We start from the raw sequence: 115,343 nt of genomic DNA, 5'->3' as shown, positions 1-115,343 counted from the left end.
TCGGGCGTGCACCGCCATGCTGTGTGCAGGGAACAGCAATTCCGCTGACTTCTGCGATCGGTCGGTGGCGTCGCCCACCGACTCGTCGCTGCGACGAGTGCGAAACGGACATCGATGAACGATCCCGGCTTCGATCCGCTCGTTCTCCGCGCCCTGTTCGACGAATCCCCCGACATGGTGGCCCTGTCCGCGTTCTCCGGCAGCGTGATCGACGTCAATCCGGTCGGCCTCCGCCTGGTCGGCCTGGAAGAACTACCGTCGTCAGGCCTGTCCACAACAGATTTCTTCACCGCCCGCGGGCTCGAAGTCTCCGGTGACGTCGAACATGCATTGCAGACGACCGGTCACTGGCAGGGCCGTACCGAATTACGCCACTTCGTCTCCGGCGCGGGCATTCCCGTTGCCCTGTCCACGTTCGTCGTCCGACGTTCCGGGCGAGAACCCGACCTGATCGCCACGATCGTCCGTGACCGCACCCGTGGACACCAGCGCGATCTGGACCTGCTGGCCGCGGCTGCGTCGGCGGAGAGAATCGCAGTCGAGCAACGGGCACTGGCCGAATTGAGCGCACTTGCCGTCACTGCGGACTTCGATACTGTGCTGACTGCGGCCACGAGCACGGCGGCCAAGTTGGTGGGCGTCGAGTCTGCGGCCCTGGCCCGACGTTCGGATGACTCGACCGACCCGCTTCTGTCCATCGACGCGATCACCCGCACGCTCCCACACGACTTCGTGCTTGCCACCGGCGACGGGTCGTTGACCGGCTACGCCCTGGCGCGAAGGGCGATCACCGTGTGTTCCGACGTCGAATCCGAAACACGATTCGACACCTCGGCCATGGCTGCCCTGGGCTTTCGCAGCGGTGCCGCCGTTCCGATCACCATCGGTGCCGGGCTGTGGGGCGTACTGATCCTGTTCGGCCGAGAACCACACGTTTTCGGCGACGGAGACATCGCATTCGTCTCCGCAGTCGCCGGAGTGCTCTCCGCGGCACTCGAACGAGTGGAACTCGACCGCGAGCTGCGCTGGCGCAGCGCGCACGATCCCTTGACCGAACTGCCGAATCGGGCGGTGGCGTACGACGCGATCGACACTGCGCTCGCACAGGTCGCGGACACCGGCGGCCGAGTGGCCCTGCTGTTGCTCGACGTCGACGATTTCAAGATCATCAACGACAGCCTCGGCCACGACGTCGGAGACCGCGCACTCGTGCACTTCTCACGCCGCCTGGCCGCGACCGCGAGACCTGGCGATACCGTGGCCAGGCTCGGCGGCGACGAATTCCTGATGATCTGCAATCACATCGACGACGTCGCACATGCCGAACGCGTCGCCGAGTGCATCCGTTCCGCTCTCGCGGCCCCTACCGCGGAAGACGAGGGCGACGACCCGATTCCGGTGAGCGCCAGCATCGGAGTTGCGGTGTCCACTGCGGGCTCGACCCGACGCGAGCTCCTTCGATCGGCCGACCTGGCGATGTACCGCGCCAAGGACACCAGGGCCGGGCACGCCGTCTTCGACTCGAGCGACCTCTACGACGCCGACCGTGTGCGCTCCATGTCGGTGGACCTGCGCCGCGCCGTGGCCTCCGGCGACCTGACACTGGATTATCAACCCGTGATCGACGTCGAGACCGGACAGATCGTTTCCGTCGAAGCTCTGGCGCGTTGGCAGCACCCGAATCTCGGTCCCATCGAACCGTCCGAATTCGTTGCCGTGGCCGAACGCACGGGTGTGGCAACGCTTCTCGACGATTGGGCCCTCACCACCGCCTGTCGACAACTCGTCGACTGGCGCGGGCTGGGCTGCGTCGGCATGCGCGTCAACATCAGCGCGCTGCAACTGCGCGACCCGGCCTTTCCCGATCGAGTGGCTGCCGCCCTGCTCACCACCGGTGCGCACGCTGACGGCGTCGTTCTCGAACTCACCGAGACGGAATGGCTCGCCGACACCGGCACGGTTGCGTCCAATTTGGCGAGACTCCACGAGATGGGAGTTGCGTTGTCACTCGACGATGTCGGGAAGGGCTACAGCAGCCTGGCCTACCTCGAACGATTCCCGGTGATCGGCAGCTTCAAGATCGACCGAACGTACATCGACGCTCTCGACACCGAGCGAGGACGAGAAGTGTTGACCGCCATCGTGTCACTGGCGAAAGCCTACGGCGTGACAGTCGTGGGCGAAGGCGTCGAAACGCAGGCGCAGCTCGACGCTCTCACCGCAGCGGGATGCAATCTGGTGCAAGGGTTTCTGCTGGGTCGGCCCGCCGACGCCGAGCACACGGCGCTACTACTGTCCCGTGACAGCGCAGCGCGACAACGCTGAGCACGTCGAACACGGGCCTCGATCTCACCGCCGGGGGCGCGCCGATGCGACGAGCATCGCCAGACCCATCTCGAAGGCGCGGGTGGCAATGGGATCGTCGGCATCCTCGTGTTGGACGGTCTCGTAGGCCGCGGCCAACCGCGGGAAAGCCTCCTCCTGGCCGGCAGGATCGAATACGACACTCGGGCCGGACATGTCGAGGACACTGCCGAGGATGAACGATTCGAACGCGGTCAGCAGAGGCAACACGTCCCTGCTCGCCCAGCCCACCGCCTCTGCGGCAACAGAGAAATCCTCGTACTCCGCCAACAGCACCGGGGTCGATGCGCGTGTGGTCATGAGGAGGGGAACGGCGCGGTGATGCTCCGCGAACGCCAATCGATAGGACCTCGCCCATTCGACGAGGCCCTCCTCCCAGGGCAATTCGCGTAGCGGTGCCGAGTCGATTCGGGCCGAGACCAGAGCTCGGACGTCTTCGATCATCGCCGCGCGGTCGGCGACGTGGTTGTAGAGGGAAGTAGGGTTCACGCCCAATTTCAGCGCCACGCCCCGCATGCTCGCACCGTCGGCTCCGTGCCGATCGACCAGGGCCAATGCGGTGCGGGCGATCAGGTCACGGCTGAGAATGGCGCGAGGTGGTCGTGCCATGGTCGCCTCCTCTCGGGCGGTCGTCGAGTACGGACAGCCTTGCATGTCGGGATTTTTTTCGATTCACCCGTTCCCAAAACCGACAGTGTGTGTTTTAGTTCTGTCATGACTTCTTCTTCCTTCACCGTGGTCGAGGCCGATGTCGCCGGCGTTTCCGCCGCGCTCGCCGAGGGCACTGTGACGAGCGTCGAACTGGTAGCGCGTTACCTCAATCGAATCGGGCACTACGACCGCACCGGCATCAGTCTCAACGCCGTCCCGGTACTGAACCCCGACGCGTTCGAGGAAGCCCGCGCAGCCGACCGGCGCCGGAGCGCTGGGCAGACCCTCGGCCCGATGGACGGAATCCCCTACACCGCCAAGTCCAGCTACAAGGTGCGCGGCCTCCCGGTGACGGCCGGCTCGCCGGCATTCGAGACCCTCGTCGCGACCGACGACGCCTTCGCCGTGGCCCAGCTGCGAGCGGCAGGTGCCATTTGCCTGGGCCTGACCAACATGCCGCCGATGGCAGCGGGTGGAATGCAGCGCGGACTCTACGGACGCGCCGAAAGTCCCTACTCCGCAGAATTTCTCACCTCGGCGTTCGGCTCGGGATCATCCAACGGCTCGGGTACGGCGACAGCTGCGAGTTTCGCTGCCTTCGGACTCGCCGAGGAAACCTGGTCCTCGGGCCGCGCTCCCGCGTCGAACAATGCGCTCGTCGCCTACACGCCCTCTCGCGGGGTGATCTCGGTGCGGGGCAACTGGCCGTTGGTGCCCACGATGGATGTCGTTGTGCCGCATGCCCGTACGGTCGACGACTTACTGCACCTACTGGACGTGGTCGTGGCCGAGGACGCGGTCACCGAGGGCGACCTGTGGCGCATGCAGGAGTGGGTGTCGATCCCCCCGGCCTCGGATGTTCGGCCCGCGTCCTTCACCGAATTGCCGCCACTGCCGTTGCAGGGGCTCCGGCTCGCCGTACCTCGCCTGTACGTCAACGGCGATCCCGACAGCGCATATCCGATCCACACCCGCGATTCGGTGATGACCCTGTGGCACTCCATGCGCGACGATCTGGTGGCTGCAGGCGCAGAAGTGATCGACACCGACTTCCCCGTCGTGGAGAACTACGAAGGCCTGCACCCGAACTCGCAGACCATGGTCGACCGCGGTCTCGTTCCCGCCGAGTTCCTCGACCGCGAGCTGGAAGAGCTCTCGGTGTGGGCGTTCGACAGCTTCCTGGCCTCGAACGGGCAGCCCGGTCTGCGCGGCCTGGCCGAGACCGACGGGGCACGCATCTTCCCGCATCCCACGGGCGCGCTACCCGATCGCTACGGCATTCTGCCGTTCGACACGGCCTACGATCTGGCGGACTACGTTCCCATGGCGAAGGCAGGGGTGACGCCGTTCGATCGCATTCCGTCTGTGGAGGCCGGCATGCGCGGATTGGAAGAGGTCCGCCGCGTCGACTTCGAGAAGTGGTTGCAGGACAACCGGTTCGACGCAGTCGTCTTTCCGGCCGTCGCCGATGTCGGTCCCGCCGACGCCGATGTCGACGTCGCGTCCGCCGACATCGCCTGGCGCAACGGGGTCTGGGTGGCCAACGGCAATCTCGTGCCCCGCCACCTCGGCATACCCACCGTCACCGTTCCCATGGGGTCGATGAGCGACACGTCGATGCCGGTGGGCTTGACCCTGGCCGGTGCTGCCTACTCCGATTCGACCCTGCTGCGTCTCGCCCGTTCCGTCGATGCCCTCGGGGCACGACGAGTGGCTCCCGCACGCACCCCGGCACTGACCGACGAGCACGTGTTCGACGGCATCGTCGGTGCCGGTGACTCGGATGCCTCCATCGCAGTGACCGACGTGCAGATTCGGCCGGGCTCCGCGGGCGACGAACTCACCTTCGCCGTCCGGATCGACGGCGGTTCCATCGACGACGTACAGGCTTTCGTCGACGGAGTGCGGGTGCCGCTCCACACGACGGGCAGCGCCGTCACCGGGACGGTGTCGATTCCGCCGGGTTCGTACGACACCCTGCACAGTGAGTGGCGGGCACCGTACGGTCCCCTCGTCGTCGCCGTAGCCCGCTGCGCAGACGGTGGTGTCGCCGGTGCCATGGCGACCACCGACGGATCGCCTCTCTGATCATGACCATTCCACTGACGCCCGACGCCACCCGGCTTCCACTGAACACTCGACGAGCGACGTCGACATTCGGCATGTCCGTACTCGGCCTGCTGACCGCAAACCTGTTGCCGTTCATGGTGATCGCACTCCAGGACTCCCTCGGCGTCAGCGTCGCCGAGGCGGGGACCATCATGACGGGCTCGCTGCTCGCCACCGCGCTGGCCTGTATCGCGGTCACCCGACTGGCCGAGGGGTCGCGGCGGATCGCGGTAGCCCGAGTCGGTCTCGTGGTGACCGCACTCGGATTCGGTGTCGCTGCGTTCCCGCTCGGTGCCACCGTCACTGTCGTCGGCGTCATCGTCGGAGGTGCGGGAGCCGGCGGCGCACTGGCCGCGAGCGGTGCAGCTCTGGCGGCACTGCGCAATCCCAACCGGATGTCGGCCGCCAACGGACTCTTCAACCGAGCCGTCGTGACCCTCGTCCTCGCGGTGATCCCGCTGGTCGGGGTCGGCCTGGGCAGTGTCTACGGATTCGTCGCGGCTCTGGCGGTCGTTCTCCTGGTGACGTCGGGTTGGTTGCCCGCCGCACCCGTACTCGACTCACCCGACCCGGTGCGACGGGCTGTGGAGCCGCCGGCCTCGGTCGGCACGCGGCGCATCACAGTTGCCGGAGTGTCCCTGCTGGTGATGTACGCGGTGTGGGCGATCAGCGAGGATTCACTCTGGGCGATCGCAGGCACCATGGGCGCAGACAATGCGCAGCTGAGCGACGCAGCACTCGGTGTAGTTCTCAGCGCATCCAGCGCAGGGGGATTCTTCGCCGCCCTCGTGCTCATCCTGCTCGGCGACCGGGTGGGCCGCGCACTTCCGATGGCGGTCCTACTGATCGTCGGTGGTGCCCTGAAACTCGGTACGTCCCTCGCCACCGATCCCACGGTGTACGGCGTGCTCCTCGTCGCGTGGAACTCGGTGTACCTGGCGGCCTTCCTGTTCTTCATCGCCACCGCGGCCGCACTGGATGCCAACGGCAGATTCTCGGGTCCCTCGCTCGGCGTGTATCTCGTGGGTACCAGTTTCGCTCCAGCGTTCGGTGGTTGGCTCGTGGAGTCGTTCGGCTACAGCACATTCGGCTGGGTCGTAGGCGTGACCAGTTGGTTGTTGGTCGTACCGGTCGTTCTCGTCGCACGCTTGTCCACCCGCGTCGAACAGGCAGAAAACCAAGCACGGCAATCGGATTCGCTACCGCAGGAGACATCTCGATGACAACCCCGACCACCCGGACCGCACTGGTGAACGGCAGGATCCTCAGTTCCTCCGGCACTCTGGAGGCCGTCGCCGACGGTAGCTTGGCCGAGGCCGATCGTGTGGTGATCGACGGCGACCACATCGCCGAGGTGCACCTGCCCGGCACCACGCACGCGGCGTCCGCCGACGTCACGGTGGACCTCGAAGGCCGATTCGTCCTCCCCGGATTCGTCGACTCGCACGTACACCTGTTGTGGCTCGGTGCCGGGCTCAGCAGCGTAGCCCTCACCGACGCAGGCGATCTCGCGGAGATTCGACGCCGGCTGGTCGACGCACGAGAATCCCTCGGCTCCGAGGCGACCATGCTGCGCGGCCGCGGATGGCTCTTCGATGCCATCGACGGTGAACCCACCGCAGCCATGCTCGACGAGGTCGTCTCGGACATTCCGGTGTTCCTCGACTCCAACGACATGCACTCGATCTGGGTCAACACCGCCGCACTCGAAGCGATGGGAATCGACGCGACGACAACGGATCCGGCCGGTGGCCGGATCTCGCGTCTTCCCGACGGCTCACCCGCCGGGATGATGTACGAACGCGCCGCGCACGAATTGGGTTGGGCCGACCTGTCTTCGGTCACCTCGAACCAGGATCGAGAGCGACACATAGGGCTTGCGCTCGACGCGTTCGCGGCCGCCGGTGTCACCTCGGTCGTCGACATGGGGATGGACGAAGACGGCTGGCGCGCGCTGTGCGGTGTCGCGCAGCGCTCGGGAGGCCGGCTACCGGTCCGTGTCTCGGCGCATTGGCTCGTCGTCGATACCGGTGACGCGCAGCGCAATCTGGACCAGGTGAACCGTGTTCTCGAGCTGCGGAACGACCCGACACCGTGGCTCGAGCTCGTCGGTATCAAGCTCGTACTCGACGGTGTCATCGACGCGTGTACCGCAGCGTTGAACTACCCGTACGCCAACGGCACCAACGGAGACCTGTTGTGGAGCGCCGAGGCCCTTCTACCCGTCGTCGTCGCCGCGGATGCTGCACAACTGCGTCTGGCCATCCATGCCATCGGCGATCTGGCCAGCGACATGGCCCTCGATGTTCTCGAGGAGATGATCGACGTCAATGCGCCGTGGGATCGGCGACCGCGGCTCGAGCACCTCGAAATCGTCAGCGATCGGACACCCGACCGAATGGCTCGGCTGGGCATCACGGCATCGGTACAGCCGGTGCACTCCGACCCTGCGATCCAACCGAACTGGCGCGCACAGTTGGGCGACGACCGCGTCGAACGCGGCTACCCGTGGACGTTGTTCACCGCTGCGGGGGCCCGCCTGGCATTCGGCACCGATGCCCCGACCGCGCCCCACGAGGCGCTGGCGAATTTGTACATCGCCACGACGAGACGCTCGGCCACCGACCACTCGCTGCCACCGAACGAGCCGCAGTTCGCGGTGCCGCTCGACGCCGCCCTACGCCACGCGACATTCGACTCCGCCGCGTCCTTCGGTGCCGATTCGCGGGTCGGTCGAGTGCAACCCGGTATGTACGCCGACCTCGTCGTACTGGACGGTGACGTACTCGACGGAGGCACTCTGTTGGCTGTGTCGGTCGTGCGCACCATCGTCGGCGGCAAGACCGTGTTCGAGAAAGAGACCGAGGATACCCATGTCTGACACCGTGTTCGACTTCTTCGCCCAGCCCGAGCTACCGACGCCGACCCTCGAGTCCGACGAGGTTCGTAGGCTGATGGAACTAAACTTCGGATTGGCATGCACCCTCACCGAACTGGGCAGCCAACAGGACCAGAACTTCGTGGTTCGCGACATCGACAGTGGTGCCCCGGTCGGCGTCCTCAAGCTCAGCAACCCGGTGTTCAGCGAGTCCGAGATCGAGTTGCAGGACCTCGCCGCCAGCATCGTTGCCGAGCGAGAGCCGACGCTGCGTACCCCCAAGGTGGTCGTCGGCCCGCGCGGACCGATGTCCGCATGGTGGAACTCGTCGCAGGGGCGCATCCACGGCCGGGTCATCGAATTCATCTCGGGGACAACGCTGATGGGCTCGAACTATCTCTCCCCCGCCACGACCGCGCGGATGGGTGAACTCGCAGGAAAGGTGAGCGTCGCACTCTCCGATGTCGACCACCCGGCGTCGGGCCGGGTGCTGCAATGGGATCTGCGCCATGCCGATCGCGTCATCGCGACGCTGTTGCCCGACGAGCCGGACCAGGATGTCAGCGATTTCATCACCGACGTCACCGCATCGTCCATGCATCAGTTGCATTCGGTGTCGGCCGACCTGCCCCTTCAACTCGGTCACTTCGACATCACCGACGACAACGTTCTCGCGCCGACTGCACCCGGGTCGCTCCCCGACGCCGTCATCGACTTCGGCGATGTCAGTCGATCGTGGGCGGTCAACGAAATTGCGGTGACCTTGTCCTCGCTGCTGCACCACGACGGCTTCGCGCCGGTCGACGCACTGCCCGCCATCCGCGCCTTCCATGCCGCACGTCCGCTGAGCGAGAACGAGATCGAGGCACTGTGGCCATTGGTCACCCTGCGCGGAGTGGTACTCGTACTCAGCGGCCGTCAGCAGGTACGCCTCGACGCCGGGAACTCGTACGCCGACTCCGCGCTGGATCGCGAATTCCGCATCCTCACCCAAGCAGCATCGGTGCCCTGCGCCGTGATGACCGAAACCATCCGTCGGGCACTGGGTTTGGACGCCCGGCCGCGACCGACCTGGCAGGGCGAACCGTTGGTCGCCGGTATGTCCGACGCCGTGACCATCGACGCGGGCACCACGTCGACCGTCAACGACGAAGGGCGCTGGCTCGACCGACACACCCTGACGGCCGCCGCGCTTGCCGCACTCGATGCAGGCGCTCCCGCCGCAGTGGTACCTGCGTGGTCTGCTCGACTCACCGGTGGACCCAGCCGCACTCCCACAGAGCCGGCCACGATCTCCACTGCGCTGACCATCTGGCTCGCCCAGGACACCACGCTCGACGTGCCTGCAGACTGCTACACCACGCACACCGACGACGGCATCACCGTCACGTTCGGTGACGACGCCGTCCACTTCGTCGGAGTGCAGAACTCGCCGAATACCCCTGTGCTGCCGGCGCGTACACCGATCGACGTTCAGCTCACGCGCGCGGACTCGGGGCCGATACCTCTGCGCGTCGAGCCCTCGTATTCCCACGGTTGGTCGGTACTCGCCGGAGACCCAGCGCCGGCACTCGGGCTGCCCCCTACCGTCGTCGCCCCCGAGGACGACACCCTCGAGCGCCGCGAACGGCTGCTCGCCGAGGTCCAGGAGCACTACTACGCGGAGCCGCCCCGCATCGAGCGGGGGTGGCGTGAGTACCTGGCCGATGTCGACGGCCGGGTCTACCTCGACATGGTCAACAACGTCGCGTCCGTCGGCCATGCCCACCCGAAGGTGGTGGCGGCCGCCCATCGGCAGATGCAACTGCTGAACACCAACTCGCGCTTCAACTATCGTGCGATCACGGAATTCGCAGAACGCATCACCGCGACCCTCCCCGACGAACTCGACACCGTGTTCTTCGTCAACTCCGGTTCCGAGGCCACCGATCTCGCCATCCGCATCGCGATGGCCGCGACCGGACGTACCGACATCGTGGCCATGAAAGAGGCCTACCACGGGTGGACCTTCGCCAGCGACGCCGTCTCGACCTCGATAGCCGACAATCCCAATGCCCTTGCCACCCGGCCGGACTGGGTACACACCGTCGACGCCGCGAACTCCTACCGAGGAAAGCACCGCGGTGACGATGCGGCCCGCTACGCCCCCGAGGCCGTGCAGTTCATCGACGACCTGGCCGCTGCAGGGACTCTCCCCGCCGGGTTCATCGCCGAGTCCTATTTCGGCAACGCCGGAGGTGTCGCACTTCCCGACGGCTACCTCCAGCAGGTGTACGCCGCCGTCCGCAGGCACGGTGGCCTTGCGATCTCCGACGAGGTGCAGGTCGGTTACGGCCGACTCGGCGAATGGTTCTGGGGCTTCCAGCAACAGCAGGCGATTCCCGACGTCGTGGCGGTCGCGAAATCGATCGGCAGCGGCCAACCCGTCGGCGTTGTGGTGACCTCCCGGAGGATCGCCGACCGCTACCGCACCGGTGGTTACTTCTTCTCGTCGACGGGCGGGTCCCCGGTGTCGTCGATGATCGGCCTCGCCGTGCTCGACGTCATCCAACAAGAGGGGTTGCAGGAGAACGCGCGCGTCGTCGGTGGGCACCTGAAGTCTCGATTGCAAGCGCTCGCGGCTGAGGATCCGATCGTGGGTACCGTGCACGGATCGGGTCTGTACCTGGGACTCGAATTCATCCGTGACCACACCACCCTCGAGCCTGCGACCGAGGAAACCGAGGCCATCTGCAACCGGCTCCTCGAACTGGGAGTCGTCATGCAACCCACCGGCGACCACCAGAACGTGCTCAAGATCAAACCGCCCCTGTGCGTCTCGAAGGAATCGGTCGACTACTTCGTCGACTCGTTGAACAGAGTCCTGACCACCGGCTGGTAAGGGCGAATCGGCTCCTCGGTTTCGCGGCGAGGCTCCGAGGGCGGCAGTGATGAGAGTATTCAGGGCATGACGCAACTCGGTCTCGGACTTGCCGCACTCGGACGCCCGGAGTATCTGACCATCGGGCATTCGTGTGCGGTGGACGGGCGGTTCGACCCGGCTGCGCTCGAGCAACATTGCCACGCAGTACTGGACGCCGCCTGGGACAGTGGCATTCGGCACTTCGACGTCGCCCGCTCCTACGGTCTGGCCGAGCAGTTCCTCGGCAGCTGGTTGTCTGCCCGTCCGAACCGGCGCGAGGAACTCGTGATCGGCTCGAAGTGGGGATATGCCTATGTCGCCGACTTCCAGCGGGGCGCGGAGGTACACGAGGTCAAGGAACACTCGGTTGCACGTCTGGCCGAGCAGTGGCCGCTTACCGTGCGCGACCTCGGCGGAAAGCCCGACCACTACCTGATTCACAGCGTCACCCCGGACAGCCCTGCCCTTCGCGACGCAGCCCTGCTCGACGATCTACGCGCGCTGGCAGCCGGTGGCACGCGCATCGGCATCAGCACCAGCGGGCCGCACCAGGCCGAAGTCGTGCGTGCCGCGCTCGCTACCGGGGTGTTCGGCTCGGTGCAGTCGACGTGGAACCCCCTCGAACCGTCCGTCGCCCCCGCCCTGGCGGAGGCGCACGAGGCCGGCTGGTTCGTCGTCGTCAAAGAGGCGATGGCGAACGGCCGACTCGTCGCCGAGAACTCCGAACTCTCCGCGCTCGCCGACTCGGCCGGAGTCGGACGCGACGCGCTCGCACTGGCCGTCGCCCTCGCGCAACCGTGGGCCGATGTGGTGCTCTCCGGTGCCGCCACGGTGGCGCAACTCGAACAGAACATCGCTGCGCTCTCCATCGACCACGACGTGATCGCGGCCGGCGACCTGAACATTGCCGACCTGGACATTGCCGAGTCGCCGCAGAGCTACTGGGACAACCGCTCCCGCATGGCCTGGACCTGACCTCCGTCCACCTTTCTCGAATCGGCGCGTTCAGTGGCGTCGAGGCATTCAGTGACGGGTCGCGCTGAACACGTCGACCGGATGCGGAACTCGAAGCCCGCCAACCGCATCCGGAACCGATACCGCCGCGAGGTAGGCCCGCACCGGCTCGTGCAGCTCGGGCGTCAACCGGGCTTGCACCGCGAAGTCCAGCACGTCGTCGCTCGCGGCGGAAAGATCGACCAGCGCATCGAGAGTCACCGTGTCGTCGAGGACGATCTCGGCGTCGACGAATGCTTTCTCGACGTCGGCGCTGAACCACTGCCGATGGCCCTCGAGTGGAGGGGCGAGGACTTCGACGAGTGCGTTGAGCGCGGCCGTCGGCGCAATCGCCACCCACAGTTCGCCGCCGGGTCGCAGCAGGGCGAGCGCGGCACGCAACGTTGCTCGTAAGTCTGCGACGTAGTACATCGAGTGCACGAACATCACGACGTCGAAAGTCTCGTCGACGGGTGCGTCGTCGAACGATGCAACGTACGCGTGGGCGTCGAGTTCGGCGGCCTCGAGCGCCGCCATCGTGGCGGCGAAGAGCTCGGTACTGCCGATCCAGGGGTCGATGCCGACGTACCGGACCGTACGGCCGGGTGCCCGCAGCACCAGGCCCGCTGCAAGCCTGGCATCGAGCGAACCGTCCCCGCAGCCCACCGACAGCACCGATAGCGGTCCGTTCCCCATCCCGGCCAGCCGATCTGCGAAGTGCTGGGCGATCAGACCGCGCTGATCGGAGAGCATCTCGAAGGCGGCGTGGTGCTCGGCGTAGGACTCGGGCGGCAGGCCCGCCAGCGCCTCGGCCCCGCGCCGCATCGCCCGCAATCCGTCGATGAGCACGACGGCAGTGTCGGTCGGCGAATTCGGAGCTATGTTGGACATTGGACCGAGTCAACCATGACGCCCCGGCCGGTGCGTCGTAGTTGGCTTCCTAGGAGGAATCTCGTGAGCAGCGGAGACACAGCCGAACGCAGTCTCGAGCACTGGAGCGAGGCGGGCCGCACGGGTATGGAGGCGTTCTACGCTCTGGCCACCGAGGACTATCACCAGCTGGCGTTGGCAGCCGATTGGCCGACGCTGCTCGCCGGCCGGGCTCACGAGGGTTGGTCGCTACTCGACGTGGCCTGCGGCAGCGGTAAGTTCCCCACTGCGCTCCGTCGTTACACCGACCTGTCCGCGGTACCCGAGGTCGCCTACGACCTGCTCGACCCATCCGAATTCTCGGTGGCCGAGGCACGTGGAGCTCTGGCCGCGCCTTTCGTCGCGCGGCACGATCTGGTGATGACGCTGCAGGATCTGCCCGCCGATCACGCAGGCTACGACGTCGTGTGGGCCACTCACGCGCTCTACGCCCTTCCGCCCGCCGAGTTGGATGCCGCAGCCGAAAGATTCGTTGCCGCACTGGCTCCCGGTGGTCTCGGTCTGGTCGCGCAGGCAACGGAAGCCTCCCACTACATCGCCTTCTACGATGCCTTCCGCGCCGGCGTGCGCGAAGCGACGCCGTACACGACGGCCGAGCAGGTGCGTGACGCGCTGATCCGCGCGGGTGCGGACGTGCGTGATCAGCGCGTCTCTTACACCACCGGAACGTCCGATCGCGCTGTCGCCGAGGGCTTTCTGCAGCGGTGTGCCTTCGACGACTCCGTGTCCCTCGACGAGATGGAGGCGGCCCCCGTGCTCGGTGACTACCTCGCTTCGTGTCGCGACGCGTCCGGTTCCTACACCTTCTCGCACGAGGCGGCCCTGCTGTGGCTCTGAACAACCCTGCCACCAACGAGCTTCTGCCCGAACGCAATCGCGAGGGCGGTATCGACCAGGACTGGGCGGGCAACGATCAGGACTGGTGGGACTGGTACGTCACGCTGGCCGCCAACGACGCCGCACCCGCAGAACTCGTCGATGGCCCTGGACTGCCGGATGTCGAGGCCGCCACGGACGAACAAGTCGAGCACGAACTCGCCGAGCCCTACGATCTCGACCCGGCGGCCGTCGACGCATTCGCGCGACACGCCTTCGTGCGGCTGCCCGCGGTGTTCTCGCCTGCCGTCGTACGACGCCTCGCCGAGCGGCTCGAGGAGTTACTGCGAGCCGAGCACGGCGACGACGTTGCGGGCCGGTTCACCGCGCTCGAGCAGATGTGGCTCCACGACGACCTGATGCGTGCCGTAGCACTGTCACCCCGGATCGGCGGCCTGGCCGCGGCACTGCTCGACGTGCCCGGCGTTCGGCTGTACCACGACAATGCGCTGTCCAAGGAGCCCGGCTGCGGACGCACACCGTGGCACCACGACGCCGAGCACTTCCCGTTGCAGACCACCGACGCCGTCACCGCCTGGATGCCGATGTCGGCCATTCCGGGCCCGATGGGTCCACTGTCGTTCGCGCGCGGACGCGACGTTCTCGGCGAAGTCGCAGACCTCAAATTCGACAAGGTCGGCACCTCCTACGACGAGGCCGTCACCCAGCGCTTCCGCACGCGCAACGTTGCGGTGGAGTCCGAGCCGTTCGCCGTGGGAGACGTATCGTTCCACTCCGCGCTGTGCTTCCACACCGCAGGCCCGAACCGGACGACACAGCCGCGTCGCGCACTGGCCACCACCTACTTCGCCGACGGCACCCGCGTCGTCGAGTCGCCGACCCTGATCAGCGGCACCTGGCGCGAATTCCTCCCCGGCATCGAGCCCGGTGGCCTCGCGAACTCCGAGCTCAACCCGGTGGTCGGCCGCCGGGACTGAGACGCCGATTCTGCGGGGCCAGCAGTTTCAGTGGACGTGCGTACACTGAATCCGGTGGGGACGAAACCTGGACCGGGGAAGAAATCTCGGCGCACACAGGAGTGGGGTGAGCTCGGCGAGCTCACACTTCGCGAGTTGGCGTCGGCTGCGGGTGGCGTTCGCGCGGTCCACTCGGCAATTGCACGACGCACGTTTGCTGCCGTAAAGCTCGGTATCGGTCCCGCCGCCCTGCCGACACAACTGATGCACGACGCGATCGCCGCCGGCACGTACGCGAGCATCGCGGCCGCCTGCACCGGCGCAGCCAAGATCGTCGGCTCCTTGACCGACGGCTCCCTGGCTGACGGCTCCCTGACCGACGGCGACGACGTGGCCGAGGACGACTCGCGGCCGTCACCGTCGCACACCAGCCGTGGCGCGCAAACCATCGCCGTTCTGAACGGTCTCATCGGCGACGACATGGAGAGAACAGCCCGGGTACTGGCCCATCCGATGTCGATTCGAGTCGACGGACGCCCTGTACCCCCGGAGTACCGAGCCTTGGCCGCCGGGTTTCCCACTGCGGGAGCGCACCTCGTGGTGTTCGTCCATGGGCTGGTCGAAACGGAATACGCATGGCGGCTCGGTGGGCGGCCCACATACGGAGAGCGGCTGGACGCCGAAGCCGGGACGACCTCGATCTTTTTGCGCTACAACACCGGACGGCGAATTGCGTCGAATGGCGTCGACCTGTCGGACTTGTTGGAGCAGCTCGTACCGGCATGGCCCGTCCGGGTACACCGGATCACGTTGGTCGGACATTCCATGGGCGGGCTGGTCTCACGCAGCGCTGCTCACCACGCTGCCGAAGGCGGTCGACGATGGGTGGATCTGCTGACGGACGTATTCACTCTGGGGACACCACATCTGGGCGCGCCACTTGCTCACGGCGTCCACGTCGCCGCGGCCGCAATGGCACTCGTACCCGAGACCCGGCCGTTCGCGAACCTACTGGCGCGTCGAAGTGCCGGAATCCGTGATCTGATCCACGGAGCGATCACCGACGAGGACGGTCATGCTCGTTACACCGACAGCTTCGATATCGGTGCAGCCATGGACATCTCGGTTCCGGAACGGGTGCGTCATCATCACGCGTCCGCGGTCGTCACCGGAAGTCCACGCAACCCGGTCGGAGTCTTCGTGGGCGACGGTCTGGTCCGTACCGACAGCGCCGGAGGTCGAAACAAGCTCCGCAACATAGGACTTCGACCGGACGACGGTCTCGCGATCTACAGTGCTCACCATTTCACCCTCCTCAACGACGAGAGGGTGTACAGCTGGATGCGGCGCAGCCTGGTCGATAACACTGCAGATCTCGGCCCGGGATTCTGATTCACCAGGTCTGCTCGCGTCGGTTCGCCCGGCTCTACCCGAGTACCGAGGTCAGCTCCGGCCGCTTCGCCATACGACGGTCGCCCGAGGATCGTCTGCGGATTCGACGAGTCAACCACGGCGCGAGAAACATTCCGGCCCAGGTGAGGTCGGCGCGAACTCGGGAGTGCAGGCGCGGGCTGGCGAGCGGTGCCAACGGGAGATTCCATGCGTCGGTAGCGCCCGGTAGACCGAGGGCGTAGGCGGCGGCCGCAGCGAGTCGCGCATGTCCCGTCTCGTTCAGATGCAGTCGGTCCCAACTCCATAGCCGAGGATCGGAGGCCACGTCGTGCTTCTCGAGGTCGATCACCACGACATCGGATTCGGCTGCGACTCTGCGAATCTCGGCGTTGAGCTCGGTCATACGCCTGGCGATGACGGTCCTTCCGGGGACCGGGTGAGCGAGGCGGGGAAACGTCATGGTGATCACGGTGCAGTTGGCCGCTCGGAGCGCGGCGAATATTGCGCCCACTTCACCTGCCACGGTCCGCGCATCGAACTGCGGACGCAAGATGTCGTTGACACCGGCAGCGACGGACGCGACCGTCGGCTTCAACGCCAACGCAGCCGGCAACTGCTCGGCCTTGACCTGCGCAGCCTTACGACCACGTACCGCGAGGTTGGCGTAGACGACCTCGTCTGCACTCTCGGCCATGTGCTCGGCGAGCCGATCGGCCCAACCACGAAAGCCCGTGTCGTCGTTGCCGTCGTTCAGCCCTTCCGTCTGGCTGTCGCCCAGGGCTACGTATCGCAATTGTTTCGTCCGATCCACCACGTCCACCGTTCTTTCACTTGACGTCAATATACAACAAATTGTCTAATATCTGGCCTGCCCGCCACCTCGCGACGGGTACTGTCCTTGATCATGTCGCTACGTGATGCTGTGCTCGCCGCACTGGTCGACGGGGAGATGTCGGGTTACGACCTGTCCAAGGCGTTCGACGCAACCGTCGCCAACTTCTGGACTGCCACTCCCCAACAGCTCTATCGCGAACTCGACCGAATGGACCAGGACGAGGTGATCTCGGCGCGACTGGTCGAACAGGACGGTCGACCCAACAAACGCCTGTTCAGCCTCACCGACAAGGGACGTGCAGCGCTGCGCCAGGTGAGCCATCGGCAACCGAAGCTTCCGGCCATTCGCGACGAGCACCTGGTGGCTATCCACGCTCTCGAAGCCGGGGACCTCGAGCCGATGACCGATGCGATCCGAGAACGAATGCAGCTCTCACGAGACAAGCTGGCTCGGTACGACCGGATGGCGCACCGCCTGCTCGACGGACGTACCGAGACCGAGTTCCTGGCCACCGCCGATCGCATCGGCCCGTATCTCACCCTGATGCGCGGACGGATGTTCGAGGAGGAATCGCTTCGCTGGGGTGCCCGCGTCCTCGAAGTACTCGACACCCGCGCTGAACGCGGATGATCCCGCCGAACACCCTTTCATAGTCGCAAAGTTGTGTAGTCTTCGGTCACCAGCCGAGGGCGCCTCAGGCCCTGGCCCCACCCAGGAGATGACGCGTGCAGCAGTTCCGACAGGCCGTCGAGGCCAACGACCACGACGCCATGGCCGCCACCCTGGCCAACGACGTCGTCTTCAGCTCCCCCGTCGCATTCAAGCCGTACCGCGGCAAGCAAACGACCGCGGCTATTCTGCGCGCCGTCACCCGCGTCTTCGAGGACCTTCGCTACGTGAAAACCGTCGAAGACATCGGCGGCCGTGATCACGTCCTGTTCTTCGAGACCCGCATCGACGACGTGACCGTCCACGGTTGCGACATCCTCCACCTGAACTCCGACGGCCTGATCGACAATTTCACCGTGATGGTGCGTCCGCTGTCGGCTGCGCAGGCACTCTCGAAGGCCATGGCGACAGAATTCGCCGCCGAAATGGGTTCGATGGCTTCCGCAGAGAAGCAAGACAAGCAGTGATACCGGGCTTGTGGAACGAACAGAGCCGCGCACCTCTGGGTGCGCGGCTCTGATCAGTATTGGGTGACGGTGTTCGCCAGTGCGCCTCTCGGCAGGTGGCCGCTCGTAGCGGCTGATGGTTGGTACCCGGGGCATTGGGATCGAACACCGTCGATGGAGTCAACGACGACTCGGCTCGTCGTATTCCGACCCGTGGCGATGTGGTGGGCCCGCGGTCGCGCAGCGATGACTTGAATTCACGCCCCCAATCGGAATCGACACCTCCTACGAAGGGTGTGGATTCCGACGAAGGGCGTAGATGCGGGCCGTCCGCTCGATCAGCTCCCACGTTTCGGATATCCGACTCCCATCGGCGTCGGGTATCCGAAACCGAGGAGTCGATCCGCGACGAAACGCAAAAACTCCGATCCCAGGGACGGAATCGGAGCCAAGAGAGCCTCCTAACGGGATTGAACCGTTGACCGCTCGCTTACAAGGCGAGTGCTCTACCGCTGAGCTAAGGAGGCAGTGAAGCGAGCCAAGCATACCGTTCAACGGACGCTCAGCGACAACAGGTACCTTGTCGGTGGATCACCCCAGCAACGTAAAGACGGTCATGACTTTCCTGCAAGACCTGACGGCTTCGCTGAGCCGTCTCACCGGTGAGCGTCGGGCCACCATCGATACACCGACCGCCGCGCCGTCACCTCTTCGCCCTATCGATCTGACCGACGATGCGACGGTCGCCGAGGTCCTCGAGCTGGCGGTTCGCGTCGGCGAGGTGTTGTTGGCGTCGGGCACGTCTGCGGTGGATACGGCGACGCAGGTGCAGTTCATCGCCGCGACGTACGGCCTCGCACGATGCGATGTCGACGTCACGTACAACTCGATCACGCTGAGCGCACATCGCGGTCCGACGCGTCCGCCGGCGTCGACGATGCGCATCGTCCATTACCGCTCGATGGACTTCACGCGGCTGGCGGCGGTCGACCGACTTATTCGCTCGGTGCGCGTCAAGGTGGTCCCGGCGAGCATTGCGCGTGATCGCCTCGACGAGATCACCTCGGCCCCGCACCCGTACAACCGGTGGATCGCGACCTTCGCGTGGGCGGGCATGGCGGCGGCGATCGGTGTGTTGCTCGGCGGCGGCTCGTTGGTGGCTGTGGTGAGCTTCCTGACGACGATGGTGATCGACCGAATCGGCCGCATCCTCAACCGCGCCGGACTGCCCTTCTTCTTTCAGCAGGTGGTCGGCGGATTCGTCGCTGCCACCCCGGCGATCACTCTGTACAACTTTCAGGATCAGCTCAATATCGACATCTCCCCGTCGGTGATCATCGGTGCCGGGGTGACGGTGCTGCTGTCGGGGCTTTCGCTCGTCGGCTCGGTACAGGACGCGATCACCGGAGCACCGATCACCGCGTCGGCCAGATTCTTCGAAGTGTTGATGATGACGGGCGGCATCATTGCCGGCGTTGCCACGTCGCTGCGGCTGGCGGCCCTGATCGGGAGCGATCTGCCGCAGATCAGCAACCTGCCTCCCCCGGACATCACACAGGTGCCCACCAAGGTCCTCGCCGGCGCGGCCGCGTCACTGTTCTACGCGCTCGCCTGCTACGCCGAGCGGCGCGCACTGACGGCAGCGTTCATGGGCGGCTTCGCGGGTGCGCTCGTCTACTTGATGTCGCAGACGTTGGCTGTGGGTCCGATCATCGCGTCTGCCATCGCGGCCACGGTCGTCGGATTCGCCGGTGGTCTCCTTGCACGTCGAGCGCTCATTCCGCCGCTCATCGTTGCCGTCGCCGGTATCACTCCGTTGCTGCCCGGTCTCTCGCTCTACCGAGGTCTGTACGCGATTCTCAACGACCAGTTGCTGCTCGGTATCAGCTCGCTCTTCGCGGCGTTCGGCATCGGCTGTGGTCTGGCTGCGGGCGTCACATTGGGCGAGTGGGGTGCGCGAACATTGCGTCGACCCCGGATCCTGGCACGCACCGAGGAACTACTGCGCCCGACGCTTCGCCGCAGAGAAGAACCGCGCCGACCGACGGTTCGTCGGCGGCGCGGTACGAGTCCTTCGTAGAAGGCGGAACTCAAGCCTCGGTGCTGGGGGTTCCCTCAGCACCTGCGCGGGCAGCTGCGTCGGCCTCCATGGCCTCACGCAGGCTGCGCGGACGCATGTCGGTCCAGTTCTTCTCGACGTACTCCAGGCACGCAGCGCGGGTGTCTTCACCGAAGACGACACGCCACCCCTGAGGGACCTCGGAGAACGTCGGCCACAGCGAATGCTGATCTTCGTCGTTGACCAGCACGAAGAAGCGTCCGTCTTCGTCATCGAACGGGTTGGTACTCATCTCGCCTCACTCGTCGCGAACGTTTGATTGGTAAGTCTGCACCGTGAGGTGCCACACGACCCTAGCAACGCAGGTCGTGCTCAGGTGGCGTCAGGCCTTGAAGAAGTCGAGCAAGTGCGCATTGACGGCCTCGGGACGCTCGAGATATCCGTAGTGCCCGGCGTCCGCGATCTCCACGTATCGAGCCCCCGGAATGGCGTCGGCGAGCTCCTTGCCCAGGTAGGCGGGGATCATCCGATCGTCGGCGAACCCGACCGACAGACACGGCACCGACACTGCCCGGTAGGCGTTGGTGCGGTCGAAATCGTCGTCCATGCCCAGCTGCGCGCGCACCCCGGCGGATGGTGAGGATGCCGAGAACTCGAACAGGTCGAGCCAATCGCGAGCCGTTCGCGCATCGCGCAACGTGGCGGGCGACAGGTTCATCACCGCCGTCACCGCGGCCGAGTACGTGCCCGGCAGCTCGACGCGCTTGTCGTAGAGCGCCCGCTCGCCCTGGGCGAGCGTCTTCTGGAACTCGTCGACCCGCGCGTGCCCGGCCAGGAATGCCGCCTTGCGAACCAGATCGGGACGCTTCAGAGCCAACTCCTGCGCGACGCGAGAGCCCATCGACGTTCCGACGACGAAGGCCTTCTCGGCACCGTCGCGGACCAGTTCGATCAAGCCCTCGGTGTCGGCAACCATGGCGTCGATGGTGATACCGGTCGCACTTTCCGACGACGGCGCGATACCGCGGTTGTCGAAGGTGCACACCCGGTAGCCGGCCGCCAGGAGGGCCGGTACCTGATGCAGTTCCCACACTCGGCCGGGACTGCCGGTGCCCATTATCAGAACGACCAGGTCTCCACTGCCCTTGACCTGGTAGTTCACGTCGATGCCGTTGATCTTCGCGATAGGCATACGTCTCCTCACTGCTGATGCTTTCGTCGGCGATCGTATCGTCCGAGGTCGACGTGGGGTTACTCGAACAGCCAGTGGGTACCTGCAGTTACATGACTGACGAGAACGTAGCGGGCGAAGCACGCAAAGGAATGCTCGACGGGATCAAGGGCAAAGCCAAAGAGGTCGTCGGCGCTGTCACCGGCAACGACTCGTTGACGGCCGAGGGCCAGTTGCAGGCCGCTCAGGCTCGCGAACGCAAGGAGGCGCAGGCCACCGAACGCGTCGCCGATGCGCAGGCCACCGAGGCCGCCGAGGAGCTGGCCGACGTGCGGACTGCGGCAGACAGTCGACGCGAGGCCGCGGAAGAGAACGCGGCAGTTGCCGAGGCGAACGCAGACCGCGTTCGAGAGACCCAGGTGGCCGCGGCCGAGCAGAACAAGCGTGAGACCGTGGCGCAGGAACGAGCGGCAGCCGAGGTCGACGCAACGGCCGAACAGATCGAAGCGACCGAGGAGCGCAAAGCCGAGCAGGCCGCGGCAGATGCGGACGAAATGGTGGCTGCGCAAAAGCACCAGGAAGCGTTGCTGCAGGCCGAAGCCGACCGCAAGAAAGCCGAAGAGCTTCGCAACCAGGCTTAACCCCCCACTGCTGATCTAGGAGTTCGACTACATGAGTGTTTTGGCCCTACCACTGACCATCCTGAGACTTCAGTACAAGATCGCACGAATTCCGTTGCAGCTCATCGAGACCAACGTCGTCGTGAAGATGGATGCGGAATCACCGGCGCGGCTCGCCTACGAGCACACGCTCGGATCCCTCGATCGTGCCGTCGGAAACCTGTTGGGAGACAGGAGTCTTGCCGATCGCGGTGAGACTCTGGTCGACAGCACCGAGAACCGCGCCGAAGCAGCACGCCTGGACGCCGAGGCACGTGCGAAGAAGACTGCCGCGGACGCCGACCTGAAGACGGCTCGTGAGACCGCCGAGCAGGACCGGCGGGCCGCCGACGCCGCAGCCCAGGAAGCGGCCCGCGACGCGCGACAGGAAGCCGAGCAGCGCAAGCGCGAGGCCGCTCAGGAAGCCGAACGCGAAGCGGCTGCAAAGAAGAAGAAGGCCGACGAGCAAGCTGCCGCGGCGGCCAAGGCAGCCGAGGACCGCAAGAAGACTCAGCAGGCTCAGGTCGACAAGCAGGAGAAGTTGGCTGCAGCACCGTCCGAGGCCGAATTGGCCGAGGCCGCAGAGCGATCCGAGGAAGCCGACGCCAAGAAGGACGAGGCGGAGCGCATCGAGAAGCTGTTCATCGCGGAGAAGAACAAGGACTGACAGCCCGATTCTCTCGAATCGAGCTCAGCAACAACCTCTTCCAGCCCCGCACCGTATTCTCGGTGCGGGGCTGGTGCGCGCTGCAACCGTTGGGTGCCACACTCTGAGAGCATCGACCGGGGCGCACCAGCGAAGCCCGACTGCCCGGTTTACTGTAGGTTCGCCGAACACATTGACGAGGAGGGTAGATGCGCATGCGACAAACGGGAACCGAGTCCACTCGACTTATCCGCGCCCGGCGCAGACTCTCGCCGCTGTTCGCCACTTTGGTGATCTTCGGGGTTCTCGCCATCCCAAGACTGGACTTCCCCGGGGCCGGCATCGCGGGCTGGGGTCTGGCAACCGTCGCGGCAGCGGCCTGGCTTTTCACAGCATTGCGCCCGCAGCGGTCCAGCAAAAAGAGCTAGGTCGTGCGCGTTGTGCGTACCGCTGAGGGCGCACAACACGCACGACGGGAGCGCAGCGACGATCAGCCGACGATGCGAGCGAGGAATGCGTCGATATTGTCCCTCACCGTCGCCGTGCGGGTGTCGACGTCGAAGTCCTCCTTGAACTGTCGTCCCAGGGCCGGTGTTTTCTTCTTGCGTGCGTACAGAGAACATGCGAGATCCGAGCAGATGTAGGTACCGACGGTGTTGCCGCGTCGCCCGGACTCCCCTGCCTTCGCAGCGGCCATCAGCGACACACCGCCGTTGGCGTGGGTGGTGAGACAGATGCTGCACATCTGCGCAGTCCGCGGTCCACCTGCCTTGTATCGCAACGCAATTGCACGGAGTCGATCTTCCTGCGGTACGACGATGTAGCTTCGTCCCGCCAGCTTCGGGTCGCCCCAGCCGAGGAAATCGAGATCCTCCCAAGGCGTTTCGTCGAACATATCGGGGAGGGAAAGCCGAGTGGCGTCACCCTTGGACGAGTTGACGAACGACGATCTGATGTCGCGTTCGGAGATCGGCTTCATTGTTCCTGCCTCCATTGCCGTAGGAGTGTGTCGATTCCGTCGAGGATTCGGGCCCACGACTCTTGCGAGTCGGGTGCACTGTGAGCGAACGAGCCGGCCGCTTCGAGGCTGGCGAAACCGTGAAAGACACTGCCCAACAGTCGAACAGCGTGCACCTGGTCGACCTCGCTCAGGTGATACCCACGGAGGATCGCCTTCATCATCGCCGAGTGCCGCACCCCGGCACTGTTGATCGCCGTCTCGTGGTCGAGAGGAAATTGAGTGGCCGCGTACCGGCCGGGATGTTCGCGCGAATAGACCAGGTACGCGTCGGCCACTGCCACCAACGCGTCCTTGCCTGCCCTGCCCGCCAACGCTTCTGCCACCCGGTCGGCCAGTTCTTCCAACGCCAGCAGAGCGATGCCGGCATTGAGCTGATGCGCGCTCTTCAGATGCGAATACAGACTCGCCACTTTGACGTCGAAGCGTCGCGCCAACTCACTGGCAGTCACGCGATCGAAGCCGACCTCGTCGGCCAGATCCGCTCCTGCTGCCACGATGCGCTGCGCGGTCAATCCTGCGCGTGCCATGTCGGCCTCCTCCATCTTCCGAGGACACCGTAGCCAAAACTAATAGCTATAGGCAAATTACTAAAGCGATCAGCGGCCCTGCCACGCCTCCCACAGCTCTGCGTAACGCCCACCGGCAGCGACCAACTCGTCGTGCGGACCTTGCTCGACGATTTTCCCGTGCTCGAGCACAACGACGCGGTCGGCGGCAGCGGCCTGGGTGAGGCGATGCGCCACGACCAATGTGCTGCGGCCTCTCGTCGCCGCCTCCGCAGCCAGTTCGAGCTCACGGGCACCGGAGCTGCCGGCCTCGGCGGTGGCCTCGTCCAACACCGCGACAGCCGGATCGGCGAGAACCAGCCGCGCCAGAGCCAATTGCTGCGATTGCGCCGCGGTCAACTGGTGACCACCCTCGCCGACTGCGGTGTCGAGGCCGTTCTCGAGCGCCTCGACCCATCCCCAGGCCCCGACGGTCCGCAGTGCGGCTTCCACGTCGTCGCGGCCGGCGTCCGGTGCCGCGAGCAACACGTCGTCGATCAGAGGGCCGGCGAAGACGTGCACTTCCTGGCTGACGATCGCGACATGCCGGCGTAAACCCTGGTGGCCCAACGAGTCCAGCGACGCGCCGCCGACACGAACCGTGCCCGACGTCGACGCCATGGACCCGGCCGCAATGGCCGCGATCGTCGACTTCCCGGCACCGGTGGATCCCACGAGCGCGACCGTCTCACCTGCGTCGACACGCAGGTCGACACCGTGCAGTACTTCGTGACCCCCGTCGTACGAGTGGCGCAGGTCGACGACATCGAGGGTGGCGTCGGCAGGCACGGAACCGTCGCCCACCGGCCGCTCGTCGGGGATGTCGACAACGCCGACTAATCGGGCCAGAGACGCTCCGGCAGACTGGATGTCGTCGAACGTGAAGAGCAGGGTGCCGATCGGATTGAACAGGCGATGGAACAGCAGCGCCGCAGCCGTGGTCTCACCGACGGTCACGTAATCGCCTCGTACGAGCAGGAATCCGGCCAGCAGGATCACCGACAGACCGACACATTCGGCGCGGTTACTGCGTGAGCCGAAACGGGTGAACAGGCGGAAGACGTCGACGCCGATGTCGCGGGCTTTCGCCGACGCTCGATCCACCTCACCGAGGTGCTCTGCTTCGAGTCCGTAGGCGCGCACAGTCTTTGCGCCCTGCATGCTGCTGACGAAGGACTGCGCCCGCTCGCCCATAGCGACTCGTTCGGCCGCGTACAGCGGAGCCGATCGGGGCAGATACCAGCGCAGCGCGAGCACGTACATCGGCAATGCCACCAGACCGGCAAGCCCCAGACGCCAGTCGATTCCGAGCATCGTGATCATGCTCAGGCACACCAGCAGGAATGCTCCGACGAGCTGGGGAATCACTTCGCCGATCGACTTGGCCATCACTGCGACGTCGTCGCCGACGCGGGAGAGCAAGTCGCCCTTGCCCACTCGCTCCAGCGTGGCCACCGGCAGGCGGAGAGCGCGTCGCACGACGGCCTCACGCAGCGACGCCAGGATGCCCTCGCCGAGGGTACTGATCAGGTAGCCGCTGAAACCGGTGACGACACCGCCGATGACCGCTGCCACCGCGATCACGACGACGACCCCCACGATGGTCGACGAGTCGGCCCCGTCGCGGACGCGGTCGACCAGGACGCCGAGCACATAGACCGGCACAAGTGACATCGCCGCGGCCACTGCGCCGAGGAGCAGCGTCACCGCGGTACGGAGTTTGCGCAGGCGCAGCTGTTCCAACAGCCATCGGCCCGACCGGGCACCGGTGGCGATGGGAAGAAGTTCGGGGGCGGTCATCGCAGCACCGTCTCCTTGTACTGCGCGTCCGAGGACGCGAGATCGTGGTGGGTTCCTTCGGCGACGACGCGGCCGTCGTCGACGACGAGCACGCGATGCGTCACCGACAGCAGCGCAGGGCTGGTGGTGATCAGGATCGTGGTCTGCGCGGCGCTGCCGGTGTGTCGCAGCTCGGCGATACCGCGCGCGATCGTGTGCTCGGTGACGGCGTCGACCGCGGTGGTGGGGTCGTGCAGCACCAGCACCGGGGCGTCGACCGACAGGGCCCGCGCCAACGCGACCCGTTGACGTTGGCCGCCGGAGAGGCTGGCACCGCGGTCGGTGACGGCGTGGTCGAGTCCGGCTTCGTGCAGTTCGACGACGTCGGTGGCCGCGGATGCCTCGAGCACGCGGGCGAGTTCGGCGTCGGGCTGCGCGCGACCTGCGGTGACGTTGCTGCGAACGGTGCCGGCGAACAGGTCGGTGATGTGCGGCTCGACGAGCACGGTCTCGCGGGCGCGTCGGAGATCGATGTCCCCTGTTGCGATGCCGCCGATCCGTACCGTTCCGGTGTAGTCGGACTCGGAGATCTGACCGGAGAGCACCTGGGCGAGTGCCTCACCGTCCTGCGGCCGGTAGGCGACGATCCCGAGCATCTCGCCGGGTGCAGCAGAGAAGGTGAGGCCGTCGAGCGAACGGAACCCGACCTCGTCGACGGTGAGATCGGTACCCGAGGGCACAGCGGAATCCGATTGCGGCAGAACGTGGTCGGCACCGAGTACGAGTGCGAGCCGGTCGGCAGAGCCACGCACCATCGCCACCACGCCAGGGACCTTGGACAACCCGGTCAGCGGTTCGATGACGAATTGCGAGAGCCCGATGACGGTGATCAACTCGCCGACCGAGATGCGACCCTGCAACGCGAACCAGCCTGCGGTACCGGCGATTCCGACGGCGAGCAACGCGTTGACCGCCGCCGCCAGGCCCTGATAGACGTTGTTGGCGCGGGCCAACCTCAGCGTGGCCGCCAGTGCCGTTCGGCTCGACGTCACGAACCGCTGGGTCGCGGCGTCCTCTGCTCCGATTCCGCGCAGCGGACGCACTCCACTGACCAGATCGGTGGCCATTCCCGATACCCCGGCGATCTCGGCCTGCTGTGCGGTGGCCGCGCGGGTGAGCAACGGGGCGAGACGCTGGAGCGCAATCAGAATCACCGGAGTACCGATCACGACGGCCAGGCCGAGAGGAATGTCGATGATCAGCAATGCCACCGCCGACGCCACCACCGCCACTGCCGACGCGAAGACTCGCGCGATCAGATCGAGAATCCACGATTCCTTCTCGGCATCGGACGTCGAAACCGTCAGCAATTCCCCGGCCGACAGATCGGTGCGCAGTCCGCGTGGGTCGAGAACGCGGCCGGCGACCTCCACCCGCACATCGTGGGCCTCACGCTCGATGGCGACGACGATGATGCGGGCACCGATGCGCCAGGCGTAGGACAGTGTGACGAACAGAGCCGCGAGACCGACCAACGAGACGATCATCGCCGTCACGTCGCCGGTGTCGATCGCCCGCGACACGATCAGACCGATCGCGACCGGAACCATCGTTTCGCACAGTTGATGCACCCCGAAGAGCAGGGACGAGACGATCAAGCGGGTGCGACGACGTCGTACGGTGCGGCGCAGAATCGCGCCACCGGTGGCCGGGAAAGGTGCCTCCACCACGTTTCGAGCATGGTGAAGCGAGACAGAATCGGTCATTCGCTGCAGCCTATGGCATCCGGAAGTGGCGATGGGGTGTCACATTTACATAGAGTTGGCACCAGCGAACACCGAGTAAGTCCAGCAGAGAGTACGGAGATCACTATGCCTGCCAAGACATCGACCGACAACGACATCGCCGACGAAGACATCGTCCCACTCGAGTACGAGACCGCCAGTCAGGCCCAGCGCGTCGTCGCCGCCTATGCGACCGATGCAGACGAGTGCCGCATGTTGTTGTCGATGCTGGGTATAGACCCCGTAGCGAAGACCGACTGACAGGTTTTCGCAGGGCTGATTACCCAGGGATCAACAAGCGGATTGGACAGTTGTGGCTGACGCCTCGCAGGGTTCGGATTTCGTCGTCGTAGCCAACAGGTTGCCGGTCGATCTGGAGACACTTCCCGACGGAAGCGCGCGATGGAAGCGCAGCCCCGGCGGGCTGGTCACCGCGCTCGAGCCCATCCTGCGCGCCAACAAGGGTGCCTGGGTGGGATGGGTCGGCGTGTCCGACGTCGACGTGGAGCCGTTCGTCGAGGACGACCTGCACCTGCGTCCGGTGCCGATCAGCGAGAAGGAATACACCCAGTACTACGAGGGCTTCTCCAACGCCACGCTGTGGCCGCTGTACCACGACGTCATCGTCAAGCCCGAGTACGACCGTGACTGGTGGAACGCCTACGTCGAAGTCAACCGCCGCTTCGCGGAGAAGACGTCCGAGGCAGCCGCGCAGGGTGCGACAGTGTGGATTCAGGACTATCAGCTCCAGCTCGTCCCGAAGATGCTCAGGATGCTGCGGCCCGATCTCACCATCGGGTTCTTTCTGCACATCCCGTTCCCGCCGATCGAGCTGTTCATGCAGATGCCGTGGCGCACCGAGATCGTCGAAGGACTGCTCGGAGCCGACCTGATCGGTTTCCATCTGTCCGGCGGCGCGCAGAACTTCCTCTACCTCGCCCGACGCCTCGCCGGGGGAACCACCTCACGCGGAACCGTCGGCGTGCGGTCCAAGCTCGGCGTCGTCCAGGTGGGGTTCCGGACCGTACGCGTCGGAGCGTTCCCGATCTCCATCGACTCCGGTGACCTCGACACCAAGTCACGCACGAAAGCCGTCCGGGATCGCGCCAAGCAGTTGCGCAAAGACCTGGGCAATCCGAAACGGATCATGCTCGGCGTCGACCGACTGGATTACACCAAGGGAATCGACGTTCGGCTCAACGCATTTCGAGAGTTGCTCGAAGAAGGCCGAGTCGATCCGGCCGAGAACGTCATCGTGCAATTGGCGACGCCCAGCCGTGAACGCGTCGAGAGCTATGTCGCCATGCGCGGCGAGATCGAGCAGCAGGTGGGACGCATCAACGGCGAGTACGGCCAGGTGGGCCACCCGGTGGTCCACTACCTGCACCGTCCCATTCCCCGCGAGGACCTGCTCGCCTACTTCGTCGCTGCCGACGTCATGCTGGTCACTCCCCTACGCGACGGCATGAACCTCGTCGCCAAGGAGTACGTGGCCTGCCGTAGCGACCTCGGTGGCGCGCTGGTTCTCAGCGAATTCACCGGTGCTGCTGCAGAATTGCGCCAGGCGTACCTGTGCAACCCCCATGATCTGGACAGCGTGAAGGACGCCATCACCGGAGCGCTCGAACAGGAACCCGAGGCAGGTAAGCGTCACATGCGAGCCATGCGTCGGCAGGTTCTCGCCCATGACGTCGACCGCTGGGCTCGCTCGTTCCTGTCCGCTCTGGCACAACCGGCCGAGGGCACCAACCTCGTCAGATAAATCGCTTTACCCCCACCGTCGACGGCTGCTAGTTTGCCGTCGACGGTTTTGTGCATGCGAGAAGTGAGGAGGTGGGCATCGTGGCCACCTGGACGAGAACACACCCGAGCCCTCACACCTCCTCCACGAAGGACTTCTCGCATGTCTTCTCTACTCGAATACGGACTCGACCAACACTGGCGTGACGAGTTCGAACAGCATTCTCACAGCGCAGTTCTCGCCCGCGTGGTTCGCGTCGACCGCGGTGAATTCGACGCCGTCACCGAGCACGGAATAGTACGCGGCACCGGTACCGCTACCTGCACCGGCGACTGGGTCGCACTCCGGCCACTCACCGGCCGGAACCACGGGCTCGTTGCCGTCCTCCCCCGCCGAACGGCCATAGTTCGCGCCAGTGCCGGATCGATTTCGGCCGCACAGGTTCTCGGAGCCAACGTCGATACCGTCGTGGTCACTGTCGCGTCGGACACGGCCCTCGACCTCGGCCGCGTCGAGCGCTACCTCACGCTGGCGTGGGGCAGCGGCGGCGTACCCGTCGTCGCGATCACGAAGACCGACAGCGGATGCGTCACCGAAGAGTCGGTACTGGCCGCCGCGCCGGGTGTCACCGTCTGTAGCACCAGCGCGGTGTCGGCCGATGGAATCGACTCGCTGACAGCACATCTGCACGGCACGGTCGCGCTCATCGGGCCGTCGGGATCAGGTAAATCGACTCTCGGCAACGCTCTGATCGGGAGCACCGCGTTCACCACCGGCACCACTCGCGAGGCGGACGCCAAGGGCAGACACACGACGGTGCGTCGGGAATTGATTCCGGTACCACGACTGGGACTGACCCTGCTCGATACTCCCGGATTGAGATCGGTGGGTGTACAAGGATCGGAAGACGCAGTGGCGAGCGCCTTTTCGGATATCGACGAGCTGGCCGCACTGTGCCGTTTCGGCGACTGCGCGCACGCACACGAGCCCGGTTGCGCCGTTCTTGCCGCCGTCGAGACAGGCGACTTATCCGAACGCCGGCTGGGTAACTACCGAAAGCTGTTGCGGGAGAACGCCTGGACAACGTCGCGCCACGATGCGCGGGCGCGCAGCGAGAAGTTGAGGGAATACAAGCAGATGACCAAGTCGCTACGGCAGAAGTACGCAGCCGACGGTGGGCGGCGCTAGGTCAGCTCTCGTCGAACAGCGAGGGGCTCTCGGACTCCGCCTCTTCCAGCGGAGCCGAGCCCTCGCGCGGCGACGCCTTGCGCACCACCTCGACCGTCGTCGTACGGACCGACAGCCGATGCCCGTCGTGATGCTCGAGCAACGCCAACCCTTGACGAATCTCGAGCACCTTCCACGGGCCTGCATGCCCGGACGCCTGAACCAGGTCGCCTGGTGCGATCTCGGAAGCCACTGTTGTTCTCCATTCACCGAGCAGGTATCGGGGGTCGAGCAAGTCTGTGACACACACCCTATCGGGCGCCGACCAGCCCGACGCCACTTGCTCGTCGAACAAGTTAGGAGTACTCATGTAATAGTTGTAGATATACAAGCAAATATGCGGAGGTGCACGTGGCCGAGCTGACTCGACGACACCGATATCTCGTGCTCGGGATCTGCTGCCTCAGCCTGTTTCTCGTCAGCACCGACAACACGATCGTCAACGTCGCGCTGCCGTCGATGCGCGCAGATCTGAATGCATCGGTATCGGGTCTGCAATGGATCATCGATGCATACACGCTGGTCGTGGCATCTCTGCTGATGCTCGGTGGCTCGATGGCCGACAAGTACGGCCGCAAACGCTTCTTCCTGATCGGCACCGGAACGTTCGTGCTCGGCTCGCTGCTGTGCAGCGTCGCACCGTCGCTGGGCTGGCTCATCGCCTTCCGGATGCTGCAGGCCGTCGGCGGCTCGATGATGAATCCCGTCGCGATGTCGATCATCACCAACACCTTCACCGACCCCAAAGAGCGCGCCGGCGCGATCGGCATGTGGGGTGCCGTCGTCGGAATCTCGATGTCCGCGGGACCGGCACTCGGCGGCGTGCTCGTCACCAGCGCCGGCTGGCAGTCCATCTTCTGGATCAACGTCCCCGTCGGGATCTTCGCTTTGGCGATGACACTGAAGTTCGTCCCGGAATCCAAGGCCGAGCACGCGCGGAAGTTCGATCCGGTAGGTCAGTTCCTCATCTTCGCGTTCCTCGCGTCCCTGGTCTTCACCATCATCGAAGGTCCCGCGAAGGGCTGGGGATCACCGCTGATCGTGTTCACGGGTGCCGTCGCGATCGGCTCTCTCGTCGGGCTGCTGGTGGTCGAATCGCGAATCGAGGAACCGCTGATCCAGCTGAAGTTCTTCCGCAGTGCACCGTTCAGTGGCGCTACGGTGATCGCCGTGTGCGCGTTCGCGTCCCTCGGCGGGTTCCTGTTCCTCAACACGCTGTACCTGCAGGACGTTCGCGGCTACTCACCACTGCACGCCGGTCTCTACACTCTGCCGATGGCACTGATGACGCTGATTTTCGCGCCGATATCGGGACGCATCGTCGGCAGCCTCGGGGCTCGCATCCCCCTGCTCGTGGCCGGCCTCGGCTTCGTGATCTCGGCGCTGATGCTCACCAGAACGACGCCGACGACGTCCTTCACATGGCTGGCGACGGCATACGTGATCTTCGGAATCTCCTTCGGCATGGTCAACGCCCCGATCACCAACACCGCAGTGTCCGGGATGCCGCGCAGCCAAGCCGGCGTGGCCTCGGCTATCGCGTCGACCAGCAGGCAGGTGGGTCAGTCGCTCGGTGTGGCCGTCATGGGATCGATCGTCACCGCGAGCATCGTCGGAGAAATCTCCGACGGCTTCACTGCCGCCGCCGTGCCCGCCTGGTTCGTCATCGCCGGTGCAGGCGTGGTCGTCACCGTGCTCGCGCTGGTCACCACCGGCCGGTGGGCACGATCAACCGCCGAACGTATCGACCAACCGGTGCTCGTATGACGAGCGAAGCAGCGCAGATCTGGCGCGAGATGCGAGCGCTGATGCTCGAAGTACACGACACTCGACGGGCCGTCGCCGAGGCCACCGGGATGAGCTTCCTGCGGGCGAAACTGCTGATCAAGCTGTTGGCCGGCGATCGGACGGTCACCGAACTCGCCGACCTGCTCGCCTCCGACGTGCCCTACGTATCTCTGAACGTGCGCGAACTCGAACAGCGAGACCTGGTGGTGCGCACAGAAGACCCCCACGATCGTCGACGACGCATCATCGGACTCACCGACACCGGACGCCGCCTCGCCGACAAAGCCCGCGCGATCGCCGACGCCCCTCCGCCGGAATTCACGGCACTACCGCCGGAAGACCTGGCGCATCTGCGTCGAATACTGCGACTGCCCTGATGTGGTGGGGCGGCGGTTCTGCTTCGGCTTCAGCGGCGAATGTCTGGGAGCGGAGTTCCGATCTCGACGAGGGCGCGCACGGTCGCGGCCTCCATGCCGGGTGAACCACACACCAGGATCTGACGGTCGGGGAACGGCCCCTGCACCGCGACGACGTCGGCGATAGCACCCTCCCAGCAGTGCTCCGGCTCGAAAAATGATGTGCTGGAACCAATTTCCTCGTGAATGCGATCGTTCCAGCGGTCCGAGGCCCACGGCTCGTGCAGCTGATCGACGACGGGAACGACGGTCAGCCACGGCAACTCGGCCGCCATCAACCACAGCATGTCGCTTGCATAGAGATCGCGCGGCGACTTGCCGCCGAAGAACAGCGTCACATTCGGCGGCCGCTCCCAGCGGGTGAGATCGAGCAGAATCGCGCGCAACGGAGCGAGACCGGTACCGCCCGCGATCATGACGACGTCGCGGCCCGAGTCGTCGACGTGCAGACCGCCCTGCGGATCGCTGATCTGCCAGACATGACCGGGCCGGGTCTCGTTGACGATCGACCCGCTCACCCACCCCGCGGGTACCGCGCGCACATGGAATTCGAGCTTTCCGTCCAGCGACGGCGGCAGGGCGGGCGAATATCGCCGCGTCAGAGCAGTGTTCTGAGGAACTGTCACGGACACCGATTGCCCGGCCCTGAACGGGATCGCGTCGCCCTCGAGCCTGATCACCGCGAGGTCGTTCCGAAGGCGATGGTACTGAACGACTGTCGAATTCCACGCCTGCATGCGCACCAGGATAGGGGTCGATGCCGGGTGTCTCGCAAACGCGCGCGAGGTTCGCCACTGCTGCCCGGCTCGCCAGCGCAAACGCGCGCGCGTTTGCTGAACGCGCGCGGAATAGTGACCGAATCACTGGCAAATCTGCGCGCACCTGACAAACGCGCGCGCGTTTGCTGAACGCGCGCGGAATAGTGACCGAATCACTGGCAAATCTGCGCGCACCTGACAAACGCGCGCGCGTTTGCGGGGAAGGCGGCGAACCTAGCGCTGGTGCTTCGGCTTCCAGACCACCAGGGCGTTGCGTTGGATCGGCACCAAGTCGCGGCGATAGCTCGCGTGCACGTTCGCGACCTCCTGCGCCAGTTCCGAGACCCGGGCCTGCAGGGCCTCGACCTGGTTGGTGAGTTCGATGATGCGCTTGATGCCGGCGAGGTTGACGCCCTCGTCCTGCGAGAGTCGCTGCACCTCACGGAGCAGTGCGACGTCGCGCGGTGTGTAGCGTCGACCCCCGCCGGTGGTGCGATGCGGGATGACCAGGCCCAGTCGGTCGTAGGTGCGCAGCGTCTGCGCATGCATGCCGGCCAGCTGAGCCGCGACGGAGATCACGAAGATCTGCGCGTCGGGATCACCTTGTGTTCCACCGGCTTTCGCGGAACCGCCCTCGGGAGGGACCGACATCACACACCTGCCCACCCGGCCCGCGGGTCGAATCCGCTGGCCTTCTCGGCTTCCAGATAGGTCTTCAGAGCGTCGGTAGCAGCATCGTCGAGTTTCTGCGGGACGGCAACTTTGACGGTCACCATCAGGTCGCCTGCGCCGGACTTCTTCGGGATGCCGCGTCCACGCACCCGTAGCACTCGGCCGTCGACGGTGCCCGGTGGCACCTTGACGCCGACACGTCCTTCGAGGGTGGGCACCGACAGTGTGGTGCCGAGGACCAGTTCGCCGTAGCTGACCGGCACGGTCACCGTGAGGTCGTCGCCGGTGCGGCCGAAGACCTTGTCGGGCTTGACTCGAACGGTGACGAACAGGTCGCCGGACGGTGCTCCGCGAAGCCCGGCCTCGCCTTGGCCTGCGAGTCGTACTTTCTGGCCGTCGCTGATGCCTGCGGGTACTCGCACGGTGATGGTGCGGGTGCGGTTCTGCACTCCGGTGCCGCGGCAGTCGACGCACGGGTCGTCGATGATGGATCCGGTACCGCGGCAGTCGTCGCAGGGCTCACTGAACCCGAAAGCGCCTTGGTTTCGGTTGACGACGCCCTGGCCGTTGCATTTGGGGCACACCCGCGGGCTCGTTCCGGGCTTCGCGCCGCTGCCGTGGCACGTGGTGCACGACGACGGACTGGTCAGCCGCAACGGGACCGTCACACCCTGCGCTGCTTCACGGAATTGCAGCGACGTCTCGGTTTCCACATCGCTGCCGCGTCGGGGACGGTTGCTCTGCGGGCGCTGGGCTGCGCCGCGATTGAACAGGCCACCGAAGAGGTCGCCGATTCCGCCGTCGCCGCCGCCGCCTTGACCGAAGATGTCGCCGACATCGAAGGTCTGACCGCCGCCGCCGAATCCGCCTGCACCGGGCGAGAATCCGCCTCCGCCGCGACTCCCGAAGCCACCGGAGGCGAACAGCCGCCTGGCCTCGTCGTATTCCTTGCGTTTGGCCGGGTCGGCGAGAACGGCATGCGCCTCGCTGACCGCCTTGAACTTGTTCTCGGCCGCGGCGTTACCAGGATTGGCGTCGGGATGGTTGTCCCGCGCCAACTTTCGGTACGCCTTCTTGATCTCTTCTGCAGTAGCGCTGGAGGAAACGCCCAGCTCCTTGTAGAAGTCCTTCTCGATCCACTCCCGCTGGCTCACCGGGCGTTTCCTCCTCTCGCGCTATTTCTTTTTACTGCTCGTCGGACGCGGGTGCGTCCGATTCTTCTGTTGCCGTGCCCTCGGAAGCACTGTCGACCACACCGACCATCGCGGTACGCAGCACGCGCTCGCCGAGCTTGTAGCCCGGACGCATCAGCGTGCCGACGACCGGATTGCTGCCGTCGCCCTCATGGGAGACGGCCTCGTGGATGGCCGGGTCGAAGGCGTCGCCCTCGGCCCCGAAGGTGCTCAAACCGATGTTCGAGAACACCCCCGCCAACTTGTCCGCCACGGCCTTGAGCGGTCCGGTTTCGAGATCGCCGTGCTGGCGAGCTCGCTCCAGATCGTCGAGGACGGGGAGCAGCTGCGAGACGACGGACGCCTTCGCGTTCTCCGCTCCCGTCTGCTTCTCCCGATCCGTGCGGCGACGGTAGTTGGCGTACTCGGCCGACACGCGCTGCAGATCGGCAGTGAGTTCGGCGACCTGAGTGTCGCGCGGATCTTCTGTGTCCTCCGCCTCGACCACGATCTCGCCTGTCCCTTCGTCCACCGAGCCGGGCTGGGGCGCAGTACCGGTGCCCGCGAGGGGCTCCGGAACTGCGTCACCTTCCCGTACTTCACCGGTCTCGGGATCGATCTTCCGCTTGTCCACGAAAGTGACCGGTTCTTGCTCGGAGTTACCCGACGTCACTTCTTGTCCGTGTCGTCGGCGGGCTCGTCGACAACCTCTGCGTCGACTACACCGTCGTCAGCGGCCTGCGCGCCACCCTCTGCGCCGCCCTGCTCCTTGGCCTGAGCCTCGTAGATGGCGGTGCCGAGAGCCTGCGACTCGCTCGACAGCTTCTCCACGGCGGTCTTCACTGCCGAGATGTCGCTGCCCGCGAGTGCCGTCTTGGCGTCGGCGATGGCGGTTTCGACGCGGCCCTTGAGCTCGGCGTCGACCTTGTCCTCGTTGTCCTTGACGAACTTCTCCGTCTGGTGGACGAGGGACTCGGCCTGGTTGCGGACCTCGGCCTCTTCGCGACGAGCCTTGTCCTCGTCTGCGTGAGCTTCGGCGTCGGCGACCATGCGGTCGATCTCTTCCTTGGACAGACCGGAGCCGTCCTGGATCTTGATCGTGTTCTCCTTGCCGGTGCCCTTGTCCTTGGCCGTGACGTGCACGATGCCGTTGGCGTCGATGTCGAAGGTGACCTCGATCTGGGGGACGCCGCGTGGAGCCGGGGGCAGATCCGTCAACTCGAACGAGCCGAGGAGCTTGTTGTGCGATGCGATCTCGCGCTCACCCTGGAAGACCTGGATCTGCACCGAGGGCTGATTGTCGTCAGCGGTGGTGAAGGTCTCGGATCGCTTCGTCGGGATGGTGGTGTTGCGCTCGATGAGCTTGGTCATGACGCCACCCTTGGTTTCGATACCGAGGGACAGCGGCGTGACGTCGAGGAGCAGAACGTCCTTGACCTCACCCTTGAGCACACCGGCCTGCAGTGCAGCGCCGACGGCCACGACCTCGTCCGGGTTGACGCCCTTGTTGGGCTCGCGTCCACCGGAGAGTTCCTTGACCAGCTCGGAGACTGCGGGCATACGCGTCGAGCCACCGACGAGCACGACGTGGTCGATGTCCTTGACGGCGATGCCGGAGTCCTTGACCACTGCCTGGAACGGCGCACGGGTGCGGTCGAGCAGGTCGGAGGTGATCTTCTGGAACTCCGAGCGGCTGAGCTGCTCGTCGAGGAAGAGCGGGTTCTTGTCCGCGTCGACCGTGATGTACGGAAGGTTGATCGAGGTGCTCTGCCCGGAGGACAGTTCGATCTTCGCCTTCTCGGCAGCCTCACGCAGACGCTGCAGGGCCATCTTGTCCTTGGTCAGATCGATGCCGTTCTGAGCCTTGAACTTGTCGACGAGCCAGGTCACGATGCGCTCGTCCCAGTCGTCGCCACCGAGGTGGTTGTCGCCGGACGTCGCACGGACCTCGACGACGCCGTCGCCGATTTCGAGCAGCGAGACGTCGAACGTGCCGCCACCGAGGTCGAACACGAGAATGGTCTGCTCGCTGTCGCCCTTGTCCAGGCCGTAGGCGAGAGCTGCCGCGGTGGGCTCGTTGACGATGCGCAGGACGTTGAGGCCGGCGATCTGGCCGGCTTCCTTCGTGGCCTGACGCTGTGCGTCCTCGAAGTACGCGGGAACGGTGATGACCGCGTCGGTGATTTCCTCACCCAGGTAGGCCTCGGCGTCGCGCTTGAGCTTCTGCAGCGTGCGCGCGGAGATTTCCTGAGGGGTGTACTTCTTACCGTCGATCTCCACGGTCCAGTCCGTGCCGACGTGGCGCTTCACGGAACGAATCGTGCGGTCGACGTTGGTGACCGCCTGGTTCTTCGCGGGCTGGCCGACCAGCACTTCACCGTTCTTGGCGAAAGCGACGATCGACGGGGTGGTGCGTGATCCCTCGGAGTTGGCGACGACAACCGGTTCGCCGCCCTCGAGGACGGACACGACCGAGTTGGTGGTCCCGAGGTCGATACCGACCGCACGAGCCATAATGTTTCCTCCTGTTGTTGCGTGGGTTCCAGTCCCTGGGTGAGCGAACTCCGCTCAAGTTTGCACAACGCGATCTATCGCGTCAACTTCCAACTTGAGCCTCATCCACTCAAGGCTGCTGACCTGCACAACGGAGGGTGTGGCGAATTTGTTCCCGAGGGAGCGGCTGCGCCGCATGTGAGTAGGAGTGGAGCCTGCGGAACGACCCAGGTGAGTGGAAACTCGACCCCTGCTACGAAGTTCCACGCACATGGGGCGAAGCCCCTCCACAGCAGTACGCCGCGACGATCGGCGGGGATCGTCGCGGCGCAGCGGGAGAGAAGTGCAGAACGAGAATTACTCGGCAGGCTCGGTGGCGGGTGCGGGGATGCAGCTGTAGCTGAGCAGTCCGCCGGTGATGTTGTTCATGAAGTCGGCATCGAGTGCGCTGGCGAAGGCAGCTGCGCCGGCGGGGCGAGCGACCCATTCGCGATCGGCCGACGGCACGGTGTAGGTCATTGCCTCGCCCGCCTTGATGGTCTTCTCGGTGTTCTGACCCTGCAGACCCGGCAGTGCGCCGTAGTTGACGTTGACGTTCGACGCGTCGTCGGCACCCTTGTTCTCGACCTTGACCTGCAGTGCGACGACGCCGCCCTCGGGGGCCTTCTCGACTGCGGTGTCGCAGACAGTGGCCATCGAGACCACCAGGTCGGGGCTTTCGAGAACTGCGGAGCCGAGTGGCATCGCGGGCTCGGTCTCGGGCTCGGCCGAGGCCATGGGTACGAGGACGACCGCACCGATGCCGGCGGCCAGGGCGGCCGTCGAGGCCAGGATCGATGTGCGGGCAAGACGTCGCATGGACAACTCCTGTGGCTGAGGGGATGTGACCCGTGAGTCTGATGTGACTGAAGGGACAGTTGGTACTTCCTCACTATGGCCTATCCGATTCAGACATTCCACACCAGGCGGTATCGATTCGATGACGTTCACATATCGAACAAAACCGGTCGCGCGGAATGACATTGGTGTGATTCGGCCGACGCTCACCGATCGACGGGCCGGGCCCGGCGCGCCCACACGCTAGGTTTCGCTGGTCGAAGAAGAGGGGAACCACAACCCTGCGGATCGGCCGCGCCCTACGTAGGGTTGAAGAAAAGCGAGGCTACGGAGGCACATGGATCCCGAAGTGCAGCACGAACCGAGCGAGATCACCTACGACGAAAAGTTCTACCCGGCTCGGCCGAAACCGCTTCGTCCGTCCGTGCGTCGTGCGAACCGAAGTAGTGGTCCCACACCGGACAGCGAGCCGGTCGCGTCCAATCCCGAGTACGTGGACTGGCTCACCGAACAGTCGATGCTGCGAGATGCCAAGCTCATTGCCGAACAGCTGTCGGGCAAGGGCAGCATGTGGCAGAACCCGTATGCCGATCCCGACCCGCGTGCTGCCGTCGAGCGAGCACCCGTCTGGTTCACCGCCTACCCCATCTCGGTGATCAACGCTCCGCAGACCAGCTTCCTGAGCACCCTCGGTGACGAGAAGTTGTGGCAGGCGTTCTCCGAAATCGGCGTCACCGCCGTGCACACCGGACCGGTGAAAGTGGCGGGCGGCATCCACGGGTGGCGTCCCACCCCGTCCGTCGACGGCCACTTCGACCGCATCGGTATGCAGATCGACCCCGCCTTCGGCTCGGAAGAAGAGTTCCGACGCCTGTGCGTCGTGGCTTCCGCGTACGACGGCATCGTCATCGACGACATCGTTCCCGGCCACACCGGTAAGGGTGCGGACTTCCGGCTGGCCGAGATGGCCGTCGCCGATTACCCCGGCATCTACCACATGGTCGAGATCGAGCCGCAGGACTGGCACCTGCTCCCCCGCGTGCGCGCCGGTGCGGACTCGCAGAACATCGACGCCGAGGCCGAGGCCAATCTCGCTCGCGCCGGCTACATCATCGGTCAGCTGCAGCGAGTGATCTTCTACGAGCTCGGTGTCAAGGAAACCAACTGGAGCGCAACACCTCCCGTCGTCGGCATCGACGGCGTCGAGCGGCGTTGGGTGTACCTGCACTACTTCAAGGCCGGTCAGCCATCCATCAACTGGCTCGACCCATCGTTCGCGGGAATGCGCCTCGTCATCGGCGACGCCTGCCATTCCATCGCCGATCTCGGTGCCGGCGCGTTGCGCTTGGACGCCAACGGTTTCCTCGGCGTCGAACGGCGTGCAGAGGGTCCGGGTTGGTCCGAGGGGCACCCACTCTCGGAGGCCGCGAATCACCTGATCGCCAGTGTGGTGCGCAAGATGGGTGGGTTCACCTTCCAGGAGTTGAACCTGACGATCGACGACATCAAGGCGATGGGCACCAACGGTGCCGACCTGTCGTACGACTTCATCAACCGTCCGGCCTACCAGCACGCGCTCGTCATGGGGAACACCGAATTCCTCAGACTTACCATGACTTTGGCGCGTGATCATGGCGTCGACACGGCATCGTTGGTGCACGCGCTGCAGAACCACGACGAGATGACGTTCGAGCTCATCCACTTCGCGACACTGCACGCAGAAGACGAGTTCGCCTACGGCGGCGAGTCGGTCAAGGGCTGCGATCTGGGCGATCGCATTCGCGGTGAACTCACCGATCGCCTCACCGGCCGCTGGGCACCGTACAACCGAACGTTCACCACCAACGGAATCGCTTGCACCACAGCCAGTGTGATCACCGCGTCGCTCGGCATCCGCGATCTCGATCGGATGGACGAGCAGGACATCGAGACCGTCAAACGAGCGCACCTGCTGCTCGCCATGTACAACGCACTGCAGCCCGGCGTGTTCGCACTGTCCGGCTGGGACTTGCTGGGCATTCTTCCGATCGCCGCCGACGAGGTCGAGGATCTCATCAAGGAGGGCGACACTCGCTGGCTCAACCGCGGCGCACACGACCTGATGGGGTATTTCCCCGACGCCGTGCGCTCGGAGTCGGGCATTCCCCGTGGACGCAGCCTGTACGGGTCGCTACCGGAGCAGTTGGCCGACCCGCAGTCGTTCGCTCGGCAGCTGGCTCGAATCATCGAGCTGCGCAACAAGTACGGAATTGCCACGGCGCAGCAGATCGACATTCCGACGGTCTCGCACAAGAGCCTGTTGGTGATGGTGCACGAACTCGGCCAGGGCACCATCCAGGCCACGGTGCTGAACTTCTCGTCCGACGAGATCAGCGCAACTATTCAGTCCAAGCACCTGGTGCCCGGCACCTGCGCCATCGATGTGTTCGACGACAACGAGATCGCGACGGTCGACGAACTGCACAGTTTCCCGATGAACCTCGGTCCGTACGAGGGCGTCGCGGTGGTGCTGCGGTGAGACGGCGTCGCAGCACCGCTGACGGATAGACTCCTGCACCGTGGCCGAAGAACCGAACGATCCGACAGCGCACAGGCCTCGGCCTGCCCGACCGCAACCACCGCGGCCGGAGCTGTCCGTCGAACCTCTTCGGCCACGACAGGAATCCACCGCAGACTCCCGTCTGCCGAAGATCGCGACCGGGCTGTGGGCGGCGACCGCCGCACTGATCCTGGCGCTGGCCGCCGTCATCGCGCTGAACTGGAACGTCGTTCTGTTGGGCGTCGAAACCGCCGTGGCTCAGCAGGATTCGACGGCGAGCGCCGCAGACGTCCGGAACACGGCGTCGGCCACCCTCATCTCGAGCGGTGCTGCCGCCGCCGTGCTGGTACTGCTCGGATTCGTCTCGTTGAACCTGCTCCGCGGCGCAGCCACGTCGTCCAAAATCTTGATGAGCGCGGTAGGAATTCTGACCATCGGGGCGGCCGTCACGTTCTCGACCTTCGTCTCCGACGCCTCGGCCCTGCTCGGCGGCGTGCTGCAATGGGGTCCGTTCGTCGTGGCAGGCGCTGCCGCAGCCGCCACGGTCGTCGCGCTGCTACCTCGACGCTCCTCACGTCAGTGAGGCGAGAATCCCTTCGGCACTGCGCGCGGCGAGGGCACACGAATTCGACGTGAACCGGTCCAGAAGCGGATGCTCCGAGAGGGATCGCCACTTACGCACCGCAGCCAGTGCCGTGTCGCGTTGCTGAGTGTGTCCCGCATCGGGCGGCAGATCGAGACGCTCGGTGGCGGCGATACCGAAGCCGCCGATGATGCGCTGCAGATCGAGCAGTCCGCCGTCGGGCAATGTCGGTGTGACCGAACGCAATCGGCCGAGCAATCGTAGTTCGGCAAACCCGTGCACGTCGGCAAGCATCCTGCCGGCTTCGGTACGCAGCGCATGCGACTCCGGTCGGAACTCCAGAATTCGTTGCAGCGCAACCAGAGCCGAGTGCAGCTTCAGCTGATCCGCTCGCTGGCCGAATTGCACGTCGATCACCGAGCGAAGTTCGGACAGTCCACTGCGCTCGACCAGGTCGGCCGCCAGTGTCGGCGAATCACGCACACCGAGCCGAATCAGCGTCACGGCCATCCGAATCCCGAACAGGCCGAAGCGGTCGACGATGCTGGCGCGCAGGGCGGCATCGACGGGCAGAGTGCTCTCCGCCCGCACGAACCGATCGGCCGAGAGCATCGCCAGTTGCAGATCCTCGGTCGGTACCGTCGCGAGCATCTGGAATGCGGCGAACTCGCTCTGCCGCAACGTCTCTGCTCCCAACGCCAACAGTCCCGCCACCGGGACGACGGCCTGGCACAGCCCGGTGGCTTCGAGCTCGGACGCGAACCGCGCCGCGACCTCCTTGGCCGACATCATCGCGTCCATGCGGCCCGAGCCGACCTCGTCCGCCCGGGAGACCACCCCGATGACGCCTAGTGGCCCGGAATCACCGCCGACGTGTGCCCCGATCTGCCCGAGAAACGAGACGTCCGTGGCATTGAGGGTGCGCAGCAGGTAGACCACTGCGTCGGCCCCCGACGACGAATTCTCGGGGGTCAGCATCGCCAACGTGCGCGCCGAGACATCGCGAGAGAGCGACGAGGTGCCGGGGGTGTCGATGATCGTCGTCTGCGCCAAAGTACTTGCCGGCCATTCGACGTCCAGACGATCGACCTGCGCCGCCGTCAACGCACCGAGATCGAACGTCAGCCGCCCGTCGCGTCGTTGCACCGGAACGTTCGCCGCGCGATCGCCGTCGTACCAAGCTGTCACACTGGGTGAGACACCATTGCGATACCACGTGACGACCTTGGTGCATTCGGTAGCGTCGGTCGGCGCAATGTCCTGTCCCACAAGCGAATTGAGCAGAGTGGACTTGCCGGCCTTGAGCGATCCCGCAAGCGCGACCCGGAGCGGCTCGTCCAAACGGTAGAGACATTCGTCGAGCATCCAGGACGCCTCCGCGTCGCCGGCGTACGTCGACCGCGCTGCCGAGATCAGATCGCGCGCTCGGGCCAGTGCCGTCACGCTCATACCGCGACGTCCTTCACCAGACGCGTTGCGCGAGCATTCAATTCCGAGACAAGCCGCATGTCGTTCTCCAGCCTCGCGATCCGGGCGGTGCGATCGGTGTTGTCGGCGGCAGCGGCTTCCTGCGCCGAGCGCAACGACTCGTTGAGCGAACGCAATGTCTGCTCGGCGATCGAGGTGAAGTGATCTCGCAGCACCCGCTGAATCTGACGCAGCCGATCCTTCGACTCCTTGCCCACCTGGAAGCTGACGTCGTCGGTGAAGCGGCGAATCGCCATCTTGGCCTCGGAGCGACGAGCCTTGACGCGATTCTCCTTGTCTTCCTTGTACGCCTTGGTGCCGAGCAGTACGCCTGCTCCGATCGAGATCGGATTGAGCAGACTCAGCCCGACGAACGTAGTGATCAGACCGAACATCAGTACGCCGCCGTAGGATCCACGCATTCCGACCAGAACCTTCTGCGTGATACCCACCCGTCCCGACTCCAGATCGGCCAGGGACGTCACGGGCTCGAGCACATTGTCGAGATCGCCGAGATCGAGATCGGGCAGGGCCGCCGCGCCGGACGACGCGAAGTGCTCGGCCACCAACTCCGACAACCACAGAGCCCGCTCGTGCGCCCACACGAAATTGTCGCCCACCGACGCAGCAATCTGCTCTTCGAGCCATTCGCCCAGTTGCGGCCAGTCCTTCCCCGGATCCCCCTCGTCGACGGTTTCCTCGGCCTCCCGGGTGACGCGTCGCAGTCGGTCGCGCAGGTCGTGATCGATGTCCGACGCGAGATCTGCGATTCCGTCACCGAGCGTCTGTTGCCACTGCGAGGACCTCTTGTGCAGTTCCTCGGCGGCGGACTTGGCGCGCTGGAGCCCGGCGACTGCGGCGGCCGCGCGCTCCGGATCCTTCAGCGCCGCAAGCTCACTGCCGAACGACAGTGTCAGGTGCTCGGTCACCGAGCGGACATCGAGGGATACCGATGCGCGAGCCAGCACGTCGGCTCGTGCCACCACGTCGTCGCGCAGAAACGCGTACAGCTGCTGGAAGCCGGATTCGGCATTGAGTTCCTCGTCGTTCAAACGCACTGCGTGCGAACGCAACAACGACGACACCGGCAGCATCTGCACGCTGATGCCCGCACGGTCCAGATGTCCACGGTTGGCCTCGACGATCTGCCGCCAATGGGGATACAGATCGATCTTGGTGATCAGCACCGCCACAGCCGGGCACAGACCCTGCACCTGCCGCAGGAACGCCAATTCCGGCTCGGTGAATTCACGAGAGGCATCGGACACGACGAGCACGGCATCGGCCGACGGAATCAGACCCAATGTCCCTGCCGCATGGGGGTTTCCGTGGCCACCGACTCCCGGCGTGTCGACCAGCACCAGGCCGTCGGCGAGCAGTGGGCTCGGTACCGCGATGTCCAGCCGCAGCACCTCCCGGCCCTGAGCCCGGGGACTCGCCGGAGTGACCGTGGTGATCTCTTCGAGCGGTACGTCGACCCGAATCGGTTCGTCACCGGGATTCGCGAGCACGAGCTGCGCGGAGAAGCTGTCCGCGTTGGACACCACCGTCGGAATCGCGGTGGTCTCGTCGTCGCCCACCGAGCACACCGTCAGATTCAGCAGCGAATTCACGAACTGGCTCTTGCCCTGTTTGAGGGGTCCGACCACGATGATGCGACGTCGAGGGTCGAGCACACGCGACTTCGCTGCCTCGACTCGATCGACCAGATCGGATCGTCCCGCCGATGTCGCTACCTCCGCGGTGCGATCGAGCAGCTCGGCCAGTTCCGTAGATTGCCCGTCCATACCTGTGTCTCCACAACCCATCTCGTCGACTCCCGCGAACCCAACCCGTTCCGCAGGCCGCATTCCCAAACTCTAGCGACGACTCGGGCCCCGAGTGTCGTTGAACACTCGGGGCCGACTCGTCACTTCGTCACCTGATCACAGGCAACGCGATCAGGGGTTCAGCGGGTCGAAGTCGTGGTCGACGGTCAGCGAGTGGCCCAGCGAATCTGCTGCCGAATCGACCGATCCGTGCAGGTTGCCGCCGGTCTCGCCGAACAGGTCCGTGCTGCTCTCGCTCTGTCCGAAGACGTCGGAGTCGACGCTCGACCAGCCCGTACCCGATGCGTTCGCGCTGGAATCGAAGGAGCTCCCGGACTCGAAAGATCCCTCGGCGCCCGACTGCACTGCACCGGTGACCTGGCCACCGAGCTGCGCGGCGGAGTCAAACCCGCCGGCCACGGAACCCGCAGCGTCCGCACCAGCATCCAAACCCCCGCTCACCGTGGAGGCCAGTCCGCCGCCGATCGAGCCGCCGGCATCCAGTCCGCCGCCGATGTTCGACGCGATCTCGCCGCCCACCGAGGTTCCCGCGTCGACGACGCCGCCCACGGTGCCCTCGAGTCCTCCGGTGACGTTTCCGGCCAGGTCACCCGCGGCGGAACCGGCGAGGTCACCTGCCGATTCGAGTCCTGCACCGACCTGCGTACCGGCGTCGATTCCGCCGTTCACAGCGCCGGTCAGAGTGCCTTCCAGTCCTGCACCGGCCTGCGCGGCCGCGTCGATTCCGCCGTCGACGGCACCGGTGAGGGTGCCTTCCAGTCCTGCACCGGCCTGCGCGGCTGCGTCGATGCCGGTCGAGACACCGCCTTCGACTCCACCTGCAACACCGCCTGCGATTCCGCCGCCGAGGCTGCCGAGCCCGGCCAGTCCGCCGGTCAGGCTCGTGCCCGCGTCGACGAGCCCGTTCAGTCCACCGGCCACGTCGCCGCCGACGTTGCCGACCGCCGCCAGGCCGCCGGTCACATCTGCTCCTGCGCTGCCGACGGCCGCGAGGCCACCGGTGATACCTGCGCCGACGCTGCCGACTCCGGCGAGGCCACCCGTCAGGCCGCCGCCGAGGCCACCGAGTCCGGCCAGGCCGCCGGTGAGGTCTCCGCCGACGTTGCCGAGTCCGGCGAGGCCGCCGGTCAAGCCGCCGCCGAGGCCACCGAGTCCGGAGAGGGTGCCTTCCACGGTGCCGGTGAGATCGGCACCTGCGGACACGGCCGTGTCGACCGCACCGGCCAGCTGAGCACTGAGATCTGCACTCGCGCCGAGTGCTGCTCCGAGGTCGAGTGTGGCTCCGGCGTCGACGATTGCTTCGACGGCCGTGCCGAGCTGTGCGCCTGCAGCGCCGCCCACACCGAACGCGGTTCCGAGAATTACTTCGAGGCTGCCCGTGACTCCGCCGGTCAGCGCGCCGGTGATTCCGCCGGTCAGCTCACCCGTCAGCTGACCCGCCAGTTCGCCGGTGATGCTGCCACCGATGCCCAGCCCGGCACCGAGGGTTCCCTCGATCGCGGTGTCGATGGCCGTGGCCAGGTTTCCGACGACTCCGGCGTCGAGATCGAGGACGCCGCCCAGGGCGCCGCTGACGACCGTGCCGATGTTGCCGCCGGCTGCGAGGAGTGCGTCGACGTCGATGTCAGCGAGGGCACCGGCGTCGAGTACTGCACCGAGTGCGGTTCCGATGGATCCTGCGATGGCACCGTCGACGGCGAAGAGTCCGCCGAGGCTGCCACCGATGCCACCGGCGATGTCGCCGACCAGCGCGGCTCCGGCTTCAGCGGATCCGCTGAGGGCTGCTGCGATGTCTGCGGTGAGGTCCGCACCGACCGTTCCGAGTCCGGCGAGAGCGCCGCCGATGCCTGCGGTCAGCGCGGTGCCGAGGCCGCCGACGATGTCCAGGCCGGCTCCGGCGTCGAGCACGGATTCGAAGACGCCACCGACGGCAGCGCCCAGTTCGGCTCCGACGGTTCCGCCGACTGCGAAGAGGGCACCGAGTGCGCCGGACAGTCCGCCCTGGATGTCGGCCAGCGCGGCGAGGTCGACTGCGCCGGTGGCGCCGATCGCGGCGTCGAGGGCTGCCTGCAGCTGCGCTGCCAGGTCGGCGCTGATCTCGCCGCCGATGTCTGCGCCTGCTCCGATGAGTCCGGTGAGCGCAGCGCCGAGTCCGACCGTGCCGCCGAGAAGACCGTCGAGGTCCAGATCGATTCCGCCACCGAGTCCGCCGCCGATGCCCGCACCGGCACCGATGAGTGCGTCGAGAGCGCCACCGAATGCGGTGCCGAGTTCGAGGCCGATCTGGCCACCGACGGCCAGAGCTGCAGCGAGAGCTGCCTGGAGCGACGCTTCGATCTCGCCCGCCACGTCGATTCCACCGGTCAGCGCGCCACCTGCGGCGAGCCCGCCGCCGGCTACCGCTCCTGCGGCAATGCCGAGTCCGGCCGACAGTCCGCCGCCGAGGCTCGCGCCTCCGGCGAGTGCGCCGTCGAGGCCTGCGGATCCGCCTGCACCCAGAATCGCCGAGAGCTGGCTGCCTGCACCGGCGAACAGTCCCGACTCGGCGACCAACGGGGCCACCGCGACGATGTCTGCGTGGGTGACGCCGCCGAGGCCGGCAGCGGCCAACGTCGTCTCGGGGTTGGCGCAGTAGGCAGCAGCGGCGTTGTCGTCGCGCAGCAGGCCGAGAATGAAATCGAGTACGGCGTTGGTAGCCATGTGAGTCTCCTTGACGAGTGATGCTTCGTGGTTGATCACAAAGCTATGGTCCGCAGAGCCCCCGCCCAACGGGGACGATCCCCCTACTCCCCCGAGGGGTCGCCAGGGGACTTGCATTAGGGGATCTGAGCGCTTTAGGGGATTTACCTCGTTGCACGCTCTAACCTGCTGTGAGACGTAACGAATCGGGGCACCGAGCCGACAGTGCGGGTAACGGCGGTGGGAACCAGGGCAGTGCGACAAGAAGGTGGCGGCAGATGAACGCAGGGCTCGGCATACGGATCGGAACTGTGACGGCTGTTGCCGCCCTGGATACCGACCCGGTGACCTCGGTGGTCAAGCGTTCGGCCCTCGATCTTCGTCCCGGTGCGGCCCCCAGTCTCGCCGACCTGTGGGACCGCTCGACGCGCCATCTCATCAGTGGGTTCGCCGATCGCGTCGGTGACCCTGTCGAACTGATCGACGACGACGGCCGCAGTCACCGCGCCGAGGACCTGTACGCCACCGCCACTCGTGCCCTCGTCGCCGACGTCTCCGCCGGTGTCGACTCCTCCCCCTCCGTGGTGGTCACCCACCCCACACGCTGGACCGCCTACACCGTCGAGGTGCTCGGCGAAGCGCTCGATCGCGCAGGCCTGACCGACGTCACGCTCGTTCCCGAGTCGGTCGCCACGATGCGCTGGCTCGAAGTCACCCGTGGAACCCAGTCCGACGGTCTCGCGGTCGTCTACGACCTCGGCGCGACGGCTCTCGACGTCACGCTGATGCGGACCGGGTCCGACGCAGGCGTCGTCGGAACCGGCGTTCATTCGCAGGAGTTCGGCGGCGCACAGTTCGACCACGAGATCATGCAGTACGTACTCGACACCGTCTCGGGCAGTCAGTCGTTCGAGTTCGATCCCTTCGATCCCGACACCGTCGGTGCACTGGTCGAATTGCGCGCCCGCTGCGGCGAGGCCAAAGAACAGCTGTCCTACGACACCTCCACGTCGCTGACGGTGGACCTGCCGGGGCTGCACACCGAAGTACGACTGGTCCGCTCGGAAGTCGAAGACCTCGTTCGCGCATCGCTGCTGGCCTCCATCGGCGTCGTGCGTGACGCCGTCACGGCCGCAGGCCTCGAGGTCACCGACATCGATCAGGTGGTGCTGACCGGCGGCAGCTCGGCCATCCCGCTCGTCGCCGAGCTCGTCTCGACCGAACTGCGAGTACCGGTCGTGGCCGGGCCTCGCCCCGAACTGACCGTCGCGATCGGAGCCGCGATCCTCGGCAGCGACATCGCCGACGCCACCGCCGCGGACGATGCAGCAGCATTGGCTGCGGTTCCCGCCGCGACCGCCGTTGCCGCGCCGATGCCCCGTCCCACCCCGCGGCCCGCCCCGACCCCGACGGCAGTGGCGTCGGAATCGGGGATGTCCGGACGGAAAAAGGCAGGCCTGGTCGCCGGATCCGTCGTCGTGCTGGCCCTTCTCGCGGGCGGCGGACTGTCGGTCGGAACGGCCCTCACCTCGGACAACACCACTCCGGCCGAATCCAACGCCGAGATCTCGAGCAGCGAGACTCCCGGCAGCACGGCCGCGGTGGCAGAAGTCGGGTCCACGACCGGGCCGACCGGTTCTGCAGCAGTCGGCTCCACGGGTGCACCCACCACGGTGGTCAACGCCGACGGCAGTGTCACCCAGATCGATCCGGCCACCGGGGCTCCTGTTGCCGGGGCACCCGTCGCCGGAGCGCCCGCCGCGGTCCCCGGCCAGAACGGGGCCGCCACCGTGCCGACCATCCCGTCGATCGCCGCACCGACGGTGCCCAACTACCAGCCTCCGGCCGTGCAGGTCCCGCAAGCACCGCAGTTCACGCCACAACCGCTACCGACGTACCAGGGCCCGACCCTCGGCGACGTCGGTCAGGGCGTCGGGCAGGGCCTCGGCGGTGTTGTCGGAGGTGTGGGTCAGGGCCTGGGTGACGGACTCGGCGGGGTCGTCGGCGGCCTGACCGGTCGATAGACCGACCGTGGCCAACAGCCCATCCGCTCTCGTCGGCGTCGAGCGCGCCGATCGATTCGTTCGTGACGCGTCGTCGAGCACCGGTGTGCATGTTGTCGTCGGGGTGAACGGCTCCGGTCGATCCGCGGTGCTCGGTGCGGTCGCGGCCGCCGCGACGACGGTGCATGCAGACAGTGTCACCGACGCGCCGTCGGGTGCGACGGTTCTGGTCGACGACGCCCATCTGTTGCCGGATCACCGCGTGGACGAGATCGCCGCTGCAGCAACCCGTTCGGACATCACGCTGGTTCTCGCCACGGCCCCGCGCCGATACGATTCCCGGATCGAGAAGCTCGTCGCATCCGCCGGTGCCGCTCGCCTGACGCTGGTGCCGTTGGACAAGACGTCGATCGCAACGCGGGCAGCCGCAGTCGCTCGGCCGATCTCGGCGTCGCTGGCGAGCGCGATCGCAAAGTCCACCGGAGGGCTTCTCGTCGCCGTCGACGCGGCACTGGCCGCGCTCGGGGGCGAACGGTCCGACCCCACTCCGCTGCGCGCGGTCACCGAATCGGTTGCCGAGCAGCATCGCCGGATACTTGTCGACACCACCGACGACACCCGCGCCGTGCTGCTCGCGGCTCGCTTCGGCGTCGTCCCGGACCCGGTCACGGCGGCGCAGCTCGTAACACGGGCGGCCGACGCGGAGACGGTCGTCGATATCGCCTGCAGCTCCGGTCTTCTCGACGCCACGGGCGCGTTGGTCCCGTCCGCCGAAGGTCCCCTGACCGAGATGATCGGGGAGCGTCGATGCCGGGTGCTGCTCGACCGCATCACCGAGGTTGCGGCGAAATCCGGTCTGCTCGACGCCTCGGCAGCGCGAGTGTTGGCGGCGCACGGGGTCGTACGCGCAGACCTCGCTGATTTCCTTGCTGGACAGGGTGATTCGACTTCCATAGAGTCCGCTGGCCAGCTGTACGACGCGGCAGCAGCGGCGGGATTCGACCCATCTGCGCTCGCGGCCCGGCGGGCAGAGGTGGCCGCCGCGACCGGACACCTCGACGAGGCAGGCCGTCGTGCCGACGAGATTCTCGATGCGGCCACCGATCACACGCAGGTCGATCTACGCACTGCGGTCAGGGTCTCGGCGTCGGTCGCCGCGCAGCGCGGAATGGTCTCGCGCAGTGCGCAATTGTTCGCCTGGCTCGGGACGGATCGACTCGGGACCGATGCGGTGTGGGCTGCCTTGTCGGCCGCTGCCGCAGGCGACCGCCCTGCTGCCGACCGCGCACTGAGTGTCGTGGCATCGCTGGCACCGACGTCGAGCACGGCGTCGGGCGCGTTGCTCGTCGACGGGGTCCTCGGTTCGATCGACTCACGCAGCGCTGCCGCGTCGAGTGCGGCGACGAACGCGCTGATGCGCGCGGTCACGTTGACGGCCGCGCCGTCCGATCGTTGGTGCGCTCCGGATTCGGCAGCCGCGGTGGCCGCCCTGCATGCCGTGCACTGCGGTGATCTCGCCCGCGTCGACTCCGTCATCGCTCGTGCCCTACCCGAGCTGCGGCCGGGATCCGAGGCCCACACGCGGCTCGTTCTCATCGGCGGCTGGGCGGCCATGCTGCGAGGAGACGCCGCGCAGGCCTGCCACCTGGTCGACCCGCTCGAGATCCCCGACTCGCACGTGCGCAATCACCTGTTCCTGCACGGCATTCGAGTGGGGTTGGCCCGCAGGTCCGGGGACGCCGGGTCTCTCGTCACGGCGTGGACCCAGGCGCAGAACGTCGTCGCCGCGTACTCGATCGATCTGTTCTCTCTCTTGCCCCTCGGCGAATTGGTGCTGGCCGCAACACGAGTGGGCCAGTTCGATCGCGTCGAGCACCTCGTGTCGCAGTCCACGACGCTGCTCGCCGCGTTGGGGGATCCGCCGGTGTGGGCGTCGGCGCTGCATTGGTATCAGGTGCAGGCCGCCATCGTGGCGCAGACGCCCGAAGCCCTGGTGCCGCACGCGAAGGCCCTCGCGTCCGCCGCTTCGACGCACCCGTACAGTTCCGCACTCGCCGCGGCGGGGCGGGCGTGGCTCGGCGTTCTACAGGGCAGGCCCGACGCCGCCGAGGTCGAACTCTCGGCGCGCACCCTCACCGCGTTCGGCCTGCCGTGGGACGGTGCCCGGTTGGCGAGCGAGGCCGCGCTGACCGTCGCCGACACCGCCACGGCCACCTCGTTACTGCACATCGCCCGGTCGTTGCGTCAGCCCAGCTCGCATCAGCGGGAGACCGACGGGACGACGCCGCAGCCGTCGGGATCTCTGAGCGAACGCGAGGCCGAGGTGGCCGAGCTACTGGTTCTCGGCGTCACGTACCGCGAGGTGGGCAGCCGGCTCTACATCTCCCCGAAAACCGTCGAACATCATGTGGCTCGCATTCGCCGCAGGCTCGGAGCCGGGTCGCGCTCGGAACTGATCTCGATGCTGCGGGCGATGGGCTACGGAACATCGACCACCTGACTGCGGCACGCTGATGCCCCCTCCTGCGGGTGTAACTGTGTGAGGATCCGAAGCGACATAACGACCGAACATCGACTCCGAGCCCAGGACAGGTAGATATCCCCATGACCGAGCAGCCCGCATGACCGAGCAGCCCGGCGGGGCGAGTATCGGCGCACCGGACGTCGGCCTCTATCTGGACGACGAGCAGGCCGTCGCGGCCGTGTCGCACCCCATCGCGCCCGGCCCCTCCCTGCATCTGGCGTCCCTGCACTCGACCGTGCTCAACACTCACCCCGACGGCACCGTCTCACTCGGTGACGCCACCGACAACGACTCCGAGGCGTACACGCACTTCCTCGACGCGCTCGGCGACGGCGTCACCGGGAGCCGGGGCACCGTCTTTCCCGCCGAACAGCTGACGTCGATGGCGCTGCTGTGCCTGCTCACCGAGGTGGCGTCGTCGATCGATCTGCGCCCCGGCGATCTCGCTGCGGCCGCCACCTACCCGGCCCGCTGGACCGCCGAGCAGGTGTTCGCCCTGCGTGCGGCCATGAACGGGCACGGGTTGGCGCACGTTGCGCTCGTATCGGAAGAGGAGGCGCTGGCCGCCTGGAACTCGTCGATGCGAGCAACCATGGAGAAGAAGGACACTGCCGTCGCCGCGGCTCGTGGTGCAGCGCTTCTGGCTGCCCGGTACCCGGTCGACGCCGTCACCGAACGCCTCGCCGTCGTCGGCGCACCGACCCGCGCCGACCGTCGTCCCCTGTTCACCGCCCCACTGTTCGCCGCCGCGGCGTTCGCAGCGGCGCTGACGGTCGGTGCCGGTGTGATCGCATTGCAGCTCGGCACATCCGCCGACACCCCGGTGCCCACCATCGAGAACGCTCAGGTCGCGCCCCCGACGACGACGTCGGGAATCCGGCCGGGTGGGCCGATCGACTTCCCCACTGCCGTCGTCGAACCGGCAGCCGAACTCGTCCCCGCCGTCCCGCCCGCACCGATCATCACGCCGGAGACCACGACCACGGCTACGGACCCGACCCGAGAGCGACGCTCCGAACGCGACGCGGCCGAGGTCGACACGCGACCCGCCGTCGACCTTCCGGAGGCCACCGAGACCGAGGACCCCACCACGACACCGCCGACCGACGACGAACCGGTCGGACCCGAGCTGCCCGACGACGACACCGCCGAGGACCCGCCGAAGCCCGGCCCCGACGAGAACGCCGGCGAGAACACCCAGGCCGGACGTCTCGCTCCGCCCCAGGGCCAGGCTCCGGCCGGAGCTACGACGGGCGGCACTCCATGAGCGGTGCCGGACATCTCGGAATCACGATCGGAAACACCAGGTCCGTAGCGGTGTATCGCGACTCGACCGCGTTCGAACCCACCGTCGTCGTACTGCCGACGACACTGAGATTCGACGACGACGGCCGCGCCCATCTCGGAGAGCCCGTCGACACGGCACCGTTCACTCGCTTCGTCGATCTGGTCGGCAAACAAGAAGATCTCGAACCCGATGCCGACGCGTATCGCGCCGAGGATCTGATGGCCAACGCCGCGAACTGCCTCGTGAGCATGTTCTCCGAGACGTCCGAATCAGCGTCCACGCCCGTCACGACGATGACGTATCCGACGCGATGGCCCCGCGAGAACATCGCTCTGCTGCGCGACGCCCTCGATCACACCGGTCTCAGCGACGTCGCGCTGGTTCCCGAGGCCAAGGCCGCGAGCGCTTTCGCGCAGCCGAGCCCGGGGGCAGCAGTCACCGTGATCGACATCGGGGCCACCGGCACGGACATCTCGACGTACCCGGGCGGCGGCACCGAGCGCACCACCGCCGTCAGCGGTGACGTGTTCACCGATGCCCTGTTCGATCACGTGGTGACCGATCGCGAACACCTCGACCTGTCCGACGCGGCAGTCCTGGCCTCTCTCACCGGTGTCGTCGCATCCTGCGAGCAGGCGAAACACACGTTGAGCACCGAGGACGTGGCCACGATCGCGGTGGAGCTGCCCGGCGTCTCGGATACGACGGAGGTCACCCGCACCGAGTTCGCCGACCTGATCGCGCCGACGTTGGGCCTGCTCGACGTGCCGACGACCGGCACGGTCGTGCTCACCGGTGGCAGTGCTGCCCTACCGCCGGTGGTCGCGGACATCGGCGAGCGCACCGCAGGCGCACTGCTCGTCGAGCCGCTCGCTGCGGCTCGCGGCGCACTGAACATCGCCGAGATCGAGGACGTCGACGGCAACTCGATGGTGACCGGCGCAGCGCCGGTGGTCACGCGCAACGACGGCACGGACTCTCTCGATACCGACGCGATCCCGGTGGTCGCTCCGCCGCCGCCCCTCGCGTTCTCCGAGGCGATACCGGCGGTGGCACCGGTGTTCGGCCCGTCCCAGCTGCGCTCGGAGCCCATCGTTCCGGCCGGAGATCCCGACGGTTCCGGCCCGGCAACCCAGCAGTACGCCGCAACCGCATTCTCCGGTGCGACGACCGAGAACAAGAAGGAACGCAGCGAGCGCTCGCGTACCGTCACCACGATCATCGCCGGTGCCGGTGCGGGCGTGGTCATCGTTCTCGTCATCGCAGCCCTGAGCGGCGTGTTCAGCAGCGGACCCGCGACGACACCGCCCACCGTCACCGACGCCGGATCACCGGTCACCACCTCCGCGCGGGTGCCCTCGACCGCACCGACCACGACGACCGCACCCGCGGCTGCTCCCGAGGTGGTGCGGGAGCCGACGGCCGAGGAGTACACCCCGCCCCAACCGGCTCCCCTGCCTGCGCCGCCGCCCGCGCCGGAACCGACACCGGCACCACCTCCGGTGGTCACGACACCACCCGTCGCGGTGACCACCACTCCGCAAGCAACGACGCCGACGGAAACGACGACGACCACCACCACCACCACGACTACGACGACCACCTCAGCGACAGTCCCAGCGTCCTGACCAGGGCGAACACTGGTTCAGTTGTGCATGCCCTAGGGTGGGGCGCTGATGCCAAGCACCCGATGAAGGGATTTCATGCGTAACACCGGGGCTCTGCGTACTGCAGTGCTGTGCTCGACGGCTTTCGTACTTCTTGCTTCGTTCTCCGGAACAGCGGCAGCCGAACCTGTGGTTCAGTCGCCCGCCGATCAGCTTCCGCGGGAGCTCGTCGAAGCCGTGCAGCGAGATCTGAAGATCTCACCGCAGGAATACCTCGATCGTGCGGCACGCGCACAGGAGCTGTCGGCCTACGCCTCGGATTTCCGCGCGAGCCGACCCGCCGATTTCGCCGGTGCCTGGATCGGACCCGACGGCAATGCCGTCGTCGCCGTCACGTCTCCGGCTGCGGCGCAGGCCGTTGCCAAGGACGGCTATGCCACCGCGCAGTCGCCGGTGTCCGCGGACGGTCTGGAGAAGTCGCTGGCAGATCTGAACTCGTGGATCGCCGGCCTACCCCGTGAGATCTCGGAGCAGATCAACGGCACAGCCATCGACTTCATCGACAACCAGATCGTGCTGGACGTGGCGAACAGTCCGATCGGCCGGGCGTTGAACCTGCCGACACTGCTCGCCAACATCAAGGTGACGCTCGCGCCCGGTGGCGACAAGCCGGCCGACCCGGCGCCGATGGGCGGCGACACCTACGTCACCACTGCCGGGCCGATCGCCGACGCATCGCCGACCGAGATCAGCATCTGCTCGTTCGGCTTCAACGCCGTCGACGCCGACGGTAGTCCCGTCAATCTGACTGCAGGACACTGCAATCCGAACAAGGCGACCGGGTCCGGTGGAGCGCCGGTGTACCTGCCCGATCCGGCCGACATCGCGCGCAGCTCCCAGATCGGCTCGTTCGATCGCTCGAGCCTGGGAGCACCGGACGGTCTCGACTGGTCGGTCATCGGCCTCGACGCCGCCGGGCAGAAGGCCGGGCTGGACCGCCCCACCGTTCGCGGGGCCAACGGCAGCACCGTCACCGTCACCGGAACGGCATCCCCCGTCATCGGCGCACCCGTCTGCAAATCCGGGCAGTCGTCGTCGTTCACGTGCGGTGTAGTGGCTGCCGATCGCGTCGAGACCCAACTGTTCATGGAGGACGGCACGTCGCGCACCGTACGCGGCTTCGCCAGTACCGCATGCACTTTGGCCGGTGACAGCGGCGGGGCCATCGTCACCGGCACGCTGGCACTCGGCATCACCAGCGGATCCAACAGCGGTGGAGCACCCGACTGCACCGAGGCGAACCTCGCGCTGGCGCAGTTCGGCGGCACCGCCAGCTTGGGCATTCCCATCGATCAGGTCACGCGTGCGACCGGAGCTACCGTCCGAACCGGGTAAGCAGGTACGGCGGAGGCCGCCGACCCCCTATAGTCGTATGCGGAGTGAACGGCATCACATCGTTCGATGCCCGGGGGGAAGGTCGTTATGCGTCGCCGTGCGTGTGCACTATCGGTCACTGCTGTCTCGTTGCTCGTGGCGACGGTGGTGTCTGCACCCACTGCCGTTGCGGCGCCGCCCGAACCGGCGTCACTGGCCGACGCTGTGGCACGCGATCTCGGGCTCAGCCCTCAGCAGTTTCTCGACCGCGCCGACGCAGCGCGCCGCTTGGCCGAGTTCACCGCCGCCGTCGGCCCGGCGGTCCGTGGCAATCTCGACGCGGCCGGGCTGCCGGTCGTCGCGGTCGCCGACGGACCGTCCCACGCGGATATGGTCGAGGCGGCGACGGCGGCCGGATTCGTGATCGACCCGGCTGTATTCGACATCCCGGCCCCCGTCATCGATGCAATCGGTCCGCTCCTCGACCGGGTGCCGTTCGATCCCTCGCTCACCGCTGGGCCCATTCGCGCCAGTTCGTACCTCGGCGGCGACAGCTTTCTCGCCGGTACCCCGGCCGGGGCCGGTCTGCGTTGCTCGTTGGGCTTCAATGCCGTCGATCCGACGCGTGGTGCCGTCAACATCACTGCAGGACACTGTGATCCGGGCGAGTCGAGCACCGGTTCCGCCGTCACGACGGGCGCGTACCCCATGTACGGCAGCCTCGTCGGCTCCAAGTTCGGCTCGTTCTATCGAACCAGCCGGGCGCACAACGACTATGCGCTCATCGACATCGACGACGGCAACACCGGGGAATTCGAGAGCAACGCGATGCGAGTTCCCGGGTCCGGCCCATTGCTGATCACCGGCACGGTGGATCCGGTCGTCGGCGCGCCGGTCTGCAAATCCGGAGCTACCACCGGATTCAGTTGCGGCACAATCCTGTCGACGGGCCAGCACGTCACCATGGGCGGCAATGTCCTGGACCGCAGCTTCTCCACGTCGATCTGCGCGCTGCGCGGCGACAGCGGTGGCCCCATCGTCAGTGGCACGCTCGCCGTGGGCATCGCGAACGCGTCGAACGTGGGCGATCAACCCTCGTGCGAGATCGCGACCGTCGTCAGCATGCTGCAGGGTCAGCGTCCGGAACTGTTCGCGACGCCGATCAACGACATTCTCGCCGAGAACCCGGGCCTGACGGTTCGTACGTCATAGGTCGGCTTCGGGTCAGTTCTGTTGTTCCAGCAGAACCGATCCCGACGGCGTGTCCTCCACGACGGACGGTGTCCCGTCCGATTCGTACACCGCCACCCAGTCCACGTCCACGTTCGCGACGTCGGGTGTTCCCGCCCGGCCGCATTCTCCGACACCCCAGGATTCGAGCTTGGTGCAGGCGCCCGCCTGGGCCTGGATGCCCAACCACATCGGCTTGTCCGGGATGGATGCTCCCAGTGGTGTTCGCGCCCAGACCTTTCCGTTGACCAGATACCTGATCTGCTCGGGGTCCCATTCCACTCCGACGGTCTGCCAGTCGTTGGTGTCCAACTGCAGATTCGCCTGTGAGAAGTGACGGTCTCCTTCTGCACCGCTCCAGTGCAGGAACGACGACATCGTCTGTCTGGTCCCGTCGGCGCTCTCGGCGATGTCGATCTCCGGCGGCCACACCTCGTCGGCGGGCCACAGCAGAATGTGGTAGCTGATCTCGTCGGAGCGGTCCGCACGCAGCCGTACGTCCCACTTGCCGTACCTCTGCGACACAGGCGAATTCGAGACGCCGCCGGTCACCCAGCGGCCGTCCTTCTGCTCGGCGCGCAGCCGCAGTGCGCCACCGGTGACCGAGGCCTGTTCGTACTCCCACCAACTGGCCGGGTCGCCTCCGGGTTGGCCGTAGTACGCACCCCAGTCGTCACCGAGATCGCACCGGTCGAAATCGTCGACGAAGGTCTGCCGCCACCCCGGTAGGTCCTCCCGGGGCACAGCTTCACCCGACATGACGTCGTCCGCCATGGGGTCGCACCGTTCGCTGCTGACCAACTCGGGTTGGGGTCCGGTCGACGGCGCACAGGACACCGTCGTCGCCACGACCAGCAGGGCCACCGACAGGCCGCGAAAGATTCTCACTCCCAGATCGCGATCTGTTGGAACCGCACGATCACGACGACTGCGGCCAGGAGCAACAGCACGATCAGTGTCGCGGAGAGCACCACTGCGCGGTTGATGCGTCCGCCGCCGCCGCGCCCGATCGCACCGTCGGAGGGCACCTCGCGTTCGCGTAGTACCGACGCGACGATCAGCGCCGCGAACAGGGCACCGAATGCGAGGAAGCCGAGCCACAGATCGGTCATTTGAGCACCACCGGTGGGGTGGACGCATTCTGCAGAATGGTCAGGTCGGCGGTTTCGACAACCACGCGATACTCGTCGGATCCGACCAACATGCCCAGCTGTTGGTCGACGACCGATTGCGAATATCCATACTGCAGGTAGATCTGCGCCGACGATTGTCGAGTGGTGAACACGAAGTCGGGGTTCTCCTTTCGAACGCACCCGCTGAGATCGTCGAGGCACTCGAACGATTCCATGGTCGCCACTCTGACGTCGTCGAAGTAGCGTGCGGACACCAGCCCGGCCGCCGTTCCGATGACCATGATTTCCGAGCCCTGCGGAACCGACCGCATCAATGCGTCTCCGTATCGGATCTGATCCTCGTCGGTATGCTCGAACGAGGTGTTCAACCCGCGAGTTGCCGTCAGTATCAAGGCAATTCCGAGGATTGCCGCGGTCGCGGCGACGGTGCGCGACCAGTGCCGCGGCTGGGCCGATCGACCCGTGAACCGTCGAATGATCGCGAAGGTGCGCACCAACGCGTCCGCGGCGTAGGGCGCGATGAACGGCGACGCCAGCACGAAGCACCGGATCACCACCTCACCGCCGTAGCTCTGCACCAATACCAAACCGAAGGGCACCATGCAGAGCAAGCCGCCGATGAGCCACGTCTTGCGTCGGCGGTAGGTCAGCCAACCGGCGAACGCGAACATCAACAGCGCGCCCGACGCCGCCAACCGCAGATACTGCATCTTCTGATACAGAGGATCGGCACCGATCCGGTCGCTGACGCCGCCCTGCACCGCGCCCGATACCTGGCCCACATCGCCGAGCACGTACGCGAGGTGGCCCTTCCAGTAGTCGACGGCTCCGTAACTGAACCAGGCCACGAACAGCGCAACCGCGAACAGCCACAGCAGTCGATACCGCGTGGTTCCGGTGAGCGAGAACAGGAACAGCGCCGCGATCAACACGATGGGCGTCAGCTGGTGAGTGATGACGATCGCCGCGATCAGGACGATCATCAGCGCCTCGATCGCGAGGGTGCGGCCGGCACCGACACCGGGAACCGTGCCCAGAGTTCGCCGCGGCACCGTGACGATCCACCGACGCCACGACCGCGGGGCCGACGGCAGGGGCGCACTGCGCAACTGCCACAGCAGCAAGGCGCAGATGGTCAGGTACAGCATGGTCGCCGTCGGCTGCGGCGCGAAGTAGTCCTGCTGGTACCAGTTGAACGACAGGTAGAGGATCACCGCGATCCACGCCACGCGCCTGCGCCCGGTCAGCGACAGCGCGATCGAGTACAGCGGCAACATGGTCACGCCGCCGTAGAAGAGCGGAGCCCACAGCAGCATCGGAGACAGGTCCGACAGCGCGCCGGCACCCGACATGTGAGCTCCGGCAGAGAAGAATCCGGCCCAACTGAATCGCGCGTCCGACGGCGGTGGCAGACCCTGCAATGACGCGATGATGTCGATCAGCCCGCGATGGGTGTACGCCGTCGGAATCGACGTGACGCCGTCGGCCAACGACACGTACATCGTGGTGAACATGATCAGAGCGAGACCGGCCGCGCCGAGTACCACCGGGTCGAGTCGGGCCCGCGACAGCGCCACGGCGATCACGGCCGCCACGATCGCCAGCGCGACGAGGTAGCTGAAGCCGATGTGGGTGATGACGCCCAACGCCCCGGACGCCTGCGGCCTGAGCACCTTCGTGGCGTGAGCGAACAGCACGACGGCGACGGCCACCGCGCCGAGCAGTGCGTACCGGGTCACCACCGCAGTCCGGTCCGGGCGCGGTCGAGGCACCGCAGGCACCAACGTTCGCGACGCCCACAGTATGAGCGCGGCGGACACCGCACAGATGTAGAGCTGCACCGTCACCGGACGCAGATTCCCGGTGACGACCTCGGCCTGCGCGATGATCAGCATCGTCGCGAACGAAATCGAGACAGTCACCGAACCGACCAGTGCCGGCTGTCGGAGGCGCAGCAGCACCGCGATGGGTGCCCCGGGCAACAGCGTCACGGCGGCGACGACCACGGCTACCCGGAGCCCGTTGGGTACCGCACCCGCGTGATCGGATCCGGCGAGGATGGCCAGCACCGTCGACGCGATGGCGACCGCTGCGGCAGCGAACAGCAGCGCTTGCGCCCCGCGGTAGCTCGAGTCGGGTCGCGTCGGATCGGCTCGACCTACTGCGTCCTCGGGTGCGTCGGTGGTGTCGGTGATCGTCACGAATTGATCCCGGTGCCGCGAACCGTGATGGCCTTGACGTACAGGAACGGCCCGCACAGGTAGCCGTAGAGCTCGGTGAGCTTGAGGTCGCGAGGCATCGGCGGAGCCCCGTCCGCGAAGCGGTTCTCCTCGGGTGCGAGAAGCATGCGGAATGCGGTCGGGAGCCGGCCGAGCAGTGCGCGGGCCGGAGCTCCGCCGTCGAGGAAGAGTTTGGTGACGATGGCGGCCATTCCGCTTCCGTACCCGAACATCTGCTCGCGCAACGCTTCGTGATCGGCTCGATGATGATGGCCGACGACGGCCGTCGGGTCGTAGACGATCGTTCCCCCGCGCAGCACTGCACGTCGGAACAGCTCGAGGTCCTCACCGCCTTTGGTGGGCGTGCCCGGGCCGATCCTCTCGTCGAATCCCGCGAGCGAGTCGAAGGCAGTCTTTCGGAACGACATGTTGTTGCCGCTGCCCATCTCCCCGGCCGTGTAGGGGAACAGTGCTGCGGTGCCGCGTGCACCCAGTTCTTCGTCGATCGATCCGGTCGGCGCGAGGGTCCAGACCGTGCGCGTCGATCCCTTCTCGAACAACCCGGATTCCTCGAACCACTGCTGCTGATCGGTCTCGACCTCGAGTCCGACGACCCGTCCGGTCACCCCGGCCACGACACCGGCTCGATCTGCCGAGTACACCTGCGCCACGGAAGCGAGCCACTGCGAATCCGGTTCGGCGTCGTCGTCGGTGAAAGCGATCACGCGGCCCGACGCGTGCCGGGCACCTGTGTTTCTGGCTCGCGAGACCCCGCGGCGCGGCTCACGCACGACGATGCAGCGGGGATCGTCGATCGACCTCAACGCGTCGTCCACCCGTCCCGACGTGGGTGCGTTGTCCACCACCACGATCTCCACGGCCGGGTAGGACTGCGCGAGCACGGCCTCGACCGTGCCCGACAGCGACGGCCTGCCCACGGTTCCCACGACGACGGTGATGAGGTCGCCGTCGACGAACCGCTCTGCTGCGCGCAGCGGTTCCGGCGACCGCCTGGGTGCGAGGACCCAGCCGGCCCCGGCCAGGGTCGCGGTCGCAGTCGCGGCAAGAACGGCAACTCCGACCCGCTGCGGGGTGCGGCGGCGCGGGACGCCGGGGGCCATGTGGTCGAGCATCAAGAACTCCGATTCGGTACGAGCGTGTGCGTGCGGATGCCCCGACATCCGCACGGCTGGGTTGCGTCGTCGGCTCCGCTGCAGAGCCGATGCGTCACGTCATGTGATGCGCTTCTTCCCGATTGCTGAACTGTAGATGTCGGCGAAACGCTTCGCGCGATGTCGGGAATCGAACTGTCCGACGGCTTGCCCTCGCGCGGCCTCGGTGAGGGTGGCGGCCAGGCCGCGATCGGTCAGCATCCTGCACAACTGCGTGGCCAGCGAGTCGACGTCGCCGGTTCGGGCAACGAGGCCGGTGCGCTCGTGCGAGACGAAATCGACCAGGCCCCCGGTGTCGCTCACCAAGACCGGCACCGCACAGGCCTGTGCCTCGAGGGCGATGAGCCCGAACGGCTCGTCCTGTGACGGGCAGGCCAACACGTCCACGGCACGCAGTGTCGACGCCACCGCGTCGGTGCGGCCGAGGAAACGATGCTTACCGGGCAGCAACCGTTCCGCGGCCTGCTGCAACTCGACGAGATAGCCACCGTCGTCCTCACTGGGCGCGCCGACGATCGCCAGATGCGCGTCGACTCCGGACCGACGCACCCGTGCCACGGCGTCGATCAGCACGTCGAGCTTCTTCTCGCGATCGATCCGGCCGACGGCTGCGATCAGTGGTGCATCGGGGTCGGCAGTCATGCCGGCCCGCAGAGCCGGGTCACCGGCACCCGGCGCGAAGGCCGTGGTGTCGATTCCTTGGTGCACCACGCTCACCCGTCCACGGGCACACGACGGGAGTTGCTGCGCTGCGGCCGTGCTGACGGCCACAGTGTGGGTTGCCGTCGCCGCGATCGCGGCGAGCAGTGCGCGCCCCGGTCCGGCGGGGACGATGTCGTGAAATTCGACGACGACCGGGGTGCGTGCGAGTCGGGACGCGAGCACCGCGTCGGGGTGCAGCAGCAGATGGTTGGAATGCACGACGTCGAAGTCGCGGGCAGCTCGCCGAAGTATCGACACCGTGCGTGCGCTCTTCGGCACCTGCGCCGCGAGCCCGCCGAGGGGATGCAGAGACTTCTCGCCCTGACGATGGATTCCGATGCGTTGCGGCAGGTCGAGTGGAAGGAACGACAGGCCGGCGGCACGCCACCACTGTTCGGTGTCGCTGCCACCGGGCGCACCCAGAGTGACGGTCACGCCCAGGGGCCGCAATGCCAGCGCCACGTTTCGCAGACTGTGATCGGTTCCGCCCACCGATGTCGACAGCGAGACCGCGAGTACCTGCACTTCGCTGACTCCGTCCACAACTCCGGTTTCCTGTCCAATAGTTTGTTTGACTCCACTACATCGTACTCAGAGTTGGCTGGAATACCCATTTGAGTTCATACTGCTTCTGAGGCTTTCATAAACAAGAAGTAAAGCCGTCTATCGGAAGGGACCTACGCGATGAACGTGGTCTTTCCCTCGCACGTCACGGTTCACGAGACCGATGTCGCGCTTGCGGGTAACTGGACCGTGGTGGCTTTCGGTCCTGTCGATCATGGTGGCGTCGACGGCATCCGCCGGGCGCTACGCACGACGATGAGCATCGGCCCGGCCGCGCGAGTGGGCCTACGTCCAGATTCCGGCACCCGTCGCTGGCGATACGATCCCGATGCTCCACTGCACGCCGTCCGGGAAGACTCCGCGATCACCGAGGACGACTACGACACCGCGATGTCGCAGCTACTGGCCACGCACGACCCCGCCGAGCCACTGTCCATCACGGTGCGCGGCGACCACGTGGTGTTCTACATGGATCACGGGCTCGGCGACGGTCAGATGATCATCAACCTCTCCCACACACTCGCTGATGCCGACGCTCGCAACGGCATCGTGCCCGGCTGGGCAACGGCAGCGCAGACGCGTCACCCGCTCGCCGTAGCAGCGATGCGCTGTTTCGGAACCGATCCCGGGCGAGTTGCGCAGCTACTGCGCTCGCGCGTTCTCCCGGGTATCAGCGTGTGCGGGCGCAAGCATGCAGGCGGCGGGTCGGCCGGTCACGGGTCGGCACAGACGGCATCTACACAGGCGGCACCGACCGCAGCAGGCTCACCCGTCGAGGTAGTGGCCGCGGCCGCCACGATCGAGTGCACCCGAGAACTGGCGAGGTGGCGAGACGAACACCGACCCGGCCAGTCGATCTCGATCCTGTTCTTCGCCGCCCTCGATGCCGCACTGCGCGCCGAAGGACTGGCCGTCGACGATGTCGCCAAAGTGCTGTTCGACGTCCGCCGGTACCTACCACCCGAGCTGACCACCCTTGCGAACCTGTCGGCCGGTATCGACGTCTACCTTCCCGACACGACCGACACCGTTCTCCTGTCCCGCCAATGGCGACGAATCATCGACTGCGGGCACCCGATCGCAAACCTGATGCTGGTCGCACTTCGCTCGAAACTGGCCAGGTTGCGCTCCGCCCGCGCGACCGACACCCTGCCGCCCACCGCACCCGACACCATCCGTCTGGCCTTGTCCGACATGGGCCGGCATGCCCGATTGAACGACATCGCCTTCGTCGGCGAGACACAGGGTTCGTACCGAGTCATGGTGGCACCCGCGAGCCACGGACACATCACCCTGACGACCGCACGGCTACGCGACTCCATTCGCGTCGCCGCGTCGTTCCACTCGCACGTCGTCGATGCCGACACCATCCGACGGGCACTACGCGCCGCCTGCTCGACGCCCATCGCATTCCTCGAAGACGACGCATCGACCGCAGCCGTCGCCACGAATCCTGCTGCCTGACAACACAAAAGAACCCACGACCTCGACGGGATCGTGGGTTCTTTCGAAGAATGCGCTGTGACTACTTGGCCCAGACCGAAGTTCCGGGAGCAGCGTTCAACGTGTTGAGCAGATCGATTCCGGCAACGACCAAGCCGGGCCCGCCGACAGCGATGGTGCCGATGATTCCACCTGCTCCCGCACCGGTCACCAAGCCGGGGATGCAGCCTGCGGGGAGAGTCACAATGCAACCGATCACCGCACCGATTGCGGAACCGGTCAGGGTTCCAATCGCGGTAGCAATTCCGAGCTGCGACGAGAAGTTCTGCTGCGCCTTGAGGTTTTCCTCGGGCGAGGCGACCGTCGTCGCGCCGATGCTGCGCGAGTTGGCCGAGGCCTTGGAGAGGTCGAGCTGCGGCACCAGACGCAGGGTCTTACCGTTGTCGTCGACGTTCTGCTCGTACGGGAAGTTCAGTCCGCCGAGGTTGAACGACAGCGGGAGGGTGACGAGTGTGTTGTCGGCGGCGTCGAGCACGTCGACGGTCTTGCCGTCGTCGGCAACCTTGAAGACGCCCGCATCGATGGTGGTGACGATGGTGCGGTCTTCGAGCTCGACGGAGTAGTTCGTGTCGGGGGTCGTGGCGCTGGTGTCGGGCTGCGCGTAGGCGGTTCCGCTGGCCAGACCCGTAGCAACTGCTACGAGAGCCGAGGTGACGACCAGTTTGCTGAGTTTCATGTGGTGTTGTGTTCCGTTTCTGTGCATGTGCTGCAGTGCTTTTGGCGGCAAACCGTCGAACGCGACATCACCCCGAATGACGTCCTCGCACCTCTGGTCCACAGGCAGTGTAAACCATCAATCAGACCGGTCGTTGTGCTACCGACCCTTTACCGTGTCCGAAAAGTTATGAACAATCACAACGCCCAAATCGGACAGAAAGACCGCACTTTTGTTCGGTTTCGCGGGACTTGTCTTCCACGGCGCAGCCGGCGGCAAACCTCGGACATCGGGCCGATTCGGCCGGGTTAGGTCTGCCTTCTCGCAGGAGTCACAAGCCCGTACGCCTAACGTGATGCGGGCGACAACCTACTGACGAGTTCAGCCCACCCGTCGGACGGTCTCGTGCGCACAACCACCAGCGTCGCTCCATGCGATTCTGACCTAAGTTACCCGTCGGTAGATTTCGCAATCTACTGGTAGGTAACATCGCTGTATTCCTCTCGACGGGCTGGACCCGCGGTAGCTGCTCCAGCTGCCACTGAACGAAAGGCCGCGACATGAATGCCGTAACGCTCTCATTCGGCTTCGTAGGTGCCGTCATCAGCATCTACTGCTGGTACATCTTCATCCGCGGCGCGCTGAGGATGTTCGGAATCGTTCGGTTGGGCCAGCCCGCACCTGATCGCTGGCGACCGATAGTGCCTCGCTTCAAGCAGATGGTGATCGAGTTCGCTGCTCACACCAAGATGGTCAAGTTCCGCACCGTCGGCTGGGCGCACTGGTTGGTGATGTTCGGCTTCTTGGGCGGCGCAGTTGTGGCCATGGAAGCGAACATCCAGACGTTCAACCCCGAAGGTCACTGGCCGATCTTCGGCGACTGGGCCGTCTACCACCTCATGGACGAGGTTCTTGGCATCGGAACCGTTATCGGGATCGTTGCCCTGATCGCAATTCGGCAGCTGAACCACCCACGCAACCCCGATCGACAGTCTCGCTTCGCCGGATCCAACTTCAAGGCCGCGTACTTCGTCGAAGCCATCGTCCTTGTCGAGGGCCTGGGCATGATCCTGGTCAAGGCCGGCAAGATCGCCACGTACGGCCACGCGAACCAGTACACCGACTTCTTCACCATGCAGGTCGCCAAACTGCTGCCCGCAAGCCCGGAGATGGTGTCCGCATTCGCGTTCGTCAAGCTGATGTCGGCAATGGTGTGGCTTTACGTCGTTGGCAGCAAAATCAATTGGGGTGTCGCGTGGCACCGTTTCACGGCGTTCCCCAATATCTACTTCAAGCGCATGGACGACGGCACCGTCGCCCTCGGCCCGGCCAAGCCGATGATGTCCGGCGGCAAGGTCCTCGAGATGGAAGAGGCCGACCCCGACGTCGACGCCTTCGGCGCAGGCAAGATCGAGGACTTCAGCTGGAAGGGCTGGCTCGACTTCACCACCTGCACCGAATGCGGTCGCTGCCAGTCGCAGTGCCCCGCCTGGAACACCGGCAAGCCCCTCTCCCCCAAGCTGCTGATCATGTCGCTGCGCGATCACAGCCACGCCAAGGCCCCGTACCTGCTGGCCGGCGGCAAGAAGGACATGGCGGGCGACGAGGTCGGACTCATCGATGCCGAGGGCAACGTCGACCAGAAGGCCCTCGACGCCATTCCGCAGAATGCGCGTGACGAAGCCGATCGCAAGCTCGTCGCCGACGCCATCGAAGGCGGCATCATCGATCCCGAGGTGCTGTGGAGCTGCACCACCTGCGGTGCGTGCGTCGAGCAGTGCCCGGTGGACATCGAACACGTCGACCACATCATCGACATGCGTCGCTACCAGGTGCTGATCGAGTCCGAGTTCCCGTCCGAGCTCGCCGGCTTGTTCAAGAACCTGGAGAACAAGGGCAACCCGTGGGGCCAGAACTCCAAGGACCGCCTCAACTGGATCAACGAGATGGACTTCGACATCCCGGTCTTCGGCCAGGACACCGATTCGTTCCAGGACTACGAGTACCTCTTCTGGGTCGGCTGCGCCGGTGCCTACGAGGACCGCGCCAAGAAGACCACCAAGGCCGTCGCCGAACTGCTCGCCACCGCAGGCGTGAAGTTCATGGTGCTGGGCGCGGACGAGACCTGCACCGGCGACTCCGCCCGCCGCGCAGGCAACGAGTTCCTGTTCCAGCAGCTCGCGATGCAGAACATCGAAACACTGAACAACGTGTTCGACGGCGTCGAGCAGAGCAAGCGCAAGATCGTCGTCACCTGCGCCCACTGCTTCAACGCACTCGGCAACGAGTACCCGCAGGTCGGCGGTGACTACGAGGTGGTCCACCACACGCAGCTGCTCAACCGTCTCGTGCGGCAGAAGAAGCTGATCCCGGTGGCCTCGGTCAGCCAGGACATCACCTACCACGATCCGTGCTACCTCGGCCGGCACAACAAGGTGTACGACGCCCCGCGTGAGCTCATGGCCGCGTCGGGCTCCAACCTCAAGGAGATGCCCCGTCACGGTGAGCGGTCCATGTGCTGTGGCGCCGGTGGCGCTCGTATGTGGATGGAAGAGAACATCGGCAAGCGCATCAACATCGACCGGGTCGACGAGGCACTTGCCACCAACCCCAAGAAGATCGCCACGGGTTGCCCGTTCTGCCGCGTCATGCTCACCGACGGTGTCACCGCACGGCAGGAAGGCGGCGCACACGAGGGCGTCGAGGTTGTCGACGTCGCGCAGCTGATGCTCGAGTCGATCACCCGAGTCGAGTCCTCGGTGCTGGCCGAGAACATCAAGGTCATCCCCCGCGAGCAGACTCCCGAAGAGAAGCTGGCCACCGAAAAGGTCGCAGCCGTCGAGGAGAAGGGGCGCGTCGAGGAGATCGAGGTCGCAGCCGAAGGCGGCGATCCCGAAGCCGAGACGAAGAAGGCGCAGCCGGCCAAGGCTGCTGGTGGCCTGAAGATGAAGGGACTTGCGAAAGCTCCCGGAGCCAAGGCACCCGGTTCTGCGCCCGCCAACGCCGAAGCCGACAAGACGTCGGGGCACTCGGCCGATACTGCCGCGGACGCATCGAAGCCCAAGGGCCTCGGTTTGGCCGGCGGCAAGGCACCCGGTGGCAAGGGTCTGCAGATGAAGGGCAAGGCACCCGGCGCGAAGGCGGCTGCCCCGGCACCTGCCGACGCTCCCTCGGCAACCGAAGCACCTGCTCCCGCAGAGGCCACCGAGTCGACTCCAACCGTCAAGCCCAAGGGCCTGGCCGTGAAGTCCGGATTCAAGAAGCCCGGCGCGAAGGCACCCGGCAAGCCCGCCGATGCTGCTCCTGCGGCGTCGACACCCGCCCCGGAAGCGGCCGATGATGCAGCGGAATCACCTTTTGCTGCAACTGAATCCGTAGCCACAGAATCCAAGCCGACCGTCCAGCCCAAGGGTCTGGCCGTGAAGTCCGGATTCAAGAAGCCGGGAGCCAAGGCACCGGGCAAGCCTGCTACCGAAGCCCCTGCGTCCGAGGCTCCTACTGCTGAGGCACCTACTGCTGAAGCACCGGCTGCCGAGGCAACGGCGTCCGAGGCACCCGCCACCGAAGCTGCTGCAACCGAATCCGTAGCAGCAGAGTCCAAGCCGACCGTCCAGCCCAAGGGTCTGGCCGTGAAGTCCGGATTCAAGAAGCCGGGCGCGCGGACACCGGGTGCGACCGCCGCTGCACCTGCGGCGACACCAGCCGAGCCGGCTGCAGCAGAGCCCGAAAAGGCCGAGCCGACACCGGAAGCAGAGGCACCGGTCACCGAAGCACCTGTCACCGAAGCCCCAGAGGCCGAGGTACCGGAAACAGAGGCTCCGAAGGCAGAAGCGTCGGACACTGCGGCCGAGACCACATCCAACGGTTCGGATGATCGCACTCCGCCCAAGCCGAAGGCCGGTGGACTCGGATTCGCTCCGGGTGCAAAGGTTCCGGGTCGCCGGAAGTAACCTCACACCCTTTCTACCGACTGCGCGCCCCTGCTCACTTCAGAGCAGGGGCGCGCAGTCGTCGGTAGGGGTGTGAAGTCCCTGCTGGACCCCCGCGGCGGTGGACGAATCGGACATCGTGAGTATGGTCGGAACCGAACTGCATACCCGAAGAAGTAGGAGCACGCATGACCGACGACGCGGACAAGCTCTTTCGCCGCTACGACGAGTGGTGGACGGCGCTCTCGCCCGACGATCGAGCGCATGTCGAGAAGTGCTGCGAATCCGGCCGCACCGACGAGCGCCTCTGTGCATTGGTGATCGAGCACAACGGCCCGTCGAAGGCGGCGTTCGAGGCGGGCAGCAAACTGTCCGTCGGCAACAGCAAGTACTGCGCGATCCCCAGCGCGCTGCTCGAATTTCTCGAGGCGAAGCGCGCACACCCACCACTCAGCTAGACGGTCGCCACAGCTCCAGTTCGGGGATTCCGGGTGGGGTGAATCCCATGACCTGACCGTAGAACGACAGTTCCGATTCTCGTGCGTTCACCTGTGTTTCGAGTTTGCGGAATCCGTGGGACTCACCGGCGTACGTGAGGTAGGCGTGCGGTATCCCCTTCTCCACCATCGCGTCTCGGAAACGCTCGGCCTGTGAGGGCGGCACGATGGGATCGTCGAGACCCTGCAGCAGCAGTACCGGGCACGAGAGTCCGTCGACGTTGTTCACCGGCGCGCGGGTGCGATACAGATCGAGGGCCTCGGGCAGCGGCCCGATGAGCCCGTCGATGTAGCGGGACTCGAAATCGTGCGTCTCGGCAACGAACAACTCCAGTTCGGCGACGCCGAAGTACGAAGCACCGCAGGCAAATACGTCGGACGACGTGAGCGCGGCCAACACCGTCCAGCCACCTGCCGAACCACCTTCGATGGCCAGCCGGTTCGCGTCGGCGAGGCCGGCGTCGGCCAATCCACGGACCGCGGCGATGGTGTCTTCGACGTCGACCACGCCCCACTGCCCACGCAACCGGTTACGGTATTCGCGCCCGTAACCACTGGACCCGCCGTAGTTCACATCGACGACGCCGATGCCGCGGCTGGTGAAGTACGCGAACACCGGGTTCAACGCCGGCGCCACGTGTGCCGTAGGACCGCCGTGCACGAACGCGACGTACGGCGGTAGTTCGCCGTCGAGCCCCTCGTAGGACGGGTTACGTGGTGCGTACGCGATGGCATGCACTTCGCGATCCGGTCCCTGGAAGGTGACCTGACGCCCCGCGGGCAGGTATTCGACATCCGGTATCGACTCGAAACTCGAACGCACACTGCGTAATTCGCGGGTGGCCAGGTCGACTGCGAACAGTCCCGACGGCACCTGAGCGCCGCCGCCCCGGAGCAGAACTGTTGATCCGAGCCGTCCCCCGAGCCCCACCGAAGTCACTCCGTCGAGTTCGATGTCGTCGAGGGTGCCGGTGGCGGGGTCGAGAACGGCGAGCGTATCGGTCCCGACGGTGCGAACGGTCAGCAGCCTGCCGTCGTCGAGAACGTCGTACCAGCGGGCTCCGAGTTGCCAGAGCGGGGCACCGAAGTCTGCATCGAGGGTCGACACCGGCGTCGCTGCGCCGTCCAGCGTGACCGAATACAGGTTCCACCAACCACTTCGGTCGCTGATGACGTACAGCGACTCGTCGTCGATCCATTCCGGCTGCAACACCGATTCCTCGGTCGAACCCGCCAATACAGTCCACGACGAAGGATCCGCCAGCGATGCGACCCGCAGTTCTGTTCCGTCCCAGGGCATCTGCGGGTGGTTCCAGGCGATCCACGCGATGCGGCTGCCGTCGGGTGAAAGCCTGGGGAAGGCAAGGAAATTCGATCCCGAGACCAGTGAGCGCACTCCGCCGCCGCCGAGATCGATCGCGACGATGTCTCGGGTGACGGCTCCGGCGTCGTGGGTCTCGCGGACGGCGATCACGTCGGTACCGACCACCGACAGCTCCCCGTACCGAATGCTCGACGCCACAGCCGGGGCCGGGGTGAGCGGTAGTGGTGCGTCGCCGGGGGTGAGTCGGTAGATGCGCTGATCGGAGAATTCCGCGAACACCAGATCGCCGTTCGGCGTTGCCGTCCATGCGCCGCCGCCGTATTCGTGAACGCGGGTGCGGGCATTGAACGGTGCCGGCAGGATCGCCTCGACCTGTCCGTCGACGTGGCGGCAGATCGCGGTTCGGCCCTGTTCGGTGGGCCGCACCTCGGACCACCAGATCTCGTGTCCGACGAATCGTCCACCCTCGACGGGGTGGCCGGCCGACGACAGGTCGGCTGCGGTGATGGGCGAGGGCCAGGATCCGTACGCGAGAGCGGTCACCTGCTCCACCCTAGTGAACTCCACACGCACGTAACGCGCTGTTCATCGCACCTTCAACCGCGACACAGATGATGGTGGGACGCAGCACGAGGGAGAGATCATGCGCCGGACCACCACCCACTCCGTCGACCACGAGATTCTGACGTTCGGTCGTACCTGGCATGGGTACGGCGGCGGCAGTGCCGAGGACATCTACGTGGCGTTCGGGGTCGATGCGTCCACCTACTTCCGGCGACTCGAGCGCCTCCTCGAATCCCCGGTGGCCGACGACCTGACTGCGAGCGAACGAGCCGCGATGCTCGACATCTGCCGGCACCGCACCGACGGTCAGGGCTAGACCGGAGTCAGCAGCTCGGGGCTGTTGTTCTTCACACTGTTCACCGCGGTACTCACCTCGTAGGGCTCGAGCCGTGGCTCCGGTATCGCGGCCAGCAGCTCGGACACCTCGCTCAGGTCCGTCAGCGTCGGATCCAGCCAACTCGCCCGCAGCTCCGGGGGCAGCACAACCGGTGATCGATCGTGGATGTGCCCGAGGGCGTCCGCAGCAGGCGAGGTGAGCACGGTGGCCGACCAGACCCAGCGGTCCTCGTCGTCGTCGGCCTTGGTGGGGTCTCGCCACAGTTCGTACAGACCCGCCATCGCCAGCACGCCCTGCTCGTGCAGGAAATACGGCACTTTGGCACCGTCGCGCTTCTCCCACTCGTAGTACCCGTCGGCCGGAATGATGCAGCGCCGACGGCTTGCGGCCTTCTTGAACGACGGCTTCTCGGTGATCGTCTCGGACCTGGCGTTGATGAGCCGGGACCCGATCTTCGCGTCCTTCGCCCACGACGGAATCAATCCCCATCGCACCGAACGCAATTGGCGCACGGCGTCGGACTCGGGTTCGTCCTTGGGCGCGCGTTCGAGCACCGTCCTGATGGTCTGGGTCGGGGCCACGTTGTACGACGGCGGCACCTCGTCGCCCACAGTCTCGGCGATCTCGAAGACCGCCTGCAGGTCGCTGTCACTCCGGGTACTGGCATACCGTCCGCACATGGAACGAGATTGTTCCACCTGCCACCGACACGGCCCAGTGAAACGGCGGTGCCCGAACGACAACCTCGTGGATTCCCACGGCACTCACCTGGCACGATGTGACGGGTGAGCACTCCGCAGATCCACCCACAGCCGCGTTATCGCACGTTGCAGCAGTCGACCAAGCTGCAGAACGTGCTGTACGAGATCCGCGGACCGGTACACGCGCATGCTGCCCGGCTCGAGGCCGAGGGCCATCGCATCCTGAAGCTGAACATCGGTAATCCGGCCCCGTTCGGCTTCGAGGCTCCGGACGTGATCGTGCGAGACATGATCGCGGCGCTCCCGGTGGCCCAGGGCTACTCGGAGTCGAAGGGCATCCTGTCGGCTCGACGTGCCATCGTCACGCGCTACGAACTCGAACCGGGTTTCCCCGATCTCGACGTCGACGACATCTACCTCGGTAACGGCGTCTCCGAGCTCATCACGATGACGATGCAGGCATTGTTGGACGACGGCGACGAGGTCTTGATCCCGGCTCCGGACTACCCGTTGTGGACGGCGATGACGACGCTGTCCGGCGGCAAGGCGGTGCACTACATCTGCGACGAGGAGAACGGGTGGAATCCCGATCTCGCCGACATCGAGTCGAAGATCACCCCGAAGACCGTCGCGCTGCTGGTGATCAATCCCAACAATCCGACGGGTGCGGTGTACTCCAAGGAGGTCCTGCAGGGCATCGTCGATCTGGCGCGCAAGCATCAGCTGCTGTTGCTCGCCGACGAGATCTACGACCGGATTCTCTACGACGACGCCGAGCACACCTCACTGGCGAGCCTGGCTCCGGATCTGCTGTGCCTGACGTACAACGGTCTGTCCAAGGCGTATCGCGTGGCCGGCTACCGTGCCGGATGGCTCGCGATCACCGGCCCGAAGAAGCACGCCGCGGGGTTCATCGAAGGCATCGACCTGCTCGCGTCGACGCGTCTGTGTCCCAATGTGCCTGCCCAGCACGCCATTCAGGTTGCTCTGGGTGGGTATCAGAGCATCGAGGATCTGATCCTGCCCGGCGGGCGGCTGCTCGAACAGCGCGATGTCGCGTGGGAGAAGCTCAACGCCATTCACGGGGTCTCGTGCGTCAAGCCGCGCGGTGCGCTGTACGCATTCCCGCGACTCGATCCCGAGGTGCACGAGATCTACGACGACGAGAAGCTCGTACAGGACTTGCTGTTGCAGGAGAAGATCCTGGTTGTGCAGGGCACCGGATTCAACTGGCCCGGGCACGATCACGTGCGGATCGTGACGCTGCCGTGGGCCCGCGATCTGGCCGTCGCGATCGAGAGGTTCGGCAACTTCCTGTCCTCGTACAAACAGTGAGACTCGAAGTTACCGACAAGTAGTTGAAAGTGATGGACAAAACACCGGGGTGATCCCGCCTCCGCCGCGAATCATCTGTACATTGGCGGACGGCACTTCGGTGCCCGCGAGCCCTGGTCGTACCCATCCCCCCCGGGTCGATCAGGTGGTGGCGGGGGACGCCCCCCCTGCTCCCCGCCACCGAGCTCCTCGCATCGGCCGAGTACCCGGCCGGTACCGATCCGGCCCCGTACTAGCCTTGCACCGTGGAACCACACGGCACGCAACCCTCGAACGGCATCTCGCCGGGCTCCACTTCTCATGTGGGTCACGGTCACGGCCACAGCGACTCCCCCGTGCCGTTGGGACCGGTGGCAGCCAAGGTCGTCGTCGGATTGCTGATCGCTATTGCCATAGCCGTCATCGCCGGGGCCTTCGCGCTCTGGCCCAGCAAACAGAGCATCGACATCCCGCTGCCGTTCCAGACCTCGGGTGGCGGTGCAGTGTCCACCGAGGCGGGCACCATCACCTCGCAGAGCATCGGACCCTGCGGGAGTCCCGACGCAGGTCGAGCATTCACCGGCAATCCGACCCCTGCGGTCAACGATTCGTACGAATGTCAGCGCAGCATCGTCGACATCACCACCGGTGAGGACGCAGGCGAAAGGACGGTACTCGAGATCGCGCCGGGTCCCGGCCAACCGACTCTGAGCGCCGGTGAGGACATCCGGCTGGTTCTGCAGACAGACCCCTCCGGTGGAGTCCGATACTCCTTCAACGACTATTCCCGCGGGCTTCCGCTCGGGTTGATCGTCGGCGTGTTCGCCGTGGTCATCTGCGTCGTGGCCCGCTGGCGAGGATTCCGCGCGCTGGTGGGCCTGCTCATCGCGTTCGCCGTCCTCGTGGTGTTCATGCTGCCCGCGCTGCTCGACGGCGCTCCGGCCATTCCGGTCGCGCTGGTCGCCGGCGCGATCATTCTCTACGCCGTGCTGTATCTGGCGCACGGCGTGAATCTGCGCACCAGCTCGGCACTACTGGGCACGCTGACCTCGATGGGCGTTGCCGCAGTGCTGTCCTACGTCGCGATTCGGATGACGCACCTCACCGGGTTGTCGGAGGAACAGAACACCGCGGTGCAGACGTACATCGGCAATGTCAGCGTCACCGGTCTGCTGTTGGCCGGCTTCATCATCGGCTCGCTCGGTGTGCTCAACGACGTGACGATCACCCAGGCCTCGGCGGCCTTCGAGTTGGCATCGGTGGACGAGACGGCGTCGCGGCGCGAGATCTTCACCGCCGCGATGCGGGTGGGGCGCGATCACATTGCCAGTACCGTCTACACCCTGGTACTCGCGTACGCCGGTGGTGCGCTGCCGCTGCTACTGCTCTTCAGCGTCGCCGACCGGTCGATCCAAGACGTGTTGACCGGCGACGCGGTGGCGATCGAAATCGTGCGGTCCTCCGTCGGTGGCGTCGCGCTGGCCCTGTCGGTACCGCTCACCACCGCCATCGCCGTCCTGCTGGCTCGGCCGCTGACCTCGTCGCGGATGCCCTCTTCGCCGCGGCAGGCCAAGCCCACACGATCGCGGGGCTCGGGCCGCCACAGCGCGTAGAGCGGCTTCGCCGCATGTGAGTGGAAACTCGTAGCAGGCACCGATCTTTCGTGCACGTGCGGCGAAGCCGCTCGGTCAGGCGAACGCAGCCGCAACGGTCGCGGACAGCAGCTCACCCTCATGGGTGCTCAGGCCCGCTTTCAGACCGGGGTCCGCGGCGCAGGCGGCTTCCCAACCCTTGTCGGCCAGGGCAACCACGTAGGGCAGGGTGGCGTTGGTTAGCGCGTACGTCGAGGTACGGGGCACGGCTCCGGGCATGTTGGCCACGCAGTAGAAAACGGATTCGTGCACCTTGTAGGTGGGATCGGCGTGGGTGGTGGCCAACGAGTCCTCGAAGCAGCCGCCCTGATCGATGGCGATGTCGACCAGAACCGATCCCGGCTTCATGCGCTGAACCAGGCTGTTCGACACCAGCTTCGGCGCTTTCGCTCCGGGGACGAGTACGGCTCCGATGACCAGATCGGCGGCCAGCACGGCCTGTTCGAGTTCGTAAGCGTTCGACACCACTGTCTTGACGGCACCGCGGTACTGATCGTCGATCGCGCGCAGCGCTCGGACATCGAGATCCAGTACGGTGACGTCGGCGTGCATACCGAAAGCGATTGCGGTGGCGTTCTTTCCGGAGACGCCGGCTCCGATCACGACGACGTTGGCGGGACGCACTCCCGGTACGCCACCCATCAGTACGCCGCGGCCACCTTCACTCGACATCAGGTGGTAGGCACCGGCCTGCGGTGCCAAACGGCCGGCAACTTCGCTCATCGGCGCGAGCAGGGGCAGCGATCCGTCTGCGGCCGTGACGGTTTCGTAGGCAATGGACGTGGTGCCCGACGCCAGCAACGCGTCGGTGCAGGCCTTTGACGCCGCAAGATGCAGGTAGGTGAACAGCACCTGACCCTTGCGCAGGCGTGAATACTCCTCGGCGATGGGTTCTTTGACCTTGAGCAAGAGATCGGCCGCGTCCCAGACGGCAACCGCGTCGGTGAAAATTTGCGCGCCTGCGGCTTTGTAATCGGTATCGGTGAACGACGAACCGGCGCCGGCTTCGGTTTCGATGATCACTTCGTGTCCTCGCGAGACAAGTTCGTGCACGCCTGCCGGGGTGATGGCCACCCGGTATTCGTGGTTCTTGATCTCGCGTGGAATTCCGATTTTCATGACGTCCTCCTGCAGTGGCGGTGACCGAAGCGACGCTCCGTGGGTACGCCAACTATGAATTATGTGCGGAATTGCTACAATGGATGTGAACAACATTCTGTATCGTCGGGCCATGGATGCAGATAGTTCATTTCAGCCGGTCGATGAGGGGGCTCGATCGAATGATGTTCGGTCCGTCGCCCTGGACCGAATCGACCACATTCTGCTCGACGAACTGCGTCGAGACGCACGCACACCGAACAATGCGCTGGCGGCCGCAGCAGGGATCGCGCCGTCCACTGCCCTCACCCGAGTTCGGGCGCTCGTCGAACGCGGCGTCATCCGCGGCTTCCACGCCGACATCGACCCCGAGGCCCTCGGGCAGGGCATTCAGGCCATGATCTCGGTTCGACTGCAAGCGGATGCTCGACGGCGGATCAGCGAATTCGGTTCGAAGATCGCGTCCCGCAAGGAGACGCTGAACATCTACTTCATTGCCGGGGCCGACGACTTCCTGGTGCATGTGGCGACGGTCGACACGGCCACCCTGCGCGATTTCGTCGTCGAGAATCTCAGTGCCGACCCTGCCGTCGCAGCGACCGAGACCATCTTGATCTTCGAGCACATCAGGCCGCGAAACACGAACGCGGACAAATAGAACCGATCAGGGTGCCGGCGGCACGATCGGGGGGAAGCCCGGCAACGTGAAGTCCGGGAAGCCCGGAATCAGCGGCGGCGGCTGCTGCGTCGTAACGGGCGGAACGGACTCGACCGGTGCCGGTGGCGGCTCGACCGTCGTGGTCTCGGTGGTCGTGACCGGCTGTTCCCACGTGGTTTCCGGCTGCTCGGTCGTCGGCTCCACAGTGGTGGTCGGTTCCGGCGCAGGCGGTGGCGGCAACAGAACGGGAGCAGGCGTCGTCGTCGGCACCGTCGTGACCACCGGAGTATCGGTTTGGTCGCGACTGACCGAGGTGTCCACTACCTGCGGAGAGTTCTGGTGGGTGAACATGAAGCCGGACACGGCGACCACCGCTGCCGCGCAGAACGCGAGCACTCCGCCGGTCCGCAGCCTGCGCCGTGCGCGAGTGCGATCGTCTTCACCGTCGTCGTCGTCGTAATCGGCGTCGAGCCAGTAGATGTTCTTCAGCTGGAACGGAACGGGCTTACCGTCCTCGACGGTGTCGACGGCGGCATCAGTGGCAGCATCGGTGGCGGATGCATGCAACACCGGCTGTACTGCAGGCGCTTCCACCGCGAGAGCAGAGACGTCACCCACGCCGTTCTCGGAAAACTCGTGCACCGCTATCGATTCCGACGAAGGCTGAGCCTCCACGGTCGACGGCTCAGGAATATCGGCGGGCGCGTCGGCGAACTTCGAGGATTCGAAACTGGTTGCTGCAGAAGCAGATTCGGTAATCGATGCGGCAGCGATCCACGGACGTGCGGGCACGGGACGAGTCGAGCTCGGCGTCGCCACCGGCGGTGCGGCATGCTGCGACTCCGAACGCGCGGGCATCATCGGCTCGGGCGCAGGTGGCACCACAGGCACAGGCGGTGCCACCGGAGCCGGCGGGACAACAGCGGCGCTGTCCGTGTGTCGACGTCTCGGCACGCTTGCCTGCGCGTCGCGCGCAGTACGGTCCGGAGCGGTTCTGGTGCGCGAATTCGGCCGCGCGGCCAATGCTGCTCCGCGTGCGGCCACCGTCTCGGGCTCGGTCGGGACAATCGAGGGCAGTTCGAGCAGTGGGCCCACGCGCTGCTGGACGATGGGCATGCGGGCACCACCACCGATCAACACGACCGCGTCGATCGGCACGTTGGCACCGATCATGACCTCGCGGGCGAACTCGATCGCCTCGTCGAGCAGGTCTGTGATCAGCAGTTCGAAATTCTCCCGAGACAGCAGGATCATCCCGCTCGCGTCGGGCAGGCACACGGCGTCCTGGGTGGACAGGCGTTCCTTGGCGATGCGGCAGCGCTTCTCGAACAGCGCAATGTCGGGGTCGGTCGCCGGCTTACCGAGGCGCTGGAGCTGATTGTTGCGCACGTAGGCGTCGATCAGATCACCGCTGTAGGAGCCGGAGCGCTGGGATGCCGTCACCGTGCGCGCCGTCAGGTCGACGACGCTGACCGTCAATCCGGAACTACCGAGGTCGAACAGGGCGACAGAGCCGGCACCTCGCGCCTCACCGGTGACGGCGAGGTATTCGATGACGGCCTCGACCTCGGGGACCAGGTGGTAGTTGTTCAGGTGAGCACCGGCGAAGGCGGCGCGCAGCGCATCGGCCTGACGCGGATCCCGGTAGGCGATGCCGGTGGACAGTTCGGGTTCGACCTCGGCAGCGGCACCGATCGATTCGGCGGCCAGGTGCGGGAGGTCCCCGGTGGCACTGTCGATCAGTTCGTTGCGGAAGAACAGTGGCCGCTCGACGTCGGTGACCAGGGCGGACGAAGTGTCGCCGGAGGCTCCGAACTGGTCGGCTCTGGGCTGCGCCGTGCGCACGGCTCGGGTCCCCATGGACACCCCAAGCAGCACAGTCACGATCGTCGGCCTCACTTCGTTCGGCGGTTTCGATGAACGCCCCATCGGGAGTCCACCCGCACACGGTACCGTCTCGCGGCGAGCTGCACGAAAGGGTGCCTACGGGCCTGCTTGTTCGGCTTCGGTGTCGGTGAAGCCGAAACCGATGTCGGACGCCTCACCGGGAGGCTGGTACATCTCACCGGTGTACGAATATTGCTCGACGTAGAGCTGCTCGTACGTCAGAGTGGTCGGTCCCGCCGCCGCCGGTTGGTCGGGTGGAGGTGTGTCGGTGACCGGGGGTGCGATCTCGGCGAGAGTTGCCTCGAAACCGGGGTCGGTATTGATCACGGATCTGGGCGCATTGTCGAAATCGGCGAAGACCGCGAACATCAGCGCGACAACCACGACTCCGACCGACACCGCCACGGCGCCGATCTTGAGTACCGCCTGCCGAGTCCACTGGCGGTCCGACAGAGTCGACAGGTACGACAACGGAATCGCAGCGACCCCGCGGCGACCGACACCAAGGGCTTTGTGTGGCGATGGGTCTTCCCGAGCGAGTTCCGGTTCCGCTTCGGGTTGCGTCGTCGACTCGACCTCGGACGGCGACTCCGATTCCACTACCTCCGCTACAGGCGAGGGTTCCACTACCGGATCGGGGGCCTGCTTCGAGCCGATTTCAGCCCTGATCAGCGCGCCCTCGGCAACCGGCGACACCGAGTCGTGGACGGTGAGCGGCACCGGCCAGGTGGCGCGAACTCGCCGCTGGACGAGGGGGCTGTTGGCCACTCCTCCCAGCAACACGATCGCGTCGGGGGTCTGGGGACCGACCCACTCGATCATGTCGTCGATCAGTGGGGTGGCGACCGCCTCGAACTCGTCGCGTTCGAGGATCATCGGGCCGTTGTTGGGTGCGCGCACACCGGCCGACGTGGTCAGTAGCTCCCTGAGCTCTCGGAAGAACGTGCGATAGGACGCGGCACCCTCGGGCCCTTCCGGTTCCGGCAGGATTCCCTTGGTCATCACCAGGCCCTGCACCACGTCGTCGAGGCGTTCGCCGCCGAACGACTCCGTTCGGTCGTGCCATTCCACGGTTTCCTCGGCGGTGTTCACGACCAAGGCCGACGTTCCGTGTCTGCCGAGGTCGAGCACCAGCACGTTCGTCGCGTCGGCGAGGGTGTCGAGCGAACGCACGAACGCGAGCAGCGCGTAGTGCTCGTCGACCGTCTCGACGGATGCAGCCAGGCCTGCCGACGTCGGGAAATCCGTGTAGCGCAGGGTGCGAGCCTCGCGCCCGGTGATGACGACGGAGTCGAAGGGGCCGCGCGCTCCGATGCGGTCGGACAGGTCGTGCATCGCACGGTCCGGATCGGTGAGCTCGAGATCGACGGACTCGACGACGCGGCGGTCACCATCGGTGTAGGCGATGCGCAGGGCGTCCGACTCCACGGCCACGCCGCAGACTGGTCCCATCGAGTGTTGTCCTTCGATTGCTTGCCGTATGAACAGACGATCGGAACCTATCGTACGCACGCTCGGTGTGGCCGAAACGAGCAAACGGGCCGAAAACCGACATGCGGGACGTAGGTCACGAAACTTGCACTCGGTATGCGGTATCGGCTTCAAACAATCTGAGATATTGTTTACCCGGGTCTGGGGAGACTGCGGGTCGAAATATTTTCCGTCGGCCCGTACGACTTGCGAGGCCGCCCGGTCTCGCACCCAAGCGATCGGTGGAGGTCCGTCACGATGGAAACACTCAGTACGCAGTTCGACGCACGCATTCGGGACGTGCTGGACAAGCTCGGCAAGATGCCGGTCGCCGCGTCGGACATCGACTCTGCTTCCGACCTCTACGACAGTGGCTTGACCTCGCACGCGAGTGTCAACGTCATGATCGGCCTCGAGGACGAATTCGACATCGAATTCCCGGACTCGATGCTGCAGAAGTCCACGTTCGCGAGCATCGACGCGATCGCAGCTGCTGTCGCACAACTCGCAGGCTGACGACCATGACGGTCTCGTCCGACAGTCGCCCCGCGCAACTGCCCCTCACCGACGTCCTCAAGACCCTCCGTACGTTCGCGGCCGAGGTCGACCGCGAGGGCAGGTTTCCCGCCGAGTCCGTCGACGCTCTGCGCTCGGCAAATCTGTTCGCCGCCGCGATACCGACGGCGCTCGGCGGCGGTGGCCTGTCCCTCACCGAGCTCGCGCGGGTCGCACGCGATCTCGGTGCCGAATGTGCCTCGACGGCAATGATTTTCGTCATGCACCAGTCTCAGATCCTGAGCATCGTCAGGCACGGCGGCACCCCCACATCCGACGCGTTGCTGCGCCGCATCGCAGCGGACCAACCGCTCGTCGCGTCGGCGACGACGGAGATCAACATCGGCGGCGACGTGCGGTCGAGCAGCTGCGCGGTCGAGTACGACGGAGACCGCATCCACCTGGCCAAGACCGCACCGGTGATTTCGTACGGCGAATACGCCGAGATCGTTCTCGCGACGGCGCGGCGCACGGTGGACAGCCCGCCGAGCGATCAGGTTCTGGTGGTGTGCCAGAAGCCCGACGTCACCCTCGAACGCACCAGCAACTGGGACACTCTCGGGTTTCGTGGCACCTGCAGCCCGGGCTTCCAGCTCGACGCCGTTGCCGACCGCTCGAGCATTCTGCGCGACAACTACGGCGAGATCTCCTCGCAGACAATGCTTCCGGTCGCCCATGTGCTGTGGGCCTCGGCCTGGCTCGGCATCGCCGACGCAGCCGTGTCCAAGTCACGCAGGTTCGTCCGCAAGGCGGCGAGCAAGAGCCCCGGCGTCACTCCTCCCTCCGCCCTGCGGCTGGCCGAATTGTTCGTGGCCCACGAACAACTCGTCGACACCGTGTTCGGCGCAGCGGCGAAGTTCGAGGCCATCGCAGATTCCCCCGAGGAGCTCGGTTCCATCGGTTTCGCCGTCAAGATCAACAACGTCAAGGTGACGGCGTCGACTCTCGTCATCGACATCGTCGGCAAGGCGATGCAGATCTGCGGCATCTCCGGGTATCGAGAAGACGGCGACTTCAGCATCGGACGGCACCTCCGCGACGCGCACGGCTCGGCGATCATGGTCAGCAACGAACGCATCCTCGCGCACAACTCTCAACTCGCGCTTCTCTACAAAGGCAAATGATGACCCAGACACAGGACAAGACCTCCGAACTGGATTCGGCACGAAGCGAATTCAGGCAAGAGCTCGTCGACGCCGGCCTGCTGATCCCGTCGTCGGTACTCGGTCTGTACGGCCGGTCCGGCGAGTTCGAGGACATCATCGAATCGATCGACCGTCGGGTCGTGGCCGCGAGCGCGTCGGAACACGGAACGACTGTGCCCAGGTTCCGATTCCCGCCGGTCTTCCCGCGGGAAGCATTCGAGAAGACCGACTACATCGCGTCGTTCCCCAATCTCACCGGTGCCATCAACACGTTCGACGGCGACAACAAGGCCCATGCCGCGCTGCTCGCCGATCGGTCCGAGGGCAAGGACTGGGATCACCACCTCGAGTCGGCCGGGACGATGCTGGTGTCCGCGGCATGTCACCCGTCGTACTCGATGTTGCCGTCCGTACTCCCGTCCGGTGGGACGACGTACGACATCTACGGGTACTGCTTTCGGCACGAGCCTGCCGTCGACCCTGCTCGCATGCAGGCCTTCCGCATGCACGAGATCGTGCGGGTCGGCACTCCGGACGACGCCGTCGCCCACCGGGAGAGGTGGGTGCAACGCGGCCTGGAGGTACTGGCCGAACTGGGTCTCGAGGCGGAAGCGGTGATCGCCAACGATCCGTTCTTCGGTCGGGCAGGTCGCATGCTCGCGGCCAATCAACGCAACGAGAACCTCAAGACCGAGCTGGTCGTGCGGCTGTACGGAGACCTGGACGACGGCACGGCCGTGGTCTCGTGCAACTGCCATCGCGATCACTTCGGCCACACCTTCGACATCAGCACCGCCGACGGCGAACCTGCTCACAGTGCCTGCGTCGGCTTCGGCATGGAGCGTATTGCGCTGGCGCTGTTGCGGACCCACGGGATCGACCGCGACAAGTGGCCGAGGTCGCTTCGCTCGTGACGTCGGTAGCCGACGTCGATATCCCTACCAGCGATCGGAGCGCGCTGTGAACACCACGAATACGGCGACATCCGAGTCCGCCGACAACCGTACCGACGAGCTCGAACAGCTACTGATCACCGAGGCAGGCGTACCGGGCAGACAGTCCACCTGGTTCGGGTCGGCAACATCGCCGCTGCTCGGTGCCGTGCACGTTCCCGAGGGATCGGTTGCCCGCGGTGCCGTCGTACTGGCACCGCCGCTCGGCAAGGAGCAGGTCGACTCGTACCGCGGTCTGGTCCTCCTGGCCCAGCGCCTCTGCGCTCGGGGCCTGCTCGTACTGCGCTTCGACTATCCGGGAACGGGCGACTCGTCCGGTGCACAGGACGACGACGGCATCGTCGAGCAGTGGCAACGCAGCGTCGTCACGGCGGTCGATTTCGTTCGGCAGTGCGGTGTTCGCGATGTTGCGGTCGTGGGTCTGCGAGCCGGCTCGCTGCTCGCCGCATCCGTGGCTGATCGGTGCGGCCCTCTGACGGGAATGGTGTTCTGGGATCCGGTCGTCAGTGGCCGCTCGTATCTTCGGGAACAGCGCGCTCTGTATTCGATGACCGTCGCGCGAGACGACGAGTCGGACCCGCGAGTGTCCATCGTCGGCGCAGTCCTGCATGCCGGAGTGGCGGCAGAATTCTCGACCCTGGATTCGTCGAAGCTGGAACGGCTCGACTGCCCGGTACTGGTTGCCACGCGCAGCGAACGTGCCGACGCCACGCCTGTTCGCAGACTCGTGTCCGCGCAGCAGGCGGACGAGCACACCCTCCGCAATCACGACGCATTCCTCGAGCCACCTGCCTGGGACGTGGTCATTCCGCGTCCGGACATCGACGTGATCGCGCGCTGGGTACAGGCCACGTTCGCGTCGACGACCACGCCGGTCACCGTTCCGATTCGACGTTCCGCCGTGGTCTCGACTCCCCGGGGCGACGTCGTCGAAACCATCGAGCGGCTCGGTGACGACGAGCTGTTCTCCATCCGCACCACCGCGGTGGCCACCACGGCCGGCGGTCCTGCCGTGGTCATGTACGGCACCGCGTACGAGCACCGGGTCGGACCGGTACGGCTGTGGGTCGAGTTGGCCCGCACCCTCGCGACGGCAGGCATCACCTCGGTCCGTTTCGACCGTCGCGGTACGGGAGAAAGTGGAGACGTCGGTGCCGACGACGCACCCACGCTCTACAGCGAACTCGGCGACGCCGACGCACTGTGCGCCGTTCGATCCGTGGGAACAGCGCCCGACAAGATCGTCTCGGCAGGTCTGTGCTCGGGTGCGTGGTATGCCGGTTACGCCGCCCACCGCGAGGGCCTGAACACGGCGATTCTGATCAATATGCGCGAATGGACGACGCGGCGTGTCGATTTCACCAAGAGATCCACCATCGCCCAGAAGCAGGGATTGACCGCGATCGCACTCGACCGCGCACACACGGCCGCCGTTCGCTTCAAGAACTGGTCGCAACCCCGGATGCCGTACCGACTGTGGCTCGCGCTCGGCCGTCGTGGCTGGATCCAGGTTCCCGAAATCTCGTTGGGAGAGCTGCAGCGCAAGGGAGTCGACGCGTCCGTGCTGCTCGTCCCGGACGACAAGCAGTGGTTCCTCGACAACCGCGGCCCCGAGAGCCTGCATCGGTTGCGCCGCCGGGCCGAGCCCGAGCACCCACCCGTGGTGAAGGCGTTCACGGACGGAGATCACACCCTCTTCGGACGCGATGTTCGCGACACGGTCAGGGCCGAGATGCTGCAGACGATCGATGCTGCGCTCGGAGTCCACATCGAACCGCAGGACCCACCTGTGAAGGTGAACTGGACGCCGTTGTGAAACATCGCGCTCGCCGGGTACCCCCGCCCGATCACGGCCGACTCGACAGGATCACCTACTACCCCGTCGAGCAGGTCCGATGGGACATGGGCTTCAACAGCCGTACCGTGCCTTTTCACGCGGTGCCGCCCGAGTTCGCGGTCGCGGCGTCGCAACCCCCCGGACAGCTGTCTGCGGCCGATTCGATCCCCGACGGGGACCCGATGTTCACTGCGGCCGAGGCGTCGGGCACGGCCGTTGCAGGCTCCAAGCCCGCCGGCCGCAATCTCGCACTGAACTCGTTCGCGATGATGTTCTCCACCATTGCCACCGGCGCGCTCGGTCTGGCCTTCTGGGCCGTGGCGGGCCGGCTGTTCCCCGTCGAAGAAGTCGGCAGTGCATCGGCGGTGATCGCGTCGGCGGTGATGATCGCGACGCTGTCCAACCTGAGCCTCGGCTCGATGTACGAGCGGTTCCTGCCGACCGCGGGTGTGAAGGCCAAGTCCTATGTGCTTCGCGGCTACGCCGCCGTGCTGTCGCTGGCACTGGTCCTGGGATGCGCGTTCTTGGTCGTGGCCCCGGTGGACGAGTTGTTCACCACCACGACCGAGATCGCGACGTTCCCGATTTTCGTCGGCGTACTGGCCGTGTTCGCGCTGCAGGATCAGACGTCGTCCGGGCTGGGCTTCGCGCGGTGGGCGGCGGCCAAGAATGTCTTCCACGCGGTCGTGAAGTTGGCGGTCCTGGCCGTCACGTACGAAACCGGCCGTAGTTTCACCATCATCGCGGCGTGGGCGGTACCAGCGGCCATCGCGGCGATAGTGCTGTTTCGCGCGTTCGGGAAGAAGCTCGGCACCGATCCGCGTTACCAGCTCACACCGAACCTGCCGCCCCGTAAAGAGCTGTGGTCGTACTTCGGGTCGGCGTACGGCATCACTGCCCTGGGAACCTTGGCACCCCTGATGATCCCGATCATCGTGGTGAGCACGCTCGGTGCCGAACAGAATGCCTACTTCTCGCTCACCTGGTCCATCGTGAGCGCCATCTACGTGTTGATCGGGGTACTGGTCGGCCCGTTCGTGGCGGAGGCGGCTGCACATCCCGAACAGTTCTCCAAGCTCGCCAAACGCTTCATCGGCTTGCTGTGCATCGTCGCCGTGGGCGGATCGTTCTTTCTGGCGGTCGTCGCACCGTTCGGACTCGGTATCGTCGGCCCCGACTACCGCGAGAACGGGACCATCATCGTCCATCTCGCTGCCGTCACCATCCCGCTGTCCGTCGTCGGGGCCCTGTACGACGGTCTGGCCAGGGTCCGACGTCGTATGCGGCTTGCAGTGCTCGTCCAGATCGCGGCCACCATCATCATCGTCACCGGGTCGCTGACGTTGTCACCGAGCTTGGGCATCGCGGGCATCGGCTGGTCTTATCTGGCGGCCGAAGCCTTCGGTGCCGTGGTTCTGTTGGTGCCCCTGATCAGGTGGATCGGGGACCTGTCCGGCGGCGCTGGTGCCGAGCATGCCGCGCCGGCTCTCGATCCGCGCGACGAATCCACGTCGCAGGCGACGGGTCGTGAGCACAGCGTACGAGCGTAACCGACATCACTCTCGTTAGCTGGCACCGCAAACATTCTTCGAGTACGTTTATACGCAGCTTGACAATCTCATGGCTTCTTTTAAGCTTCTAGTCAGGAAAAGACAGTGGGTTCGACGGGTAGATCAATCCCGCCGAAACCTACGTGCGAACTCGGCGGGGGTCGTGTCGCATCGGTCAGATACAGCTGCAGTAGCTCGATCAGCTAGTGCCCACCGAACTCGAACATCTGGAATGGATATGTTGAATCGTCAGAATCCCCGCGTCAGTGTCGTCATCCCGACTCTCAACGAGGCCGCGAACCTTCGCCATGTCCTCCCCTTGCTGTCCCACGACTTCGAGCTCGTACTGGTCGACGGCGGATCCACCGACGGAACCATCGAAGCCGCACGCGAGATTCGCAGCGACATCCGCGTCATTCAACAGACCCGCAAGGGTAAGGGCAACGCGCTCGCCTGCGGCTTCGAAGCTGCCACCGGCGACATCATCGTCATGTTCGACGCGGACGGCTCTGCCGACGCGGCCGAGATCCCCCGGTTCGTCGATGCCCTGATCGCCGGTGCCGACTTCGCCAAGGGCAGCCGGTTCTGCGAGGGCGGCGGCAGCCACGACATCACGCCGCTGCGCCGCGCCGGCAACGGTGGTCTGCACCTGGTGGCCAACACGCTCTTCGGCACCCGTTTCTCGGATCTGTGCTACGGCTACAACGCCTTCTGGCGAGACCTGGTGCCGGTCCTGGATCTGCCCGTGGTCGATCAGCCGGGCAGCGAGGGAATGATGCTGTGGGGTGACGGATTCGAGATCGAGACCATCATCAACTGCCGCTTCGCCGAGGCGTCCGTACGGATCGAAGAAGTGCCGAGTGTCGAGCTGGCGCGCATCTACGGCCAGAGCAACCTACGCACCTTCTCCGACGGCTTCCGGGTGCTGCGCACCTTGATGACCGAGCGCATGCGCGCCCGCAGAATCTCCCGCAAGCACATCGCTCGTCCGTCGCGTGAGTCGATCGATGCCCGCACCGACATGGACCTCGAGTTCGAGGTCATGGAGTCGTTCGGCGAGGTCATCGAGCTCCGCGAGAGAACGGCGTGAGTCTGCCGACTTCCTCGGTCGTCATCTGCGCGTACACGTTGGCTCGATGGTCCGAACTGTGCACTGCCGTGCGTGCAGTTCTCGATCAGAGCGTCGCTGCCGACGAGCTGATTCTCGTCGTCGACCACAATCAGCAGCTGGCCGAGCGCGCTCGAGCGGAATTCCTGCCGCTGAGCGAGACCGTGAACGTGGTCGAGAACAGCCACCCACGAGGACTGTCGGGGGCACGGAACACCTCCCTCGACCTCGCCACGGGTGACATCGTCGTCTTCTTGGACGACGACGCGTCCCCACGCACGACCGAATGGCTCGACGCCATTCTGTCCCATTACTCGGATGATGCCGTGTACGCCGTTGGGGGCTCTGCATACCCGGTATGGCCGGACAAGCGTCCGGCCTTCTTACCGGCCGAGGTAGTGGGTGAACCCGGCGAACTCGATTGGGTCGTCGGGTGCACCTACCGCGGGCAGCCCACGGAAACCGCTCAGGTCCGTAATCTCATGGGCGCGAACATGTCGTTCCGCCGCGCGCCGGTCGTCGAACTCGGCGGCTTCGTCTCCGGAATCGGCCGGATCGGACGCGTTCCGCTCGGGTGCGAGGAGACGGAACTGTGCATCCGCCTCCGCCAGACGCATCCCGACGCGCAGATCGTGTTCGATCCCTCGATCGTCGTCGATCACACCGTCAGTGCCGATCGGACGCGACCCCGCTACCTCATCACCCGCAGCTACGCCGAGGGCGTGTCCAAGGCAGCGATCGCCCGACTGATCGGAGCGGGTGACGCACTGTCGTCCGAGCGTGCGTACACCGCCAAGGTTCTCCCGCGTGCTGTCGGCCGTGAGACGAGCGCGGCTGCTCGCGGCAACCCGGCGCGGGCGTGGGGCGCGATGGCTGTGGTGGCCAGCGTCGGGGCCGCGGGAGTCGGTTATGTCCGAGGCAAATTCAGTGTGAGCCGCTAGCGGCACGTGCACGAAACTTCGTAGCCCACTACGAACTTCCACTCACGACCCTCGGTGCCACCGACGCCCGTTCGACGGAATTCAGGGCACGAACGTGTCCCCTGGGCTTCCCGGTGCCTCGGTTGACGAGTGTGATGGTGCGCGGTTCGTTCGGCGCGAGATGGAACCACGAATCGGACGCGTCGAAGCCGTCCACATCGACGCAGACGTACTGCGCTGCCCACTCCGAGGACACTGTGAGCTCCCACGTCCCGGCTCCGGTATCGACGACACTCGCGCTCAGGCCCACGGTGTTCTGCCGACTCTGCGCGCCGACGAGCGCGGTGTTCCGCGCTATCTCGACTCCGTCGTCGCCCGCGAACACCACTGTGATCGCCGAGTACGTCCGACTCCCGAAACGGTAGGCGTGATTGGCATCGGTGAACGACCCCACGATGGAGTCCACCGTCAGTTCGGTCGAGCCGTTCGAGTCGACCGATACCGCCCGCTCGAACTGTTGCACGCCGCGCGCGGTGTGCAGTGCCACGCGCAGTGTGCCCGATCGGGCCGGGCCGTCGTTGACGAGCTCCACCGAATAGCCGTCGAGACCGTTGTCGCACAACAGCACTGCGGTCGGTGAGCCGGACCTCGCGAGCGCGTAGAACGGTGCCTTCGGTGCACCGGTGGCGTCGGTGATGCCCCACCCGGCACCGGGCACGGTGTCTCGTAACGTCAACACGAGCGCGCCCGCACATCCGGAAGACGCCCGACGCCACCGACCGAACGCTTCCTCGAAAGCTTCGACGATCACCGCCCTGCCGTAGTCCAGGTAGAGCTCGGCGTCGTCCCGCCGAATCAGGTGCGGGTCGACACCGAAGACAGTGCGTACGTAGTGATCGCGGACGTCCTCGAAATCCCACGACGAACCGCGATCGCGGGGGACCGCGGATTTCCACTCGGGGTGGTGCCCTGCCACCGCAGCAGATCCGAAGAACCTGTCGACCTGCGCACGTTCGGGAGGAACGGAGAAGGCCAGGCATTCCGCAGCGAATCTCACACCCGCGGTACGAATATCGGACAGTGGCCGCAGGTAGCCGCCCACCCCGAAGTAATGGGCGATACCGTCGCCCACGTGGGTGTGCAATTCGCCGGTCGAGCTGGACGGAGACGACGTCACGTAGGCGACGTCCGGCAGACGATCGGCGAGGAAATCAGGAACGATGGTGTCCAGCATGTCCATTCGCTGATCCTCGGCCGCGAGCCCCAGCATCGCCGGTTGCTGCTGCGTTTCGCTTCCGCCGCTGACGACCATCAGCGCCGGATTGGCGCAGACGATGTCCGCGAACGCGTGCAGCTCTCGGGCGACCGCCGCCGTGTACACCTCGTCGGTGGGCGGGTCGACGGTTCCCAGCATGACGTCCTGCCACACCATGATGCCGAGTTCCGCGCACAGAGACCAGAATTCGGCCTGCTCGTACACCAGCGTGCCGACCACGCGCACCATGTTCACGCCCGCCGACTGCAGCTGCACCAACGCTACGTGCAGGTCCTGCTCCGACGACCACAGTCGCACCGGATCGAGTGGGGTCCACGTACCACCGCGACAGAAGATCGGGCTACCGTTGACCACCAACTGCGCGCCGCCTCCGGAGCGATCGAGTACGACGGCGCGAAAGCCGATGTCGCCCACCGGGTATTCCACCCCGTTCACGTCCAACGCCAGGCGGTAGGTCCTGGGCTGTCCGTGCGTGTGCGGCCACCACAGCTCGACGTCCGGCAGCGTCAGAGTCGTATCGATACGGTCGACCGTTCCGAGCTCGAACACGCTGTCCCCGATCAGGATTCGCGTCGACGACGGGGAATCCAGCTCGGCGCGGACCGTGACGATACCGTCGGTGCCGCGGACCGTCGTCGACAGACCGACGCCACGAGGGCTCGACATCGGCACCATCGACACCGGCCGCCACGGACCCACCGGAACAGGCACGGGCCCGTACACCGGTGCCCGGCCCAGCATCGTCGTACGCTCGTGCCGCAGACCCTGCGCAGCGATCATCGAGGATCGCCACCGACCACGTGGCCGTCGGGTCTTCAGATGTGCGGCAAGAGATTCGACGTGGACTGCAATGGTGACGGTCGGTCCGCAACCCGTCAGATCGACAGTCTCGGGCACGAACATGGACGTGACGGTTCGCCGATGAACACCGTCCACCCAGATCTGGGCCCGAGTCGCGATTCCGCCGAAGGTCAGCCGCACCTCGGGGTGATCGCCGGTCGGGACGGTGGTCGCATACCACCAATCGTGTTCGTCCGGAGCACAATCGGTGTCACCGAGCGCGCACGCCACCGTGCCGGGCACGACGGCGTCGAGCCACTCGAGGTCGGCAGGCAGATCAGCGGGGTCGAGGATGGATCCGGCGTCGGTTCGGGCCAGCCGCCACGGCACGCCGTCGAGCAGATCGATCACGCGCTCAATGCACCCACGACGATGTCCATCGCTGCCGCCCAGTTCTTGCTCATGTCGTTCAGCGGTTCGTCGAGCACCACGGCGCGGCCACGCGCTGCCCGCGCCATCCGGAACTGCACGGCCTTCGCGCCGGACGCTGCGTCGAGGAAATGCTGCGCCGCGTCGCCGGCTCCACGTATCCCGCGGCTCTCGAGGTATTGCACGTAGTTGGCGGCAAGCTCCGCGGTGGCACCGAATTGCCGGAGCAATCCGAACGACCACAGATGAAAGGCGTCGGGCCCGGACGTCTGGACGAGCGGGATGTCGGCCACGATGCGCCGAGCGAGGGCATCGACGGGATTGCCCGGTGCCCTTCTGGACAGATGTGCCCGGGCGACGTCGAGGTCGCGGTCACCGACCCCCGCGTCGAGCACTGCCGCGTCGACTCGAACCTGTTCGACGTACGGCAGCAACACCTCGGCGTGAGGCTCGGGCGCGAGATTGAACACCCCGTCGAAGTCCGCCCCGGTCAGCTCGAAGTAACCACGGTTGTGGAAGTAGCCCATCACCTTGTCGTCTCGGTTGACGAGATTCGGCACGATGGTGGTCTTGGTGTGCTGATTCCGGTAGCTGGTGCCTGCGGTGTCGGGAAGCCAGAAGCCGTCGACCTCCACCGTAACGTGGGTGCCGTCGAGCAGCCCTTCGACGACGTGCTCGAGAACGGGTCGCCATACGTTCATCTCGGCCACGCCGATGCCGTAGAGCGCGCGCAGATCCTCGGGCAGAATTTTCACGAAGTCCCACTGCCGTCCGTCACAGCCGGCGCTGAGCACGAACGCGAGCGCCGGGGCGGGATCGGCACCCAGTGAGTGCAGTACCTCGATCCACAGATCGACGTAGCAGTTGGTCTCGGTCCAGATGCGGTCGTGGTTGTGGATGGGATGAGGCCGGTAGCTGATGGGGTCGAGTTCGAGAACCCGGAGGCCGGTACCGAGCCTCTCCAGCACTGCATCGTTCGACATGACGCGCCTCTCCTACCGGAACAATGTCGGACGGTCCCCGAGCCGCATTTGTCCATATTGCCTGCATCCAGGCCACTCATCGTAGCGAATCGGTTTGTTCTACGCTTCCGATCCGGCGGTAGGATTGTTTTCGACGCAACTGCTACTTACTGATCCACCGTTTGAGCGTCTGCACGACAGGAACCCGAAAACGCGGGCAATCACACAACGAACAGTTGGTTCCGCGGCGGTAATGCTGATGCGCAGCTTGTTCGTGTCGACACTTGCATATCCGCTCTGAGCTGGGCACATGCCGAGTGTAGACAACACCTGCAACATCCATGCCCATCTCGGGCGGACACGAGGAGGCACGAGCGCAGTGCGCCGTTTCGTTCGCAGCGCAGCGCTGGTCATGGGGTGGTGCCTCGTCGCCGTAGCTCTCGGAATGTTTGCCGTCCGACAGGTCGGCGTGACCGAGATCACTTTCGTTGCTTTGGTGGTCGGAACTCCGTACCTCGGAGTCGCCACCGTCGCGGCGCTCCTGCTCTTCGCCGCCGCCCGCTCGCGTATCGGATCAGCAGTCGCAGCCGTCGTCACCGTCGCCGTCGTGGGCGTCCAGGTACCGATGTTCCTGGCCGACGGACCGGACAACTCCGGACCGGACCTGTCCGTGTTGACGGTCAACGTGGCGCACGGGGACGCCGATGCCGGCGCAATCGTCGACGCGGTCCGTGATCACGACGTCGACGTGCTCGCCGTCCAGGAACTCACGCCCGAGGAAGTGACCGACCTGAGGGGTGCCGGTCTGGACGACCTGCTGCCGTTCTCCTTCACCGCCGCACTGCCTGTGGCCGACGGCACCGGATTGTGGAGCCGAACACCCTTGACCGACGGCTCCCGGCTGAACGACTTCGGCTTCGTACCGGTGCAGGCGAACACCGTCGTCGACGGCACGACGCTGACCCTCGTTTCGTTCCATTCGATGTCTCCCGCGACGCCGCGCCACACCACCCAGTGGGACGCAGACCTGGCGAGGATGCGGGCCATCATGGATACCTACGGCAACACTGCCATCGTCGCGGGCGACTTCAATGCCACCAACGATCACCGGCAATTCCGCAGGTTGGCATCGGCTCCGTTCTCCGATGCGGCCGACGCTGCGGGGGCAGGACTGTTCCGCACCTTCCCGTCCGAACGTCCGTTGGCGCGGTTGGACCATGTCGTGACCAGTGACAGCGTCCGCGCCCGGTCGGTGCAGCCGTTACCGATCCCGGAGAGCGATCATCTGGCGGTGCTCGCAACGGTGCAGTTGCCGTGACGATCCCCGGCTAGAAGCGCGGAAGCTGAATGACCGGAGGCGGCGGCAGCTGTATCTGCGGGAGCTGGATCTGCGGCAGACCGGGAATCAGCGGTGCCGGGGCAGGCGCAGGAGCCGGTGCCGCGGGCGGCACGTACTCGGGCTCGGAATACGTCTGAGCCGGAGCCTGAACGGGCTCGGACGTGGGCGGCGGCGTTGTGGTCGGCGGTGGCGTCGTCGGCGTCGGGGTGACCCGGGTCGTCGTGGGACCTGCGGTGATCGGCACCGGTGAATCTGCCGGTGCACTGGTCGGGGCCGGCGACCCACCCCCGTATCCGAGGGACAGGCCGAGGGCGGCGACCGCAACGAGACCACCCGCGACCAGCACGGCACCGCGCACCTTGCGCTTCGAATCGGCAGGCTTGTCGGAGTGGGGTTCCGGGGTCAACCAATCGGGTGCACCGGTCAGCGACGCCGGGTCGGCCGCGGACTGCCGCCCGCCCGCCTGCGGATTCGACTGGGGGTTGGACTGCGCTTTCGGTTGGGGAACCGGCTGGTGCGGTGCCTCGACGACCGGTGTGGCGAGCAGTGCCGCTCCTCGGGCCGCAACCGATTCGGGGTCTGCCGGAGTGACGACGGGTAACCCGACCCAAGCATCGAGTATGGCTCCGACCAGCGGTATTCGGGCGCCGCCGCCGATCAGGAACAGCGCGTCGACATGTTTGGGAGAACGCCCGATGACGTCTCGAACCAGGCGAGCGGAGTACTCGATCGGGACGGTCACCAGTGACTCGAATGCCTCGCGGGAGATCAGGATGACACCGCCGTCGCCCGGAAGACATACTGCGCCGCTGGTCGACAATTGTTCCTTGGCGACCCGGCACCGCGCGGTGAACAGGCTCAGTTCTTGGTTGTCGGCAATGTCGACGCCCTGCTTGGCCAACTGGTTGTCGGCGATCAGGCGATCGAAGTCGTCGCCGCTGATGTCGATGGTGCGTTCTGCCAGCAGAACTTGGCCTGTACCGCGGTCGATCACGCTGATCGTCAGACCCGAACTGCCCAGGTCGTACAACGCGATGGTGCCGAAATGCCCCAGCTCGCCCGACGCTTCGAGGTACTGCAGCGCAGCCCGAGCCTCGGGAACGAGTCGATAGTTGTACAGCCGCTGACCGGCCATGGCCTGCTGGATCTCACCGAACTGCTGCTGGTCGCGATACGCCACGCCGGTTGCCTGCACTGGGCCACCGTTGCCCGGTTGCGAGAGCACCACACCGATGGACTCCGCGGCCAGTTCCTCGGCCCGGTCCCAGTAGGCGTCGACGGTGTCGTGGTGGAAGTCGAGGCGTCCCGAATCCTGAGGGCGCAGGTCGGGTCGAGCCATGCGCACCGCGCTGGCCCCCACCGACACACCGAGAACTTCGGTCATTACCTGCCTCTTGTCGATTTCCCCGTCAACACACGCCGAGACTTCATGTCACGAACCAGTCTCGATCCCCCCAATTGATCACTGTAGCGCGTCGGTGCGGCTGCGCCGCAGTGGTGCGTTCAGGTGCCCCCTGGGGCACCCAGCCACACCACTACAGTTGCGGCATGCGAGTTCTGTTCGTCTGCACCGGCAACATCTGCCGATCTCCGACTGCCGAGCGCCTTGCGGTCGCCTTCGCCCGTGAGGGCGGATTCGAGCTGACCGCCAGCAGTGCCGGGACACAGGGACTGACCGGGCACGCGATGGACCCGACGGCCGCGTTGGTGTTGTCGCAACTCGGCGGCGATCCCGAGGGCTTCGTGGCTCGACGCCTCACTCCGGCGATCACCGCCGACGCCGAACTCGTTCTGACGATGACCGCGTCGCATCGCGACGCCGTGCTCGCGCTGTCGCCGCGGCACATGCGTCGCACCTTCACCTTGCTCGAGGCGTCGAGCCTGGCCGCGGCGTCGGGCGCACGATCGGTTGCCGCCCTCGCCGACGCGCGGGCCGTCCACAGCGTCGAGACGCTGGATATCGGCGACCCGTACCGCCGCGACCCCTCCGTGTACGAGGAAGCCGGCGAGCTGATCGCAGCATCGTTGCCGAATGTTCTCCGACTGGCGCAGCCGTAAACTTCGACCCACCACGAATTCGCACGCTGCGGTAACGTTCTCGCATCATTGCCGACCACCCGGGTGCGGCCACGGCGTTAGGGTCTGTTCATGCGCGACAAGGTCATCGCGTTGGCAGCAGTGGCGAGTGCCGGAGTAGCCGTCACCGTGGGTCTGGTCATCGGTGCCCTCGGCGGCGCGTTCGACGATTCGAGCCAGGACGTCAGGCCGCCTGCGCTGAAGTCGGATTCCCTCAGTTCGGTCCAGGCGTCACCGACGTCCGCGATCGTCGTGGTTCCGCCGTCGCCCACCTGGCAGGTCGCGGTGCCCACCACCGCCAAGCCGCCGACGACGACGCCGGAGCGGCCTCAGACGACGACGCGGACGCCCCGAACAACCACCAAGCGGTCGGACCGAACTACCACGACCACCACCGACGAGGACTCGACCGACGAGCCGACGACCGACGAGCCCACGACCACCGAGTCGGGCCGGTAGATCTCACGGACGCCCCGCTGTCAGATCGGGCGCGCTGTCTCCGATTCTCAACGCGGCCACCAATTCTCGATACAGCTCGTCCGACGCCATGAGCTCAGCATGCGTTCCGCGTGCGCGAACCACCCCATCGTCCATCACCAGGATGGTGTCGGCGTCGAGCACGGTGGACAACCGATGCGCGATGGTGACGACGGCAGCATCCTCGGCGATGGAACGGATCACCTCGTGGATCGCCGCCTCGGTGCGTCCGTCGACCTGAGCCGTCGCCTCGTCGAGCAGCAGGATCTGCGGGCGTCGAACGATGGCGCGCGCCAACGCGATTCGTTGCCGCTGCCCACCGGACACCGTCGAGCCGATCAGGTCGGTGTCCAATCCCTCGTCCAGAGCGCGGATGGTCGAATCCAGGTGCACCGACTCGAGCGCCGCCCAGATGTCACCCTCACTGGCGTCCGGGTGACTGAACAACAGGTTCTCCCGCACAGAACCGGGGATCACCGGCGTCTCCTGCTCCACGTAGGACAGTCGAGAGCGCACCTCGTCGATCGTGAGCTCGCTGTACGGCGTTCCGCCGAGCCGTATCTCGCCGCTCTCGGGCGTCAGGAACCGCAGGATCAGAGAGAACACGCTGGTCTTGCCTGCACCGGAGGGACCGACGATCGCTGTGTGACCACGCGCGGGGACGTCCAGGTCGATTCCTCGCACGGCCGGCTCTCGTCCCGGACCGTAACATGCTGTCACACTGCGGAATTCGAGCGCCGGAGCAGCGTCGACAACGGAACGGGTCGGCGCGGGGGTACCTTCCTCTCCCACTTCGACGACGAGGTCGTCGATCTGACGTATCCGCGCCGCCGCAGCCATACCCGCCTGCAGCGCGGTGATGTTGGTGGCGAGGGTGGAGACCGGGCTCATGACCTGAAATGCGTAAAGCAGAAACGCGATCAGGCTGGATACCGCCAGATCCCCGGTGCTGACGCGGTAGCCCCCGAGGCCGAGAATGCCGATGATGGCCAATTGCACGCCGCCGCCCGCGAAGGTCCACGCCAGTGCCGAGATCTTGACGGCGTGCACGCTGTGCCGAGCGGAGGTCCGCGCCTCCGCGATGACGCGTTCGGATTCGCGAGTCTCGGCTCTGCTGGACTTGACCGTTCGGATGGCCCGCAGGGTGCCGTCGAGAATGCCGCCGAGTCGTCCGATCGCTTCCTGTGATTGCCTCTGCGCGATGGCGATCGGAGGCATCAGCCGGGCGAACAACACTGCGATCGCCACGATGGCCACCGCGATCGCGCCCAGCAACACCAGATCCAGAACCGCCATCAGAATCAACGCGCCCACCAGACCCACGACGCTGTTGACTATGGCCACCAGCGCATTCGACGTCGCCTCACGCAGCAGCACGGTGTCCGAGGTGACGCGGGTGACCAACTCACCGGTGGGCCGAGTGTTCAGGCTGCCGACCGTGGCACCGAAGTACTTCCGCACGATCGACTTGCGTGCGTCGAGCACGATCCGCTCGGCCAACACCCCGAGCACGATCCACTGCAGATACAGAACGGCCGAGCCGACGACCAACAGGGCCACCAGAACGACGACGGGAACGATCAGCGACGCGTCGGTGCCGAGTCCGTCGAGCACGCCCTTGGCGACCATCGGCGTAGCCAACGCCGTTCCGGTACCGATCAGGCCGAGCATCATGCCCAGGATCAGGGTGCGCCGATGAGGCCGCACGAACTGCCACAACACCCGTAGGTTGGGTACCGTTATTTTTTTCTTCTCGGCTGTCGCGATCTGCACATCGACCATGTAGTCAGTGTGCAGCAACGATCAGCTGGTACCGATCGCGTCCCAGATCATGTGGACCGTGGTGCCGTTCTGGTCCGACGTCACCGCCGCAGTATCGGCCAGCGCCCGCATCAGTGGGACGCCTCGACCTCGGTTGGGATCGGAATTGCGGGTCGCCCAATCGCCGCGGTCGGTCACCTTCACATCGATCCGGCCCTGCGCACCGCACAACACTCGAATATCGAGGGTTCCTCGGTCGGTGTGATCGCGATACGCATGTTCGACACTGTTCGCTATCGCCTCGTACGTCGCCAACACGACGTCGTACGCGCGATCCGGGTCGACGCCCAACTCGTTCAACCAGTCACCGAGTTCACGCCGAAGCTCCGACGCTCGATCCGCATCGGCAGGCTCGTCGGTGAACAGCAGTTCTTCCATTCGCGCACCTGCCGTCGAGATCGAACTGTCGGTACGTGAGTCGTCACCTCCGAAGAGAGTCGCCATCATGAATCCCGTCTACCCAAAACTTCAGGATCTACCCGCATGAATCGCAACGAGCGCCTCGTCGACCGTCGCATAGATGCCGAACACCTCGTCGAGCCCGACCAAAGTCAATGGACGCCCCGTCGCCGGACCGTCCGCCACCACGGCAAACCCGGCAGTACCGCCCAGTTGCTGATGCGTCGACGCCAGCAGCGACATGCCTGCCGATGCGAGGAAACCCACATCACTGAGATCGATGACCACAGCCGACGGCGACTTCTCGAGCACCAGAGCCACGGACTCGGACAGATCAGGAGCCGTCACCAAATCCAACTCACCCGACACCGACAGAACGACATCCTGATCACGCCATTCAACAATCACATCGAAATGCTGGGGTCCGAGCCCCGATTCGTCCGCAGTCACACGAAGACTTTACCTCGCTCCCCCGCCCCGCCACCGAAGTCCACTCGACGTGACATCGACCCCCGAAAAGTCCACTCAACGTGACATTGACCCCCGAAAAGTCCACTCAACGTGACATTGACCCCCGAAAAGTGTCGATGGTCGTTCCGCAGGCTCCACTCCGGACCACCGAACGTGACATTGAGTCCCCCCGGGGGGTGGCCTTCGGGTTGTTTTGCCGCCGTCGGCTCACTCAGCCGAGGGGTATCGATCGCATTAGGCTTGTCCAGGTGATCGAGGGCCTGCATTCCATGGACGGTCGCGGTCTGCGTCGTCGCTCGCTCGGGCAGTACGTCGCGGTCGTTGTGGGCGGCGCGGTCGGTGCGGCGCTTCGGTACGAGGTGTGGACGTGGCGGGCGACGCCGCGGTGGCAGTTGTTGTCCACGTTCGGTGTGAATGTGTTCGGCTGTCTGCTCGTCGGTGCTGCGTTGGGGTATCTGTCCGGTCGTCGGGCTCCGGTGACTCGGGCCGGGTTGTTCGGTCTTGCGTGCGGTCTGACGACGTTCGGTCTGTACGCGTTTCAGGCGGTCACCCATCGCGGGGCGTGGAATTCGGTGATCTATCTGGTGGCGACGCCGGTGTTCGCGTTGATCGCGATGGCCGTCGGGGCTGCGATCACGAGACCGACACGAACGAGCCCGACGCTGTGACGACGTTGATTCTGGTGGCCGCCGGCGGCGGACTCGCGGCTCTGGGCCAGTTCGTGTTCTCGTTCGCCCTCCGGTCGAGGCGACGGGCGACGGCACTGAATCTGGTGGCGTGTGCCGCGCTGGGGTTGGTGTTCGCACTCGATCCGCCGAACGCTGTTCGCTCCGTGGTGGCGGTCGGGTTTCTGGCGTCGGTGGCTCCGTTGGCGGGGACGACGCTGGCGACGATCGGGCTTGCGCGAGATCGTCGGTATCGCTCTGCAGCACTGTTCTTCGGCGCGAACGTGGTGGGTGGAATTGCCGCGGTGATGTTCGGGTTCCTGGCGTGGAAGTCCGGTGTGACGCTCTATCACAAGATTCTGTGACCGAATCCGGTCAGTCGCTTCCCGAATCCTGGCAGGAGCCCTGCACTCCGGCCTTGACGAACCCTGCGATTTGGTACAGGTACGTGAACTCCCATTCGACGAGTGAGAAGTCGTACGCGCGAGGCGTCGGACGCATCGTGACGGTTCCGTCGAAGCACTGATCGAAGATGTACCGGGCACGCGGGAGGTGATACCGCCACGTCACGACGATGACGTGGTTCCAGCCGCGTTCGCGGGCAAGGGTTTCGGTGAACATGGCTTCGCCACGGGTGGTCGAGGGCGACGGCGGAATGCACAACACCTCGAACTGCGACGTGGACGCTGCGCAGGCCTTCTTCATCGTCGGATCGCTGGATCCGTAGGGATCGGACAGCACCACTGTCGTGGCCAGGCCTTGTTGGGCGAGCGAGATGCCGTAGGCCTCGCGTCCGTCGTGTTCGCCGCCGAGCACCACGATTGCGTCGGCGGCAACGAGCGGATCCACCCGAGCTTTGGTGAACGCGAGGTAGCCGCCGACACCTACCGACGACACCAGGACAACTGGGATCGCCAGGGCGAGAAACAGCAACCAGCGTCCGCGGAACACCTCACCAGGTTAGGGAAGGCGCTCCGCGAGCGCGCAGTCAGCGACTCATATCACTCGCTGGGCTGCGGCACGGTGACGTTGCAGTCCGTGACCTCGGGGTTGATTCCGAAGTAGTTGAGCGGACCGGCAACGACGGTGAGGGCGATTGTGCCCGCACCTGCACAGTTCTCGGGCGCATTCTCGAAGTCTCCGCGCTGGTACGACGCGAATGCGCCGATGATCAGCCAAACCAGAACGATCAACGTTACGAACCTCATTGGTGCCCCCTTAGGCGGTCAGCCGCCGTTCGGCTGTCGAAGGGCAGGTATGTCCGATTGTGGCAGGCTTCAAACCACGTCACGTGCGCTTCGACAGAGTCTCCGACAGATAATCGTCGAGGGCGCGTTCCTGTACCCGGTCCAGTGCGCGCGCCAGTTCTGCCTGTGCCGATTTCATGGCAAGGCTGCGCATCTTCTCGAACATCTCGGTGGTCTCGGCTACCTCTCCGGACTTGGGCAGCCAACCTGGACCGTGTTTCGCGGCCAGATGGTCGGTCACGCTCCCGACCATCGACTCGGCGATTTCGTTCATTTTCGACGCGGTCCGCTCGTGCTGGTCGAGCAGACGTTCCAATGTGAAGCCGTACTGACTCAGGTCGACGAACACCTCGAGGAGGGTCGGATCGAGAATCTCGCACTGGTCACCGTCGATTCTGATCAGTTTCGCCTCGATCAGTCGGGCAACGATGTCGTCGTTGTCCTCACCGAGAAATTGCGCAATCAGTTCGACGGGAATGACCGTGGTCTCGGCCGACGACCACTTGCGAGTCACGATTTCCTGCAGGCCCAGGATTTCTTCCAGGTCTTTGCCCTGCTCCCAGCCCGACAGGAAATCGGCTATGTGCGCCGAGGTGAACCCCCGCTGAAGCAGCGAGTCGATCACCTTCAATCGAGTCAGGTGATCGTCGTTGTAAATACCTACTCGTCCTCGGAGCGTGGGCGGCGGCAGCAGCCCGCGTTCCTGGTACGCCCGCACGTTGCGAGTGGTCGTCTTGGCCTCTCGGGCCAAGTCGTCGATTCGATACTCCACCGAGCTCCCTACCTCCGCCGCGCGTCGACCTTCAGGATATACGTCGACCACGCGGCGGAAGGAAGAGCCGAATCCGACCGTCATCGAAACGACAAGCGTGCTCTCGAGCGATTCAGGAGTGGGCGACGACCTGTGCCGGTTCCTGCGGCAGGTCGACGCGGCGCGGAACCATGGTGAAATCGCCCTGTTCGACACCTCTGAGTTGGTTGACGTACTGGGTGGCGAAACCCGGGAACATGGTCGCGTTGAAGCCGTCCTCGGTGAGATACCAACTGCTGCAACCGGAATTCCAGGTCGTCTTCGCCAGTTTGCGCTGCATGTCCTCGTTGTAGGCATCCTGGACGTCCTGGCGCACATCGGCGCTGTGCAGATCTCCTTCGAGTACCAGAGAGATCGCCTCGACGATGTAGTCGATCTGCGCCTCCATGTACACCAATGCCGAACTGTGTCCCGGGCCGGAATTCGGCCCGAAGGTGAAATACATGTTCGGATAGCCCGATACTGCAATGCTCTTGTACGCCTTGGCTCCCGCGCTCCATTCGTCGGCCAGCACGCGGCTGTCGCGTCCGGTGATCGGAATGGGTGTTCCGGTGTTGGACACGTCGAACCCGGTCGCGAAGACGATGGCGTCGAACTGATGCTCGACGCCTTCCACGGTTCGAATGCCCTTGGGTGAGAGCGTCGCGATCGGCCAGGTCACCAACGTGCAGTTCGGCTTCTGCAGGGCCGGGTAGTAGTCGCTGGTCATCAGCAATCGCTTGCAGCCGGCCCGGAATCGGGGTGTCAGCTGTCGCCGCAGCCACGGATCGCGAACCTGCTGACGCAGATGCGCGCGCCCGACCAGTTCGACGATGCGCGTCAACGGGGTCTTCCACACGACACCGAGGGCAACGGACTCGTGCCCCCAGAACCACAGCGACCGCGCCAGGGCCTGCGTCTGCGGGTACCGGGCGTATCGACGCTTGGTGCCTGCCTGCACCTTTCGATTGATCCTGGGCAGCGTCCAACCCGGGGTGCGTTGGAACACCTTGACCGTATCGGCGATCTTCACCAGTTCGGGCACGATCTGTACCGCGCTCGCCCCGGTTCCCACGACCGCGACCTTCTTACCCTCGAAGTCGTAGTCGTGATCCCACCGTGCACTGTGGATCTTGTGTCCCTCGTAGGTATCGATGCCTCGAATGTTCGGCAGGCTGGCATTGGCGAGCGGCCCCGACGCCATCACCACCGTGCGCGCCCGAACATCGGGGTGCCCGTCGATGCTCACGTGCCAATGCCCGGCCGCCTCGTTCCAGATGATGTCGACTACGTTGTGTCCGAATCGAATACGCGATCCGATGTCGAACTCACGCACCATTGTGTGGATGTAATCGAGAATCTCACCACTACCGGAATAGGTGTGCGACCAGTTGGGATTGGGCGCGAAACTGTACGAATACAGCCTCGACGGTATGTCGCAGGCTGCGCCCGGGTAAGTGTTGTCGCGCCAGGTTCCACCGACGGCGCTGCCGCGTTCGAGGATCGCGACACTCTCGATTCCACTGTTGCGCAGTCGGATAGCGGTACCGATTCCGGCGAATCCCGCACCGACGATCACGGCGTCGAGTACACCTTCGCGCACATCGAAATCGCTCATGCGACGGGCTCGTAGGTCAGTTCCTTGGCCCAGGTGGGCTCGGAATTGAGAGTCTTGGTCGGGTACCGGCGAGTGAGCTTCACCAGGCCATCCGCAACGCGGTGGTATGGATGCTTGCGGTTGATGACAATGCTGCTGTGCCACTGCACGAATCGATACATCGGCACGCGGAGCGCCTCGGGGCTACGCTCCCCCACACTGCGGAATCGCTTCATCGCGGTGTAGAGCCGCTCCTCGTCGACACCCATCTCGACGATGTTGTCGCGCATCTTGTTCAGCAGTGGGATGTAGCGCAGCAATCCGACGATGAGGGCCGGGTTCATCCAAGCACCGATGGTCTCGACCACCAGCTTGCGCATCCGGGAATGCCCGAGCAATTCGATGACCGCGAAATCGACCGCCAGATGCCGAGATTCGTCGGAGTTGATCTTCTTGAACACGGCCTGACACACCGGATCGTCGATCTCGCCCATGATGAACTTCACCAGCGCGCCGTCCAGGGCCACCTCGAGCATCGGTATGACGGTGCCCAGCACGGTCAGAGACAGCCCGTCGGAATGCTTGTCGAGCCAGTCGATGACGAGCTTGACGTTGACGTTCGGCTCGGGCATCCGGTCACCGTCGAGCATGCCCCAACGACGCATGAGAGCGAGCTCGGCGTTGGCGTGCTTCTGCTCTTCCGCGTGGAAGTAGCGATAGATCTCCGCGAGAGTCTCGTTCGGTGCCTTGAGCGCCATCGCCGCGAAGCCGCGAGCGCCCACGTTCTCGATCCACATCAGATCGGACATGAAGGGCTTGAGTTTGGCGTGCAGTTCGGGGCTGATGGTCTCGGCTCCCGGGCCGTCCCAGTCGATGTCCGCCAATGCCCACTGACGGTCCTTGATCTTGGTCAACATGTCTTCGAAGTCCATTGCCATGTCAGGCTCCTGTGGTTGTCGAGGTGAGGGATTCGTTCTTCGCCGGCTGCTGCTCGGCGGGCAGCACACGATTGAGCAAGCCGAGAAAGCGCACGTACACGGCGGGCAGCAATCTCTTGAACCGCCAGACGGTTTTGGCGTCGAACTGGGGCACGACGTAGAGCCGGCCCCGGTCGAATGCATCGAGCGTTCTGGCAGCGATCTTGTCGGGAGACCGTCCGGTCCAGCGCATCGCGAACTCGGCCAGTCGGGACGAACTCGCGGTGATCCGGCCGTCGACGGCAACGTTGGTCTTGACGAAGGTGGGACACAGAACCGACACCCGCACACCGGTACCCGAGAATTCCGCCGCCATCGTTTCCGACAGGCTCATCACTGCGGCCTTGCCGACGTTGTACGGACCCATCAGCGGCGCAGCGGCGAAGCCGGCGGCGGACGCGACGTTGATGATCCCGCCCTCACCCGCGGCCCGAAGCCCGGGCGTGAACACCTCGCAGCCGTGGATCACGCCCCAGAGGTTGATTCCCAAGGCCCAGTTCCAGTCCTCGAAACCGATGTTGCCGACGGGCTTTCCGCCGATTCCGACGCCTGCGTTGTTGATGAGCACCGTGGTGGGTCCGTCGAACTCGATACTTGCACGCAGGGCCAGTTCCTCGACGTTCTCGCGGATCGACACATCGCACTCGACGGCGTATCCGGTGCCGCCGAGGGCGTTCACCATCGCGACGGCCTCCTGCGCTCGCGGCAACGAGATGTCGGCGCACATGACGGCTCCTCCACGTCGAGCCAGTTCCAATGCGAACGCCCGGCCGATGCCGCTGCCTGCGCCGGTCACTACCGCTCTCGACCCGTACGAGGGTCTTCCGGTCTTGCTTCTCATCGACATACCTGTTCCTTCGAATTATGTTGTAGGGCTTGATTATCGAGCGCATACGCGATGAATGCGGATGCATGCTCTAGTGCTCGGTCGGCCTCGGGGATCAACCTCGGGAGAGCTTGGAACACGTGCATCTGATCGGGCCAGATTTCGAGTTCGCTCTCTCCGCCGGCCGCGTCGATCATGGAGTGCAGGTGTCGCGCATCGCCCCTGAGCATCTCGGCTCCGCCCACCTGGATCAGCGTCGGTGGCAGCTCTCGCACACGTCCGAGATCGAGCCGGAGACGCGGGAGATCCGCATCGTGGCCGTCGGTGTACAGCGCCACGAGTCCTCGCGCTGCCTTCGCCGAAATCATCGGGTCCTTGCGCGTGCGTTCCATGCGCGCCGATAGCTCGAAGTCGAGATCGATCAACGGCGAGAACAACACCAATGCTCCCGGCTGCGGCGTCCCGGTTCGGTCGTTCTCGATGATCAGGTCAGCGGCCAGGTGTCCGCCGGCAGAGTCCCCGGCGATGACGATGTTCGATGCGTCGTACCCCTGGCCCAGCAGCCAGCGGTACGCGGCTTCGAGGTCGTCGGCTGCGGCGGGAAATGGGTGTTCCGGGGCGAGCCGGTAGTCGACCGTGAACACCGGCAGGCTCGTCGCCCTGGACAATCGTGCGGTGAGACCACGGTGCGTCCGCGCCGAGCAGATGACGTATGCACTGCCGTGGATGTAGAGGATCACGCGTGGCCCCGGCGACAGGCCGGGTGCTCGCACCCACTCACCGCGAACCGGGCCTTCGGCCAGGAGGTCCACTGCCGTTCCTTTCGGGACCGGACCGCACAGGTTCATCGAGGTGGCGACGAGGCGTCGAGAGAACTCGATGCCGCCGCGTGAGGTCGGCAGCAGGTTCGTCATCGGACGCAGAATCAGCCGAGTCATCAAGGCAGCCAGACGGGTTCGCCGAGACCCGGCCCTGAACGCGCCGCGAGGCAGGTAGTCGTCGTCGGTGGTCGGAGTCACGTCATCACCCTCACCCGCTATTCGCCATTTGTCAATGGCCTATTATTTAGTGGCGAAGTGTGCGACAGTGGCGTCCAACACCGAAAGCGCAAGGGAGCGAGCACACGTGACGATGTTCAGGAGTAATCCACCGGCGGAACTGGATGCGTCTGCCATCGGTCCCGAGGACAGGATCTTCGAGTTGGAGATCGCCGAGGTGACCCTCGAGACCGAAGATGCGATCTCCCTCGGCTTTCTGGTTCCCGAGCATCGGGAAGCGCAGTTTCGGTACGAGCCGGGACAATTCCTCACCCTGGAGATTCCGTGCACGGACGGCGGATCGGTGGCCCGGTGCTACTCCTTCTCCAGCTCTCCGGTCCGGGACCCGTTCCCCACTGTGACCGTCAAGCGCATTCAGGACGGTCTGGCATCACACTGGTTGCACGACAACGCTGTTCGTGGGATGCGACTCAAGGCGCTGAAGCCGTCGGGCATGTTCGGACCCAAGAGCTGGGACGACCATTTCGTCCTGCTGGCCGCCGGCAGCGGCATCACCCCGATCATGTCGATACTCGAGACCGCCCTGGTGCAGCACGAGAATCGGATCACCCTCGTCTACGCCAACCAGAATCGCGACTCGGTGATCTTCGCAGAGCGACTGACCGAACTGCGGTCTCGCTTTCCCGAACGACTGAACGTTCACCATTGGTACACCTCGGAATCGGGGTTGCCCACCGCTGCGGGACTGGCTTCGCTGGGTGCGAACATTCCGGCCGAGTGCGAGGTCTTCCTCTGCGGCCCAGCGCAGTACATGAACGTCGCCGAGGAGTGGCTCGCCCGGACCGGCACGGTGGCGCACAGAACCCATCGCGAGGTGTTCTCCTCCTTCGACTCGAATCCGTTTCGGCCCGGCGACGCGACGATTTCCGACGAACCGGGCGCGAACTCCATCACCGCTCAGGTCGAGATCGACGGAATGGAGACCGAGTTCACCTGGAATACAGACACGAAGCTGCTCGACCGACTCCTCGAGTTGGGTCTCGACCCGCCGTACGTATGCCGCGAAGGAACCTGCGGCGGTTGTGCGTACACCCTCACCGAGGGCACGGTGAACATGCTCGCCAACGAGACGCTCGACGAACACGAACTGCAGCACGGCGTCCGACTGGCCTGCCAGTCCGTGCCCGATTCCACGAGCGTTCGTGCGGTGTTCGACCGCTGATCCCGGAGGAGGGCGCTCAGCCCTCGAGCGTCAACGAATGCGGCTTCGAGGCGAACGCCGCGGCGGAGCCGGAGGCTCGTGCAATCCCCGCGATACCGCCCCAGACCATCATGGTGAGGTAGTCGATGAGCTCGTCGACCGTCATGGTCCGGTCGAACATCCACCAGTGCGACGCCAACCGGACCGCACCGATCATGGCGAAAGCGAAGGGCGTCGAGCCGGCCGTCGAGAACTCCCGCTCTCGAAATCTGTCGGCGATGACGGTCGTCAGCAACTCTGCGATCAGTTCTTCCGATGCGGTGACGATGTCCTGGTTGCCACCGACCGCATTGTTCGCGTGCACGTAGATGTAGATCTCGGGATCGGTGGCGACCGTCGTGACATAGGCAGTGATCACGGCACGGGTGAGGTGATATTCGTCGAGATCCTCGGAGATCGCGTCCCGGATCCGAGGCACCAGTGCAGTCTCGACGTATCGCGCCATCGCGGCGTTCGCGAGCCCCTTCTTGTCGGCGAAGTGTTTGTACAGAACAGTTTTCGAGACGTGGTTCGCCGCGGCGATCTCGTCCATCCCGATGTCGTGCCCATGCCGACGAATGGCGGCCAGTGTGCAATCGAGTAGTTCACGGCGCCGAGTGATCCGGTGATCGTGCCACCGATGGCTTCGCCCGTCGACCTTCTCCGGCACGGTCACGCCGAGCGCGAGACGGTTCGTGATCCCCTCAACAGAATCGAGGCCACCAACTCCGGATCGTCCGACATCGGAACGTGCCCGAGCCCCGAGTAGGTGCGAACTTCTGCCTGCGGAAACGTTCGACGCACCAGCGGTGCCTGATATACCGGCAACACCAGGTCCCGGCGTCCCCACGCGACGGTGACAGGAACGGACTCGTCGACCGGAACGCTGAAGCGCGGCACTGCGTTTCCGGCCGCGTCGATCGCACGATTGGTAGTGATGCTGAGCGCGTCGATCGTGGCCGTTGCCGCGGGAACTCGCCACGGCTTGGCGTAGAAGACAGCGTTGGCGATCGTGCGTCCCACGACCGAACGCATGACGGTCGGTGCGATCGGGCTCATCACTCGAGACAACGCCCGCAACAGACGGAACACGAAGAGCGCCCGAGTCTGATCCCAGTGTCCGCGAAAGAAACCGGCCGGTGACAGGGCGGTCGCCGAGGCGACCGACCCGCGGGCAGCAAGTTCCATCGCGAAGTATCCACCCAACGAATTACCGGCCACGTGCGGCTTCTCGCCGTCCACCGCAACGTAGTCGAGAAATCGCTCCAACTCGGCCACGATCCACGGACCCAGGTCGAATTCCTCGGTGGGCAAGTCCGGTGACGCGCCGTGGCCGGGCAGGTCCACCGTCACCACTCGTCGATGCCGCGCCAGTATGTCGACGACACTGTCCCACGCATGTTGTCTGTGCACGATGCCGTGAATGAGCACCAATGTAGGGCCCTCACCCCGGATGGTGTGCGCGAGGGTCAGACCGTCGATGTCGGAAGTCATTGCGTGCCGACCTTTCTCGGCCAGATGCGGTACACGGGCGCGATATCCGCCCCCGCCACACGGGCGTTGTCCGCTCGGCCGAACGTCATCGATTCCGTCAGATCGTCGAATCGTGCGTCGATCCTGTCGAGAATGTAGTTCTGCCGCACCGACCAGGGACGTTCGGTCCCCGATTTGGGTAGCTCGTTCAAGGAACGCGTGACGTATCCGGAGGCGAGGTCGACGACCGGACGAGAGTCCACGGCCTTGCCCTGTCGGTCCGGGATCGCATGGGTGTAGCCGTGAGACCGCATGTACACCAACAGTTTGGCTACTGCCTGCGCCGTCATGTCGGCCTTGAGCGTCCACGATGCATTCGTGTACCCGATGGACCATGCAACGTTGGGTACGTCCTCGAGCATGTGACCCTTGTAGACGAACTTGTCGTGCACCTCGAGCCGCTCACCGTCCAGAGACAATTCGATACCCCCGGAACGCCTGGAGCTTCAATCCGGTTGCGGTGACGATGATGTCGGCGGGGATCTCGTCACCAGATTCCAACCGGATCCCGTCGGCGGTGATCTCGGCTATCCGGTCGGTCACCACGGTCGCGCGGCCGGAGCGAATGGCCTTGAAGAGATCGCCGTCCGGCACGACGCACAGCCGCTGGTCCCACGGGGCATACGTCGGCTTGAAGTGCTTGTCGACGTCGTATCCACGCGGAAGCTGCGCCTTCGTCATCGCCCTGAACACCCTGCGGGCCGTCTTCGGCGCACGTCGACACAGCTGATACGAGCCGACCATCAACAGTGCATTGCGCCACCGCAGTGCACTGTGCGCGAGGGAGTCCGGCAGCACACGCTGAGTGAGGGTGGTGAACGGATCGGTCATCGGCAGGGACGCAATGTACGTGGGAGAACGCTGCAGCATCGTCACCGACGCAGCATCGACCGCGAGCGAAGGCACCAAAGTGATTGCCGTCGCGCCACTTCCGATGACAACGACCCGCTTACCGGTGTGGTCGAGACCTTCCGGCCACTGCTGGGGATGCACCACCTGCCCGGTGAACTTCTCCATCCCGGGAAGGTCAGGGGTGTACCCACCCGAGTAGTCGAAGTATCCGGTACACAAGAACACGAATCGACTTCGATACGTTCGCGGAACGCCGTCGGACAGCGTGTCGACGGTCCATAGGTCGGTCGACGAATCCCAGTTCGCCGCAACGACGGAGGTAGAGAAGTGCGTGCGCTCGTCTATGCCGTTGGTGTGAGCGGTATCGACGATGTAGTTGCGAATGTCTTCGCCATGGGCAAGCAGAGTGTTTCCCTGCCAAGGCGTGTGCGGAAACGAGAACGTGAAGATATCGCTGTCCGAACGAATTCCCGGGTACCGGAACAGGTCCCAGGTACCGCCTGCTCGCTCGCGCCCTTCGAGGATCGCGTAGCTGAGCTCCGGTGCTATCTCCTGCAAGCGATACGCGGCTCCGACTCCCGAAATACCCGCACCGACGATGAGCACATCCCTGAAGTTGTCGTGGGTCGAACCGTCGACCTCGGGCCAGGTATCTGCATTCATCGACGCGCCTCGCTGTCTCACCGAACACCATCGCCCGGACGCCGACCGAGCAGCGACACCGCGACTAACATCACATAATGTGCCATTGACTGGTGGCGGTGTCAATGGCAGCCTTCAGCACATCACAGACAGGAGCTGTCATGAACCGCACTCTCTTCGTTGGGTGCACGCCCAACGCAACCGGAACCAGTAGCCGATGACTCCCGTGGCGGTCGGGGCTGCGGGAGTCATCGCGCTGATCCTGCTCACGTCGAGAGGGTCGGGACTGGACTTCGACCGGCGCTCGTTGTCGACGGCCTACTCAGCACGTGCGACGCGCGCACGCCGTCGAACGTGGTGGCCGCGTTCGACGAAGTAGTCACAGCACGCCGAGCAGCACAAATACGGCTACTCGTCGTAGTGACCCGAAACACCCGTGGTCGGACGTATGTTTCGGACCGTCGAGTTCGACTCATACTTACCGGCGTCGTCCGCGACGTCACCGCTCCGGTTTCCGGAGACGACCTACACGAAAGAGGGATACCGATGGCCGACTTCATCGACAAGGCTCAGCACAAGGCAGAAGAACTGGCCGGGACTGCGAAGGAGAAGGCCGGTGAGGCCACCGGTGACGACAGCCTTCGCGCCGAAGGGGCCACCGACCAGGCCAAGGCCAACACTCAACAGGCTGCCGACAAGGTTTCCGACGCCGCCGAGAGCGTTGCCGACTCCGCGGCCGGCGCTGCCAAGCAGGCCAAGCACGCAGCTGCAGACGTAGCCGACAAGGCAGCCGAGACCGCCTCAGACGTCAAGAGCACCGTCCAGGACAAGGTCGAGAACGTCGACGTCGACGACGTGAAGGAGAAGGCCTCCCAGGTCGCCGACAAGGCAGCCGAGAAGGCTTCCGCCGTCGCCGACGACGTGAAGACCACGGTCCGCAACATCGACAGCGAGGATGTGGCCGAGGCCGCGAAGGTCGGCACTCCGATCATCGCCGCCATCGCAGCCGCCGCCGGTGCCGTCGCATTCGTGCTGATCCGTCGACGCAACCGTCGCCGCAGCGCTGCACACCTGTTCGTTCCGTCGAAGCGCACCACCCGCAAGCTCGCCAAGAAGGCGCGTAAGCACAGCTTCTGAAGGTGATCACCCGGAAAGCCCCGCCTCGTTTTCAGGCGGGGCTTTCGCTCGTTCTACAGCGGTTTCAGCGCCCGGCTGGGCACCCAATGTGTGACGGTTTCGCTCCGGTCTCGCGACATCAGTTCGTAGGTGACGCGACCCAACCAATCGCCGTCGACGGTGATGGACCATTCGACCAGATCCCCCGGGACCACGCGTCGGACATCGAAGCCTTCCGGATTGAACTTCGACGCGTGATGCGGTGGTAGCGGGTAGAGGACGTTCAGATCGATCCACACCTTGAGTGGTGGTCTGAGCATCTTGAACGGACGCACGGCAGACGCGGGACGAGGTTGAGCGCGTCGTGCCATCGTTCGATCATACGTTCGATTCGAATGTAGTCCTACCCATCCCCGCAACGAGAAACGGCCACCCGCACACGAGGTGCGGATGGCCGTCTTCGATCAGGATGAATCAGATGCCGAGCGATCCTGCCAGGAACGGCCAGGACTTGTGCAGGTCGTCCTGCCAGTAGCCCCAGGAGTGGTTGCCGACCGGACGGAAGTCGACAGTTGCCGGGATTCCCAGCTGGTCGAGACGCTTGGCCAGGTTGGACGTGCAGAAGTTGGTGGCCAGCTCGATGCCGCCGCCGACGATGACCTGGTTGGCGAGCGTCGCCGGGTCGTTCTTCAGTCGCGGGTTGGCGAAGGTGTCGTTCGGGATGCCGGGCAGTCCGCTGCCGGTGCTCATGTAGATCTGGGTGCCGCGCAGCTTCTCGGCGTTGAGCAGCGGATCGTTCTCGCGCCACACGGGGCCGTCGAGCGGGCCCCACATGTTCTCGACGTTTCCGCCGCCGTACGTCTCGACGACGAGCTTGACGAACTGCTGACCGATCGGGTCCGAGGTCTGCGCGCAACCGCTGTATGCCGCGACACCGGTGAACTTGCCGGGGTACTTGATTGCGATGTTGAGAACCGACGTGCCCGTCATGGACAACGCTGCCAGCGACTGGCGACCGTTGGTGTCGAACTGCGCATCGATCAGCGGAGGCAGTTCTTCACCGAGGAAGGTGCTCCACTTGTTGCTGCCGAGCTTCGGATCGTCCTGCAGCCAGTCGGTGTAGTAGGACCACTTGCCCTTCTGCGGAGTCACGATGTAGGCGTTCTTGTCCGACAGGAAGGCCTCGGCGTCGGTCTGCGACTGCCACGATGCCGCATCCTCGCCGCCACCTGCACCGTTGAGCAGGTACAGCACCGGACGCGACACGCTCTCGTCGGCGGGGCGCTGCACCGTCACCGGAATGGTGCGGTTCATCGACGCGGAGTACACCTGGAGCTGAACCTGGCGGCCGTCGAGGGTGTTCACCGATTCGATTCGCGAGCCGTTGCTCGACTGAGTCGTTGCGGCGGGCAGTTCGTCCGCGGACGCGACGGGCGTCATCAGCGCGGTCGGAAGAATCGCCACTGCGAGGGCGACGGCCGCAGCCGAACCGAATCGCTGGAAGCCGTGTCGTCGAGATCGTGGCACGCTGTTTCACCTTTTCGTCGAGTTACACCGGTCGAGTTTCTACATCGGCCGAAGATGAGGTGACGTTACCTCGAGCAAACGTCCCGAGCGTTATGGACCGGACGAATCCGAGACGCGATCGTGATGCTCGCGCTCGGCCCTCGAACCGAGGACGAGACACACCAGGATGACGATCATCGCTACGACAACGCCGACGGGAAGTGGCGAATACAACCAGACAATGGGCGGCACATAGTCGTCGGATGTCCCATCCGTCCAACCGAACACCCGCGGCGGCACCGGTGCCGACACCGAGAACAGCGTCAGTGCGAACGGTACGAGCGGACCGATGGTCGACGCCACCGTGCGCGTCGCTCGTGCCGATCCGACGAGCAATCCGACAGCGATGGGATGCAGCACGCAATAGCACACAGCCCCAACGGTATTGATCGAGTCGTCTCCGATGGGCAGTAGACCGGTGGCCGTCACAACGGTCAGCAGTGCACACGCGGCCGTGGTGAGATCGCGTCGCAGGCCCACTCCCACCGCTCCGGCGAACAACACCGCGGCCACGACGAGTACCCACCACGACGCGTCGCCCCACCCGAGCGCATTGACTCCCGACGCCGCTATCGCCAAGCCCGACATCACGTATCGGCCGTCGAGGCCACCGAGGTCGAACGCAACACCGTATGCCACCAAGACGGCGATCGCGACGGCGAAAATCCACGTGCTCGCCGTCGACGTCGTATTGCCCAGATAGATGTAGACCACCAGACAGACGAATCCCAGCACGAGAGCGGCTACTGCGTCGGAGGTTTCGAATCGGCCCACGGATGCCCGCCGGACGGCCACGAGCAGCACGATAGTGGTTGCGAGAAGGAGGAGTAGCGGGACCGTGGATTCCACCAGATACGGCCCCAGCCCGTCCATCCACCGACCCTCACGCGGTCCGCGTAGCCGGGAGATCGCGCTGTAGAACAACATCGAGCCCAGCAGTCCTACTGCAAGGCCGCCCGACGGGAGCCTGCGTCCACCGGCGATGAATCCGCAGATGCCGACCAGAGCGCCGGCACCGAGCGCATTGGTCGTCACCGCTTGATTGGCCGCGATCGGCACGAAGGACGGCAGTGCCACCAGCAGGGAGCCGAGAACGGTTGCTAAGGCAGCCGATATCCGGGGGCGACGGCGATGGACCATCACGAGCACGAGCACCGCCATCAAAACAGTGATAGAGCCAGCCCATTGCGCGGTGACGAACGCTCCGTACCACTTCCCCGTCGACTCGATATGGAACACATCCTGGCCGAGGGATTCACGAATCGAATATCCGGCCACGAATCCGCCGATGGCCGTGACCACTACGGGCAAGACGCGATCCGCTGCAATCACGCGTTCAATGTAGAGGGCTTCCCAATCGACGGCCATGTGTGGTCTATTCGACGCGAACCCAACGTCAGGAGTGCGCCATGTTTCGTCGTATCGCCGTCACGGTTGCTGTCGTCGCAGGTGCCGCCGCACTCGGAGTCGGTACCGCCGACGCCGACGAATGGCCCGTCGCGCCGCCGTACCCGAGCCCGACTGCTCCGCAGGACGTCACCGGAGTGTTCCTCACTCCTCAGGACCCGGACTACTGGAATCCCTTCGTCAGCGAGAATCGATTGACCTCGCCCTACGGCAACAGCACTCGCATCGTCTGCACCGGAATCCATGGCGTACTGCTGGAGTGCTGGCAGGCCGACTCGAACGGCAACCCGCACAAGCTCATTCCGCTGAGTATGGACTACCCGGGTTCGACGGGTCATTTGCTACCCGGCGGCGGTCCAGGGCACTTCGTCTATCCCGGTTACATCCCCGGCATCGGCTGACCCTGTCGACACCGCCGGCAACTGATCTGAGTGTCCACAATTCGCCCTCGAAAGCGGGATTCGGGCTGTTGCGATTTGAGCTGGTTCGGTGTGCTGCGTGTTGAGTGGTGGCTGGTGTGGTCGGCTGAGAGAATGTGTTGGTGGCCAAAGGGTATC

97 protein-coding genes, 1 tRNA gene and 2 pseudogenes are annotated in these 115,343 nt (G+C 65.5%); 50 read left to right on the top strand and 50 right to left on the bottom strand.

The annotated features are described in order from the left end of the window. Positions 1–114 precede the first annotated feature (114 nt). Positions 115–2,325 (top strand): EAL domain-containing protein, encoded by a 2,211-nt coding sequence (locus AB0P23_RS16310; protein ID WP_363798241.1) that lies wholly within the window; start codon positions 115–117, stop codon positions 2,323–2,325. A gap of 24 nt (positions 2,326–2,349) precedes the next feature. Here AB0P23_RS16310 and AB0P23_RS16305 read toward each other — a convergent pair whose 3' ends face one another. Then, positions 2,350–2,973: a TetR/AcrR family transcriptional regulator C-terminal domain-containing protein gene (locus AB0P23_RS16305; protein WP_032367318.1), complete on the bottom strand. Its 624-nt coding sequence runs from the start codon at positions 2,971–2,973 to the stop codon at positions 2,350–2,352. Between the two features lie 105 nt (positions 2,974–3,078). Here AB0P23_RS16305 and AB0P23_RS16300 point away from each other — a divergent pair, with 105 nt between their 5' ends. The 5 genes from AB0P23_RS16300 to AB0P23_RS16280 all read left to right on the top strand — a co-directional run bounded on the left by AB0P23_RS16300 (position 3,079) and on the right by AB0P23_RS16280 (position 11,879). Continuing rightward, positions 3,079–5,103, top strand: coding sequence for an amidase (locus AB0P23_RS16300; RefSeq protein WP_363798239.1), 2,025 nt, complete (start codon positions 3,079–3,081; stop codon positions 5,101–5,103). 2 nt (positions 5,104–5,105) lie between these two features. Then, positions 5,106–6,347, top strand: a complete 1,242-nt coding sequence (locus AB0P23_RS16295) for an MFS transporter (protein ID WP_363798237.1) — start codon at positions 5,106–5,108, stop codon at positions 6,345–6,347. Beyond that, complete coding sequence (locus AB0P23_RS16290) at positions 6,344–8,005, top strand: amidohydrolase (protein ID WP_363798236.1); 1,662 nt, start codon at positions 6,344–6,346, stop codon at positions 8,003–8,005. Before AB0P23_RS16295 ends, AB0P23_RS16290 begins: the two co-directional genes overlap by 4 nt. Continuing rightward, complete coding sequence (locus AB0P23_RS16285; RefSeq protein ID WP_206498796.1) at positions 7,998–10,883, top strand: aminotransferase; 2,886 nt, start codon at positions 7,998–8,000, stop codon at positions 10,881–10,883. Before AB0P23_RS16290 ends, AB0P23_RS16285 begins: the two co-directional genes overlap by 8 nt. A gap of 66 nt (positions 10,884–10,949) precedes the next feature. After that, entirely contained in the window at positions 10,950–11,879 is a 930-nt protein-coding gene (locus AB0P23_RS16280) for an aldo/keto reductase (RefSeq protein WP_206498795.1), read from the top strand. Positions 11,880–11,927: 48 nt separating this feature from the next. On the opposite strand, the gene AB0P23_RS16275 is transcribed toward AB0P23_RS16280, so the two are convergent. After that, a complete protein-coding gene (locus tag AB0P23_RS16275; RefSeq protein WP_206498794.1) occupies positions 11,928–12,788 on the bottom strand; it encodes a methyltransferase domain-containing protein in 861 nt (286 codons plus the stop codon). 63 nt (positions 12,789–12,851) lie between these two features. Here AB0P23_RS16275 and AB0P23_RS16270 point away from each other — a divergent pair, with 63 nt between their 5' ends. Genes AB0P23_RS16270 through AB0P23_RS16260 form a run of 3 tightly spaced genes read left to right on the top strand, consistent with a single transcriptional unit; the run spans position 12,852 to position 16,012 of the window. Beyond that, positions 12,852–13,664 (top strand): class I SAM-dependent methyltransferase, encoded by an 813-nt coding sequence (locus tag AB0P23_RS16270; RefSeq protein ID WP_057473594.1) that lies wholly within the window; start codon positions 12,852–12,854, stop codon positions 13,662–13,664. Further along, positions 13,655–14,641, top strand: coding sequence for a phytanoyl-CoA dioxygenase family protein (locus AB0P23_RS16265; protein WP_052061261.1), 987 nt, complete (start codon positions 13,655–13,657; stop codon positions 14,639–14,641). Before AB0P23_RS16270 ends, AB0P23_RS16265 begins: the two co-directional genes overlap by 10 nt. A 54-nt stretch (positions 14,642–14,695) precedes the next feature. After that, complete coding sequence (locus AB0P23_RS16260; RefSeq protein ID WP_206498793.1) at positions 14,696–16,012, top strand: alpha/beta hydrolase; 1,317 nt, start codon at positions 14,696–14,698, stop codon at positions 16,010–16,012. A 34-nt stretch (positions 16,013–16,046) separates the two neighbouring features. Here the strand turns inward: AB0P23_RS16260 and AB0P23_RS16255 are convergent, their stop codons facing one another. Next, a complete protein-coding gene (locus tag AB0P23_RS16255; RefSeq protein ID WP_363798232.1) occupies positions 16,047–16,826 on the bottom strand; it encodes an SGNH/GDSL hydrolase family protein in 780 nt (259 codons plus the stop codon). A 90-nt stretch (positions 16,827–16,916) separates the two neighbouring features. Between AB0P23_RS16255 and AB0P23_RS16250 the strand changes: the two genes are divergently transcribed. Both AB0P23_RS16250 and AB0P23_RS16245 read left to right on the top strand, forming a co-directional pair. Further along, a complete protein-coding gene (locus AB0P23_RS16250) occupies positions 16,917–17,477 on the top strand; it encodes a PadR family transcriptional regulator (protein ID WP_032386475.1) in 561 nt (186 codons plus the stop codon). A gap of 95 nt (positions 17,478–17,572) precedes the next feature. Then, complete coding sequence (locus AB0P23_RS16245; protein ID WP_206498791.1) at positions 17,573–17,983, top strand: nuclear transport factor 2 family protein; 411 nt, start codon at positions 17,573–17,575, stop codon at positions 17,981–17,983. 434 nt (positions 17,984–18,417) lie between these two features. Here AB0P23_RS16245 and AB0P23_RS16240 read toward each other — a convergent pair. Continuing rightward, positions 18,418–18,489: transfer RNA gene (locus tag AB0P23_RS16240), tRNA-Thr, on the bottom strand. Positions 18,490–18,578: 89 nt separating this feature from the next. Between AB0P23_RS16240 and AB0P23_RS16235 the strand changes: the two genes are divergently transcribed. Then, a complete protein-coding gene (locus AB0P23_RS16235; protein ID WP_206497692.1) occupies positions 18,579–20,042 on the top strand; it encodes a threonine/serine exporter family protein in 1,464 nt (487 codons plus the stop codon). Positions 20,043–20,052: 10 nt separating this feature from the next. On the opposite strand, the gene AB0P23_RS16230 is transcribed toward AB0P23_RS16235, so the two are convergent. Together AB0P23_RS16230 and AB0P23_RS16225 are read right to left on the bottom strand one after the other, a co-directional pair. Further along, a complete protein-coding gene (locus tag AB0P23_RS16230) occupies positions 20,053–20,313 on the bottom strand; it encodes an MbtH family protein (protein WP_027495672.1) in 261 nt (86 codons plus the stop codon). Between the two features lie 90 nt (positions 20,314–20,403). After that, entirely contained in the window at positions 20,404–21,213 is an 810-nt protein-coding gene (locus AB0P23_RS16225) for an alpha/beta hydrolase (RefSeq protein WP_027495671.1), read from the bottom strand. A 92-nt stretch (positions 21,214–21,305) separates the two neighbouring features. On the opposite strand from AB0P23_RS16225, the gene AB0P23_RS16220 reads away from it, so the two are divergent. The 3 genes from AB0P23_RS16220 (at position 21,306) to AB0P23_RS16210 (ending at position 22,925) form a co-directional block, all read left to right on the top strand. Beyond that, positions 21,306–21,833, top strand: coding sequence for a hypothetical protein (locus AB0P23_RS16220; protein WP_032367327.1), 528 nt, complete (start codon positions 21,306–21,308; stop codon positions 21,831–21,833). Positions 21,834–21,864: 31 nt separating this feature from the next. After that, entirely contained in the window at positions 21,865–22,518 is a 654-nt protein-coding gene (locus AB0P23_RS16215) for a hypothetical protein (RefSeq protein ID WP_032389807.1), read from the top strand. Positions 22,519–22,706: 188 nt separating this feature from the next. Then, entirely contained in the window at positions 22,707–22,925 is a 219-nt protein-coding gene (locus tag AB0P23_RS16210) for a hypothetical protein (protein ID WP_219520286.1), read from the top strand. Positions 22,926–22,987: 62 nt separating this feature from the next. Here AB0P23_RS16210 and AB0P23_RS16205 read toward each other — a convergent pair whose 3' ends face one another. The 4 genes from AB0P23_RS16205 to AB0P23_RS16190 all read right to left on the bottom strand — a co-directional run bounded on the left by AB0P23_RS16205 (position 22,988) and on the right by AB0P23_RS16190 (position 27,608). After that, positions 22,988–23,476, bottom strand: a complete 489-nt coding sequence (locus AB0P23_RS16205; protein ID WP_206497694.1) for an FBP domain-containing protein — start codon at positions 23,474–23,476, stop codon at positions 22,988–22,990. Further along, the gene (locus tag AB0P23_RS16200; RefSeq protein ID WP_206497695.1) at positions 23,473–24,045 is read right to left on the bottom strand and encodes a TetR/AcrR family transcriptional regulator; all 573 of its coding nucleotides are present in this window, start codon (positions 24,043–24,045) and stop codon (positions 23,473–23,475) included. The genes AB0P23_RS16205 and AB0P23_RS16200 overlap by 4 nt, the downstream gene beginning before the upstream one ends. A gap of 69 nt (positions 24,046–24,114) precedes the next feature. Continuing rightward, positions 24,115–25,863, bottom strand: coding sequence for an ABC transporter ATP-binding protein (locus AB0P23_RS16195; RefSeq protein ID WP_032399230.1), 1,749 nt, complete (start codon positions 25,861–25,863; stop codon positions 24,115–24,117). Next, the gene (locus AB0P23_RS16190) at positions 25,860–27,608 is read right to left on the bottom strand and encodes an ABC transporter ATP-binding protein (RefSeq protein ID WP_206497696.1); all 1,749 of its coding nucleotides are present in this window, start codon (positions 27,606–27,608) and stop codon (positions 25,860–25,862) included. Before AB0P23_RS16190 ends, AB0P23_RS16195 begins: the two co-directional genes overlap by 4 nt. A gap of 105 nt (positions 27,609–27,713) precedes the next feature. Between AB0P23_RS16190 and AB0P23_RS16185 the strand changes: the two genes are divergently transcribed. The 3 genes from AB0P23_RS16185 to rsgA all read left to right on the top strand — a co-directional run bounded on the left by AB0P23_RS16185 (position 27,714) and on the right by rsgA (position 30,555). After that, entirely contained in the window at positions 27,714–27,887 is a 174-nt protein-coding gene (locus tag AB0P23_RS16185; protein WP_008710019.1) for a hypothetical protein, read from the top strand. Positions 27,888–27,939: 52 nt separating this feature from the next. Beyond that, positions 27,940–29,388 carry a trehalose-6-phosphate synthase gene (locus AB0P23_RS16180; RefSeq protein WP_363798225.1) on the top strand — a complete coding sequence of 483 codons (1,449 nt, stop codon included), beginning with the start codon at positions 27,940–27,942 and terminating at the stop codon, positions 29,386–29,388. Between the two features lie 141 nt (positions 29,389–29,529). Further along, positions 29,530–30,555: a ribosome small subunit-dependent GTPase A gene (gene rsgA / locus AB0P23_RS16175; RefSeq protein WP_363798223.1), complete on the top strand. Its 1,026-nt coding sequence runs from the start codon at positions 29,530–29,532 to the stop codon at positions 30,553–30,555. A 1-nt stretch (position 30,556) separates the two neighbouring features. Here the strand turns inward: rsgA and AB0P23_RS16170 are convergent, their stop codons facing one another. Further along, positions 30,557–30,787 (bottom strand): hypothetical protein, encoded by a 231-nt coding sequence (locus tag AB0P23_RS16170; protein WP_027495662.1) that lies wholly within the window; start codon positions 30,785–30,787, stop codon positions 30,557–30,559. Between the two features lie 158 nt (positions 30,788–30,945). Here AB0P23_RS16170 and AB0P23_RS16165 point away from each other — a divergent pair, with 158 nt between their 5' ends. Continuing rightward, entirely contained in the window at positions 30,946–32,361 is a 1,416-nt protein-coding gene (locus AB0P23_RS16165) for an MFS transporter (RefSeq protein WP_032399275.1), read from the top strand. Next, positions 32,358–32,759, top strand: coding sequence for a MarR family winged helix-turn-helix transcriptional regulator (locus AB0P23_RS16160; RefSeq protein WP_283542455.1), 402 nt, complete (start codon positions 32,358–32,360; stop codon positions 32,757–32,759). Before AB0P23_RS16165 ends, AB0P23_RS16160 begins: the two co-directional genes overlap by 4 nt. A 29-nt stretch (positions 32,760–32,788) precedes the next feature. Here AB0P23_RS16160 and AB0P23_RS16155 read toward each other — a convergent pair whose 3' ends face one another. The 6 genes from AB0P23_RS16155 to AB0P23_RS16130 all read right to left on the bottom strand — a co-directional run bounded on the left by AB0P23_RS16155 (position 32,789) and on the right by AB0P23_RS16130 (position 38,751). Next, positions 32,789–33,535 carry an FAD-binding oxidoreductase gene (locus AB0P23_RS16155; protein ID WP_283551065.1) on the bottom strand — a complete coding sequence of 249 codons (747 nt, stop codon included), beginning with the start codon at positions 33,533–33,535 and terminating at the stop codon, positions 32,789–32,791. Positions 33,536–33,790: 255 nt separating this feature from the next. After that, positions 33,791–34,207, bottom strand: coding sequence for a helix-turn-helix domain-containing protein (locus AB0P23_RS16150; RefSeq protein WP_094663302.1), 417 nt, complete (start codon positions 34,205–34,207; stop codon positions 33,791–33,793). Continuing rightward, positions 34,207–35,382 carry a molecular chaperone DnaJ gene (gene dnaJ, locus AB0P23_RS16145; protein WP_027495657.1) on the bottom strand — a complete coding sequence of 392 codons (1,176 nt, stop codon included), beginning with the start codon at positions 35,380–35,382 and terminating at the stop codon, positions 34,207–34,209. The genes AB0P23_RS16150 and dnaJ overlap by 1 nt, the downstream gene beginning before the upstream one ends. A 31-nt stretch (positions 35,383–35,413) precedes the next feature. Then, positions 35,414–36,073 carry a nucleotide exchange factor GrpE gene (grpE, locus tag AB0P23_RS16140; RefSeq protein ID WP_032381454.1) on the bottom strand — a complete coding sequence of 220 codons (660 nt, stop codon included), beginning with the start codon at positions 36,071–36,073 and terminating at the stop codon, positions 35,414–35,416. Beyond that, complete coding sequence (gene dnaK / locus AB0P23_RS16135) at positions 36,070–37,914, bottom strand: molecular chaperone DnaK (protein ID WP_027495655.1); 1,845 nt, start codon at positions 37,912–37,914, stop codon at positions 36,070–36,072. Before dnaK ends, grpE begins: the two co-directional genes overlap by 4 nt. Positions 37,915–38,250: 336 nt before the next feature. Next, a complete protein-coding gene (locus AB0P23_RS16130) occupies positions 38,251–38,751 on the bottom strand; it encodes a hypothetical protein (protein ID WP_032366878.1) in 501 nt (166 codons plus the stop codon). 316 nt (positions 38,752–39,067) lie between these two features. Here AB0P23_RS16130 and treS point away from each other — a divergent pair, with 316 nt between their 5' ends. Further along, positions 39,068–41,248, top strand: a complete 2,181-nt coding sequence (gene treS / locus AB0P23_RS16125) for a maltose alpha-D-glucosyltransferase (RefSeq protein ID WP_027495653.1) — start codon at positions 39,068–39,070, stop codon at positions 41,246–41,248. Between the two features lie 40 nt (positions 41,249–41,288). Then, positions 41,289–41,852: a hypothetical protein gene (locus AB0P23_RS16120; protein ID WP_206497704.1), complete on the top strand. Its 564-nt coding sequence runs from the start codon at positions 41,289–41,291 to the stop codon at positions 41,850–41,852. On the opposite strand, the gene AB0P23_RS16115 is transcribed toward AB0P23_RS16120, so the two are convergent. The 3 genes from AB0P23_RS16115 to AB0P23_RS16105 form a co-directional block, all read right to left on the bottom strand. Next, complete coding sequence (locus tag AB0P23_RS16115) at positions 41,841–43,301, bottom strand: dynamin family protein (RefSeq protein ID WP_027495651.1); 1,461 nt, start codon at positions 43,299–43,301, stop codon at positions 41,841–41,843. The two genes, AB0P23_RS16120 and AB0P23_RS16115, sit on opposite strands and share 12 nt — an antisense overlap. Beyond that, entirely contained in the window at positions 43,298–45,106 is a 1,809-nt protein-coding gene (locus AB0P23_RS16110; protein ID WP_241257706.1) for a dynamin family protein, read from the bottom strand. Before AB0P23_RS16110 ends, AB0P23_RS16115 begins: the two co-directional genes overlap by 4 nt. A 153-nt stretch (positions 45,107–45,259) precedes the next feature. Next, positions 45,260–47,848, bottom strand: coding sequence for an IniB N-terminal domain-containing protein (locus AB0P23_RS16105; RefSeq protein WP_363798218.1), 2,589 nt, complete (start codon positions 47,846–47,848; stop codon positions 45,260–45,262). A gap of 257 nt (positions 47,849–48,105) precedes the next feature. On the opposite strand from AB0P23_RS16105, the gene AB0P23_RS16100 reads away from it, so the two are divergent. The 6 genes from AB0P23_RS16100 (at position 48,106) to AB0P23_RS16075 (ending at position 57,835) form a co-directional block, all read left to right on the top strand. Next, positions 48,106–49,851: an Hsp70 family protein gene (locus AB0P23_RS16100; protein ID WP_206497706.1), complete on the top strand. Its 1,746-nt coding sequence runs from the start codon at positions 48,106–48,108 to the stop codon at positions 49,849–49,851. Between the two features lie 7 nt (positions 49,852–49,858). Further along, a complete protein-coding gene (locus tag AB0P23_RS16095; protein WP_363798215.1) occupies positions 49,859–52,330 on the top strand; it encodes a helix-turn-helix transcriptional regulator in 2,472 nt (823 codons plus the stop codon). 121 nt (positions 52,331–52,451) lie between these two features. Further along, positions 52,452–53,621, top strand: coding sequence for a hypothetical protein (locus AB0P23_RS16090; protein WP_032399220.1), 1,170 nt, complete (start codon positions 52,452–52,454; stop codon positions 53,619–53,621). Then, positions 53,618–55,270, top strand: a complete 1,653-nt coding sequence (locus AB0P23_RS16085) for a hypothetical protein (RefSeq protein WP_032399219.1) — start codon at positions 53,618–53,620, stop codon at positions 55,268–55,270. The genes AB0P23_RS16090 and AB0P23_RS16085 overlap by 4 nt, the downstream gene beginning before the upstream one ends. Before the next feature lie 75 nt (positions 55,271–55,345). Further along, on the top strand, positions 55,346–56,644 hold the full coding sequence (locus tag AB0P23_RS16080; protein WP_032399218.1) for a S1 family peptidase: 1,299 nt from the start codon (positions 55,346–55,348) through the stop codon (positions 56,642–56,644). Between the two features lie 147 nt (positions 56,645–56,791). Beyond that, entirely contained in the window at positions 56,792–57,835 is a 1,044-nt protein-coding gene (locus AB0P23_RS16075) for a S1 family peptidase (RefSeq protein WP_206497709.1), read from the top strand. Between the two features lie 12 nt (positions 57,836–57,847). Here AB0P23_RS16075 and AB0P23_RS16070 read toward each other — a convergent pair whose 3' ends face one another. The 5 genes from AB0P23_RS16070 to AB0P23_RS16050 all read right to left on the bottom strand — a co-directional run bounded on the left by AB0P23_RS16070 (position 57,848) and on the right by AB0P23_RS16050 (position 63,622). Then, a complete protein-coding gene (locus AB0P23_RS16070; RefSeq protein ID WP_052061258.1) occupies positions 57,848–58,741 on the bottom strand; it encodes a glycoside hydrolase family 16 protein in 894 nt (297 codons plus the stop codon). Further along, on the bottom strand, positions 58,738–58,965 hold the full coding sequence (locus tag AB0P23_RS16065) for a hypothetical protein (RefSeq protein ID WP_032399216.1): 228 nt from the start codon (positions 58,963–58,965) through the stop codon (positions 58,738–58,740). The genes AB0P23_RS16070 and AB0P23_RS16065 overlap by 4 nt, the downstream gene beginning before the upstream one ends. Continuing rightward, positions 58,962–61,187 (bottom strand): hypothetical protein, encoded by a 2,226-nt coding sequence (locus AB0P23_RS16060; RefSeq protein WP_032399215.1) that lies wholly within the window; start codon positions 61,185–61,187, stop codon positions 58,962–58,964. The genes AB0P23_RS16065 and AB0P23_RS16060 overlap by 4 nt, the downstream gene beginning before the upstream one ends. Beyond that, positions 61,184–62,326, bottom strand: coding sequence for a glycosyltransferase (locus AB0P23_RS16055; protein WP_206497712.1), 1,143 nt, complete (start codon positions 62,324–62,326; stop codon positions 61,184–61,186). Before AB0P23_RS16055 ends, AB0P23_RS16060 begins: the two co-directional genes overlap by 4 nt. Before the next feature lie 111 nt (positions 62,327–62,437). Further along, the gene (locus tag AB0P23_RS16050) at positions 62,438–63,622 is read right to left on the bottom strand and encodes a glycosyltransferase family 4 protein (RefSeq protein ID WP_363798210.1); all 1,185 of its coding nucleotides are present in this window, start codon (positions 63,620–63,622) and stop codon (positions 62,438–62,440) included. Positions 63,623–63,763: 141 nt separating this feature from the next. Between AB0P23_RS16050 and AB0P23_RS16045 the strand changes: the two genes are divergently transcribed. Continuing rightward, entirely contained in the window at positions 63,764–65,107 is a 1,344-nt protein-coding gene (locus tag AB0P23_RS16045) for a hypothetical protein (RefSeq protein ID WP_288124148.1), read from the top strand. 61 nt (positions 65,108–65,168) lie between these two features. Here the strand turns inward: AB0P23_RS16045 and AB0P23_RS16040 are convergent, their stop codons facing one another. After that, entirely contained in the window at positions 65,169–65,822 is a 654-nt protein-coding gene (locus tag AB0P23_RS16040; protein ID WP_057473924.1) for a hypothetical protein, read from the bottom strand. 539 nt (positions 65,823–66,361) lie between these two features. Between AB0P23_RS16040 and AB0P23_RS16035 the strand changes: the two genes are divergently transcribed. Both AB0P23_RS16035 and AB0P23_RS16030 read left to right on the top strand, forming a co-directional pair. Beyond that, entirely contained in the window at positions 66,362–69,751 is a 3,390-nt protein-coding gene (locus tag AB0P23_RS16035) for a heterodisulfide reductase-related iron-sulfur binding cluster (RefSeq protein ID WP_363798207.1), read from the top strand. Between the two features lie 167 nt (positions 69,752–69,918). Next, positions 69,919–70,188, top strand: a complete 270-nt coding sequence (locus AB0P23_RS16030) for a hypothetical protein (RefSeq protein WP_027495639.1) — start codon at positions 69,919–69,921, stop codon at positions 70,186–70,188. Here AB0P23_RS16030 and AB0P23_RS16025 read toward each other — a convergent pair. After that, positions 70,181–72,094: a prolyl oligopeptidase family serine peptidase gene (locus tag AB0P23_RS16025; protein ID WP_363798205.1), complete on the bottom strand. Its 1,914-nt coding sequence runs from the start codon at positions 72,092–72,094 to the stop codon at positions 70,181–70,183. The genes AB0P23_RS16030 and AB0P23_RS16025 overlap by 8 nt on opposite strands. A 100-nt stretch (positions 72,095–72,194) precedes the next feature. On the opposite strand from AB0P23_RS16025, the gene AB0P23_RS16020 reads away from it, so the two are divergent. After that, complete coding sequence (locus AB0P23_RS16020; protein WP_363798202.1) at positions 72,195–72,431, top strand: DUF3263 domain-containing protein; 237 nt, start codon at positions 72,195–72,197, stop codon at positions 72,429–72,431. On the opposite strand, the gene AB0P23_RS16015 is transcribed toward AB0P23_RS16020, so the two are convergent. Beyond that, positions 72,428–73,132 (bottom strand): SOS response-associated peptidase, encoded by a 705-nt coding sequence (locus AB0P23_RS16015; protein WP_057473574.1) that lies wholly within the window; start codon positions 73,130–73,132, stop codon positions 72,428–72,430. The two genes, AB0P23_RS16020 and AB0P23_RS16015, sit on opposite strands and share 4 nt — an antisense overlap. Before the next feature lie 105 nt (positions 73,133–73,237). On the opposite strand from AB0P23_RS16015, the gene AB0P23_RS16010 reads away from it, so the two are divergent. Next, positions 73,238–74,488 carry a pyridoxal phosphate-dependent aminotransferase gene (locus AB0P23_RS16010; protein WP_222059608.1) on the top strand — a complete coding sequence of 417 codons (1,251 nt, stop codon included), beginning with the start codon at positions 73,238–73,240 and terminating at the stop codon, positions 74,486–74,488. 245 nt (positions 74,489–74,733) lie between these two features. Further along, positions 74,734–76,080 (top strand): YibE/F family protein, encoded by a 1,347-nt coding sequence (locus AB0P23_RS16005; protein WP_196250951.1) that lies wholly within the window; start codon positions 74,734–74,736, stop codon positions 76,078–76,080. A gap of 75 nt (positions 76,081–76,155) precedes the next feature. Here AB0P23_RS16005 and ald read toward each other — a convergent pair whose 3' ends face one another. Continuing rightward, a complete protein-coding gene (gene ald, locus AB0P23_RS16000; protein ID WP_032400372.1) occupies positions 76,156–77,238 on the bottom strand; it encodes an alanine dehydrogenase in 1,083 nt (360 codons plus the stop codon). Between the two features lie 112 nt (positions 77,239–77,350). Here ald and AB0P23_RS15995 point away from each other — a divergent pair, with 112 nt between their 5' ends. Continuing rightward, positions 77,351–77,875, top strand: coding sequence for an Lrp/AsnC family transcriptional regulator (locus AB0P23_RS15995; RefSeq protein ID WP_027495632.1), 525 nt, complete (start codon positions 77,351–77,353; stop codon positions 77,873–77,875). Positions 77,876–77,881: 6 nt separating this feature from the next. Here the strand turns inward: AB0P23_RS15995 and AB0P23_RS15990 are convergent, their stop codons facing one another. Together AB0P23_RS15990 and AB0P23_RS15985 are read right to left on the bottom strand one after the other, a co-directional pair. Next, positions 77,882–79,759 carry an Hsp70 family protein gene (locus AB0P23_RS15990; RefSeq protein WP_206497718.1) on the bottom strand — a complete coding sequence of 626 codons (1,878 nt, stop codon included), beginning with the start codon at positions 79,757–79,759 and terminating at the stop codon, positions 77,882–77,884. Positions 79,760–79,858: 99 nt separating this feature from the next. Further along, positions 79,859–81,214: a hypothetical protein gene (locus AB0P23_RS15985; protein ID WP_363798198.1), complete on the bottom strand. Its 1,356-nt coding sequence runs from the start codon at positions 81,212–81,214 to the stop codon at positions 79,859–79,861. A 276-nt stretch (positions 81,215–81,490) separates the two neighbouring features. On the opposite strand from AB0P23_RS15985, the gene AB0P23_RS15980 reads away from it, so the two are divergent. The 7 genes from AB0P23_RS15980 (at position 81,491) to AB0P23_RS15950 (ending at position 89,321) form a co-directional block, all read left to right on the top strand. Further along, positions 81,491–81,748, top strand: a complete 258-nt coding sequence (locus AB0P23_RS15980) for an acyl carrier protein (protein WP_027495629.1) — start codon at positions 81,491–81,493, stop codon at positions 81,746–81,748. Positions 81,749–81,753: 5 nt separating this feature from the next. Then, positions 81,754–82,911: an acyl-CoA dehydrogenase family protein gene (locus tag AB0P23_RS15975; RefSeq protein ID WP_283542576.1), complete on the top strand. Its 1,158-nt coding sequence runs from the start codon at positions 81,754–81,756 to the stop codon at positions 82,909–82,911. Continuing rightward, the gene (locus AB0P23_RS15970) at positions 82,911–83,846 is read left to right on the top strand and encodes an amino acid--[acyl-carrier-protein] ligase (protein ID WP_283542577.1); all 936 of its coding nucleotides are present in this window, start codon (positions 82,911–82,913) and stop codon (positions 83,844–83,846) included. Before AB0P23_RS15975 ends, AB0P23_RS15970 begins: the two co-directional genes overlap by 1 nt. Positions 83,847–83,892: 46 nt before the next feature. Next, positions 83,893–85,701 (top strand): alpha/beta hydrolase, encoded by a 1,809-nt coding sequence (locus AB0P23_RS15965; RefSeq protein ID WP_052061502.1) that lies wholly within the window; start codon positions 83,893–83,895, stop codon positions 85,699–85,701. Continuing rightward, on the top strand, positions 85,698–87,272 hold the full coding sequence (locus AB0P23_RS15960; RefSeq protein ID WP_052061501.1) for a lipopolysaccharide biosynthesis protein: 1,575 nt from the start codon (positions 85,698–85,700) through the stop codon (positions 87,270–87,272). The genes AB0P23_RS15965 and AB0P23_RS15960 overlap by 4 nt, the downstream gene beginning before the upstream one ends. Before the next feature lie 232 nt (positions 87,273–87,504). After that, positions 87,505–88,362 carry a glycosyltransferase family 2 protein gene (locus AB0P23_RS15955; protein ID WP_063216603.1) on the top strand — a complete coding sequence of 286 codons (858 nt, stop codon included), beginning with the start codon at positions 87,505–87,507 and terminating at the stop codon, positions 88,360–88,362. After that, positions 88,359–89,321: a glycosyltransferase family 2 protein gene (locus tag AB0P23_RS15950; RefSeq protein ID WP_032386498.1), complete on the top strand. Its 963-nt coding sequence runs from the start codon at positions 88,359–88,361 to the stop codon at positions 89,319–89,321. The genes AB0P23_RS15955 and AB0P23_RS15950 overlap by 4 nt, the downstream gene beginning before the upstream one ends. Before the next feature lie 28 nt (positions 89,322–89,349). On the opposite strand, the gene AB0P23_RS15945 is transcribed toward AB0P23_RS15950, so the two are convergent. Together AB0P23_RS15945 and AB0P23_RS15940 are read right to left on the bottom strand one after the other, a co-directional pair. Next, on the bottom strand, positions 89,350–91,767 hold the full coding sequence (locus AB0P23_RS15945; protein WP_283542579.1) for a glycoside hydrolase family 2 protein: 2,418 nt from the start codon (positions 91,765–91,767) through the stop codon (positions 89,350–89,352). Then, the gene (locus AB0P23_RS15940) at positions 91,764–92,768 is read right to left on the bottom strand and encodes a DUF1839 family protein (protein ID WP_283542580.1); all 1,005 of its coding nucleotides are present in this window, start codon (positions 92,766–92,768) and stop codon (positions 91,764–91,766) included. The genes AB0P23_RS15945 and AB0P23_RS15940 overlap by 4 nt, the downstream gene beginning before the upstream one ends. 358 nt (positions 92,769–93,126) lie before the next feature. On the opposite strand from AB0P23_RS15940, the gene AB0P23_RS15935 reads away from it, so the two are divergent. Next, positions 93,127–94,065, top strand: coding sequence for an endonuclease/exonuclease/phosphatase family protein (locus tag AB0P23_RS15935; RefSeq protein WP_283542581.1), 939 nt, complete (start codon positions 93,127–93,129; stop codon positions 94,063–94,065). 10 nt (positions 94,066–94,075) lie between these two features. Here the strand turns inward: AB0P23_RS15935 and AB0P23_RS15930 are convergent, their stop codons facing one another. Next, a complete protein-coding gene (locus AB0P23_RS15930; RefSeq protein WP_283542582.1) occupies positions 94,076–95,470 on the bottom strand; it encodes an Hsp70 family protein in 1,395 nt (464 codons plus the stop codon). Between the two features lie 164 nt (positions 95,471–95,634). Between AB0P23_RS15930 and AB0P23_RS15925 the strand changes: the two genes are divergently transcribed. Continuing rightward, on the top strand, positions 95,635–96,144 hold the full coding sequence (locus AB0P23_RS15925) for a protein-tyrosine-phosphatase (protein WP_032366897.1): 510 nt from the start codon (positions 95,635–95,637) through the stop codon (positions 96,142–96,144). 90 nt (positions 96,145–96,234) lie between these two features. Next, positions 96,235–96,621, top strand: a complete 387-nt coding sequence (locus tag AB0P23_RS15920) for a hypothetical protein (protein WP_032366898.1) — start codon at positions 96,235–96,237, stop codon at positions 96,619–96,621. A gap of 3 nt (positions 96,622–96,624) precedes the next feature. Here the strand turns inward: AB0P23_RS15920 and AB0P23_RS15915 are convergent, their stop codons facing one another. Genes AB0P23_RS15915 through AB0P23_RS15905 form a run of 3 tightly spaced genes read right to left on the bottom strand, consistent with a single transcriptional unit; the run spans position 96,625 to position 99,264 of the window. After that, positions 96,625–98,421, bottom strand: a complete 1,797-nt coding sequence (locus AB0P23_RS15915) for an ABC transporter ATP-binding protein (RefSeq protein ID WP_363798191.1) — start codon at positions 98,419–98,421, stop codon at positions 96,625–96,627. A 21-nt stretch (positions 98,422–98,442) separates the two neighbouring features. Further along, positions 98,443–98,907: an ATP-binding protein gene (locus tag AB0P23_RS15910; protein WP_027495616.1), complete on the bottom strand. Its 465-nt coding sequence runs from the start codon at positions 98,905–98,907 to the stop codon at positions 98,443–98,445. Between the two features lie 21 nt (positions 98,908–98,928). Further along, positions 98,929–99,264, bottom strand: a complete 336-nt coding sequence (locus AB0P23_RS15905) for an STAS domain-containing protein (protein WP_027495615.1) — start codon at positions 99,262–99,264, stop codon at positions 98,929–98,931. Between the two features lie 314 nt (positions 99,265–99,578). Here AB0P23_RS15905 and AB0P23_RS15900 point away from each other — a divergent pair, with 314 nt between their 5' ends. Continuing rightward, the gene (locus AB0P23_RS15900; protein WP_363798188.1) at positions 99,579–99,998 is read left to right on the top strand and encodes a CrcB family protein; all 420 of its coding nucleotides are present in this window, start codon (positions 99,579–99,581) and stop codon (positions 99,996–99,998) included. Further along, positions 99,995–100,360 carry a CrcB family protein gene (locus tag AB0P23_RS15895; protein WP_032389785.1) on the top strand — a complete coding sequence of 122 codons (366 nt, stop codon included), beginning with the start codon at positions 99,995–99,997 and terminating at the stop codon, positions 100,358–100,360. The genes AB0P23_RS15900 and AB0P23_RS15895 overlap by 4 nt, the downstream gene beginning before the upstream one ends. A gap of 10 nt (positions 100,361–100,370) precedes the next feature. Here the strand turns inward: AB0P23_RS15895 and AB0P23_RS15890 are convergent, their stop codons facing one another. From AB0P23_RS15890 to AB0P23_RS15860, 7 genes are all read right to left on the bottom strand, one after another. Then, positions 100,371–100,946, bottom strand: coding sequence for a YdcF family protein (locus AB0P23_RS15890; RefSeq protein WP_283548376.1), 576 nt, complete (start codon positions 100,944–100,946; stop codon positions 100,371–100,373). A 50-nt stretch (positions 100,947–100,996) separates the two neighbouring features. Beyond that, positions 100,997–101,203, bottom strand: a complete 207-nt coding sequence (locus AB0P23_RS15885; protein WP_027495611.1) for a hypothetical protein — start codon at positions 101,201–101,203, stop codon at positions 100,997–100,999. Positions 101,204–101,282: 79 nt separating this feature from the next. Then, positions 101,283–102,014, bottom strand: a complete 732-nt coding sequence (locus tag AB0P23_RS15880) for a MerR family transcriptional regulator (RefSeq protein WP_027495610.1) — start codon at positions 102,012–102,014, stop codon at positions 101,283–101,285. A gap of 112 nt (positions 102,015–102,126) precedes the next feature. Beyond that, positions 102,127–103,650 (bottom strand): NAD(P)/FAD-dependent oxidoreductase, encoded by a 1,524-nt coding sequence (locus tag AB0P23_RS15875; RefSeq protein WP_363798183.1) that lies wholly within the window; start codon positions 103,648–103,650, stop codon positions 102,127–102,129. Continuing rightward, the gene (locus AB0P23_RS15870) at positions 103,647–104,567 is read right to left on the bottom strand and encodes a ferritin-like domain-containing protein (protein WP_363798180.1); all 921 of its coding nucleotides are present in this window, start codon (positions 104,565–104,567) and stop codon (positions 103,647–103,649) included. Before AB0P23_RS15870 ends, AB0P23_RS15875 begins: the two co-directional genes overlap by 4 nt. Before the next feature lies 1 nt (position 104,568). Beyond that, complete coding sequence (locus tag AB0P23_RS15865; protein WP_032400365.1) at positions 104,569–105,447, bottom strand: SDR family NAD(P)-dependent oxidoreductase; 879 nt, start codon at positions 105,445–105,447, stop codon at positions 104,569–104,571. Further along, positions 105,444–106,451 (bottom strand): alpha/beta hydrolase, encoded by a 1,008-nt coding sequence (locus AB0P23_RS15860; RefSeq protein ID WP_363798178.1) that lies wholly within the window; start codon positions 106,449–106,451, stop codon positions 105,444–105,446. The genes AB0P23_RS15865 and AB0P23_RS15860 overlap by 4 nt, the downstream gene beginning before the upstream one ends. Before the next feature lie 112 nt (positions 106,452–106,563). On the opposite strand from AB0P23_RS15860, the gene AB0P23_RS15855 reads away from it, so the two are divergent. Then, the gene (locus tag AB0P23_RS15855; RefSeq protein WP_052061506.1) at positions 106,564–107,652 is read left to right on the top strand and encodes a 2Fe-2S iron-sulfur cluster-binding protein; all 1,089 of its coding nucleotides are present in this window, start codon (positions 106,564–106,566) and stop codon (positions 107,650–107,652) included. A 16-nt stretch (positions 107,653–107,668) separates the two neighbouring features. Here AB0P23_RS15855 and AB0P23_RS15850 read toward each other — a convergent pair whose 3' ends face one another. The 3 genes and pseudogenes from AB0P23_RS15850 to AB0P23_RS15840 all read right to left on the bottom strand — a co-directional run bounded on the left by AB0P23_RS15850 (position 107,669) and on the right by AB0P23_RS15840 (position 110,718). Beyond that, the gene (locus AB0P23_RS15850) at positions 107,669–108,346 is read right to left on the bottom strand and encodes a TetR/AcrR family transcriptional regulator (protein ID WP_206497730.1); all 678 of its coding nucleotides are present in this window, start codon (positions 108,344–108,346) and stop codon (positions 107,669–107,671) included. Then, positions 108,343–109,164: an alpha/beta fold hydrolase gene (locus AB0P23_RS15845; RefSeq protein ID WP_230593457.1), complete on the bottom strand. Its 822-nt coding sequence runs from the start codon at positions 109,162–109,164 to the stop codon at positions 108,343–108,345. The genes AB0P23_RS15850 and AB0P23_RS15845 overlap by 4 nt, the downstream gene beginning before the upstream one ends. Further along, a pseudogene (locus AB0P23_RS15840) lies at positions 109,161–110,718 on the bottom strand (NAD(P)/FAD-dependent oxidoreductase). Before AB0P23_RS15840 ends, AB0P23_RS15845 begins: the two are co-directional and overlap by 4 nt. 525 nt (positions 110,719–111,243) lie before the next feature. On the opposite strand from AB0P23_RS15840, the pseudogene AB0P23_RS15835 reads away from it, so the two are divergent. Continuing rightward, a pseudogene (locus tag AB0P23_RS15835) lies at positions 111,244–111,426 on the top strand (CsbD family protein); the annotation flags it as partial. Positions 111,427–111,887: 461 nt separating this feature from the next. On the opposite strand, the gene AB0P23_RS15830 reads toward AB0P23_RS15835, so the two are convergent. The 3 genes from AB0P23_RS15830 to AB0P23_RS15820 all read right to left on the bottom strand — a co-directional run bounded on the left by AB0P23_RS15830 (position 111,888) and on the right by AB0P23_RS15820 (position 114,711). After that, a complete protein-coding gene (locus AB0P23_RS15830) occupies positions 111,888–112,184 on the bottom strand; it encodes a hypothetical protein (protein ID WP_027495602.1) in 297 nt (98 codons plus the stop codon). A gap of 103 nt (positions 112,185–112,287) precedes the next feature. Beyond that, on the bottom strand, positions 112,288–113,253 hold the full coding sequence (locus AB0P23_RS15825; RefSeq protein ID WP_205914390.1) for an alpha/beta hydrolase family protein: 966 nt from the start codon (positions 113,251–113,253) through the stop codon (positions 112,288–112,290). A gap of 177 nt (positions 113,254–113,430) precedes the next feature. Continuing rightward, positions 113,431–114,711: a hypothetical protein gene (locus tag AB0P23_RS15820; RefSeq protein ID WP_155288689.1), complete on the bottom strand. Its 1,281-nt coding sequence runs from the start codon at positions 114,709–114,711 to the stop codon at positions 113,431–113,433. 77 nt (positions 114,712–114,788) lie between these two features. On the opposite strand from AB0P23_RS15820, the gene AB0P23_RS15815 reads away from it, so the two are divergent. Next, complete coding sequence (locus AB0P23_RS15815; protein ID WP_363798174.1) at positions 114,789–115,187, top strand: hypothetical protein; 399 nt, start codon at positions 114,789–114,791, stop codon at positions 115,185–115,187. The last annotated feature ends 156 nt before the right edge of the window (positions 115,188–115,343 follow it).

This window comes from Rhodococcus sp. NPDC077669 (assembly GCF_040686915.1).
Taxonomy (GTDB): Bacteria; Actinomycetota; Actinomycetes; order Mycobacteriales; family Mycobacteriaceae; genus Rhodococcoides; species Rhodococcoides fascians.
The sequence above is the reverse complement of the archived record's forward strand: the minus strand, read 5'-3'. Positions and strand labels throughout refer to the sequence as shown.

Excerpts from the sequence above, each read along its gene's own strand:
- AB0P23_RS16310 (WP_363798241.1), top strand. The coding sequence starts at position 115 with ATGAACGATCCCGGCTTCGATCCGCTCGTTCTCCGCGCCCTGTTCGAC.
- AB0P23_RS16305 (WP_032367318.1), bottom strand. The coding sequence starts at position 2,973 with ATGGCACGACCACCTCGCGCCATTCTCAGCCGTGACCTGATCGCCCGC.
- AB0P23_RS16300 (WP_363798239.1), top strand. The coding sequence starts at position 3,079 with ATGACTTCTTCTTCCTTCACCGTGGTCGAGGCCGATGTCGCCGGCGTT.
- AB0P23_RS16295 (WP_363798237.1), top strand. The coding sequence starts at position 5,106 with ATGACCATTCCACTGACGCCCGACGCCACCCGGCTTCCACTGAACACT.
- AB0P23_RS16290 (WP_363798236.1), top strand. The coding sequence starts at position 6,344 with ATGACAACCCCGACCACCCGGACCGCACTGGTGAACGGCAGGATCCTC.
- AB0P23_RS16285 (WP_206498796.1), top strand. The coding sequence starts at position 7,998 with ATGTCTGACACCGTGTTCGACTTCTTCGCCCAGCCCGAGCTACCGACG.
- AB0P23_RS16280 (WP_206498795.1), top strand. The coding sequence starts at position 10,950 with ATGACGCAACTCGGTCTCGGACTTGCCGCACTCGGACGCCCGGAGTAT.
- AB0P23_RS16275 (WP_206498794.1), bottom strand. The coding sequence starts at position 12,788 with ATGTCCAACATAGCTCCGAATTCGCCGACCGACACTGCCGTCGTGCTC.
- AB0P23_RS16250 (WP_032386475.1), top strand. The coding sequence starts at position 16,917 with ATGTCGCTACGTGATGCTGTGCTCGCCGCACTGGTCGACGGGGAGATG.
- AB0P23_RS16235 (WP_206497692.1), top strand. The coding sequence starts at position 18,579 with ATGACTTTCCTGCAAGACCTGACGGCTTCGCTGAGCCGTCTCACCGGT.
- AB0P23_RS16230 (WP_027495672.1), bottom strand. The coding sequence starts at position 20,313 with ATGAGTACCAACCCGTTCGATGACGAAGACGGACGCTTCTTCGTGCTG.
- AB0P23_RS16225 (WP_027495671.1), bottom strand. The coding sequence starts at position 21,213 with ATGCCTATCGCGAAGATCAACGGCATCGACGTGAACTACCAGGTCAAG.
- AB0P23_RS16220 (WP_032367327.1), top strand. The coding sequence starts at position 21,306 with ATGACTGACGAGAACGTAGCGGGCGAAGCACGCAAAGGAATGCTCGAC.
- AB0P23_RS16215 (WP_032389807.1), top strand. The coding sequence starts at position 21,865 with ATGAGTGTTTTGGCCCTACCACTGACCATCCTGAGACTTCAGTACAAG.
- AB0P23_RS16210 (WP_219520286.1), top strand. The coding sequence starts at position 22,707 with ATGCGCATGCGACAAACGGGAACCGAGTCCACTCGACTTATCCGCGCC.
- AB0P23_RS16205 (WP_206497694.1), bottom strand. The coding sequence starts at position 23,476 with ATGAAGCCGATCTCCGAACGCGACATCAGATCGTCGTTCGTCAACTCG.
- AB0P23_RS16200 (WP_206497695.1), bottom strand. The coding sequence starts at position 24,045 with ATGGCACGCGCAGGATTGACCGCGCAGCGCATCGTGGCAGCAGGAGCG.
- AB0P23_RS16195 (WP_032399230.1), bottom strand. The coding sequence starts at position 25,863 with ATGACCGCCCCCGAACTTCTTCCCATCGCCACCGGTGCCCGGTCGGGC.
- AB0P23_RS16190 (WP_206497696.1), bottom strand. The coding sequence starts at position 27,608 with ATGACCGATTCTGTCTCGCTTCACCATGCTCGAAACGTGGTGGAGGCA.
- AB0P23_RS16185 (WP_008710019.1), top strand. The coding sequence starts at position 27,714 with ATGCCTGCCAAGACATCGACCGACAACGACATCGCCGACGAAGACATC.
- rsgA (WP_363798223.1), top strand. The coding sequence starts at position 29,530 with ATGTCTTCTCTACTCGAATACGGACTCGACCAACACTGGCGTGACGAG.
- AB0P23_RS16160 (WP_283542455.1), top strand. The coding sequence starts at position 32,358 with ATGACGAGCGAAGCAGCGCAGATCTGGCGCGAGATGCGAGCGCTGATG.
- AB0P23_RS16155 (WP_283551065.1), bottom strand. The coding sequence starts at position 33,535 with ATGCAGGCGTGGAATTCGACAGTCGTTCAGTACCATCGCCTTCGGAAC.
- AB0P23_RS16150 (WP_094663302.1), bottom strand. The coding sequence starts at position 34,207 with ATGTCGGTCCCTCCCGAGGGCGGTTCCGCGAAAGCCGGTGGAACACAA.
- dnaK (WP_027495655.1), bottom strand. The coding sequence starts at position 37,914 with ATGGCTCGTGCGGTCGGTATCGACCTCGGGACCACCAACTCGGTCGTG.
- AB0P23_RS16130 (WP_032366878.1), bottom strand. The coding sequence starts at position 38,751 with ATGCGACGTCTTGCCCGCACATCGATCCTGGCCTCGACGGCCGCCCTG.
- treS (WP_027495653.1), top strand. The coding sequence starts at position 39,068 with ATGGATCCCGAAGTGCAGCACGAACCGAGCGAGATCACCTACGACGAA.
- AB0P23_RS16115 (WP_027495651.1), bottom strand. The coding sequence starts at position 43,301 with ATGAGCGTGACGGCACTGGCCCGAGCGCGCGATCTGATCTCGGCAGCG.
- AB0P23_RS16110 (WP_241257706.1), bottom strand. The coding sequence starts at position 45,106 with ATGGACGGGCAATCTACGGAACTGGCCGAGCTGCTCGATCGCACCGCG.
- AB0P23_RS16105 (WP_363798218.1), bottom strand. The coding sequence starts at position 47,848 with ATGGCTACCAACGCCGTACTCGATTTCATTCTCGGCCTGCTGCGCGAC.
- AB0P23_RS16100 (WP_206497706.1), top strand. The coding sequence starts at position 48,106 with ATGAACGCAGGGCTCGGCATACGGATCGGAACTGTGACGGCTGTTGCC.
- AB0P23_RS16090 (WP_032399220.1), top strand. The coding sequence starts at position 52,452 with ATGACCGAGCAGCCCGGCGGGGCGAGTATCGGCGCACCGGACGTCGGC.
- AB0P23_RS16085 (WP_032399219.1), top strand. The coding sequence starts at position 53,618 with ATGAGCGGTGCCGGACATCTCGGAATCACGATCGGAAACACCAGGTCC.
- AB0P23_RS16080 (WP_032399218.1), top strand. The coding sequence starts at position 55,346 with ATGCGTAACACCGGGGCTCTGCGTACTGCAGTGCTGTGCTCGACGGCT.
- AB0P23_RS16065 (WP_032399216.1), bottom strand. The coding sequence starts at position 58,965 with ATGACCGATCTGTGGCTCGGCTTCCTCGCATTCGGTGCCCTGTTCGCG.
- AB0P23_RS16055 (WP_206497712.1), bottom strand. The coding sequence starts at position 62,326 with ATGGCCCCCGGCGTCCCGCGCCGCCGCACCCCGCAGCGGGTCGGAGTT.
- AB0P23_RS16045 (WP_288124148.1), top strand. The coding sequence starts at position 63,764 with ATGAACGTGGTCTTTCCCTCGCACGTCACGGTTCACGAGACCGATGTC.
- AB0P23_RS16040 (WP_057473924.1), bottom strand. The coding sequence starts at position 65,822 with ATGAAACTCAGCAAACTGGTCGTCACCTCGGCTCTCGTAGCAGTTGCT.
- AB0P23_RS16035 (WP_363798207.1), top strand. The coding sequence starts at position 66,362 with ATGAATGCCGTAACGCTCTCATTCGGCTTCGTAGGTGCCGTCATCAGC.
- AB0P23_RS16030 (WP_027495639.1), top strand. The coding sequence starts at position 69,919 with ATGACCGACGACGCGGACAAGCTCTTTCGCCGCTACGACGAGTGGTGG.
- AB0P23_RS16020 (WP_363798202.1), top strand. The coding sequence starts at position 72,195 with ATGCGCCGGACCACCACCCACTCCGTCGACCACGAGATTCTGACGTTC.
- AB0P23_RS16015 (WP_057473574.1), bottom strand. The coding sequence starts at position 73,132 with ATGTGCGGACGGTATGCCAGTACCCGGAGTGACAGCGACCTGCAGGCG.
- ald (WP_032400372.1), bottom strand. The coding sequence starts at position 77,238 with ATGAAAATCGGAATTCCACGCGAGATCAAGAACCACGAATACCGGGTG.
- AB0P23_RS15995 (WP_027495632.1), top strand. The coding sequence starts at position 77,351 with ATGGATGCAGATAGTTCATTTCAGCCGGTCGATGAGGGGGCTCGATCG.
- AB0P23_RS15985 (WP_363798198.1), bottom strand. The coding sequence starts at position 81,214 with ATGGGACCAGTCTGCGGCGTGGCCGTGGAGTCGGACGCCCTGCGCATC.
- AB0P23_RS15980 (WP_027495629.1), top strand. The coding sequence starts at position 81,491 with ATGGAAACACTCAGTACGCAGTTCGACGCACGCATTCGGGACGTGCTG.
- AB0P23_RS15975 (WP_283542576.1), top strand. The coding sequence starts at position 81,754 with ATGACGGTCTCGTCCGACAGTCGCCCCGCGCAACTGCCCCTCACCGAC.
- AB0P23_RS15970 (WP_283542577.1), top strand. The coding sequence starts at position 82,911 with ATGACCCAGACACAGGACAAGACCTCCGAACTGGATTCGGCACGAAGC.
- AB0P23_RS15955 (WP_063216603.1), top strand. The coding sequence starts at position 87,505 with ATGGATATGTTGAATCGTCAGAATCCCCGCGTCAGTGTCGTCATCCCG.
- AB0P23_RS15940 (WP_283542580.1), bottom strand. The coding sequence starts at position 92,768 with ATGTCGAACGATGCAGTGCTGGAGAGGCTCGGTACCGGCCTCCGGGTT.
- AB0P23_RS15930 (WP_283542582.1), bottom strand. The coding sequence starts at position 95,470 with ATGACCGAAGTTCTCGGTGTGTCGGTGGGGGCCAGCGCGGTGCGCATG.
- AB0P23_RS15925 (WP_032366897.1), top strand. The coding sequence starts at position 95,635 with ATGCGAGTTCTGTTCGTCTGCACCGGCAACATCTGCCGATCTCCGACT.
- AB0P23_RS15920 (WP_032366898.1), top strand. The coding sequence starts at position 96,235 with ATGCGCGACAAGGTCATCGCGTTGGCAGCAGTGGCGAGTGCCGGAGTA.
- AB0P23_RS15915 (WP_363798191.1), bottom strand. The coding sequence starts at position 98,421 with ATGGTCGATGTGCAGATCGCGACAGCCGAGAAGAAAAAAATAACGGTA.
- AB0P23_RS15910 (WP_027495616.1), bottom strand. The coding sequence starts at position 98,907 with ATGATGGCGACTCTCTTCGGAGGTGACGACTCACGTACCGACAGTTCG.
- AB0P23_RS15885 (WP_027495611.1), bottom strand. The coding sequence starts at position 101,203 with ATGAGGTTCGTAACGTTGATCGTTCTGGTTTGGCTGATCATCGGCGCA.
- AB0P23_RS15875 (WP_363798183.1), bottom strand. The coding sequence starts at position 103,650 with ATGAGCGATTTCGATGTGCGCGAAGGTGTACTCGACGCCGTGATCGTC.
- AB0P23_RS15870 (WP_363798180.1), bottom strand. The coding sequence starts at position 104,567 with ATGGCAATGGACTTCGAAGACATGTTGACCAAGATCAAGGACCGTCAG.
- AB0P23_RS15865 (WP_032400365.1), bottom strand. The coding sequence starts at position 105,447 with ATGAGAAGCAAGACCGGAAGACCCTCGTACGGGTCGAGAGCGGTAGTG.
- AB0P23_RS15855 (WP_052061506.1), top strand. The coding sequence starts at position 106,564 with ATGTTCAGGAGTAATCCACCGGCGGAACTGGATGCGTCTGCCATCGGT.
- AB0P23_RS15845 (WP_230593457.1), bottom strand. The coding sequence starts at position 109,164 with ATGACTTCCGACATCGACGGTCTGACCCTCGCGCACACCATCCGGGGT.
- AB0P23_RS15830 (WP_027495602.1), bottom strand. The coding sequence starts at position 112,184 with ATGGCACGACGCGCTCAACCTCGTCCCGCGTCTGCCGTGCGTCCGTTC.
- AB0P23_RS15825 (WP_205914390.1), bottom strand. The coding sequence starts at position 113,253 with ATGACGCCCGTCGCGTCCGCGGACGAACTGCCCGCCGCAACGACTCAG.
- AB0P23_RS15815 (WP_363798174.1), top strand. The coding sequence starts at position 114,789 with ATGTTTCGTCGTATCGCCGTCACGGTTGCTGTCGTCGCAGGTGCCGCC.